At 69.3% G+C, this 109,913-nt stretch carries 103 protein-coding genes (1 of these 103 running past the window's edge); 47 read left to right on the top strand and 56 right to left on the bottom strand.

Going from position 1 to position 109,913, the window contains the following annotated elements; genetic code table 11:
* Nucleotides 1-507, top strand: a 507-nt coding sequence (locus Q3A80_RS20265) for a hypothetical protein (RefSeq protein WP_446330667.1), incomplete at its 5' end; no start/stop codon positions are given.
* 26 nt (nt 508-533) lie between these two features.
* Here Q3A80_RS20265 and Q3A80_RS20260 read toward each other — a convergent pair.
* Nucleotides 534-1,379, bottom strand: a complete 846-nt coding sequence (locus Q3A80_RS20260; RefSeq protein ID WP_446330666.1) for an aldo/keto reductase — start codon at nt 1,377-1,379, stop codon at nt 534-536.
* Nucleotides 1,380-1,536: 157 nt separating this feature from the next.
* Between Q3A80_RS20260 and Q3A80_RS20255 the strand changes: the two genes are divergently transcribed.
* Nucleotides 1,537-2,283 (top strand): GntR family transcriptional regulator, encoded by a 747-nt coding sequence (locus Q3A80_RS20255; RefSeq protein ID WP_124499819.1) that lies wholly within the window; start codon nt 1,537-1,539, stop codon nt 2,281-2,283.
* Nucleotides 2,284-2,304: 21 nt separating this feature from the next.
* Here Q3A80_RS20255 and Q3A80_RS20250 read toward each other — a convergent pair whose 3' ends face one another.
* Nucleotides 2,305-3,696 (bottom strand): CoA transferase, encoded by a 1,392-nt coding sequence (locus tag Q3A80_RS20250; RefSeq protein ID WP_446330665.1) that lies wholly within the window; start codon nt 3,694-3,696, stop codon nt 2,305-2,307.
* A 139-nt stretch (nt 3,697-3,835) separates the two neighbouring features.
* Here Q3A80_RS20250 and Q3A80_RS20245 point away from each other — a divergent pair, with 139 nt between their 5' ends.
* Nucleotides 3,836-5,068, top strand: a complete 1,233-nt coding sequence (locus Q3A80_RS20245) for a citrate/2-methylcitrate synthase (protein ID WP_446330664.1) — start codon at nt 3,836-3,838, stop codon at nt 5,066-5,068.
* Here the strand turns inward: Q3A80_RS20245 and Q3A80_RS20240 are convergent.
* Nucleotides 5,041-5,364, bottom strand: coding sequence for a DUF2917 domain-containing protein (locus Q3A80_RS20240; RefSeq protein WP_446330663.1), 324 nt, complete (start codon nt 5,362-5,364; stop codon nt 5,041-5,043). The two genes, Q3A80_RS20245 and Q3A80_RS20240, sit on opposite strands and share 28 nt — an antisense overlap.
* Nucleotides 5,365-5,586: 222 nt before the next feature.
* Here Q3A80_RS20240 and mdtD point away from each other — a divergent pair, with 222 nt between their 5' ends.
* Together mdtD and Q3A80_RS20230 are read left to right on the top strand one after the other, a co-directional pair.
* Nucleotides 5,587-7,026, top strand: coding sequence for a multidrug transporter subunit MdtD (gene mdtD / locus Q3A80_RS20235; protein WP_446330662.1), 1,440 nt, complete (start codon nt 5,587-5,589; stop codon nt 7,024-7,026).
* Between the two features lie 207 nt (nt 7,027-7,233).
* Nucleotides 7,234-8,508, top strand: a complete 1,275-nt coding sequence (locus tag Q3A80_RS20230) for an EAL domain-containing protein (protein WP_446330661.1) — start codon at nt 7,234-7,236, stop codon at nt 8,506-8,508.
* A gap of 15 nt (nt 8,509-8,523) precedes the next feature.
* Here the strand turns inward: Q3A80_RS20230 and Q3A80_RS20225 are convergent, their stop codons facing one another.
* Together Q3A80_RS20225 and Q3A80_RS20220 are read right to left on the bottom strand one after the other, a co-directional pair.
* On the bottom strand, nt 8,524-9,138 hold the full coding sequence (locus Q3A80_RS20225) for a class I SAM-dependent methyltransferase (protein ID WP_446330660.1): 615 nt from the start codon (nt 9,136-9,138) through the stop codon (nt 8,524-8,526).
* 280 nt (nt 9,139-9,418) lie between these two features.
* Nucleotides 9,419-9,943, bottom strand: coding sequence for an Mpo1 family 2-hydroxy fatty acid dioxygenase (locus tag Q3A80_RS20220; protein ID WP_446330659.1), 525 nt, complete (start codon nt 9,941-9,943; stop codon nt 9,419-9,421).
* 81 nt (nt 9,944-10,024) lie between these two features.
* Here Q3A80_RS20220 and Q3A80_RS20215 point away from each other — a divergent pair, with 81 nt between their 5' ends.
* Entirely contained in the window at nt 10,025-10,732 is a 708-nt protein-coding gene (locus Q3A80_RS20215) for a Crp/Fnr family transcriptional regulator (RefSeq protein WP_446330672.1), read from the top strand.
* A 125-nt stretch (nt 10,733-10,857) separates the two neighbouring features.
* A complete protein-coding gene (gene chrA, locus Q3A80_RS20210; RefSeq protein WP_446330658.1) occupies nt 10,858-12,069 on the top strand; it encodes a chromate efflux transporter in 1,212 nt (403 codons plus the stop codon).
* A gap of 102 nt (nt 12,070-12,171) precedes the next feature.
* Here chrA and sodB read toward each other — a convergent pair whose 3' ends face one another.
* Together sodB and xseA are read right to left on the bottom strand one after the other, a co-directional pair.
* The gene (gene sodB, locus Q3A80_RS20205) at nt 12,172-12,750 is read right to left on the bottom strand and encodes a superoxide dismutase [Fe] (protein ID WP_059578375.1); all 579 of its coding nucleotides are present in this window, start codon (nt 12,748-12,750) and stop codon (nt 12,172-12,174) included.
* Between the two features lie 242 nt (nt 12,751-12,992).
* Entirely contained in the window at nt 12,993-14,375 is a 1,383-nt protein-coding gene (xseA, locus tag Q3A80_RS20200; RefSeq protein ID WP_446330657.1) for an exodeoxyribonuclease VII large subunit, read from the bottom strand.
* A gap of 449 nt (nt 14,376-14,824) precedes the next feature.
* Between xseA and lpxK the strand changes: the two genes are divergently transcribed.
* The 5 genes from lpxK to Q3A80_RS20175 all read left to right on the top strand — a co-directional run bounded on the left by lpxK (nt 14,825) and on the right by Q3A80_RS20175 (nt 18,788).
* Nucleotides 14,825-15,853 (top strand): tetraacyldisaccharide 4'-kinase, encoded by a 1,029-nt coding sequence (gene lpxK, locus Q3A80_RS20195; RefSeq protein WP_446330656.1) that lies wholly within the window; start codon nt 14,825-14,827, stop codon nt 15,851-15,853.
* Nucleotides 15,834-16,034 carry a Trm112 family protein gene (locus tag Q3A80_RS20190; RefSeq protein ID WP_040141600.1) on the top strand — a complete coding sequence of 67 codons (201 nt, stop codon included), beginning with the start codon at nt 15,834-15,836 and terminating at the stop codon, nt 16,032-16,034. Before lpxK ends, Q3A80_RS20190 begins: the two co-directional genes overlap by 20 nt.
* Nucleotides 16,035-16,146: 112 nt before the next feature.
* Entirely contained in the window at nt 16,147-16,938 is a 792-nt protein-coding gene (gene kdsB, locus Q3A80_RS20185) for a 3-deoxy-manno-octulosonate cytidylyltransferase (RefSeq protein ID WP_446330655.1), read from the top strand.
* Between the two features lie 207 nt (nt 16,939-17,145).
* Nucleotides 17,146-17,808, top strand: a complete 663-nt coding sequence (gene adk / locus Q3A80_RS20180; RefSeq protein WP_446330654.1) for an adenylate kinase — start codon at nt 17,146-17,148, stop codon at nt 17,806-17,808.
* Nucleotides 17,809-18,029: 221 nt separating this feature from the next.
* The gene (locus Q3A80_RS20175) at nt 18,030-18,788 is read left to right on the top strand and encodes an SDR family NAD(P)-dependent oxidoreductase (RefSeq protein ID WP_446330653.1); all 759 of its coding nucleotides are present in this window, start codon (nt 18,030-18,032) and stop codon (nt 18,786-18,788) included.
* 79 nt (nt 18,789-18,867) lie between these two features.
* Here the strand turns inward: Q3A80_RS20175 and Q3A80_RS20170 are convergent, their stop codons facing one another.
* Both Q3A80_RS20170 and murJ read right to left on the bottom strand, forming a co-directional pair.
* The gene (locus Q3A80_RS20170) at nt 18,868-19,710 is read right to left on the bottom strand and encodes a SirB1 family protein (protein ID WP_446330652.1); all 843 of its coding nucleotides are present in this window, start codon (nt 19,708-19,710) and stop codon (nt 18,868-18,870) included.
* Between the two features lie 8 nt (nt 19,711-19,718).
* On the bottom strand, nt 19,719-21,332 hold the full coding sequence (murJ, locus tag Q3A80_RS20165; RefSeq protein WP_446330671.1) for a murein biosynthesis integral membrane protein MurJ: 1,614 nt from the start codon (nt 21,330-21,332) through the stop codon (nt 19,719-19,721).
* A 242-nt stretch (nt 21,333-21,574) separates the two neighbouring features.
* On the opposite strand from murJ, the gene rpsT reads away from it, so the two are divergent.
* Nucleotides 21,575-21,847 carry a 30S ribosomal protein S20 gene (rpsT, locus tag Q3A80_RS20160; RefSeq protein WP_006482211.1) on the top strand — a complete coding sequence of 91 codons (273 nt, stop codon included), beginning with the start codon at nt 21,575-21,577 and terminating at the stop codon, nt 21,845-21,847.
* Nucleotides 21,848-21,996: 149 nt separating this feature from the next.
* Here rpsT and Q3A80_RS20155 read toward each other — a convergent pair whose 3' ends face one another.
* Nucleotides 21,997-22,317: a DUF3579 domain-containing protein gene (locus Q3A80_RS20155; RefSeq protein WP_011885815.1), complete on the bottom strand. Its 321-nt coding sequence runs from the start codon at nt 22,315-22,317 to the stop codon at nt 21,997-21,999.
* 412 nt (nt 22,318-22,729) lie between these two features.
* On the opposite strand from Q3A80_RS20155, the gene argF reads away from it, so the two are divergent.
* The gene (gene argF / locus Q3A80_RS20150; protein WP_006482207.1) at nt 22,730-23,659 is read left to right on the top strand and encodes an ornithine carbamoyltransferase; all 930 of its coding nucleotides are present in this window, start codon (nt 22,730-22,732) and stop codon (nt 23,657-23,659) included.
* A gap of 101 nt (nt 23,660-23,760) precedes the next feature.
* On the opposite strand, the gene murB is transcribed toward argF, so the two are convergent.
* Complete coding sequence (gene murB, locus Q3A80_RS20145; protein WP_446330651.1) at nt 23,761-24,810, bottom strand: UDP-N-acetylmuramate dehydrogenase; 1,050 nt, start codon at nt 24,808-24,810, stop codon at nt 23,761-23,763.
* A 134-nt stretch (nt 24,811-24,944) separates the two neighbouring features.
* Between murB and Q3A80_RS20140 the strand changes: the two genes are divergently transcribed.
* On the top strand, nt 24,945-25,430 hold the full coding sequence (locus Q3A80_RS20140) for a YajQ family cyclic di-GMP-binding protein (protein ID WP_124598263.1): 486 nt from the start codon (nt 24,945-24,947) through the stop codon (nt 25,428-25,430).
* A gap of 134 nt (nt 25,431-25,564) precedes the next feature.
* Here the strand turns inward: Q3A80_RS20140 and plsY are convergent, their stop codons facing one another.
* Together plsY and ybaK are read right to left on the bottom strand one after the other, a co-directional pair.
* Nucleotides 25,565-26,203 carry a glycerol-3-phosphate 1-O-acyltransferase PlsY gene (gene plsY, locus Q3A80_RS20135; protein WP_151066039.1) on the bottom strand — a complete coding sequence of 213 codons (639 nt, stop codon included), beginning with the start codon at nt 26,201-26,203 and terminating at the stop codon, nt 25,565-25,567.
* A 182-nt stretch (nt 26,204-26,385) separates the two neighbouring features.
* Nucleotides 26,386-26,877, bottom strand: a complete 492-nt coding sequence (ybaK, locus tag Q3A80_RS20130; protein WP_446330650.1) for a Cys-tRNA(Pro) deacylase — start codon at nt 26,875-26,877, stop codon at nt 26,386-26,388.
* A 283-nt stretch (nt 26,878-27,160) separates the two neighbouring features.
* Between ybaK and Q3A80_RS20125 the strand changes: the two genes are divergently transcribed.
* Nucleotides 27,161-28,723 (top strand): class I adenylate-forming enzyme family protein, encoded by a 1,563-nt coding sequence (locus Q3A80_RS20125; protein WP_446330649.1) that lies wholly within the window; start codon nt 27,161-27,163, stop codon nt 28,721-28,723.
* 64 nt (nt 28,724-28,787) lie between these two features.
* On the opposite strand, the gene xerD is transcribed toward Q3A80_RS20125, so the two are convergent.
* The 3 genes from xerD to queG all read right to left on the bottom strand — a co-directional run bounded on the left by xerD (nt 28,788) and on the right by queG (nt 31,531).
* Entirely contained in the window at nt 28,788-29,765 is a 978-nt protein-coding gene (xerD, locus tag Q3A80_RS20120) for a site-specific tyrosine recombinase XerD (RefSeq protein ID WP_446330648.1), read from the bottom strand.
* On the bottom strand, nt 29,762-30,232 hold the full coding sequence (locus Q3A80_RS20115; RefSeq protein WP_446330647.1) for a methylated-DNA--[protein]-cysteine S-methyltransferase: 471 nt from the start codon (nt 30,230-30,232) through the stop codon (nt 29,762-29,764). Before Q3A80_RS20115 ends, xerD begins: the two co-directional genes overlap by 4 nt.
* Before the next feature lie 63 nt (nt 30,233-30,295).
* Entirely contained in the window at nt 30,296-31,531 is a 1,236-nt protein-coding gene (gene queG, locus Q3A80_RS20110) for a tRNA epoxyqueuosine(34) reductase QueG (RefSeq protein WP_446330646.1), read from the bottom strand.
* A 17-nt stretch (nt 31,532-31,548) separates the two neighbouring features.
* Here queG and tsaE point away from each other — a divergent pair, with 17 nt between their 5' ends.
* The gene (gene tsaE, locus Q3A80_RS20105; protein ID WP_446330645.1) at nt 31,549-32,100 is read left to right on the top strand and encodes a tRNA (adenosine(37)-N6)-threonylcarbamoyltransferase complex ATPase subunit type 1 TsaE; all 552 of its coding nucleotides are present in this window, start codon (nt 31,549-31,551) and stop codon (nt 32,098-32,100) included.
* Nucleotides 32,082-33,617: an N-acetylmuramoyl-L-alanine amidase gene (locus tag Q3A80_RS20100; RefSeq protein WP_446330644.1), complete on the top strand. Its 1,536-nt coding sequence runs from the start codon at nt 32,082-32,084 to the stop codon at nt 33,615-33,617. The genes tsaE and Q3A80_RS20100 overlap by 19 nt, the downstream gene beginning before the upstream one ends.
* A 49-nt stretch (nt 33,618-33,666) precedes the next feature.
* Here the strand turns inward: Q3A80_RS20100 and Q3A80_RS20095 are convergent, their stop codons facing one another.
* Nucleotides 33,667-34,545: an EamA family transporter gene (locus Q3A80_RS20095; protein ID WP_446330670.1), complete on the bottom strand. Its 879-nt coding sequence runs from the start codon at nt 34,543-34,545 to the stop codon at nt 33,667-33,669.
* A gap of 340 nt (nt 34,546-34,885) precedes the next feature.
* On the opposite strand from Q3A80_RS20095, the gene Q3A80_RS20090 reads away from it, so the two are divergent.
* Complete coding sequence (locus Q3A80_RS20090) at nt 34,886-35,767, top strand: pirin family protein (RefSeq protein ID WP_446330643.1); 882 nt, start codon at nt 34,886-34,888, stop codon at nt 35,765-35,767.
* A gap of 52 nt (nt 35,768-35,819) precedes the next feature.
* Complete coding sequence (gene trxA, locus Q3A80_RS20085) at nt 35,820-36,668, top strand: thioredoxin (RefSeq protein WP_446330642.1); 849 nt, start codon at nt 35,820-35,822, stop codon at nt 36,666-36,668.
* A gap of 103 nt (nt 36,669-36,771) precedes the next feature.
* Here trxA and tcdA read toward each other — a convergent pair whose 3' ends face one another.
* Nucleotides 36,772-37,629: a tRNA cyclic N6-threonylcarbamoyladenosine(37) synthase TcdA gene (gene tcdA, locus Q3A80_RS20080; RefSeq protein ID WP_446330641.1), complete on the bottom strand. Its 858-nt coding sequence runs from the start codon at nt 37,627-37,629 to the stop codon at nt 36,772-36,774.
* A 128-nt stretch (nt 37,630-37,757) separates the two neighbouring features.
* Between tcdA and pdxH the strand changes: the two genes are divergently transcribed.
* From pdxH to Q3A80_RS20065, 3 genes are all read left to right on the top strand, one after another.
* Complete coding sequence (gene pdxH, locus Q3A80_RS20075; protein ID WP_446330640.1) at nt 37,758-38,402, top strand: pyridoxamine 5'-phosphate oxidase; 645 nt, start codon at nt 37,758-37,760, stop codon at nt 38,400-38,402.
* Between the two features lie 130 nt (nt 38,403-38,532).
* Entirely contained in the window at nt 38,533-39,753 is a 1,221-nt protein-coding gene (locus Q3A80_RS20070; protein WP_446330639.1) for a class I SAM-dependent methyltransferase, read from the top strand.
* Between the two features lie 23 nt (nt 39,754-39,776).
* Nucleotides 39,777-41,078 carry a DUF72 domain-containing protein gene (locus tag Q3A80_RS20065; RefSeq protein ID WP_446330638.1) on the top strand — a complete coding sequence of 434 codons (1,302 nt, stop codon included), beginning with the start codon at nt 39,777-39,779 and terminating at the stop codon, nt 41,076-41,078.
* Between the two features lie 102 nt (nt 41,079-41,180).
* Here Q3A80_RS20065 and msrA read toward each other — a convergent pair whose 3' ends face one another.
* Complete coding sequence (msrA, locus tag Q3A80_RS20060; protein ID WP_446330637.1) at nt 41,181-41,741, bottom strand: peptide-methionine (S)-S-oxide reductase MsrA; 561 nt, start codon at nt 41,739-41,741, stop codon at nt 41,181-41,183.
* A gap of 554 nt (nt 41,742-42,295) precedes the next feature.
* Here msrA and Q3A80_RS20055 point away from each other — a divergent pair.
* The 3 genes from Q3A80_RS20055 (at nt 42,296) to Q3A80_RS20045 (ending at nt 45,197) form a co-directional block, all read left to right on the top strand.
* Complete coding sequence (locus tag Q3A80_RS20055; RefSeq protein ID WP_446330636.1) at nt 42,296-43,702, top strand: selenium-binding protein SBP56-related protein; 1,407 nt, start codon at nt 42,296-42,298, stop codon at nt 43,700-43,702.
* On the top strand, nt 43,699-44,364 hold the full coding sequence (locus Q3A80_RS20050) for a hypothetical protein (protein ID WP_446330635.1): 666 nt from the start codon (nt 43,699-43,701) through the stop codon (nt 44,362-44,364). Before Q3A80_RS20055 ends, Q3A80_RS20050 begins: the two co-directional genes overlap by 4 nt.
* A gap of 323 nt (nt 44,365-44,687) precedes the next feature.
* A complete protein-coding gene (locus tag Q3A80_RS20045) occupies nt 44,688-45,197 on the top strand; it encodes a flavin reductase family protein (RefSeq protein WP_446330634.1) in 510 nt (169 codons plus the stop codon).
* Here Q3A80_RS20045 and Q3A80_RS20040 read toward each other — a convergent pair.
* On the bottom strand, nt 45,184-45,684 hold the full coding sequence (locus Q3A80_RS20040) for an Lrp/AsnC family transcriptional regulator (RefSeq protein WP_006477992.1): 501 nt from the start codon (nt 45,682-45,684) through the stop codon (nt 45,184-45,186). The genes Q3A80_RS20045 and Q3A80_RS20040 overlap by 14 nt on opposite strands.
* A gap of 130 nt (nt 45,685-45,814) precedes the next feature.
* On the opposite strand from Q3A80_RS20040, the gene kynB reads away from it, so the two are divergent.
* The 3 genes from kynB (at nt 45,815) to kynA (ending at nt 48,765) form a co-directional block, all read left to right on the top strand.
* Nucleotides 45,815-46,465: an arylformamidase gene (kynB, locus tag Q3A80_RS20035; RefSeq protein WP_446330633.1), complete on the top strand. Its 651-nt coding sequence runs from the start codon at nt 45,815-45,817 to the stop codon at nt 46,463-46,465.
* Between the two features lie 25 nt (nt 46,466-46,490).
* Nucleotides 46,491-47,744 carry a kynureninase gene (gene kynU / locus Q3A80_RS20030; RefSeq protein ID WP_446330632.1) on the top strand — a complete coding sequence of 418 codons (1,254 nt, stop codon included), beginning with the start codon at nt 46,491-46,493 and terminating at the stop codon, nt 47,742-47,744.
* A 91-nt stretch (nt 47,745-47,835) separates the two neighbouring features.
* The gene (kynA, locus tag Q3A80_RS20025) at nt 47,836-48,765 is read left to right on the top strand and encodes a tryptophan 2,3-dioxygenase (protein WP_446330669.1); all 930 of its coding nucleotides are present in this window, start codon (nt 47,836-47,838) and stop codon (nt 48,763-48,765) included.
* A 27-nt stretch (nt 48,766-48,792) separates the two neighbouring features.
* Here kynA and Q3A80_RS20020 read toward each other — a convergent pair whose 3' ends face one another.
* From Q3A80_RS20020 to mdlC, 5 genes are all read right to left on the bottom strand, one after another.
* Nucleotides 48,793-50,184 (bottom strand): MFS transporter, encoded by a 1,392-nt coding sequence (locus Q3A80_RS20020; protein ID WP_446330631.1) that lies wholly within the window; start codon nt 50,182-50,184, stop codon nt 48,793-48,795.
* Nucleotides 50,181-50,318: a hypothetical protein gene (locus tag Q3A80_RS20015; RefSeq protein ID WP_446330630.1), complete on the bottom strand. Its 138-nt coding sequence runs from the start codon at nt 50,316-50,318 to the stop codon at nt 50,181-50,183. Before Q3A80_RS20015 ends, Q3A80_RS20020 begins: the two co-directional genes overlap by 4 nt.
* A gap of 178 nt (nt 50,319-50,496) precedes the next feature.
* Nucleotides 50,497-51,441 carry a ketopantoate reductase family protein gene (locus Q3A80_RS20010; protein ID WP_446330629.1) on the bottom strand — a complete coding sequence of 315 codons (945 nt, stop codon included), beginning with the start codon at nt 51,439-51,441 and terminating at the stop codon, nt 50,497-50,499.
* A 13-nt stretch (nt 51,442-51,454) separates the two neighbouring features.
* The gene (locus Q3A80_RS20005) at nt 51,455-52,906 is read right to left on the bottom strand and encodes an aldehyde dehydrogenase (RefSeq protein WP_446330628.1); all 1,452 of its coding nucleotides are present in this window, start codon (nt 52,904-52,906) and stop codon (nt 51,455-51,457) included.
* Between the two features lie 28 nt (nt 52,907-52,934).
* The gene (mdlC, locus tag Q3A80_RS20000; RefSeq protein ID WP_446330627.1) at nt 52,935-54,572 is read right to left on the bottom strand and encodes a benzoylformate decarboxylase; all 1,638 of its coding nucleotides are present in this window, start codon (nt 54,570-54,572) and stop codon (nt 52,935-52,937) included.
* A 99-nt stretch (nt 54,573-54,671) separates the two neighbouring features.
* Here mdlC and Q3A80_RS19995 point away from each other — a divergent pair, with 99 nt between their 5' ends.
* The 4 genes from Q3A80_RS19995 to Q3A80_RS19980 all read left to right on the top strand — a co-directional run bounded on the left by Q3A80_RS19995 (nt 54,672) and on the right by Q3A80_RS19980 (nt 60,060).
* Nucleotides 54,672-55,583: a LysR family transcriptional regulator gene (locus Q3A80_RS19995; protein WP_446330626.1), complete on the top strand. Its 912-nt coding sequence runs from the start codon at nt 54,672-54,674 to the stop codon at nt 55,581-55,583.
* A gap of 395 nt (nt 55,584-55,978) precedes the next feature.
* On the top strand, nt 55,979-57,373 hold the full coding sequence (gene dalD / locus Q3A80_RS19990) for a D-arabinitol 4-dehydrogenase (protein WP_446330625.1): 1,395 nt from the start codon (nt 55,979-55,981) through the stop codon (nt 57,371-57,373).
* 124 nt (nt 57,374-57,497) lie between these two features.
* On the top strand, nt 57,498-58,979 hold the full coding sequence (gene xylB / locus Q3A80_RS19985) for a xylulokinase (RefSeq protein WP_446330624.1): 1,482 nt from the start codon (nt 57,498-57,500) through the stop codon (nt 58,977-58,979).
* Nucleotides 58,980-59,103: 124 nt separating this feature from the next.
* On the top strand, nt 59,104-60,060 hold the full coding sequence (locus Q3A80_RS19980) for a sugar-binding transcriptional regulator (RefSeq protein WP_446330623.1): 957 nt from the start codon (nt 59,104-59,106) through the stop codon (nt 60,058-60,060).
* 13 nt (nt 60,061-60,073) lie between these two features.
* Here Q3A80_RS19980 and Q3A80_RS19975 read toward each other — a convergent pair whose 3' ends face one another.
* Nucleotides 60,074-61,300, bottom strand: a complete 1,227-nt coding sequence (locus Q3A80_RS19975; protein WP_446330622.1) for an MFS transporter — start codon at nt 61,298-61,300, stop codon at nt 60,074-60,076.
* On the bottom strand, nt 61,297-62,493 hold the full coding sequence (locus Q3A80_RS19970; protein WP_446330621.1) for a serine hydrolase domain-containing protein: 1,197 nt from the start codon (nt 62,491-62,493) through the stop codon (nt 61,297-61,299). The genes Q3A80_RS19975 and Q3A80_RS19970 overlap by 4 nt, the downstream gene beginning before the upstream one ends.
* 113 nt (nt 62,494-62,606) lie before the next feature.
* On the opposite strand from Q3A80_RS19970, the gene Q3A80_RS19965 reads away from it, so the two are divergent.
* Entirely contained in the window at nt 62,607-63,491 is an 885-nt protein-coding gene (locus tag Q3A80_RS19965) for a LysR family transcriptional regulator (protein WP_446330620.1), read from the top strand.
* Nucleotides 63,492-63,505: 14 nt separating this feature from the next.
* Here Q3A80_RS19965 and Q3A80_RS19960 read toward each other — a convergent pair whose 3' ends face one another.
* The 8 genes from Q3A80_RS19960 to Q3A80_RS19925 form a co-directional block, all read right to left on the bottom strand.
* Nucleotides 63,506-64,615, bottom strand: coding sequence for an ABC transporter ATP-binding protein (locus Q3A80_RS19960; protein WP_446330619.1), 1,110 nt, complete (start codon nt 64,613-64,615; stop codon nt 63,506-63,508).
* A gap of 78 nt (nt 64,616-64,693) precedes the next feature.
* Entirely contained in the window at nt 64,694-65,407 is a 714-nt protein-coding gene (locus tag Q3A80_RS19955) for an HAD family hydrolase (RefSeq protein ID WP_446330618.1), read from the bottom strand.
* Nucleotides 65,404-66,255 carry a carbohydrate ABC transporter permease gene (locus Q3A80_RS19950; RefSeq protein ID WP_446330617.1) on the bottom strand — a complete coding sequence of 284 codons (852 nt, stop codon included), beginning with the start codon at nt 66,253-66,255 and terminating at the stop codon, nt 65,404-65,406. Before Q3A80_RS19950 ends, Q3A80_RS19955 begins: the two co-directional genes overlap by 4 nt.
* The gene (locus Q3A80_RS19945; protein ID WP_446330616.1) at nt 66,252-67,196 is read right to left on the bottom strand and encodes a carbohydrate ABC transporter permease; all 945 of its coding nucleotides are present in this window, start codon (nt 67,194-67,196) and stop codon (nt 66,252-66,254) included. Before Q3A80_RS19945 ends, Q3A80_RS19950 begins: the two co-directional genes overlap by 4 nt.
* Nucleotides 67,197-67,310: 114 nt before the next feature.
* Nucleotides 67,311-68,636, bottom strand: a complete 1,326-nt coding sequence (locus Q3A80_RS19940) for an ABC transporter substrate-binding protein (RefSeq protein ID WP_446330615.1) — start codon at nt 68,634-68,636, stop codon at nt 67,311-67,313.
* 89 nt (nt 68,637-68,725) lie between these two features.
* The gene (locus tag Q3A80_RS19935) at nt 68,726-70,081 is read right to left on the bottom strand and encodes a D-tagatose-bisphosphate aldolase, class II, non-catalytic subunit (protein WP_446330614.1); all 1,356 of its coding nucleotides are present in this window, start codon (nt 70,079-70,081) and stop codon (nt 68,726-68,728) included.
* Nucleotides 70,069-71,025, bottom strand: coding sequence for a sugar kinase (locus tag Q3A80_RS19930; RefSeq protein ID WP_446330613.1), 957 nt, complete (start codon nt 71,023-71,025; stop codon nt 70,069-70,071). Before Q3A80_RS19930 ends, Q3A80_RS19935 begins: the two co-directional genes overlap by 13 nt.
* Before the next feature lie 72 nt (nt 71,026-71,097).
* On the bottom strand, nt 71,098-71,874 hold the full coding sequence (locus Q3A80_RS19925) for an L-iditol 2-dehydrogenase (protein WP_446330612.1): 777 nt from the start codon (nt 71,872-71,874) through the stop codon (nt 71,098-71,100).
* Nucleotides 71,875-72,202: 328 nt separating this feature from the next.
* Here Q3A80_RS19925 and Q3A80_RS19920 point away from each other — a divergent pair, with 328 nt between their 5' ends.
* Genes Q3A80_RS19920 through Q3A80_RS19905 form a run of 4 tightly spaced genes read left to right on the top strand, consistent with a single transcriptional unit; the run spans nt 72,203 to nt 75,300 of the window.
* On the top strand, nt 72,203-72,664 hold the full coding sequence (locus Q3A80_RS19920) for a Fur family transcriptional regulator (protein ID WP_014896195.1): 462 nt from the start codon (nt 72,203-72,205) through the stop codon (nt 72,662-72,664).
* 48 nt (nt 72,665-72,712) lie between these two features.
* On the top strand, nt 72,713-73,627 hold the full coding sequence (locus Q3A80_RS19915) for a metal ABC transporter solute-binding protein, Zn/Mn family (RefSeq protein ID WP_446330611.1): 915 nt from the start codon (nt 72,713-72,715) through the stop codon (nt 73,625-73,627).
* 13 nt (nt 73,628-73,640) lie between these two features.
* Nucleotides 73,641-74,525: an ABC transporter ATP-binding protein gene (locus Q3A80_RS19910; RefSeq protein WP_446330610.1), complete on the top strand. Its 885-nt coding sequence runs from the start codon at nt 73,641-73,643 to the stop codon at nt 74,523-74,525.
* Entirely contained in the window at nt 74,518-75,300 is a 783-nt protein-coding gene (locus Q3A80_RS19905) for a metal ABC transporter permease (RefSeq protein ID WP_446330609.1), read from the top strand. Before Q3A80_RS19910 ends, Q3A80_RS19905 begins: the two co-directional genes overlap by 8 nt.
* Before the next feature lie 114 nt (nt 75,301-75,414).
* Here the strand turns inward: Q3A80_RS19905 and fghA are convergent, their stop codons facing one another.
* On the bottom strand, nt 75,415-76,263 hold the full coding sequence (gene fghA, locus Q3A80_RS19900) for an S-formylglutathione hydrolase (protein WP_446330608.1): 849 nt from the start codon (nt 76,261-76,263) through the stop codon (nt 75,415-75,417).
* Nucleotides 76,264-76,519: 256 nt separating this feature from the next.
* Nucleotides 76,520-77,986, bottom strand: coding sequence for a xylulokinase (locus tag Q3A80_RS19895; protein WP_446330607.1), 1,467 nt, complete (start codon nt 77,984-77,986; stop codon nt 76,520-76,522).
* 449 nt (nt 77,987-78,435) lie between these two features.
* On the opposite strand from Q3A80_RS19895, the gene Q3A80_RS19890 reads away from it, so the two are divergent.
* On the top strand, nt 78,436-79,812 hold the full coding sequence (locus Q3A80_RS19890) for a nucleobase:cation symporter-2 family protein (RefSeq protein WP_446330606.1): 1,377 nt from the start codon (nt 78,436-78,438) through the stop codon (nt 79,810-79,812).
* A gap of 467 nt (nt 79,813-80,279) precedes the next feature.
* Here Q3A80_RS19890 and Q3A80_RS19885 read toward each other — a convergent pair whose 3' ends face one another.
* From Q3A80_RS19885 to Q3A80_RS19875, 3 genes are read right to left on the bottom strand one after another with little or no spacing between them, the layout of a single operon-like run.
* A complete protein-coding gene (locus Q3A80_RS19885; protein WP_446330605.1) occupies nt 80,280-81,818 on the bottom strand; it encodes an efflux transporter outer membrane subunit in 1,539 nt (512 codons plus the stop codon).
* Nucleotides 81,818-85,018 (bottom strand): efflux RND transporter permease BpeB, encoded by a 3,201-nt coding sequence (gene bpeB, locus Q3A80_RS19880; protein WP_446330604.1) that lies wholly within the window; start codon nt 85,016-85,018, stop codon nt 81,818-81,820. Before bpeB ends, Q3A80_RS19885 begins: the two co-directional genes overlap by 1 nt.
* A gap of 15 nt (nt 85,019-85,033) precedes the next feature.
* A complete protein-coding gene (locus Q3A80_RS19875; RefSeq protein WP_446330603.1) occupies nt 85,034-86,266 on the bottom strand; it encodes an efflux RND transporter periplasmic adaptor subunit in 1,233 nt (410 codons plus the stop codon).
* A 398-nt stretch (nt 86,267-86,664) separates the two neighbouring features.
* Between Q3A80_RS19875 and Q3A80_RS19870 the strand changes: the two genes are divergently transcribed.
* On the top strand, nt 86,665-87,306 hold the full coding sequence (locus tag Q3A80_RS19870) for a TetR family transcriptional regulator (protein WP_446330602.1): 642 nt from the start codon (nt 86,665-86,667) through the stop codon (nt 87,304-87,306).
* Nucleotides 87,307-87,426: 120 nt separating this feature from the next.
* Here the strand turns inward: Q3A80_RS19870 and Q3A80_RS19865 are convergent, their stop codons facing one another.
* A complete protein-coding gene (locus tag Q3A80_RS19865) occupies nt 87,427-88,098 on the bottom strand; it encodes a cysteine hydrolase family protein (protein WP_446330601.1) in 672 nt (223 codons plus the stop codon).
* Nucleotides 88,099-88,251: 153 nt separating this feature from the next.
* On the opposite strand from Q3A80_RS19865, the gene Q3A80_RS19860 reads away from it, so the two are divergent.
* Nucleotides 88,252-89,253: a helix-turn-helix domain-containing protein gene (locus tag Q3A80_RS19860; RefSeq protein ID WP_446330600.1), complete on the top strand. Its 1,002-nt coding sequence runs from the start codon at nt 88,252-88,254 to the stop codon at nt 89,251-89,253.
* Between the two features lie 54 nt (nt 89,254-89,307).
* Here Q3A80_RS19860 and Q3A80_RS19855 read toward each other — a convergent pair whose 3' ends face one another.
* The 6 genes from Q3A80_RS19855 to Q3A80_RS19830 all read right to left on the bottom strand — a co-directional run bounded on the left by Q3A80_RS19855 (nt 89,308) and on the right by Q3A80_RS19830 (nt 94,669).
* Nucleotides 89,308-90,015 carry a CoxG family protein gene (locus Q3A80_RS19855; protein ID WP_446330599.1) on the bottom strand — a complete coding sequence of 236 codons (708 nt, stop codon included), beginning with the start codon at nt 90,013-90,015 and terminating at the stop codon, nt 89,308-89,310.
* 28 nt (nt 90,016-90,043) lie between these two features.
* Entirely contained in the window at nt 90,044-90,403 is a 360-nt protein-coding gene (locus tag Q3A80_RS19850; protein WP_446330598.1) for a DUF427 domain-containing protein, read from the bottom strand.
* 133 nt (nt 90,404-90,536) lie between these two features.
* Nucleotides 90,537-90,977, bottom strand: coding sequence for a carboxypeptidase-like regulatory domain-containing protein (locus Q3A80_RS19845; protein ID WP_446330597.1), 441 nt, complete (start codon nt 90,975-90,977; stop codon nt 90,537-90,539).
* A gap of 95 nt (nt 90,978-91,072) precedes the next feature.
* Entirely contained in the window at nt 91,073-92,557 is a 1,485-nt protein-coding gene (locus tag Q3A80_RS19840; RefSeq protein WP_446330596.1) for a DegQ family serine endoprotease, read from the bottom strand.
* Between the two features lie 99 nt (nt 92,558-92,656).
* A complete protein-coding gene (locus Q3A80_RS19835; protein ID WP_446330595.1) occupies nt 92,657-94,003 on the bottom strand; it encodes an ATP-binding protein in 1,347 nt (448 codons plus the stop codon).
* A 3-nt stretch (nt 94,004-94,006) separates the two neighbouring features.
* On the bottom strand, nt 94,007-94,669 hold the full coding sequence (locus Q3A80_RS19830) for a response regulator (RefSeq protein WP_446330594.1): 663 nt from the start codon (nt 94,667-94,669) through the stop codon (nt 94,007-94,009).
* 183 nt (nt 94,670-94,852) lie between these two features.
* On the opposite strand from Q3A80_RS19830, the gene dacB reads away from it, so the two are divergent.
* The 3 genes from dacB to Q3A80_RS19815 all read left to right on the top strand — a co-directional run bounded on the left by dacB (nt 94,853) and on the right by Q3A80_RS19815 (nt 98,973).
* Nucleotides 94,853-96,388, top strand: coding sequence for a D-alanyl-D-alanine carboxypeptidase/D-alanyl-D-alanine endopeptidase (dacB, locus tag Q3A80_RS19825; protein WP_446330593.1), 1,536 nt, complete (start codon nt 94,853-94,855; stop codon nt 96,386-96,388).
* Between the two features lie 434 nt (nt 96,389-96,822).
* Nucleotides 96,823-97,737 (top strand): sterol desaturase family protein, encoded by a 915-nt coding sequence (locus Q3A80_RS19820; RefSeq protein WP_446330592.1) that lies wholly within the window; start codon nt 96,823-96,825, stop codon nt 97,735-97,737.
* Nucleotides 97,738-97,833: 96 nt separating this feature from the next.
* Entirely contained in the window at nt 97,834-98,973 is a 1,140-nt protein-coding gene (locus tag Q3A80_RS19815) for an SGNH/GDSL hydrolase family protein (protein ID WP_446330591.1), read from the top strand.
* Between the two features lie 89 nt (nt 98,974-99,062).
* Here the strand turns inward: Q3A80_RS19815 and Q3A80_RS19810 are convergent, their stop codons facing one another.
* The 6 genes from Q3A80_RS19810 to pyk form a co-directional block, all read right to left on the bottom strand.
* Nucleotides 99,063-100,091: an L-threonylcarbamoyladenylate synthase gene (locus tag Q3A80_RS19810; RefSeq protein ID WP_446330590.1), complete on the bottom strand. Its 1,029-nt coding sequence runs from the start codon at nt 100,089-100,091 to the stop codon at nt 99,063-99,065.
* Nucleotides 100,092-100,102: 11 nt separating this feature from the next.
* Entirely contained in the window at nt 100,103-101,299 is a 1,197-nt protein-coding gene (locus Q3A80_RS19805) for a 5-(carboxyamino)imidazole ribonucleotide synthase (protein ID WP_446330589.1), read from the bottom strand.
* A 79-nt stretch (nt 101,300-101,378) separates the two neighbouring features.
* Nucleotides 101,379-101,900 (bottom strand): 5-(carboxyamino)imidazole ribonucleotide mutase, encoded by a 522-nt coding sequence (purE, locus tag Q3A80_RS19800; protein WP_012364611.1) that lies wholly within the window; start codon nt 101,898-101,900, stop codon nt 101,379-101,381.
* 17 nt (nt 101,901-101,917) lie between these two features.
* Nucleotides 101,918-102,808, bottom strand: coding sequence for a phosphoribosylaminoimidazolesuccinocarboxamide synthase (locus tag Q3A80_RS19795; RefSeq protein WP_446330588.1), 891 nt, complete (start codon nt 102,806-102,808; stop codon nt 101,918-101,920).
* A 231-nt stretch (nt 102,809-103,039) separates the two neighbouring features.
* Nucleotides 103,040-104,104 carry a class II fructose-bisphosphate aldolase gene (fba, locus tag Q3A80_RS19790; protein WP_060246980.1) on the bottom strand — a complete coding sequence of 355 codons (1,065 nt, stop codon included), beginning with the start codon at nt 104,102-104,104 and terminating at the stop codon, nt 103,040-103,042.
* Nucleotides 104,105-104,431: 327 nt separating this feature from the next.
* The gene (gene pyk / locus Q3A80_RS19785) at nt 104,432-105,868 is read right to left on the bottom strand and encodes a pyruvate kinase (protein WP_446330587.1); all 1,437 of its coding nucleotides are present in this window, start codon (nt 105,866-105,868) and stop codon (nt 104,432-104,434) included.
* Here pyk and Q3A80_RS19780 point away from each other — a divergent pair.
* Complete coding sequence (locus tag Q3A80_RS19780; RefSeq protein ID WP_257785755.1) at nt 105,867-105,995, top strand: hypothetical protein; 129 nt, start codon at nt 105,867-105,869, stop codon at nt 105,993-105,995. The two genes, pyk and Q3A80_RS19780, sit on opposite strands and share 2 nt — an antisense overlap.
* A gap of 157 nt (nt 105,996-106,152) precedes the next feature.
* On the opposite strand, the gene Q3A80_RS19775 is transcribed toward Q3A80_RS19780, so the two are convergent.
* From Q3A80_RS19775 to Q3A80_RS19765, 3 genes are all read right to left on the bottom strand, one after another.
* A complete protein-coding gene (locus Q3A80_RS19775; RefSeq protein ID WP_446330586.1) occupies nt 106,153-107,349 on the bottom strand; it encodes a phosphoglycerate kinase in 1,197 nt (398 codons plus the stop codon).
* 280 nt (nt 107,350-107,629) lie between these two features.
* Nucleotides 107,630-107,953, bottom strand: coding sequence for an AzlD domain-containing protein (locus Q3A80_RS19770; RefSeq protein ID WP_446330585.1), 324 nt, complete (start codon nt 107,951-107,953; stop codon nt 107,630-107,632).
* Nucleotides 107,950-108,705: an AzlC family ABC transporter permease gene (locus Q3A80_RS19765; RefSeq protein WP_446330584.1), complete on the bottom strand. Its 756-nt coding sequence runs from the start codon at nt 108,703-108,705 to the stop codon at nt 107,950-107,952. The genes Q3A80_RS19770 and Q3A80_RS19765 overlap by 4 nt, the downstream gene beginning before the upstream one ends.
* Nucleotides 108,706-108,912: 207 nt before the next feature.
* Here Q3A80_RS19765 and Q3A80_RS19760 point away from each other — a divergent pair, with 207 nt between their 5' ends.
* Nucleotides 108,913-109,836 (top strand): branched-chain amino acid transaminase, encoded by a 924-nt coding sequence (locus Q3A80_RS19760; RefSeq protein WP_446330583.1) that lies wholly within the window; start codon nt 108,913-108,915, stop codon nt 109,834-109,836.
* A gap of 50 nt (nt 109,837-109,886) precedes the next feature.
* On the top strand, nt 109,887-109,913 hold the beginning of the coding sequence (locus tag Q3A80_RS19755; protein ID WP_006749970.1) for a zinc-finger domain-containing protein. 168 nt of this gene lie beyond the right edge of the window; 27 of the gene's 195 nt are visible here — the first part of the coding sequence; it begins with the start codon at nt 109,887-109,889; its stop codon lies beyond the right edge, outside the window.

The following is a 109,913-nucleotide window of genomic DNA, read 5'->3' as shown; positions in this document are numbered from 1 at the left end:
GGTTCCGGCGGCGGTTCCGGTGGCGGTTCCGGTGGCGGTGCCGGCGGAGGTTCCGGCGGTGGTTCCGGCGGTGGTCACGGCGGCGGTTCCGGCGGTGGTTCCGGCGGTGGTTCCGGCGGTGGTCACGACGGCGGTTCCGGCGGCGGTTCCGGTGGCGGTTCCGGTGGCGGTTCCGGCGGTGGTTCCGGCGGCGGTTCCGGTGGCGGTGGTCATGGTACCGGCGGTCATGGCAACGGCGGCGGGAACGGCAATGGCAACGGCAATGGCGGCGCTGGAAACGGCGGGGCCAACGGCGTCGGCAATGGCAACGGTAACGGCAGTGCCGGCGGCCACGGCGGCAACGGCGGCGCAACCGGTGGTCACGGCAACGGTGGCGGCAACGGCAGCGGGAACGGCAATGGCGGCGCCGGCAACGGTGGCGCCAACGGCGTCGGCAATGGCAACGGTAGCGGCAGTGCCGGCGGGAACGGCGGCAACGGCGGATCATCCGGCGGCCACGGCCACTGATCGAAACGCCGCGTGATCCGGTGCTGTCAGAGCATTTCGAGCGCGCGCTTGCTGCGCGGCGGACGGAAGTACCCGTCGAGCTGCGCGCGCTCGTCATCGCTCAGCACGAGATCGAGCGCAGCGCGATTGTCGCGCACGTGTTCGATCCGCGACGCCTTCGGAATCGCGAACACGTGCGGCTGCGCAAGCACCCACGCAAGTGCGACGCGCGTGACCGACACGCCGCGCTGCCGCGCGATTTCATCGAGCGGCGAACGCTTCGGCAGCCGCCCGTGATCCACCGGGCTGTAGGCCATCGCCGGCATCCGGCGAGCGGCGAGCCACGGCAGCAGGTCGAATTCCGCGCCGCGGCGCGCGATGTTGTAGAGGATCTGATTGGTCGCGCACGCACCGCCGCCCGCTTCGTCGACGAGCTCGACCATGTCGGCCGTGTCGAAATTGCTGACACCCCAGTGGCAGATCTTGCCGGCGCGCCGCAGCGCCTCGAAGCCCTCCACGGTCTCCTCGAGCGGCACCGAGCCGCGCCAGTGCAGCAGATACAGATCGACACGATCGGTGCGCAGGCGCTTGAGGCTCGCATCGCACGCGGCGACGACGCCGCGCCGGCTCGCGTGATGCGGATACACCTTGCTGACGAGAAACACGTCGTCGCGCAGGCCGCTCAACGCTTCGCCGACGAGTTCCTCGGTCGCGCCGTCGCCGTACATCTCGGCGGTATCGACGAGCGTCATCCCGAGCGCGATGCCCTCGCGCAATGCGGCGATCTCGTCCGCGCGCCGCGCGGGCCGCTCGCCCATTTCCCAGGTCCCGAGGCCAAGCTTCGGAATCGTCTCGCCGTCCGGCAGGACGACCGTGGCGATCGTGTCTGTCATGCGCTCCTCGCTGCGGATAGGTGGCCGCGCACCGCGGCCGAAGCATGGGCCAGTGTAGTCAATCGGCGCCCTGCCCGCCTATTGCACGGCAAAAACCCGCTATAACGGCGCAGCATGATGACTTAGAATGGCCGGCAACCTGATCGATACCCATTCCATGAAGGCACCCACGGACGACCGCTGGCAGGACCTGCGCCCCGACCCCGACAACGACACGCCGCTCTACCTGCAGCTCGCCCGCAAGCTCGGCGACGCGATCCACGACAATCGCTGGGCGGCCGGCGAGGCGCTGCCGTCGGAACGCGTGCTGTCCGAAGCGCTCGGCGTGTCGCGCATCACCGCACGCAAGGCGATCGCGCTGCTCGTCGAGCAAGGGCTGATCCGACGCACGCAAGGCGCCGGCAACTTCATCCAGCCGCGCTACGAGGATCCGCTGTCGCGGCTGTCGAGCTTCAGCGAAATGCTCGAGCGGCGCGGCTTCAAGCCGAGTTCGCAATGGCTCGAGCGCGAGATCCAGCCGGCGAATCGCGACGAAGTGATCCAGCTCGGCCTGTCGCCGGCCGCATCGGTTACACGGCTGAAACGCCTGCGCCTCGCGGACGGCATCGTGATGGCCGTCGAGAACTCGACGTTCCCCGCGACGCTGATTCCCGATCCGCAGGCGATCGGCGGTTCGCTGTACAGCTATCTCGAAGCGCGCGGCACGCCGATCGTGCGCGCGCTGCAGCATTTCCGCGCGGTGAATGCGACGGACGAGATCGCGCAGCAGATGGGCATCGCACCGCACGACGCGCTGCTGCTGATCACGCGGATCGGCTATACGGCCGACCAGCGCGCGATCGAGCTCACCGACACGTACTGCCGCAACGACTACTACGATTTCGTCGTCGAACTGCGCAAGTAGCGCGCCCCGCGCAGTCGCCGCCTACAGCCAGCGCGCGGCGTCGGTGCCGAGCGGCACGGGCGGGCGCGCGAATCGCGGCGGGGTCGCCGACAGGCATTCGGCCGACCGCACGGCGTCGATCGTGCCGAACGGCGACACCGTACGGTCGAGCCGGTCGCGCACGTCGTCAGGCGTGAAATCGGCTGCACGCAGGCCGCCCGGCACCACGCCGAACGATTGCAGCCAGCGCCCCGTCTGCGCGAGCGACAGCCGCACATGCCAGCTTCCGCCTTCCGTTGCGCGGCGCGCGAGCGCGATCATCGCGCCGAACGCCGCGAGATAACCCGTCGCATGATCGAGCGCCTGGCACGGCAGATGGCGCGGCGCGTCCGCCTGCGCGGCCTGCTGCTCCTGCCACGCGATGCCGCTCGCCGACTGCACGAGGCTGTCGAAGCCGCGCCGCATCGCCCACGGCCCCGCATGGCCGTACGCTGACACCGACACGCATACGATCCCCGGCCGCAACTCGGCGAGTGCCTGTGGCGAGAACCCGCGCGCGGCGAGCGCGCCCGGGCGATAGGCCTGCAGGAACACGTCGGCGTCGCGTGCGAGTTCGCGCAGCGCGGCGACGCCGGCGGCGTCGCGCAGGTCGATCCACGTCGAGCGCTTGCCGCGCCCGTTGTCGATCACGAGCGACGCGATGTTCGGCAGGTGCGCTCCGTTGACGAGCAGCGTCTGCGCACCGTGCGACGCGAGCGTGCGGCCTGCGACCGGCCCTGCGATGATGCGCGTGAGATCGAGCACGCGCACGCCCGCGAGCGGCTGGTCCGGCTCGCCGCGGCCGATCGCCTCGACGGGTGCGTCGCCGATCCGCTCGATCTCGAACAGCGGCAGCGACGCGAGCGCACGCGCCTGCGCGTGCGCGGCCCATTCGTCAGGGGTTCTGATCAATGCCGCGCAGAGGCCGGCCTCGGCCAGCGCGGTATCGAGTGCCGTGCCGTCCCACGTGCGGATCGCCGCGGCAACGTCGTCGCGCTGCGGGCCGCAGCCGAGCGCGTCGAGAATCCCGTGCAGGTGATGCGGAAAGTTCGCATGCAACTGGATCCAGCGCCCGTCGCGCGTGTCGTAGAAGCCCGTCACCGGATGACGCGGCTCGGGTGGCGCGCCGCCATCCACACGCAGGTAGCGCTCGCTGCGGAACGCGACGAGCGCGTCGCGCATCGACACGTCGACGCGCTGCGCGACGCCCGTGCGCAGCCGGTGACATTCGGCCGCCGCGAGGCCGGCGGCCGCGATCGTCGCCGCGGCTAGCGTGCCGACATGGAACGTCGACGGCAGCGTCGGGTCCTGGCCCGTCACGGCCGTGCGGGCCAGTGCGCCCGGCTCGCCGTGCGCGAGTTGCCACAAACGGGTCAATGCGAGTTCGGGTGTCATGGTGCGAGCGTGCCGTTGAGAAGACGCAATCGAGTCTAGAATCCGCGACAGGCGCGATCAATCTTGATGGCGCGAATCAATACATAACGAATAGTTGTAACGGGGCCGCGCTTCATGCGCCCCGACAGGAGCGATCGGCATGACGTCCCTCAGCGCGCCGGAAGCCGCCGGCATTCTCGGTGTCAGCGTGAGCACCCTTTACGCATACGTGAGCCGCGGCCTGCTGCGCTCGCTGCCCGACGGCGCGAGCAAGCGCCGCCGCTACGACGCGGACGAGGTGCGTCTGCTCGCGCGGCGCCGCGCCGATGCGAAGCGCGCGGGCGGCGTCGCCGAGCGCTCGCTCGACTGGGGCGTGCCGGTGCTCGAATCGCGGATCACGCAGATCGCCGCTGGTCGCCTGCACTACCGCGGTGTCGATGCGATCGCGCTCGCCAACAGCGCGACGCTCGAACAAACGGCCGCCCGGTTATGGGATTGTCCGCCTGCGCGGCTCGCTGCGGTGTCGCTTGCGGCGGCCGGTTTCGACACCGTGCAGTGGGACGACTGGGCGCGCCGCTGGACGCATCTCGCGCCGCTCGAGCGCGCGCTGGTGCTGCTGCCCGCCGCGGCCGCGTCGCTGCCGCGGCTGTGGGCGCAGGAGCGCGATGCGCAGTTCGACACGGCCGCGCTGCTGCTGCGCGTGACGGCGGCCGCGCTGGCGGGCATCGCGCCCGGCGACGCACCCGTGCATCGGCAGCTCGCCGCCGCATGGCGCATCCGGCGGCGCGACGAAGCCGACCTGCTGCGCCGCGCGCTCGTGCTGTGCGCCGATCACGAGCTGAACCCGTCGACCTTTGCGGTGCGCTGCATCGCGTCGACCGGCACCCATCTGTTCGGCGCGGTCGCGGGCGGACTCGCGGCGCTGTCGGGCCCGCGTCACGGCGGCGAGACGTTCCGCGCGGGCGCGCTGCTCGACGAAGCGGCGCGCGCCGCCGACCTCGACCGCTACCTCGCGCTGCGGCTCGCGCACGACGAGCGAACCGGCGGCGCGCGCACGCTGCTGTCCGGTTTCGCGCACCCGCTCTATCCCGACGGCGACCCGCGCGCTCGCGCGTTGCTCGATGCGCTGCACGCCGTGCTGCCCGACCGCGCGCCGCTACGCACGGCCCGCGCGATCGCCGCGCGCGTCGACGCGGCGAGCGGACTGCGGCCGACGATCGATTTCGCGCTCGCGGTGCTGCAACGCGCGCTCGCGCTGCCCGACGGCGCCGCGTTCGCGCTGTTCGCGGCCGGCCGCACCGCGGGCTGGATCGCGCACGCGCTCGAACAATATGCGGACGGCAAGCTGATCCGGCCCCGCGCGCGCTACGTCGGCAGCGACGCGGCCGCCTGAGCGCGCGCGCCGCGCCACGCGGCAAGCCGGCGCCACGCCGTGGGCGCCACCTGCACGGCGGGCGCCGCCTGCGGGCCGAACGCGAACACCGCGCCGCCCGCCGCCGCGCCGATCCACACGCGCATGCGCGGCTCCAGCGCCAGCGACTCGCCGGCGCGCAGCCAGTGATCGTCGGGCCGGCCTTCGACCGTCACCCACAGGCCGCCGTCCGCGACCTGCAGCGCGGTGCGATCGACGATCCGCCAGCACCCGGCCGGCTCGTTGCCGTCCATCTCGTAGAGTCGCAGTTCACGCATGGCCGCCTCCGGGTCTTGGGTTCGATGACGCCAGTATTTCGGACATCGGCAACACGCGGACAGATACGCCCGCAGGCACTTTCGGCTGAACTGTACCGGCCCGCCGGCGCACGGGCGTCCGCCCGATACCGCGCGCGGGCATCGGGGTCGGCGGCCCCATCCTGCGCGGCACGGCGGCTTTGCCTACAATGACGGCTGTCTTGCGCCCCCGGCCCCATCTTCATGTTCCAACGCCCGCCCGCCGCCGCTCCCGGCGAAAAGAACCTCACCGTGATGCTGTGGCTCGTTGCGACGGGCTTCTTCATGCAGACGCTCGATGCGACGATCGTCAACACGGCGCTGCCGTCGATGGCCGTGAGCCTCGGCGAATCGCCGCTGCGGATGCAGTCGGTCGTGATCGCGTACTCGCTGACGATGGCGGTGATGATCCCGGTGTCGGGCTGGCTCGCCGACACGTTCGGCACGCGGCGCGTGTTCTTCAGCGCGATCCTGGTGTTCTCGCTCGGCTCGCTGCTGTGCGCGAACGCGCATACGCTGCAGCAGCTCGTCGCGTTCCGCGTCGTACAGGGCGTCGGCGGCGCGATGCTGCTGCCGGTCGGCCGGCTCGCCGTGCTGCGCACGTTCCCGGCCGAACGCTACCTGAGCGCGCTGTCGTTCGTCGCGATTCCCGGGCTGATCGGCCCGCTGATCGGGCCGACGCTCGGCGGCTGGCTCGTGAAGATCGCATCGTGGCACTGGATCTTCCTGATCAACGTGCCGGTCGGCATCGCCGGCTGCGTCGCGACGTTCTACTCGATGCCCGATTCGCGCAACCCGGCCGTCGGCCGCTTCGACATCAAGGGCTACCTGTTGCTGACGATCGGGATGGTCGCGATCTCGCTGTCGCTCGACGGCCTTGCCGATCTCGGAATGCAGCACGCGGCCGTGCTCGTGCTGCTGATCCTGAGCCTCGCGTGCTTCGTCGCGTACGGGCTGTACGCGGTGCGCGCGCCGCAGCCGATCTTCTCGCTCGAGCTGTTCAAGATCCACACGTTCAGCGTCGGGCTGCTCGGCAACCTGTTCGCGCGGATCGGCAGCGGCGCGATGCCGTACCTGATCCCGCTGCTGCTGCAGGTGAGCCTCGGCTACTCGGCGTTCGAGGCCGGCCTGATGATGCTGCCGGTCGCGGCGGCCGGGATGTTCTCGAAGCGGATCATCACGCACCTGATCACGCGGCACGGCTACCGCAACGTGCTGCTCGCGAACACGATCATGGTCGGCGTGATGATGGCCAGCTTCGCGCTGATGCGCGATACGGTGCCGGTGTGGGTGAAGGTCGTTCATCTCGCGCTGTTCGGCGGGTTCAACTCGATGCAGTTCACCGCGATGAACACGCTGACGCTGAAGGATCTCGGCACCGGCGGCGCGAGCAGCGGCAACAGCCTGTTCTCGCTCGTGCAGATGCTGTCGATGAGCCTCGGCGTGACGGTTGCCGGCGCGCTGCTCGCCACCTTCACCGGGATGCTGCGCACGGTGACGCCGAGCAACACGCTGCCCGCGTTCCATGCGACGTTCGTCTGCGTCGGGATCATCACGGCCGCTTCCGCGTGGATCTTCGCGCAGCTCGCGCCCGAGATCCGCGGCCGCGCGCAGCACAAGACGGATCCGTCCGAACGCGCTTGAGCGCCTGAGCGCCCGATGCACGTAACGTGCGCGCAACGCGCCGGTGCGGTCGCCACGGCGGCGCGTCGCGCACCATGTCGGTGCAGGCGCGCGGCCCGGCGCGCAAGCCGCCGCCCGCGGCAGGCCGCCGCACGGGATGCGACGCCGTGCATGCTTCTTGCTGTCCTATTCTGTAGGTAAACTGGCAGTCTTCCTTCGGCCGACATCATGAGCATGATCGACATCGATCCCCCCGGCTTCCAGCCGCCCCGCCCCGTCGCCGGCGACGACGGCAAGCGGCGCACCGTGCTGTACGGCGCGTACACCGTGTTCAGCGTGTTCCAGCCCGTTTTCTCGGTGTCGCACCGCCGCGCGATCGGCTATCACGCGTCGCTGCGCGCGCACGACGAGGACAGCCGCCAGGTCGCGTCGCACGAGGTGTTCACGCAGGCGGCGCGGCGCGGCGACCTGCTCGAGCTCGGCCGGCTCGCCGAATCGCTGCATCTCGGCAACTTCCATGCGTTCGACAGCCACGACGAATGGCTCTTCCTGAGCCTGCATCCGGCCGCGCTGATGGACACCATCTACGGCGACGCGCTGCTCGCGAACCTGAAGGCGCTCGGCCTGCCGCCGCATCGCGTGGTGCTGGAGGTGCCCGAGCAGGCGGGCGGCGAAACGCCGCGCTATGCGGCGATCGTCGACGGACTGCGCAAGGCCGGCTTCCTGATCGCGCTCGGCGGCTTCGGCGCGAAGCATTCGAACATCGATCGCGTGTGGCATCTGCACCCCGACATCGTCACGCTCGACCGCGGGATCCTCGCGCAGGCGAGCGAGCACTCGCATCTGGAACGCGTGCTGCCGGGGCTCGTGTCGCTGCTGCACGAATCCGGCCAGCTCGTGCTGATGGGCGGACTTGCGACCGAGCGCGACGCGCTGATCGCGCTCGAATGCGACGTCGATTTCGTGCAGGGGCAATACTTCGCGGGGCCGAGCGTCGACCCCGTGCAACCGCAGGCTGCGGCGGGCTGCATGGATACGCTGTCGGCCGCGTTGCGGCTGCGCGTCGCGCAGCGCGAGCGCACGCAGGCCGAACGGCTCGCGCCGTATGTCGCCGCGCTGGAAGAAGCGAGCCAGAAGCTCGCGGCCGGCGAAACGCTGATCGACGCGGCCGGCGCGGTGCTCGGCTTGCCGGAAACCGCGCGCTGCTTCCTGCTCGATGCGTCGGGCCGCCAGATCGGCGACAACGTGCTCGCGCGCGGCAGCGTCTCGCAGCGGGCGAAGCGCTTCCGGCCGCTGCTGCATTCGGAAGGCGCGAGCTGGGAGCGCCGCCCCTACTTCATCCACGCAATGCGCGCGCCGGGCCGCGTGCATCTGACGCCGCCGTACCTGTCGATCAACGAGGCGCACCTGTGCGTGACCGCGTCGATCGCCGCGCCGGCCGCGACCGGCATGCAGGTGCTGTGCGTGGACATCAACTGGGAAGCGGCGCTCAACCGCGAGTGAAGCGGCGCGCCGCGCTCATGCAACGCCATCGGCGCCGTCGGCGCGGCGCACGATCAGCCGGTGCACGCGCTTGCCGGACGCCGCACTGACCACCTCGTGCTCGTCGATCACGCGGATGCCGGCGCCAAGCGCCGCATGCATGCGCGCCGAATCGAGCGGCGTGTACAAGCGGCCGCGCTCGTCGCGCAGCGTGCCGGTGCCAGCGACGCGCCAGCTCAGGTACAGCGTGCCGCCAGGCATCAGCAGCGCGGCGAGCCGGGCAGCCGCCGCGGCCGCATCGGCCTGCTCGAGGTGCATCACGACCGTCTCGCACAACACGTTCCGGAACGCGCCGGACGGCACGCCGGCAAGTGCCGGCAATGCGGCCAGCTCGAACGACAGCGACGGATGCCGCAAGCGCGCCTCGGCGAGTAGCGCCGGGCTTGCGTCGTAGCCGCGCACGTCGAACCCCTGCGAGGCAAGCCACGCGGTGTCGCGCCCCGCACCGCAGCCGACGTCGGCCGTCGGCCCGGGCGAGAAATGCTGCTCGAGCAGCGCATACATGTCGTCGGGGGCGGCCTGGTCGAGCCAGTCCTGCGCGTATTGCGCGGCATGGGCTTCGTAGGCGTCGAGAGTCGGGCGATCCACCATGGCGATTGCTCCGCGTAAGCGTCCGATCGTGTGATGCACCCCGCATCTTAGCCGTTGCGCATCGCGCGTGGTGTGGTGAGCGGTGCGTGCTTCCGCGCCGTTCGTTCGTCGCGGGCGTGCCGCGTGCGCGGGCGCGGGCGCGGGCGCAGCACACAGGCAAGCCGTGCCGACGCGTCATGTGTGGCCGACTTCACCGCGATGAGCACGAGCCGCGAGCCGGCCGCCGGGATGGCAGCCGACCGCGCCCGCGCGGAACGCGCAGACCGGCGCGGCCCGCGCATCAGACATGCGAATGCGCGCCGCCGTGCACCGGCCCCGCGCGCCGCTCGACTTCGCGGCGCACGTCGCCGCGCAGGCCCGCGAAGAACGCGACTTCGGCGACGACGAACAGCGGCCCGACCATCAGGCCGATCAGATCGTCGACGAACGCGGGCTTGCGCCCCTCGAACCAGTGCCCGACGAACTGCACGATCCAGCCGACCACGAACGCGCCGATGCCGATCCCGAGCCATTGCGCGGTCGGCAACCGAGCGAGCGTCTGCGCGGCCCACAGCCCGAGCGCGAACAGCATGGTCATCACGACGCCGAAGCGCAGGTCGAGCCGCAGGTAGAACACCGCGAACGCGACGGCGAGCACGAGCGCCGGCGACAGCGCGACGCCGGCCAGTGTGCCGAGCGCCGGCCGCGACAGCAGCACCTCCACCGCGAACACGATCATCGGGATGCCGACCAGATGCGTCGCGATGTTGCGCGCGTCGCGATGGTAGGCCGCGTACTGCGAAAGGTGGTCTTCGAGCGTCTTCATGGCGTCTCCTGAACGATCATCGCGCGCTATGATGCGCGTCAAGCCCGAGAACCTCTGTCAGCTACCCGACATCGCATGTCCATGCCGTCGCCGTTCGCCCCCTACCTGCCGCAGCTCGAAGCGAACCCGTGGTTCGCCGCGCTGCCGGCCGCGTTGCGCGACGACCTGCTCGCGCGCGCGGCGCTGCGGCGCCTGCCGGCCGGCCACGCGCTGTTCCGGCGTGGCGACCCGCCGTGCGGGCTGTATGCGGTGCTGGCCGGTTCCCTGACGATAGGCGCGGTCGATCCGCAGGGCAAGGAAGCGCTGCTGACGGTGGCCGAGCCCGTCACGTGGTTCGGCGAGATCGCGCTGTTCGACGGCCAGCCGCGCACGCACGACGCAATCGCGCTCGACGACACGCTGCTGCTGCACGTGCCGCAGGCCGCGCTGCTCGCGATGCTCGACGCGACGCCGCAATACTGGCGGCAGTTCGCGCTGTTGATGGCGCAAAAGCTGCGCCTCAGCTTCCTGACCGTCGAATCGATGAGCGTGATGCCGGCCGCGCAGCGGCTCGCCGCGCGGCTGCTGATGATCGCCGAAGGCTACGGCGGGATCAGCGCCGGGCGCACGCATATCCGGCTGTCGCAGGAAAAGCTCGCGGCGATGCTGTCGCTGACGCGGCAGACCACCAACCAGCTGCTGAAGGCGCTGCAGGCCGACGGCGTCGTGCGCTTGCACGTCGGCGAGATCGAGCTCGTCGACGTCGACGCGCTGCGCCGTGCGAGCGGGCTGGCGGACGGCACGAGCTGACGCGTCCGCACCGATCGCGCATCGATCGCGCGCCGACACCGCCACGCCACATTTGCGCCGCCTTCGCATCGCGGTATCGTGGCGGCTCGCCCGCTTGTTCCACACCCTGTCCCCGTCCACGCAACTTGAACACCTCGACCATCACCGCCCCTTCCCGCCACGCGTGGCCCGTGTTCGTCGCGTTCCTGCGGCTCGGTCTCACGTCGTTCGGCGGCCCCGTCGCGCATCTCGGCTATTTCCGCGATGCATTCGTCACGCGGCGCGGCTGGCTGACCGAACGCGCGTATGCGGACCTCGTCGGGCTGTGCCAGTTCCTGCCGGGGCCGGCGAGCAGCCAGGTCGGAATGGCGATCGGGCTGTCGCGCGCGGGCTACGCGGGAATGTTCGCCGCGTGGCTCGGCTTCACGCTGCCGTCGGCGCTGCTGATGATGCTGTTCGCGCTCGGCGTGCATGCCACGGGCATGCCGGTCGCGGCCGGCGCGCTGCACGGGCTGCGGATCGTGTCGGTCGCGGTGATCGCGCAGGCGGTGTGGGGCATGGCGCGCACGCTGTGCCCGGATGCGCGCCGCGTGACGCTGATGGCGATCGCGGCCTGCATCGCGCTGCTCGTGCCGGCCGCATGGCTGCAGGTCGTCGTGATCGTCGCGGCCGGTGCAGCCGGTCTCGTGCTGTTGCCGCAGCCCGAGCGCGACGCGCACGATCCGTTGCCGCTGCATGTGTCGCACCGCGCTGGCGTGCTGTGGCTCGCGCTGTTCGCCGTGCTGATCGCCGTGCTGCCGATCGCCGCAGTTGCGCTTCATTCGCACACGCTGGCCGTGGTCGACGCGTTCTTCCGCACCGGTGCGCTCGTGTTCGGCGGCGGGCACGTGGTACTGCCGCTGCTGCAGGCCGCCGTCGTCGCGCCGGGCTGGGTCGGCGAGTCGGCGTTCCTCGCCGGCTACGGTATCGCGCAGGCCGTGCCGGGGCCGCTCTTCACGTTCTCGGCGTTCCTCGGTGCGTCGCTGCGCGATGCGCCGGACGGCTGGCTCGGCGGCACGATCGCGCTCGTGTCGATCTTCGCGCCGTCGTTCCTGCTCGTCGCGGGCACCGCGCCGTTCTGGGAACGCCTGCGCCGCAGCACGCGCATGCAGGCCGCGCTCGCGGGCGTGAACGCGGCCGTCGTCGGGCTGCTGCTCGCCGCGCTCTATCACCCGGTGTGGAGCGAGACGGTCGTCGTGCCGCGCGATTTCGCGGCGGCGCTCGTCGCCTTCGTCGCGCTCGTGTTCTGGCGCGTGCCGCCATGGGCCCTGGTGATCGCCAGTGCGGCGCTCGGATGGGCGTCGACGATGATCGCGTGAGCGGGCGAACGTCGCCGCGCCGGGCGAAAAACAAAAAAGCCCTCGCAACGAGGGCTTTTCCTGACGTGCCGCGCGCCGCATCGGCGCGCAGCGCGCATGGACTTACGCGAAGTTCTTCGCGGCGAAGTCCCAGTTCACGATGTTCCAGAACGCTTCGACGAACTTCGGACGTGCGTTGCGGTAGTCGATGTAGTAAGCGTGTTCCCACACGTCGATCGTCAGCAGCGGCTTGTCGGCCGTCGTCAGCGGCGTGGCGGCGTTGCTCGTCGACACGATGTCGAGCGAACCGTCGGCCTTCTTCACGAGCCATGCCCAGCCCGAACCGAACGTGCCGACTGCGGCCTTCGTGAACGCTTCCTTGAACGCGTCGTACGAACCCCACTTCGCGTTGATCGCGTCGCCGAGCGCGCCCGACGGTGCGCCGCCGCCGTTCGGCGACAGGCTGTTCCAGAAGAACGTGTGGTTCCAGATTTGCGCGGCGTTGTTGAAGATGCCGCCCGACGACTTCTTGATGATCTCTTCCAGCGGCAGGTTTTCGAATTCCGTGCCCGGGATCAGATTGTTCAGGTTCGTCACATAAGCCTGGTGATGCTTGCCGTAGTGGTACTCGATCGTCTCTTTCGAGATGGTCGGCGCGAGTGCGTCTTCAGCGTACGGGAGCGGCGGGAGCGTATGAGCCATGGCGATTCCTTCGTTGAGTATGTAGGGAGGCTGTGTTGAATGCTGCCGAGCGTCCGATTGTAGGCGAGTCCGAATATCCCCGCAAACTCACGGGCATTTATCCGCGGTATGCAGAAAACCGGCGCTCGCGCTTCACCCGACAGGACGAGACGGCGGCGCGCAGCATCCGTTCCCGCGTGCGGCACGCCGCGCCGATCCGGGCTGCCGGGCGCGCGACCTTCGTTTCGCTTACGCCGTTCTCGTCAGATCGTATCGGTCAGCCGCGGCTGCACGTCGGCGAGCGACACGTCGGCCGAACCCTCGGCCAGATGCACGGTCAGCCGGCGCTGCGGCTTCAGCGCGTTCGGCGCGCGCACTGCACGGCCCGTCTGCGTATCGATCAGCGCCGCGTAGCCGCGCTCGAGCGTGCGTTGCGGGCTCAGCACCTCGAGCCGCGCCGCGCAGGCCGACACCCGCGCGGTGTCGCGCTCGTGCCGGCGCTGCAGCGCGACCGCGAGCCGTTGCGACAGCCCGGCCAGCGCATGGCGCGCCTGCGCCGGATCGGGCCGCGCGCGCTGCCAGCGCAATTGCGCGAGCGCGAAACGCGCGCGCGCGTCGCGCACCGGCCGCGACGCCGCCGACGCGAGCCGCACGGCCAGCTGCTCGACATGGACGCGCTGGCGCTTCAGCCGTTCGTCCGGGCTGACGAGCCGGCGCGCGAGCCAGTCGAGCTGCTGCGCACGCTGCTCGAGCCCGCGCTCCAGGCTGCGCGCCAGCGCACGCTGACGATCGGCGACCTCCCGCAGCAGCAGCGCGCGCTGCGGGCTCGCGAGTTCCGCTGCACCGGTCGGCGTCGGCGCGCGCAGGTCGGCCGCGAAGTCCGCGATCGTGAAATCGGTTTCGTGGCCGACGCCGCTGACGACCGGCAGTTCGCTCGCCGCGATCGCACGCGCGAGCGCTTCGTCGTTGAACGACCACAGATCCTCGATCGACCCGCCGCCGCGACAGACGAGCAGCACGTCGACCTCGCGCCGCGCATTCGCGGTCTGCACGGCCGCGACGAGCTTCTCGGCCGAGGCTGCCCCCTGTACGGGCGCCGGATAGACGATCACCGGGATGTGCGGCGCGCGGCGCGCGAGCGTGGTCACCACGTCGCGCAGCGCGGCGGCCTGCAGCGACGTGACGATGCCGATCGCGCGCGGATGGGCCGGCAGCGGCCGCTTGCGTTCCGGCGCGAACAGCCCTTCGGCCTCGAGTTGCGCCTTCAGGCGCAGGAACGCCTCGTACAGCCGCCCCTGGCCCGTGCGCCGCACGGCCTCGACATTGAGCTGCACTTCGCCGCGCGGCTCGTACATCGTGACGACCGCGCGCACCTCGATCCGGTCGCCTTCGCGCGGCGTGAATTCCGCATACTGAGCGCGGCCGCGGAACATCACGCAGCGCATCTGCGCCTGCTGGTCCTTGATCGAGAAATACCAGTGACCGCTCGCGGCGCGCGTGAAGTTCGACACTTCGCCCGCGATCCACAGCAGCGGAAACGAGCGCTCGAGCATTGTCGAAATCGCGCGATTGAGCGCCGAAACGGGAATCACTTCGTCGCCGCCGCGGGTCGCGCCGGGAGCGGAAAAAGGAGAGTCGGAAAGCATGGGCGGTCGAATGAATGCTGGCGGCGACACGATAGTCCGACATGCGTGCGGCGTCCAGCGCCGACCGTCCGCGTCGCGCCGTCCGGAATGTGTCCACACGCTGGCAATCGTCCAGCAAAAACCGTTGAAAACCGCGGGAAAAACCAGACGATTTGTTATAACGCATTGATTCCAATGAATTTTTAAACCTTACGGTTTGCTTCGTCTCCGATTCGATGCCCACCGGGCGGGCGTTCGGCGCGCACGGGCGGGCAGTTTTTCACAGAGTTATCCACAACCTTGCCGATCCGTCCCCGCCGGGTATCCGACCTGGCCCCGCTTGCCGCGCCCGCGTGCGGCGCGCTAGAGTGCCGCCTTCCGAAGACCTTGCGGCAGGTGCCGCCCAACGGAGAATCCGTGTTGACGAATCCGTCCCACGCCGCGGCGCCCGACGCGCCGCGCCCGGCCCGATGAGCGCGCCCGGCGGCCCGCTCGCGCGGCTCGAAGCGCGGCTCACGCGCGAATGGCAGCGACGCGGCGCGCTCGCCTGGGCACTGACGCCGTTCGCGTGCGTGTTCGGCCTGTGCGCGGCGCTGCGCCGCACCGCGTATGCGCAAGGCTGGAAGCAGCCGGTCGACGTCGGCGTGCCCGTCGTCGTGGTTGGCAACGTGACCGTCGGCGGCACCGGCAAGACGCCGACCGTGATCGCGCTCGTCGATGCGCTGCGGGCGGCCGGCTTCACGCCGGGCGTCGTGTCGCGCGGTTATGGCGCGAACGTGAAGGCACCGACCGCGGTCACCCCCGCGTCGCGCGCGAGCGCCGCCGGCGACGAGCCGCTGCTGATCGCACGCCGCACCGGTGCGCCGGTGTGGGTGTGCCCGGACCGCGTCGCGGCCGCGCAGGCGCTGCGCGCCGCGCATCCGGACGTCGACGTGATCGTCAGCGACGATGGTCTGCAGCACTACCGCCTCGCGCGCACGGTCGAGCTCGTCGTGTTCGACCACCGGCTCGGCGGCAACGGTTTCCTGCTGCCCGCGGGCCCGCTGCGCGAGCCGCTGTCGCGCCACCGCGACGCGACGCTCGTCAACGATCCGTACAGCGGCGCGCTGCCGCCATGGCCCGACACGTACGCGCTCGCGCTGACGCCGGGCGCCGCGTGGCACCTCGACCAGCCGGCGCTGCGCCGCCCGCTGTCGCAGTTCGCGAACGAGCGCGTGCTCGCCGCGGCGGGCATCGGCGCGCCGGAACGCTTCTTCGCGACGCTGCGCGCGGCCGGCCTCGCGCCCGCGACGCGCGCGCTGCCCGACCATTACGCGTTCGCCGACAATCCGTTCGTCGACGACGCGGTCGATGCGATCCTGATCACCGAGAAGGATGCAGTAAAATTGGGCGCTTCCTGGCGCGACGCTCGGCTGTGGGTCGTCCCCGTCGAAGCCGCGCTCGATCCTCGCCTCATTGCCCTCGTTGTGGAGAAACTCCGTGGACGCTCGCCTGCTTGAAATCCTTGTGTGCCCTATCTGCAAAGGCCCGCTCCACCATGACCGCGCCGCGCAGGAGCTGATCTGCAACGCGGACAAGCTCGCCTACCCGATCCGCGACGGCATCCCCGTGATGCTCGTCGACGAAGCGCGCCAGACCGTCGAAGGCACGCCGGTCGACCCGGCCGGCCCGGCCAGCTGAACGCCGCTGCACCGGCACACGGCCGCGGTTCTCCGCAGCCGCGTGCCGCACCCTGCCGGGCGGGCCGCCTTCGCCGCACCGCCCGCCCCAGCCCTTCTCACGCCCAGTCCCGATGACTCATCCGCAGCCCTTCATCGCCGTCATTCCTGCCCGGCTCGCGTCGACGCGCCTGCCGAACAAGCCGCTCGCCGATCTCGGCGGCAAGCCGATGGTCGTGCGCGTCGCCGAGCGCGCGCGCGAAGCGGGTGCGCAGCAGGTGCTCGTCGCGTCCGACGCGCAGAGCGTGCTCGACGCGGCGCGCGAACACGGCTTCGACGCGGTGCTCACGCGCGCCGATCATCCGTCCGGCACCGACCGGCTCGCGGAAGTCGCCGCGACGTTCGGGTGGAGCGACGACACCGTCGTCGTCAACGTGCAGGGCGACGAACCGCTGATCGACCCGGCGCTGGTGCGCGACGTAGCGTCGCACCTCGCCGCGCATCCGGACTGCGCGATCGCGACCGCCGCGCACCCGATCCACGACGCGGCCGACGTGTTCAACCCGAACATCGTGAAGGTCGCGCTCGACGTGCGCAACGTCGCGATGTACTTCTCGCGTGCGCCGATTCCGTGGAGCCGCGACGCGTACCAGCCGCACTGGCCCGACGTCGCGTCGATGCCGGCGCCGGCGTTTCCGGTTTATCGCCATATCGGCCTCTACGCGTATCGCGCGCGTTTCCTGCGCACCTATCCGTCGCTCGCGCAGGCGCCGATCGAGCAGGCCGAGCAGCTCGAACAGCTGCGCGCGATGTGGCATGGCGAGCGCATCGCGGTGCGGATCACCGAGCACGCGCCCGAAGCCGGCATCGACACGCCGGCCGATCTCGCACGCGTGCAGGCCCTTTTTCGGCCGGGTTCAAAATAACCCGTGGCATAATCAGGCGATTGTGCGAGCCGTCCGCGACCGGCGCGTTCTCGCTTGACCCCGCCACGGCCCGCTCCGGCAGCCGCGCGCCGCTTTCCGCCGCGCGCCGCGTCAGACCGGTGCGCCGCGCGCCAGGCAAGCCCCGCGCACGCTGTCGCCGACGCTTTTGCGTCTCGCCAGACGAATCTACATACCGGAGATATCACCATGCGTTTGATCCTGTTGGGCGCGCCCGGCGCGGGAAAGGGCACCCAGGCAAACTTCATCAAGGAAAAGTTCGGGATCCCGCAGATCTCGACGGGCGACATGCTGCGCGCGGCCGTCAAGGCCGGCTCGCCGCTCGGCGTCGAGGCGAAGGGCTACATGGACGCCGGCAAGCTCGTGCCGGACGCGCTGATCATCGGCCTCGTGAAGGAGCGCCTGAAGGAAGCCGACTGCGCGAACGGTTACCTGTTCGACGGCTTCCCGCGCACGATCGCGCAGGCTGACGCGATGAAGGAAGCCGGCGTCGCGATCGACTACGTGCTCGAAATCGACGTCCCGTTCTCGGAAATCGTCGAGCGCATGAGCGGTCGTCGCACGCACCCGGCATCGGGCCGCACGTACCACGTGAAGTTCAACCCGCCGAAGGTCGAGGGCAAGGACGACGTGACGGGCGAACCGCTGATCCAGCGCGACGACGACAAGGAAGAAACCGTCAAGAAGCGTCTCGAAGTGTACGAAGCGCAAACCAAGCCGCTGATCACGTACTACGGCGACTGGGCGCAGCGCGGCGAGGAAAACGGTCTGAAGGCGCCGCAGTATCGCAAGATCTCGGGCCTCGGCAGCGTCGACGAAATCCGCGAGCGTGCGTTCGACGCACTGAAGTAAGCACCGGCGCACCGCGTCGTGCACCCGCAAGCCGCCCTTTCCGGGCGGCTTTTTTTCGTCCGCCCGATCCGTTTCGTGCGGCGCGGATTCGCACGACCGTGCCGCTATCGCCGGCACAGGGCACCGCCCCGTACAATCGATCGAATGCGTGTGCGCCGTGACACGACGCACCGCGCCGATCGACCGATCGACCGGCATCGGACCCAACCAAGGAGACAGTGATGGAGATTCGCGGCAACGTCTTTCTGATCACGGGCGGCGCATCGGGCCTCGGCGCAGGAACGGCCCGCATGCTCGCGCAAGCCGGCGGCAAGGTCGTGCTCGCCGACCTGAACGAAGCGGCCGGCGCGGCGCTCGCGGCCGAGCTGGGCGGCGCATTCGTGCGCTGCGACGTGTCGAGCGAGGCCGACGCGCAGGCGGCCGTCGCTGCCGCGACGCGCGCCGGCACGCTGCGCGGCCTCGTGAACTGCGCGGGCATCGCGCCCGCCGCGAAGACCGTCGGCAAGGACGGCGCGCATCCGCTCGACGTGTTCGCGAAGACCATCAACGTGAATCTCGTCGGCACCTTCAACATGATCCGGCTCGCGGCCGCCGCGATGGCCGCGACCACGCCGAACGACGGCGGCGAGCGCGGCGTGATCGTCAGCACCGCGTCGGTCGCGGCCTACGACGGGCAGATCGGCCAGGCCGCGTATGCGGCGTCGAAGGCCGGCGTCGCGGGTATGACGCTGCCGATCGCACGCGACCTCGCACGCAGCGGCATCCGCGTGATGACGATCGCGCCCGGGCTGTTCGAGACGCCGATGCTGCTCGGCATGCCGAAGGACGTGCAGGACGCGCTCGGCGCGATGGTGCCGTTCCCGCCGCGGCTCGGCAAACCGGACGAATACGCGCTGCTGGTGCGGCAGATCGTCGAGAACCCGATGCTCAACGGCGAAGTGATCCGCCTCGACGGCGCGATCCGGATGCAACCCAAATAAGTGCAAACAACTGCAAACGAAAAACGCCCGCGATGCGGGCGTTTTCGATGTTGCGGCGTCACGCGAGCGTGCGGATGCGTCAGTCCTCGCCGTCGCGCTGCATCCGCTGCCGCAATTCGGTCACCTGCGATTCGACGACGGTCGCGTCTTCCGCATCGGGCCGCTCGCCGAGATACTGCTCGAGATCCTCGAGCGCCGGGCGCAGGTAATCGAGCCGCGCATACGCGAAGCCGCGGTCGCGCACTTCGTCGAGCTGTTCCGGCAGCAGGATCACGAGCCGCTGCTGCACCGCGAGCAGCCGCTGCCAGCGTTCCGTCTGCAGATAGATCGTCTTCAGGTTGCGCAGCATCCGCGCGATGATCTCGCGGCTCGTGGCCGGCTGCAGCAGCGCGCGCAACGCGCTGTCGACCGCGCCCGCCGCCCGCGCGACGTACGGCTCGAGCATCTCGACCATCTCCGCTTCGGACAGCGAATGGCCGTTGGTCGGGTCGATGATCAGGTCGCCGTCCGGCAGCGTCACGCGCAGCAGGAAGTGGCCGGGAAACGACACGCCGCGCGCGGGCACGCCGATCTGCTCGGCGAGCTCCAGATACAGCACCGACAACGAGATCGGAATCCCGCGGCGGCGCTTCAGCACCGCGTTCAGATGGCTGTTATCGGGGTCGTAGTAATCGTTGTGATTGCACGCGAAGCCGAGTTCGCGGAAGAAGAACTCGTTCAGCGCGGCGACGCGGTCCTTCAGGGCCGCATCATCGGCAAGCCGGCGGCGCAGCCGCGCGGCCAGCATGTCGAGCTCGGCCAGCGTGCCCTGCAGATCGAGGTCGGGATAGGCGTCCTGCGCGAGCGACAGCGCGGTTTCCGTGACGGGCAGACTGTCGTCGTCCGCCACGAGCGTGCTGAAGTAGTCGAGGACGCGGGTCATTGCGGTCGTCACTTGGCGCGCCTTCTGAAGTAAGCGTATTTGAAGCCCATCACCCACAACATACCGAAATATAGTGCAGCGAACAGCACGAGGCACGCGGCCATCAATGCAATGCGATCGAGCGGCTGCGCGCGCATGCCGGTCCAGTCGAAGCTGATCGCGCACCAGTGCATCAGGCCCGCGAGCACGAGCGCCGCGCCGACGAGCTGCACGAAGAAGCGCAGCCAGCCCGGCGACGGCTGGTAGATGCCGCGCTTGCGCAGCCCGAGGAACAGCAGCAGCGAGTTCAGGCACGCGCCGACGCCGATGCTCAGCGTGAGGCCCGCGTGGCCGATCAGCGGCACGAACACGTAGTTCGAGATCTGCGTGACGATCAGCACGCCGATCGCGATCTTCACCGGCGTCTTGATGTCCTGCTTCGCATAGAAGCCCGGCGCGAGGATCTTGATCAGGATGATGCCGACGAGGCCGATCCCGTAGGTCGCGAGCGCGCGCGCGACCATCGTCACGGTATGCGCGTCGAACTTGCCGTAGTTGAAGAGCGTCGCGGTGAGCGGCGTCGCGAAGAAGAACAGCGCGAGCGCGCTCGGCGCCGCGAGCAGGAACGTGACGCGCAGCCCCCAGTCGAGCAGCGCCGAATACTCGTGCGTGTCGGCATCGACGTGCGCCTTCGACAGGCTCGGCAGCAGGATCGTGCCGAGCGCGACGCCGAGCAGCGCGGTCGGGAACTCCATCAGGCGATCCGCGTAGTTGATCCACGACACCGCGCCCTGCCCGAGCCGCGACGCGATGTTGGTGTTGATGATCAGCGACAGCTGCGCGACCGACACAGCGAACGTCGCGGGCACCATCTTTGCGAGCACGCGCTTCACGCCGCGATGACGCAGCGCGCGCAGCGGGTTCAGGCCGATCAGCGGCACCATGTCGATCTTCTTCAGACCCGGCAGCTGCACGGCGAACTGCAGCACGCCGCCCACGATCACGGCCCATGCGAGCGCGAACACCGGCACCTTCAGGTGCGGCGCGACGAACACGGCCGCGGCGATGAACGCGACGTTCAGCAGCACCGGCGCGAACGCGGGCAGCGAGAAGCTCTTGTACGTGTTGAGCACGCCGGACGCGAGCGTCGTCAGCGAGATGAACACGATGTACGGGAACATGATGCGCGTCATCGTGACCGCGAGCGGGAACGCCTGCCCGTCGGTATGCAGGCCCGACGCGACCGCGAACACGACCCACGATGCGCCGGCGATCCCGAGGACCGACAGCACGGCGAGTGCCCACGCGAGCACGGTCGACATCGCGTCGACGAGCGCTTTGGTCGCATCGTGCCCCTGCTGGTTCTTGAACTCGGCGAGGATCGGCACGAACGCCTGCGAGAACGCGCCTTCGGCGGACAGGCGGCGCAGCAGGTTCGGAATGCGGAAGGCGACGTAGAACGCGTCGGTGTATTGACTGGCGCCGAACGCACGGGCGATCAGCGTCTCGCGGGCCAGTCCGGTCACGCGCGACAGCAGCGTGAAGCCGCTGACCGTCAGCAGGGCTCGGAATAGATTCATGGGGCGCTTATTATACGGACGTTGCGTGTCCCGGCACGGACGGATGCCGAAAAGCGCGCGCAGCGCCGGCGCCCTTCTGCGGCCGATGTCACGTCGAACTTGCCACGCGCTTGATTTTGTTGCTATAATCGCCGGTTTCTGAGCCTGTTACATGCACGGCGCCTGTCGTTTTCATGTCTCGGCCTCGGTTAAAATCACCGTTTTTTTATGCGCCCCTGGGCAATCGTTCTCAGGGGACGGATCGAAAAGCAGCGCTTGGCCGTCAGGCTCCAAGCTCTGGAAACAGGACAGGATAAGGAACCGTCATGGCTAACTCCGCACAAGCACGCAAGCGCGCCCGCCAAGCCGCGAAGGCAAATTCGCACAACTCGGCGCTGCGCTCGAAATTCCGTACCGCGATCAAGTCGGTTCGCAAGGCTGTTGAAGCCGGCGACCAGGCAAAGGCTGCCGAGCTGTTCAAGGCTGCCGTGAAGACGATCGACACGATCGCCGACAAGAAGATCGTTCACAAGAACAAGGCCGCTCGCAGCAAGAGCCGCCTGGCCGCAGCCGTCAAGGGCCTGCAGGCAGCAGCGTAAATCCGGTGCACCCGCTTCGGCGGGTGCTCCTGTTTCCTGCGATCACGAAAAAGCCCGCCTAGGCGGGCTTTTTCGTATGCGTCGTCCGCGCATCGTCGCGCCGGGCGACTATCGGGCAAGGCAGCATCATGTGCGCCCGCCCGCCGGACTCACTTCTTGTCGTTGTAGTCCGGCAGCTCGCATGCCTCGGTGACGACGAGGTTGTTGTCCTTCGCGAAGTTCAGCACGAAATCGAATGCCATCGGCTCGATGTCGCGCAGCCGGGAATCGAGGATCACGCATTTCAGGTCGCCGAGCATCGTCGGCCGCACGTACAGCGAATATTTCAGGCGCGCGTTCGGCCCGCTCGCACCCGGCCCGAAGCAGGCCATCACGCCGGCCAGACGCTCCGACCAGTCGCTCGGGCGAAACTTTTTCCCGTCTTTCGTGATGCCCTGGATGAAGAATTCGGTCGGAGGGGTTTCAGCCATGTGGTTACCCAAGTGACGGCCCGGCGATGTCCAGGCGACGGCGCCTGGATACGCGACACAAAGCTGGAGTGGACAGCGGCAGATGCGCTCCGATATCCCGAAAACAGGCCGTCGATGCGCGCCGCCGGCGCGCCGCACCGGATTTGTGCAGCGCACGGCTTGTGTCCGGCAGAGCGCGAAGAGCCTTGCCTGCCGGGCTGGAGAAAACTTTTGAATTATACCGCAGCGCGCCATCGCGCGTCGTCTCGCCGGGCCTCTTCCGACGCGTGCCGTTGCCGGTCGCGATCGCGCCCCGCTTGTCCGCGCGGCTCGTCAAAGCACGGAAAATCCTTTATGCTGCTTTGAGTTATCCACACCCGACGGCGGCGCCGTCCGGCCCCGCTGCCGGTCCCGACCCGCCGTATTTCGTTTCATGACCGCCAAAACCATTCGTCACTACCTGCAGTTCAAGGATTTCTCGCTGGAAGACTACGAGTACGTGCTCGAACGCACGGGTATCCTGAAGCGCAAGTTCAAGAACTACGAGACCTATCACCCGCTGCACGACCGCACGCTCGCGATGATCTTCGAGAAGAGCTCGACGCGCACGCGGCTGTCGTTCGAAGCCGGCATCTTCCAGCTCGGCGGCCACGCGGTGTTCATGAGCACGCGCGACACGCAGCTCGGCCGCGGCGAACCCGTCGAGGATTCCGCGCAGGTCATCTCGCGAATGGTCGACATCATCATGATCCGCACGTTCGAGCAGGACGTGATCACGCGCTTCGCGCAGAACTCGCGCGTGCCGGTGATCAACGGCCTGACCAACGAATACCACCCGTGCCAGGTGCTCGCCGACATCTTCACGTACTACGAGCACCGCGGCCCGATCGCCGGCAAGACGGTCGCGTGGGTCGGCGATGCGAACAACATGCTGTACACGTGGATCGAAGCCGCGCAGATCCTCGGCTTCAAGCTGCGCCTGTCGACGCCGCCGGGCTATGCGCTCGACATGAAGCTCGTGTCGCCGGACAGCGCGCCGTTCTACGAAGTGTTCGACGATCCGAACGAAGCGTGCAAGGGCGCCGACCTCGTGACCACCGACGTGTGGACGAGCATGGGCTTCGAAGCCGAGAACGAAGCGCGCAAGCAGGCGTTTGCCGATTGGTGCGTCGACGAGGAAATGATGGGCCACGCGAACCCGGACGCGCTGTTCATGCACTGCCTGCCCGCGCACCGCGGCGAGGAAGTGACGGCCGGCGTGATCGACGGCCCGCAGAGCGTCGTGTGGGACGAGGCGGAAAACCGCCTGCACGTGCAGAAGGCGCTGATGGAGTTCCTGCTGCTCGGTCGCCTCAAGCACTGACCGCAGCGCGCGCCGCCCGCATGCAGGCGTATGCGAAAAAAAGCGCCGATCGACGATCGGCGCTTTTTGTTGGTGGGTGCGAAGGCGTGCGAAACAACGCGTTACACGCACACCGGCTCGGGCTCGAGCTCGACGCCGAACCGCTCGCGCACGTCGTCCTGGATCGCACGCGCGAGCGCGAGCACGTCGGCACCCGTCGCGCCGCCGCGATTCACCAGCACCAGCGCCTGCCGGTCGTGCACGGCCGCCGCGCCGAGCGCGCGCCCCTTCCAGCCGCACCGGTCGATCAGCCAGCCGGCCGCGAGCTTCACCTGCCCGTCCGGCTGCGGATACGACACGATGTCCGGCGCGCGCGCACGCAGCGCATCGAACTGCGCGGCGTCGATCACCGGGTTCTTGAAGAAACTGCCGGCATTGCCGAGCACGAGCGGATCGGGCAGCTTCGCGCGGCGGATCGCGACGACCGCGTCGAACACGTCGTGCGGCGTCGCCGCGTCCGGCGCGATGCCGCGCGCGTCGAGTTCGCGCGTGACGTCCGCATAGCCGAGCCGCGGCGTCCAGTGCTTCGGCAGCCGGAACGTGACCGCGACGATCGCGAAGCGGCCGCGCCCTTCCCGCTTGAAGAAGCTGTCGCGATAGCCGAATGCGCAGCGCGCGGCGTCGAAACGTTCGCTGCGCCCGGTCGCGAGCTCGACCGCGACCAGCGAATCGAAGTACGTCTTCATCTCGAGACCGTACGCGCCGATGTTCTGGATCGGCGCGGCGCCGACGGTGCCGGGAATCAGCGCGAGGTTCTCGAGCCCCGGCATCCCGTGCTCGAGCGTCCACGCGACGAATGCGTGCCAGGTCTCGCCGCCGCCGGCCTCGACGTACCACGCGTCGTCGTCCTCGCGAACGACGCGGCGGCCGGCGATCTCGTCGAGCAGCACGACGCCGTCGAAATCGCGCGTGAACACGACGTTGCTGCCGCCGCCGAGCACGAGCCGCGGCAGCGAAGCGACGCGCGGGTCGCGATGCAGCGCCTCGAACTGCGCCGCCTGCGTGATGCGCGCGGCGAAGCGCGCGTTCGCGGCGATGCCGAACGTGTTGTGCGCGGCGAGCGGATGGTCGGGGAGCAGCGACAGGGCGGAATCGTCAGGAGGCATCGGCATTCGGTCACGTCCGCCGGGCGGGCGCATGGCCGGCCTTGGGCAAACGGAGGGGCATCGGTAAAATGGCAAACAGTCCGCAATTATAGCGAGTGCCCGCGCGCGAGCCGGGCACCCGCACCTCAAGGGAGAATGCCATGCCATCGTTCGACGTCGTTTCCGAAGCGAACATGATCGAAGTGAAGAACGCCATCGAGCAGTCGAACAAGGAAATTTCGACGCGCTTCGACTTCAAGGGCTCCGACGCACGCGTCGAGCAGAAGGAGCGCGAGCTGACGCTGTTCGCCGACGACGATTTCAAGCTCGGCCAGGTCAAGGACGTGCTGATCAACAAGCTCGCGAAGCGCAACGTCGACGTGCGCTTCCTCGACTACGGCAAGGTCGAGAAGATCGGCGGCGACAAGGTCAAGCAGGTCGTCACCGTGAAGAAAGGCGTGACGGGCGACCTCGCGAAGAAGATCGTCAGGCTCGTGAAAGACAGCAAGATCAAGGTGCAGGCGAGCATCCAGGGCGACGCGGTGCGCGTGTCCGGCACGAAGCGCGACGATCTGCAGAGCGTGATCGCGATGCTGCGCAAGGACGTGACCGACACCCCGCTCGACTTCAACAACTTCCGCGACTGATCGACCCGCGTCGATCGAGCGGCCGGTCGAGCGGCCGCTCGCGCCGCCGGTCGCGCCCTCGATCGGTCATCCCGCGCTGCCGGGCCGCGCAGGCGGCGGCGCCCCGGCGGCCGGGTCATGCAGCGGCGCCTTTCTCAAGCCTTCCCGCCGTCCTGCGCGCCGCCGTCGGCCGCCGCCTTCTTCTTGTCGCCGATCCGGCTCTCCTGCCCCGCCAGCAGCTTCGAGATGTTGCCGCGGTGACGCCACACGAGCAGCATGCTCATCGCGAGCACGGCCCATGCGATCGGATTGTGGCCGGTGCCGAACAGGAACACGTCGAACACCGGTGCGAACACGGCGGCGACCAGCGCCGCGAGCGACGAATAGCGGAAGAAGAACGCGACGATCAGCCAGGTCAGCGCGGTCGCGAGGCCGAGCACCGGATGTACGGCGAGCAGCACGCCGGCCGCGGTCGCGACGCCCTTGCCGCCCTGGAAGCGGAAGAACACCGGATACAGGTGGCCGAGGAACACGGCGATCGCGACCCATGCGACGGCAACGTCGGACAGCCCGAAGTGCCGCGCGAGCCACACGGCGAGCCAGCCCTTGAACGCGTCGCCGACGAGCGTCAGGATCGCGGCCTTCTTGTTGCCGCTGCGCAGCACGTTGGTCGCGCCGGGATTCTTCGACCCGTACGAACGGGGATCGGCCAGGCCCATCGCGGCGCTGACGACGACGGCGAACGACACCGAACCGATCAGGTAGGCAACAACTGCGGCGAGCAGGATCTGCATGCGGAGAACTCTTCTTTCAACGTATCGGTGAAGGGACGGCCGGGCGCGGCATCCCGGCCGGTTGCGGCGGGCGCCGCCGCGACGGACCGCCGGCAGGCCGTGGCGGCCGGCCGTGCGGGCCGACCGGCCGAAACGGCGCCCATTCTACCGAACGAGCGCGGCCTGCCACGAAGGTGAAACCCTCAGTCGACGCTCGCGCACTGCACGGGCGTCGCGCCGAGCAGCGTCGCGAGCACGGCGGGCGCGAGACTGACGAGATAGCCGCGGCGGCCGCCGTTCAGGTAGATCGTCGGCAATTCGAGGATCGTCGACTCGACGTACACGGGCATCGTCTTGCGCGTGCCGAACGGCGACGTGCCGCCAACCAGATAGCCGGAATGGCGGTTCGCGACGTCGGGCTTGCACGGCTCGACGCGCTTCGCGCCGATCTGCCGCGCGAGATTCTTGGTCGACACGGTGCGGTCGCCGTGCATCAGCACGATCAGCGGCTTCGCGTGCTCGTCCTCCATCACGAGCGTCTTCACGACGCAGTGTTCGTCGACGCCGAGCTGGCGCGCCGACTCGCCGGTGCCGCCGTGCTCGACGTAATCGTACGGATGCTCGCCGAATGCAACGCCGTGGCGGCGCAGCAGCTGGGTCGCGGGTGTCTCGGACACGTGTCTGGATTTGCTCATGGCGGCATTTTAATGGCGAACGACCGCCGCACGGCCACGATCGCGGTCGCACGGTCGCGCGCCGTGCCGGGTTCGCAGCGGCCGGCTGCGGCCCGGCGGTATACTCGCGGCCCGCTTTCCCACGCGGGGGGCGCGCCGTTCGCCGCGACGCACGGCGCCATCACCATTGCGGACCTCGCGAAGCGCTATTGTCCGATTGACAGATTGTCGCGCGCACGCCGCCATGGCACGATCGTTCGCAAATCTCGCCGTGCCGTTGCCCGGCCATTCTTCTGGAGACGCCATGACCGCCCCTGCCCGCTCAGCCGCGCCGCTCGACGTCGCGGCGCTGCTCGCCGCATTGCCCGGCCGCATCGCCGACGTACCCGCCCGCTGGGCCGCGCATACGCCCGCGCATCCGGCGCTGATCGAGGACGCGCGCCGGCTGTCGTACGGCGCGCTCGCGCAGGCCGTCGATGCAGCCGCCGAGCGGCTCGCGCAACTCGGCGTGCGCGGCGGCGATCGCGTGATGATCGTCGCGGAAAACAGCGTCGCGCAGATCGTGCTGCTGTTCGCGGCCGCGCGCATCGACGCATGGGCGCTCATGTCGAACGCGCGGCTGTCGGCCGGCGAACTCGATGCGATCGCCGCGCACGCGCGCCCGAAGCTGATCGCGTTCGCGACGGAAGCGTCGCCCGATGCGCGTGCGCACGCCGCGCGTTACGACGCGACGCCCGCCGGCGCGTTGCCGGTCGACATCGGCGCGTGGTCGCACCACGTCGACGCGCGCGCGCCCGGCGAACCGGTCGCGGCCGACGGCGCCGCGCAATGCGCGGCGCTGATCTACACGACCGGCACGACGGGCACGCCGAAAGGCGTGATGCTGTCGCATCGCAACCTGCTGTTCATCGCGGCGACGTCGAGCACGCTGCGCCGCGTGTCGCCCGACGACGTCGTCTATACGGTGCTGCCGGTGTCGCACGTGTACGGGCTCGCATCGGTCTGCCTCGGCAGCCTGTATGCGGGCGCGACGCTGCGGCTCGCGCCGCGCTTCTCGCCGGAGGCCGTGCGCGTCGCGCTCGCCGACGAAGGCGTGACGATCTTCCAGGGCGTGCCCGCGATGCATGCGAAGCTGCTCGAGCACCTGAATACGCACGCGCACGCGTGGCATGCGCCGCGGCTGCGCTTCGCGTATTCGGGTGGCTCGCCGCTCGATGCCGACCTGAAGGCGCGCGTCGAACGCGTGTACGGCGTGCCGCTGCACAACGGCTACGGGATGACCGAAAGCAGCCCGACGATCACGCAGACGCCGCTCGACGCGCCGCGCACCGACTGCTCGGTCGGCGTGCCGATCCCCGGCGTGGAGATGCGGATCGTCGCGCCCGACGGCACCGACGTGCGGCCCGGCGAAGTCGGCGAAATCCGCGTGCGCGGGCCGAACGTGATGCTCGGCTACTACCGCAACGCGGACGCGACGCGCGCGGCCGTGTCGCCGGACGGCTGGCTCGGCACCGGCGACCTCGCGCGCCAGGACGCCGACGGCTCGGTGACGATCGCGGGCCGCAGCAAGGAACTGATCATCCGCTCGGGCTTCAACGTGTATCCGGTCGAGGTCGAACAGGTGCTGAACGCGCACCCGGACGTCGTGCAGGCGGCCGTCGTCGGCCGCGCGGTCGAGGGCAACGAGGAAGTGCTCGCGTTCGTCGAGCTGGTGCCCGGCGCGACGGCGACCGAAGCCGCGCTGCACGCGTGGTGCGCGGAACGGCTCGCGCCTTACAAGCGTCCTGCGCGCATCCGCGTACTCGATGCACTGCCGGCCGCATCGACCGGCAAGGTGCTGAAGCACAAGCTGCGCGAACTCGTGTAACGCGCAGCGCCCGCCCGCTCATCGCGCGCGGGCGGGCGCGGGCCGGCGCACGCGTCGCTCGGCGCTAGCCGCGCGGATGGTGCTGCGCGTGCAGCGTCCTCAGCCGCTCGCGCGCGACGTGCGTGTAGATCTGCGTGGTCGAGATGTCGCTGTGGCCGAGCAGCAGCTGCACGACGCGCAGGTCGGCGCCGTGGTTGAGCAAATGCGTCGCGAACGCGTGCCGCAGCGTATGCGGCGACAGGTGCGCGCGCACGTCGGCCTGCCGCGCGTGGCGCTTGATGATGTTCCAGAACTGCTGGCGCGTCATCCCGTCGCCGCGCGCGGTCACGAACAGCGCGTCGGCCGCGCGCGCGCCGAGCAGCGCAGGCCGCGCGTCGCGCAGATAGCGTTCGATCCAGCCATGCGCGACTTCGCCGAACGGCACGAGCCGCTCCTTCGAACCCTTGCCCATCACGCGCACGACGCCTTCGTTGAGCCCGACCTCGACCGTCTTCAGCGTGACGAGCTCGCTCACGCGCAGCCCGCTCGCATACATCAGCTCCAGCATCGTGCGATCGCGCAGGCCGAGCGGCGTCGCGATGTCGGGCGCGCCGAGCAGCGCCTCGACCTGTGCCTCGGACAGCGTCGACGGAAACCGCGCCCCCTGTTTCGCCGACGTGATTCGCAGCGTCGGGTCCGCGTGCGCGCGATGCTCGCGCACGGCCCAGCCGTAATAGCGGCGGAACACCGACAGCCGCCGGTTCGACGACGTCGCCTTGCCGTCGCTGCGCGCGGCGATGTAGCCGGTCACCATCGCTTCGTCGGCCGCATCGAGCGGCGCGTCGTGCGTCGCGGCCAGCCATTGAGAAAACAGCACCAGATCGCGCCGGTACGCATCGAGCGTGTTGCGCGCGAGCCCGTGCTCGAGCCACAGCGCATCGCAGAACACGTCGATCGACGCGCGGCTCGCGAGCAGCGCGGGCGACGCGGCGGAGGCCGCGGCGATCGCGTCGTCCGCGTCGGACGGGGAATCGGAATCGGGGGACAGCAGCGGTTCGCTCATTTGTACGGCACACCCTCGTGCGCCAGCAGCCAGCGCTTCACTTTCTGGTAATAGCCACCGTCGTCGTGGTTCGCGAAGCCGCCGAGGCCGCCCGCCGCGACGACGCGATGGCATGGAATCACGAGCGGGAAATAGTTCGCGCCGCACGCCTGGCCGACTGCGCGCGGCGCACTGCCGATGCGCTTCGCGACCTGCCCGTACGTCAGCACCGTGCCCGGCGGAATGTCGCTGATCACGTCCCACACGCGGTGCTGGAACGCGCTGCCGACGTCGGCGAGCGGCAGGTCGAAGCGCGCGGACGCGCGCTCGAAATAACGTTCGATCTGCTCGACCGCGCGCTTCGCGAGCGGCGAATCCGGCTCGACCGACCGGATCGACTCGGGCAGATAGACGATCTCGCGCACCACCGCGCCGTCGGTGCGAATGCCGACCTTGCCGAATGGCGCGTCGATGACTGCGTTGAACATGAGCTTCTCCTCACCGGTGAAACGGGCGGCGCCGCCGCGCGCCGCCGACACTTTACGCCGCCTTCATGCGGCGCGCAGCGCCCATTCGACATGCTCGCGCACGACCGGCGACGGATCGTCGGCGCGCGCGCGCAACGCGGCGACGATCGCGTCGCGCGCATCCGGCGCGAGCCGGCCGGCCGGCGCGCGCAGCGCATTGCCGAGCCCGACCGCCAGATTGCGCAGCCAGCTTTCATGGCCGATGCGCCGGATCGCGCTGCCCTGCATTCGCGTATCGAACGTGTCGGCATCCCAACCGAACAGCTCGACGAGCGTCGCGCGATCGAGCCCGTGCCGCACGTCGAAATCGGCGACCGGCGCGGCCTGCGCGAACTTGTTCCATGGACACACGAGCTGGCAGTCGTCGCAGCCGTACACGCGATTGCCGATCAGCGGCCGCAGCGGCTCGGGAATGCTGCCCTTCAGTTCGATCGTCAGATACGAGATGCAGCGGCGCGCGTCGACGCGATACGGTTCGACGATCGCGCCGGTCGGGCACGCATCGATGCAGCGCGTGCAGCTGCCGCAGTGCGCGCCGGGCGTCTCGGGCGCGGTGTCGGGCGCCGTTTGCGCGTCGGTGGGCAGCGGGATGTCGACGTAGATCTCGCCGAGGAAGAACAGCGAGCCCGCGTCGCGCTGCAGCAGCAACGTGTGCTTGCCGCGCCAGCCGACGCCGGCCTTCTGCGCGAGTTCGACCTCGAGCACCGGCGCGGAATCGGTGAACACGCGGTAGCCGAATGCGCCGATCTCGCGCTCGATGCGCTCGGCGAGCGTCTGCAGCCGATTGCGCAGCACCTTGTGATAGTCGCGGCCGCGTGCGTAGATCGACACGACGGCCGCCTGCGGATCGTCGACGCGCGCGCGCTCGCGCGCACGCCAGTCGTGCGGCACGAGCGCGCCGGACGACGCATCGGGCGCGTCGGCGGCCAGCGTTTCGGCCGGCAGATACGCGAGCCGCGCGGAAATCACGCGTCGCGTACCGGCCACAAGTTCGGCCGGCCGCGCGCGTTTCATCCCGTGTTTGGCCATATAATCCATTTCGCCGTGGTACCCGGCTTCCAGCCAGGCGGCGAGGCCCGCTTCGGCATCCGAGAGATCGGTATCGCCGATGCCGATCGCCCCGAAACCCAATTCGCGCCCCCACGCCCTGATGCGAGCGGCGAGCGCAGTCAACGTCGCATCATCGAGCGCGCACGGCGCCGCGCCTTCGGCACGAGTCGAAGGGGTGTCGGATGCGGCGAGTTCCGGTAATCGGTTCATCGCACTATTTTACGAGAATGCCAGCCACGTCCCATACGCCGCATGCCGACACGCTGCCTGCCCCGCTCGCGGAGCGCGTGATCGCACTCGCCGACGAAGCGGCGACCGAGGCCTTCGGCACCCGCTTCGCGCACGCGCTCGACGCGGCGCGCACCGAGCTCGCCCGCGCACACGCGTTCGACGGACTGCAGATCCAGTTGCTCGGCGACCTCGGCGCGGGCAAGACGACCCTCGTGCGCGCGATCCTGCGCGGCCTCGGCCACGCGGGGCGCGTGCGCAGCCCGACCTACACGCTCGTCGAACCGTATGCCTTCGCACGCGACGACGGGGAACTTGAGGTCTATCACTTCGATCTGTATCGATTCAACGATCCGGCCGAATGGTCCGATGCAGGCTTTCGCGAATATTTCAATTCCAGCGCGATCTGCCTCGTCGAATGGCCGCAACAGGCGGGCACCCTGCTCGGCGTGCCCGATCTGGTTTTCTCGCTCGACGTGGACGGCGACGGCCGCGCCCTCACCGTCCGGGCGTACAGCGCTTCAGGAAAGGCATGTCTCGAAAGATGTTGATCAAACCGTTCCGCTCGATCGAATCGGCGGCCACCGCGACGCACAACTGGCGCCGCCGCCAGATCCTGCGCGCGGGCGCGTCGACGCTGGTGCTCGGCCTCGCCGCGCCGCGGCTCGCGCATGCGTCGTCGGTGCTCGGCGTGCGCGTGTGGCCCGCCCGCGATTACACGCGCGTCACGATCGAATCCGACCAGCCGCTGCAGAATAGCCAACAGCTGTTGCAGGGTCCCGACCGCCTCGTCGTCGACCTGACCGGGCTCGACCTCGACCAGGCGCTGCGCGACCTCGTGTCGAAGATCGCGCCGAACGATCCGCAGATCCAGTCGGTGCGCGTCGGCCAGTATCAGCCGCACGTCGTGCGGATGGTGTTCGACCTGAAGGGCTCGGTGAAGCCGCAGGTGTTCACGCTGCCGCCGGTGGGCACCTACAAGTACCGGCTCGTGTTCGACCTGTATCCGGCCGTCGCGCCCGATCCGCTGACCGACCTGATCGCGCAGACGGAACGCAAGGAACAGGCGCTCAACGACAGCGCGCGCGCGCAGCAGATGCAGCCGCCGCCTGCGCTCGCCGGCCCCGCCGCGCCGCCGCCCGCCGCGGCCGACAACAGCGACGCGTTCTTCCAGCGCTTCGCGCAGAACGCGCCGGCGACCCCGTCCACGCCGCGCACGCCGCCTGCCGCAGCGACGCCGTCGGCACCCGCGAAGCCGGCCGTCAAGCCGCCGCCCGTCATCGCGCGCCGCGACGACGGCGACGACGACGGCGACACCTACAAGTTCACCGCGCCGAAATCCGGCAAGGGCGGCACGGTGCGCCTGCTGACGGTCGCGATCGATCCGGGCCACGGCGGTGAAGATCCCGGCGCGATCGGCGGCGGCGGCACGTACGAGAAGCACATCGCGCTCGACATCGCGAAGAAGCTGCGCGCGAAGATCGACGGCGCGCCGAACATGCGCGCGATGATGACGCGCGACGCCGACTTCTTCGTGCCGCTGAACGTGCGCGTGCAGAAGGCGCGCCGCGTCGGTGCCGACCTGTTCGTGTCGATCCACGCGGATGCGTTCACGACGCCGTCCGCGCGCGGCTCGTCGGTGTTCGCGCTGTCGGATCACGGTGCGTCGAGCGCCGCCGCGCGCTGGCTCGCGAACAAGGAAAACGCGTCCGACCTGATCGGCGGCATCAACATCAAGACGCAGGACGCAGCGGTGAGCCGCGCGCTGTTCGACATGTCGACGACCGCGCAGATCCGCGATTCGCTGCGCTACGGCAACTACGTGCTGAAGGAAGTCGGCGGGATCAACAAGCTGCACAAGGGCTCGGTCGAGCAAGCCGGGTTCGCGGTGCTGAAGGCGCCCGACATTCCGTCGATCCTCGTCGAGACTGCGTTCATCAGCAACCCGGACGAAGAGCGCAAGCTCAACGACGACAGCTATCGCGACGAGATGGCCGACGCGATCTTCCGCGGCATCAAGCGTTACTTCGCCGCGAATCCGCCGCTCGCGAAGAACCGGATGGCCTGACGCGCCACCGCTCGCCCCCCGCCGCCGGCACGCGCTGCGTGCCGGCGCGTCACGACGCCGCGAAGCGGCGTATCAGCTTCCCGCCGAACACGTTCACCGCAAGGCCGCCCATCACCAGCGCCGCGCCGATCAGCTGCGCGTGGCTCAGGTGTTCGTCGAGCAGCAGCGCCGACGACGCGAGCCCGACGATCGGCACCAGCAGCGAAAACTGCGCGACCTGCGCGGCCGGATAGCGCGACATCAGACGGCTCCACAGGCCGTAGCCGACCAGCGTCGCGACGAACGCGAGATAGACGACCGCGAAGATCGATGCGCGGTCGAGCCCGGCGAGCGCGGCGCCGATCCGCTGCGGCCCCTCGAACCACAGCGACAGCGCGAAGAACGGCACCGGCGGCACGAGGCTCGCCCACACGACGAGCGACACCAGGTTCGCATTGCCGACCTTCTTCGTGACGATATTGCCGAACGCCCACATCGCGGCCGAGCAGATGGTCAGCAGGAAGCCGGCGAGCGTCATCGCGCTGCCGCCCTGCACGGCGATCACGACGAGGCCGGTCGCGGCGATCGCGAGGCCGATCAGGTTCTGCACGCGCAGCCGCTCGCCGAGGAACAGCATCGCGAACACGAGCGTGAAGAACGCCTGCGACTGCAGCACGAGCGACGCGAGGCCGGCCGGCATGCCGACGTACATGCCGGTGAACAGGAACACGAACTGGCCGAGCTGGATCGTCGCGCCGTACAGGAGCAGCATGCGCCACGGAATCTGCGGGCGGCGCACGAAGAACACCGCGGGCACCGCGGCGAGCGTGAAGCGCAGCGCGCCGAGCAGCATCGGCGGCATCCCGTGCAGGCCGACCTTGATCACGACGAAGTTCACGCCCCACGCCAGGATCACGACGAGCGCGAGCAACAGGTCCTTCGGGGCCATCATCGGCGTCTCCTCGATTGTCGGATGATTTCTGAAGCCGGTCAGTCTACCGGGTTTCGCCGCACGCCCCGATACCCGCGCGGCGTGAATGGAATCGGTGGCATGCGCAGCGGCGGGCGCAGCGGCGGGCGCAACAGCGGGCGCAGCGGTACACGCAGCCGCGGGCGCTGGGTCGCGCGCAGCCAGCACGGCGCATGCCTGCCGCGGCCGCACCTCACCTCAACTCAACTCAAATCACCGCAACGCAACGCACCGCGTGCATTACCGTTCCGCATCGCGCGCCGCCGCCGTGCCGCCAGTACAATGACCGGCAATCCAGCCGTTCCCCACGAGGCCCGCCATGACCGATCCGATCAAAGCCCTGCTGAAGCCGCACATCCGCGACATCGGCAACCTGCAGGTGCGCCGCACGCTGCCCGCGCTCGCCGCACGTCTCGTCGGCCCGTTCATCTTCTTCGATCACATGGGCCCCGCCGCGCTGCCGGCCGGCACCGGGCTCGACGTGCGCCCGCATCCGCACATCGGCCTCGCGACCGTCACGTACCTGTTCGACGGCGCGATCCTGCACCGCGACAGCCTCGGTTCGCGGCAGGAAATCGTGCCGGGCGACGTGAACTGGATGACGGCCGGCCGCGGGATCGTGCACTCGGAGCGCACGCCCGACGCGCAGCGCGCGAGCGGCCACACCGTGCACGGGATCCAGACCTGGGTCGCACTGCCCGTCGCGCACGAAACCACCGAGCCGTCGTTCGAGCACCACGCGGCCGACACGCTGCCGAAGCACCGCGCAAACGGCGTCGCGCTCACGGTCATCGCCGGCGACGCGTTCGGCCTGCGCTCGCCGGTCACGACGTTCTCGCGCACGCTGTACGTCGCCGCCGAATTCGCGGCCGGCGGCAGCATCGAACTCGATGCGTCGCACGAGGAGCGTGCGGTCTACGTCGTCGACGGCGACCTGACGATCGACGGCACGCCGGTGCCGGCCGAGCAGATGGCCGTGCTCGCGCCGGGCGCGACCGTCACGCTCGCGAGCGGCAACGGCGCACGCGCGATGCTGCTCGGCGGCGACAAGATCGACGGCGAACGCTTCATCGAGTGGAATTTCGTCGCCAGCAGCCGCGACGCGATCGAGCGCGCGAAACTGGCGTGGACGAACCAGGAAATGGGCCAGGTGCCCGGCGAAACCGAGTGGATTCCGCTGCCCGAATCGAAGCCGCGTTGAAAAAGGGGCGCGCCGCCCCCATCCTGACGACATTCGAACGGAAGAGAACGACATGGACACCACGCTTGCCACTTTCGAGAAAGACGTCATCGAGGCGTCGCTGGACACGCCCGTGCTGGTCGACTTCTGGGCGCCGTGGTGCGGCCCCTGCAAGACGCTCGGCCCGCTGCTCGAAAAGCTCGAAGCCGACTACGAAGGCCGCTGGAAGCTCGTGAAGGTGAACGTCGACGAGAACCAGGAACTCGCCGCGCATTTCCAGACGCGCAGCATCCCGCATGTGATCGCCTTCGCGGACGGGCGTCCGGTCGACCAGTTCATCGGCGTGCTGCCGGAAGGCCAGTTGCGAGCGTTTCTCGACCGGCTGCTGCCGGCGCCCGACGAAGCCGAGCGCCGCGCCGCGCAATTTGCGATCGCCGAATCGCGCTACGACGATGCGCTCGCGCACCTCGAAGCCGCGCTCGCGCTGAACCCCGGTTTCGACGACGCACGGCTCGACCTGATCGAACTGCTGCTCGCGAGCAACCAGGTGGACGCCGCACGCGCCGAGGCCGAGCGCCTGTCGCCGCAGACCGTGCAGAACGGCGACCCGCGCTACCAGGCGATCAAGACCCGTTTCGATGCGCTCGACGCGACGGCCGACCTGCCGCCGACCGACGCGCTCGAAGCGCGGATTGCAGCCAACCCCGCCGATCTCGAAGCGCGTTTCGACCTCGCGCAGAGCCTGATCGCGCGACGCGCGTACGAAGGTGCGCTCGAGCAGCTGCTGGAAATCGTGTTGCGCGACCGCACGTATGGCGACGATCTCGGCCGCCGCACGATGATTTCGGTGTTCGAGCTGGCGGGCGACCGCCCCGACCTGGTCGCCGCATGGCGGCGCAAGCTGAGCATGGCGCTCAACTGATCACGCGACCGGCCGGGCTGCAACAGCCTGGCCGGCTCGTATCGTCGCGCGCGGCGGTTCTGCCGCGCCGCACCATTCCTTTTCGCACCGAACGCTGCCCCGATCAGCCGGCAGCCCGCGCGGCGACTGCCCGCAGCGCATGCGCGGCGGCCGCGAACCCGAAGCTCGCGGTCACGCACACGCTCGAACCGAACCCCGCACAGTTGAGCCCCGCGACATGCGCGGCGGTGGACGGCTCCGCGCCGTCCTCGATGTCGCATGCGGCCGCTTCCGGATAGATCAGCGGCTCGTCCGAATACACGGCGCTGACCTTGAAGCGCGCCTTCGGCCCGCGCGGAAAGCCGTGCTGCTTGCGCAGCTGCGCGCGCACCTTCGACAGCAGCGGATCCTGGATCGTCAGCGCGAGATCGTCGATGCGGATGCGCGTCGGGTCGAGCTGCCCGCCCGCGCCGCCGACCGTGACGAGCGGCTGCCCGTTCGCGACGCACCACGCGATCAGCGCGACCTTCGTGCGCACGCTGTCGATCGCGTCGATCACGTAGTCGAAACCGCCGCCGAGCAGCGCATCGAAGTTGTCGGGTTCCGCGAAATCCTCGATCCGGTGCACGCGGCACGCGGGATCGATCAGCGCGATGCGCTCGGCCATCGCGTCGACCTTCGGCTTGCCGTAGTTGCCGTCGAGCGCGTGGATCTGGCGGTTCGTATTGCTTTCCGCGACGTTGTCGAGATCGATCAGCGTGAGCGTGCCGATCGCGCTGCGCGCGAGCGCCTCGGCCGTCCACGACCCGACGCCGCCGATGCCGATCACGGCCACGTGTGCGCGCTCGAACGCGGCAAGCGCCGGTGCGCCGTACAACCGCGCGATGCCGCCGAAACGGCGCTCGCGATCCACGTCAAGCCGGATTGTCGGGGTCGGGGTAAGATCAGAGGAACTGGGCGGGGCAGCGTCGGCAGCGGGCATGGCAGCAAGGAAAACGTAAGTCGTGCAGCCCTCTATTTTGCCTGAACTCCCCGCCGGCACGCGCCACTGTGCACGCACGATTCTCGCGCGTTCGCTATACTGGCCCCAGATTGAAGCGTTTGCATAACATGACGACTCTCGCCGATCTCCGCATCAACTATTCGCGTGCTTCGCTCGATGAAGCCGATGCCGCCCCCGACCCGTTCGCACAGTTCGATCGCTGGTTCAAGGAGGCGCTCGCCGCCAAGCTCCCCGAGCCCAACACGATGACGCTCGCCACCGTCGGCGCGGACGGCCGGCCGTCGGCCCGAATCGTGCTCATCAAGGGTGTCGACGAACGCGGGTTCGTCTTCTTTACCAATTACGAAAGCCGCAAGGGCCGCGACCTCGCCGCCCATCCGCACGCGGCGCTGCTGTTCTACTGGATCGAGCTCGAGCGCCAGGTGCGCATCGAAGGCCGGATCGAGAAAACCAGCGCCGACGAAAGCGACCGCTATTTCGCGTCGCGCCCGCTCGGCTCGCGCATCGGTGCGTGGGCGTCCGAACAGAGCGCGGTGATCGACAGCCGCGCGACGCTCGAAGCGCGCGAGCAGGCCGTGGCCGAGCGCTACGGCGAGAACCCGCCGCGCCCGCCGCATTGGGGCGGCTACCGCGTCGTGCCCGACGCGATCGAATTCTGGCAGGGCCGCCCGTCGCGGCTGCACGATCGCCTGCTCTATACGCGCGACGCGTCGGCGGCGTCGGGCTGGTCGATCTCGCGACTGTCGCCGTAAGCCGGCGGCGGCAGCGGCGCCGGCGCGTGCCGGCCGCGTCTCGTGTTGCATCCGGGCGCCCGCGTCGCAACGGCGGGCACCGTCAAGATACTTGGCTGTATTCGATTCAACGAACAAACGGAGAATCCAAATGTTCTGGGAAAAGAAGCTGGCACAGTGGGCGGACGAAGTACGGGCGAAGGCGAACTTACCGGCGCGCCTCGTGCTCTGGAACGGCGATCAACTCGATTTCGGCACCTTCACCGCGCCGCAGGTCACGCTGAAGGTCAACAGCGCGTCCGCGTTGCCGCTGTTGCTCGAACCGAGCCTCGACAATCTCGGCGAGGCGTACGTGAAGGGCAAGATCGACATCGAGGGCCGGCTGTCGGACATCATCAACATCAGCTACTCGCTCGCGCGCAGCACGGTCACCAGCGCGAACAAGCTCGCGCGCGTGAGGCGCTACTTCAATCACACGAAGAGCACCGACAAGAAGGCGATCCAGTACCACTACGACGTGTCGAACGAGTTCTACCAGCTGTGGCTCGACGAGAACATGGTGTATTCGTGCGCGTACTTCGAGAACGGCGACGAGGATCTGGCCACCGCGCAAATCAAGAAGATCGACCACATCCTGACCAAGATCCGGCTCGAGCCCGGCCAGCGCCTGCTCGACATCGGCTGCGGTTGGGGCGCGCTCGTGCTGCGCGCCGCGCAGAAGTTCGGCGCGACATGTCTCGGCGTGACGCTGTCGCGGAACCAGTTCGACCTCGCGACCGCGCGCGTGAAGGCGGCCGGGCTCGAGGACAAGATCGAGATCCGCCTGCAGGACTACCGCGAGATCGAGGGCCAGTTCGACCGCATCACGAGCGTCGGGATGTTCGAGCACGTCGGACGCAAGAACCTGCCGCTCTATTTCTCGCGCGTGCACGACCTGCTGACCGACGACGGCATCGCGATGAACCACGGGATCACGTCGACCGATGCGGAAAGCGGCGAGACCGCGCTCGGCGGCGGCGAGTTCATCGACCGCTACGTGTTCCCGGACGGCGAGCTGCCGCACATCAGCCTCGCGCTCGAATCGGCGCAGCGCGGCGGGCTCGAGGCGATTGACATCGAAAGCCTGCGGCGACACTATGCGCGCACGCTCGAAATCTGGACCGAGAACTTCGAAGCGAAGGCGGAACAGGCGCGTGCGCTCGTCGACGACGAAAAATTCCGCATCTGGCGCGTCTATCTGGCCGGCTGCGCGTATGCGTTCGAGCACGACGACGTGTCGATCTTCCAGATCGTGTGCCGCAAGGCCGGACGCAGCGCGAAAACGCTGCCGTGGTCGCGGCGCTACATGTACGAAAACCCGCTGCCGCGCTAGGCGGCATTTCACGCTGGGCATGCATGGGTGACGGCAGCACGCGGCGCAACACGCCGCCGCAACGACAGCAGCGCGACGAAGCGGACGAGTCGCACGCCGGCGGGCAGTTCGACCTGTTCGGCGTGCCCGACGACGCGCGTGCGGACGACGATTACCCTGCAGCCCGCGATCACCTGACGCCGGACGAACACGACGCCGCGCGGCCGGCCAACGCGCGTGCGCGCACCGGGCGCGCGGCGCCCCGTCCTGCCGCGGACCAGGAGTCGGAGCCTGCGCCCGCCTCCGGCCTGTTATGGGACGAACCGGCCCCGCCCGCCGCGCCGCCGAAGAAGGGCCGGCGCCCGCGCGGCGTACCGCCCGCACCGGTGTCGGCCGAAGTCGCCGACGCCGCGGCCGCGCTGCCGCCGAACGTGCGGCTCGGCACGTCGTCGTGGTATTTCCCCGGCTGGGACGGCATCGTCTACGACGGCGATTTCGCGCAGACGAAGCTGTCGCGCGAGGGGCTGGCAGCGTACGGCGCGCATCCGCTGCTGAAAAGCGTGAGCCTCGACCGGTCGTTCTACGGCCCGCTGTCGGTGGCCGATTACCTGCGCTACGCGCAACAGGTGCCCGACGACTTCCGCTTCGTCGTGAAGGCGCCGGCGTCCGTCACCGACGCGGTCGTGCGCGGCCGGCGCGGCGAGCCGTCCGGCCCGAACCCGACCTTCCTCGACGCGCAGCTTGCCACCCAGGAATTCGTGCAGCCTTGCCTCGACGGGCTCGGCAAGAAGGCCGGCGTGCTCGTGTTCCAGTTTTCGCCGATGCCCGATCAACTGCTCGCCGAACCGGCCGCGCTGATCGACCGGCTGTCGGCGTTCTTCGCGGCGCTGCCGCCGCTGCCGGGCGATGCCGACGGCACGCGCTACGCGATCGAAATCCGCGACGCGTGCCTGCTCACGCCGCGCTTCATCCGCGCGCTGGCCGCACTCGGCGTACGCTACTGCGTCGGCCTGCATGCGCGGATGCCCGACCCGCTGCGCCAGGCGGCCGCGCTCGCGTTGCTCGACGGCGACGCGCCGGGCCCGCTGATCGTGCGCTGGAGCCTGCATGGCGGCTTCAAGTACGAACAGGCGAAAGCGAAATACGAGCCGTTCGACAAGCTCGTCGACGAGGATCCGGCCACGCGCTCGGCGCTCGCCGAGCTGGCCGCGCGCTACGCGCTGGCGGGACAGCCGGTGATCATCACGATCAACAACAAGGCGGAAGGATCCGCACCGCTGTCATGCATCGCGCTGGCGCGGGAGATCGCCGCCGCGTGCGCGCACTGGCGCAGCGAGGCGGCGTAAGGATCGCGGCGCGCGCTGCTTGCGGGCTGGCGCGCGGTCACGTGCGCACGACTCGGGTGCGGCATGCGAGCTGCGTGCGCGCTGCATGCACGCTGCGCGCGATTACGCGCCGCGCAGCGACTTCAGCCGGTGCGAGAACTTCTGGCGGAATTTCGCGAGCTTCGGCCCGATCACGACCGAGCAGTAGCCCTGCCCCGGATTGCGCGCGTAATAGTTCTGGTGATAGTCCTCGGCCGGCCAGTAGTTGTCGTCGAGCGGCACGACCTGCGTGACGATCGGCTGTCCGAACACCTGCTCGCGCTCCAGTTCGCGGATCACGTCGAGCGCGATGTCGCGCTGCGCGTCCGAATGCGTGAACACGACCGAACGGTATTGCGTGCCGACGTCGTTGCCCTGCCGGTTAAGCTGCGTCGGATCATGCGTCGCGAAGAAGATCTCGAGGATCTCGCGATAGCCGATGCGTGCCGGATCGAACGTCACGTTCACCACCTCCGCGTGCCCGGTGTCGCCGTCGCATACGTCGCGATAGCCGGGATTGCGCGTATGGCCGCCCGCGTAGCCCGACTGGACGGCCGTCACGCCGTCGACGTCGAGGAACACGGCCTCCGTGCACCAGAAGCACCCGCCGCCGAGCGTCGCGGTTTCAAGCATGTCGCTCCCCATGAATTCAGACCCTCGTTGATGATGGCGACCCGCACGCCGCGCGCTGTCGCGCGCCGGCAGCCGCCGATTCGTGTCGCCGCCGACCGGTGGCCCGGCGCGAAGCGGCATGCGTTCAAGTATCTCACTCACGCATGAATCCGGCTGGGCCGCACGCGTGCCGCGCCCGACCCGCCGCACGTTTCTCGACTACACTTAGGCACGCTTCGCCGCGACGGCACACCGTCCGGCTGCACGCAGCGTCCGATGCATGCCCGCCCTGATGCCAACATCATCCGCCGGAACATCGATATGTACGCGTTCGCAGATTCACTCCGCATCGGCGGCCCGACCGCCGGCGTCCCGCACGCCGTCGCGGCGATCGCACCGTCGCGGTGCCGCACGCCTGCCGCATCGCCGGTGCGGCGATCGACTCCACCTCGCTTTCCCGCTTTTCCGACCTGATGCACGAGCGCGAGCGAGCCGCACACGCGTGGCCGCCGCGCACCCCGCCGACCCGCACGCCAGCAGCGAACGGCGTGCGCCCTCGATCCGATCCAACCGAGAGAGGCACCACGATGAGCATGCGGCCTGACCCGACCTTTCACGCTTCGCCGGCACTTGCGATGCAGGCGCCGGCGGAGGAGTTCGCGTATACGTTGTTGCTGAGCCCCGATTTTTCCAGACCCGACGCGCTCGCGGTGATCGACGTGAAACCCGGCTCGTCGACCTACGGAAAAATCGTGCACACGGTGACGATGCCGAACACCGGCGACGAGTTTCACCACTTCGGCTGGAATGCGTGTTCGTCGGCGCTGTCGCCGCTGACCGGCCACGCGTTTCTCGAGCGCCGCTTCCTGATCATCCCGGGCCTGCGGTCGTCGCGCATCTACGTGATCGACACGAAGCCGCACCCGACGCAGGCGCGCATCCACAAGATCGTCGAGCCCGCCGAAGTGTTCGCGAAGACCGGCTATTCCCGGCCGCACACGGTCCACTGCGGCCCCGAGGGCATCTACGTGAGCACGCTCGGCGGCGCCGGGGAGGATGGCACCGACGGCGCGCCCGGCATCTTCATCATGGACTGCGAGACGTTCGACGTGCTCGGCCGCTGGGAGATCGAGCGCGGCCCGCAGGACAAGCATTACGACTTCTGGTGGAACCTGCCGCGCGACTACATGGTGTCGAGCGAATGGGCGCTGCCGCCGCAGTTCGAGCACGGCATCGTGCCGGAAGATCTGCTCGCGAACCGCTACGGCCACCGGCTGCATTTCTGGGACCTGCGCGCGCGGCGCAACGTGCAGACGATCGACCTCGGCGCGCAGCATCAGATGGCGCTCGAGGTGCGTCCCGCGCACGATCCGGTGCGCGAATACGGGTTCGTCGGCGTCGTGGTCGATACGACCAATCTCGAAGGGTCGATCTGGACCTGGTGGCGCGAAGGCGGCACGTTCCATGTGGAGAAAACCGCGACGATTCCGCCCGAGCCGGCCGCGGCCGACGAGCTGCCGCCGCTGCTGCAGGGTTTCGGCGCGGTGCCGCCGCTCGTGACCGACATCGACCTGTCGCTCGACGACCGCTTCCTGTACGTCTCGTGCTGGGGCACCGGCGAGATGCGCCAGTACGACGTGTCGGATCCGCACCATCCGGTGCTCGCGGGGTCGGTACGCATCGGCGGGATCGTGCGCCGCGCACCGCACACGAACGGCCGCGCGTTCGCCGGCGGCCCGCAGATGGTCGAGATCAGCCGCGACGGCCGCCGCGTGTACTGGACCAACTCGCTGTACTCGACGTGGGACGACCAGTTCTATCCGGACGGCGTGCCGGCCGCGCAGGTGCTCGCGCATGCAGGGCCCGACGGCGGGCTGACGCTCGCCGACGACTACTGGGTCGAGTTCCCCGACGGCTATCGCGCGCACCAGATCCGGCTCGAAGGCGGCGACTGCTCGACGGACTCGTTCTGCTATCCGTCGGTCAAGCGTTGAGCGCCGGCCTTCCCGCGCCGCTCGCGCTGTGGGCGGCGGTGCTCGCGAGCGGCGTCTATCACGGGCTCAACCCGGCGATGGGCTGGCCGCTCGCGGTATCGAACGCGCTGATGACGCGCCGCGGCCGCGCACTCGTCGCGGCGCTCGGCTATCTGGCACTCGGCCATGCGCTCGCGGTCTTCATGGTGATGCTGCCGTTCGGGCTGCTCGCCGCGCTGCTCGCGTGGCAGACGGCGATCCGGATCGGCGCGAGCGCGCTCGTGATCGGCTTCGGCGCCGTGCTGCTGATCCGGCGGCGCCACCCGCGTGCGCTCGCGCGGATTCCGCCCGCGCGGCTCGGGTTGTGGTCGTTCGCGGTCGCGCTCGCGCATGGCGCAGGGCTGATGCTGGTGCCGATCTATCTCGGGCTGTGCGGGCTCGACCGCGACGCCGGCCATCGCGCGGCGGCGACGCTCGTCGATGCGCATCTCGGGATGGCGCTCGGCGTCGCGGCCGTGCACGCGGCCGCGATGATCGCCGCGGGCGGCGCGCTCGCGTGGCTCGTGTACCGCTATCTCGGGCTGAAGTTCGTCGCGCGCAGCTGGTTCAACCTCGACGCGGTGTGGGCGTCGAGCCTGATCCTGACGGGTGCGCTGGCGCTCGGGCTCGCGGCGGCGCGGTAGGGGCAGCGCGCGACCCGAGGTGGGCGGTGGGCGGTGGGCGGTGATGGTGGCGGTCGCTGACGGCAGCTCACGACTCGCACGCAACAAAACGCGACAGAACGACAGACTCCGCACGGTTGCGCGCGCCGCACGACAGTGTTCGCTACCTCACGCTCGGCCCGCAATCGGCCGTCCGCACGGGCCCGGCGATCGCGATTCCGCTAAAATCGGGCCATGCGCACCACTTCCCAACCGACCGCCCCGGCCTTGCCGCCTTTCGTCCGCCGCGCCCGTTGCATCCGCCGCGCGCCGCGCCCGTCCGTTTCGTTCCGGATGGCTGCCCGATGAACCAAGCCAATCCGCCGGATTTCGATTCGGCCGCCTTTCGCCAGGCGCTCGGCCAGTTCGCGACCGGCGTCACGGTCATCACGACGCGTGCGCCGTCCGGGCAACTGATTGGCATCACCGCGAGCTCGTTCAACTCGGTGTCGCTCGATCCGCCGCTCGTGCTGTGGAGCCTCGCGCACAAATCGGCGTCGACGCCGGTGTTCCGCGGCAACAGCCATTACGTGGTGAACGTGCTCGCGGCGTCGCAGCTCGACCTGTGCAAGCGCTTCTCGACCTACAAGGGCGATCGTTTCGAAGGAATCGCGCACGCGGCCGGCAACTCGGGCATGCCGGTGCTCGACGGTGCGCTCGCGTGGTTCGAATGCCACAACCGCAGCCGCTACGACGAAGGCGACCACGTGATCTTCGTCGGCGAAGTGGAGCGCTGCGGCGTGCGGGCCGCGGCGGACGGCGCACCGCCGCTCGTGTTCCACGGCGGCGGCTTCCACGGCCTCACACCGCTTTGATCGCCCCGGTGCGCGCCAGCCCGACCGGCGCGCCCGCTTCATCCTTCAGCGTCTGCAGCACGATGTTCGAACGGATGTCCATCACGCCCGGCGCCTTGTAGAGCCGGTTCAGCACGAAATCCGAATAGTGCTTGAGGTTGTGCGCGAGCACGCGCAGCAGGTAGTGGCTCTCGCCCGTCACGACGAATGCGCCGACCACCTCCGGCCATTCGCGCAGCGCTTCCGCGAAGCGCTCGTGCCATTGATTCTCCTCGTTGCGCATCGACACCTGCACGAACGCCTCGAGCTCGAAGCCAAGCTTCTCGCGGCTCAGGCACGCGCGATAGTGCTCGATCACGCCCTGCTCCTCGAGCAGGCGCATCCGGCGCAAACAGGCGGACGGCGAAAGCGAGATGCGTTCGGCCAGGTCGAGATTGCTGATTCTGCCCTCCTCCTGCAGTACCGCCAGAATCCGGCAGTCGGTGGCATCGAGCGTGATCGCGTGCATTTTTGGTCCCCGTTTTCCCTCTGATTCGAATTATCTGCCAATCGGGCGGATTGTCCATGTTTATTTCGCAAGCACTTTCTGCGAGCGTCCACCTATCATTCGAAGGATCGATTCACCGATTCGTCATGCCATGGACACACTCTGGGACATCTCGCCGCCCGTCAGCCCCGCCACCCCCGTGTGGCCGGGCGATACGCCGGTTTCCGTCGAACGCGTGTGGCGGATGGAGGCCGGCTCGCCGGTCAACGTCGCGCGCGTGACGCTGTCGCCGCACACGGGCGCGCACTGCGACGCGCCGCTGCACTACGACGCCGACGGCGCGCCGATCGGCGCGGTGCCGCTCGACACGTATCTCGGCCCGTGCCGCGTGATCCACTGCATCGGCGCGTCGCCGGTCGTGCGCGCGGCCGATGTGCAAGCCGCGCTCGCCGGCGTGCCGCCGCGCGTGCTGCTGCGTACCTATGCGCGCGCCGCGGTCGAACGATGGGACAGCGGCTTCTGCGCGGTCGCGCCCGAAACCGTCGACCTGCTCGCCGCGCATGGCGTGAAGCTGATCGGCATCGATACGCCGTCGCTCGACCCGCAGGAATCGAAGACGATGGACGCGCATCGCCGCGTGCGCGCGCACCGGATGGCGATCCTCGAAGGGATCGTGCTCGACGACGTACCGGCCGGCGACTACGAGCTGATCGCGCTGCCGCTGAAATTCGCGACGCTCGACGCGAGCCCCGTGCGCGCGGTGCTGCGCGCGCTGCCCGGGCGTGCTTCCCATGCTTCCTGATTACCCCGACCTACGAACTCACATCATGATCAAGACCCGTGAAGACGCGCTCGCCCTCGACCGCGACGACCCGCTCGCCGCGCTGCGCGGCCAGTTCGCGCTGCCCGACGGCGTGATCTATCTGGACGGCAACTCGCTCGGCGCGCAACCGCGCGCGTCGGCCGCCCGCGCGCAACAGGTGATCGGCGCCGAATGGGGCGAAGGCCTGATCCGCAGCTGGAACACGGCCGGCTGGTTCGCGCTGCCGCGCCGCCTCGGCGACAAGCTCGCGACGCTGATCGGCGGCGCGCCCGGCGAGACGGTCGTCACCGACACCATCTCGATCAACCTGTTCAAGCTGCTGTCGGCAATGCTGCGCCGCCAGGCCGAGCGCGCGCCCGAGCGCCGCGTGATCGTGTCGGAGCGCTCGAACTTCCCGACCGACCTGTACATCGCGCAAGGGCTGATCGAGCAGCTCGGCGGCAACTACGAGCTGCGCCTGATCGACGACCCGGCCGACCTGCCCGGCGCGCTCGGCGCGGACACGGCCGTCGCGATGATCACGCACGTGAACTACCGCACCGGCTACATGCACGACATGCCGGCCGTCACGCAGCTCGTGCACGACGCGGGCGCGCTGATGCTGTGGGATCTCGCGCACTCGGCCGGCGCGGTGCCGGTCGACCTGAACGGCGCGCATGCGGACGGCGCGGTCGGCTGCACGTACAAGTACCTGAACGGCGGCCCCGGCTCGCCGGCGTTCGTGTGGGTGCCGCAGCGCCATCTCGCGCACTTCTCGCAGCCGCTGTCGGGCTGGTGGGGCCACCGCGCGCCGTTCGCGATGCAGCCGAGCTTCGCGCCCGATCCGGGCATCGCGCGCTTCCTGTGCGGCACGCAGCCGATCGTGTCGATGTCGATGGTCGAATGCGGGCTCGACGTGTTCCTGCAGACCGACATGCAGACGATCCGCCGCAAGTCGCTCGCGCTGACCGATGCGTTCATCGCGCTCGTCGAGGAACGCTGCGCGGGCCTGTCGCTGAAGCTCGTCACGCCGCGCGCGCATCACCAGCGCGGCTCGCAGGCGAGCTTCGAGCATCCGCACGGCTACGAGGTGATGCAGGCGCTGATCGCGCGCGGCGTGATCGGCGACTACCGCGAGCCGTACGTGCTGCGCTTCGGCTTCACGCCGCTCTATACGCGCTTCGTCGACGTGTGGGATGCCGTCGAGACGCTGCGCGACATCCTCGCGACCGATGCGTGGAAGGCCCCCGAGTTCGCCGAGCGCGGCGCGGTGACCTGATCGGCACCGCCCGGCGCGCGCCGCAGTGGCGTGCGGCTTGCGCGCCGCGCCCCGTCATTCAAATCTGGAGAAAGTCGTGAATTCTGGTCATATGCAGCCACCCGGCGCCGACGCGCCGGCCGGCTGCCCGTTCTCGGGCGCCCGCGCGGCCCAGCCCGCACACGAAGCGCCGCACGTGCCGGGCAGCGATGCCGCGGGCGATGCCGGCTGGCACAACGCGCAGCTCGATTTCTCGAAGTCGATGAGCTACGGCGACTACCTGTCGCTGAATTCGATCCTGAACGCGCAGCATCCGCTGTCGCCCGATCACAACGAGATGCTGTTCATCATCCAGCATCAGACGAGCGAGCTGTGGATGAAGCTCGCGCTGTTCGAGCTGCGCGGCGCGCTCGATGCGGTGCGCGGCGACGCGCTGCCGCCCGCGTTCAAGATGCTCGCACGCGTGTCGCGCATTCTCGAGCAACTCGTGCAGGCGTGGAACGTGCTGTCGACGATGACGCCGTCCGAGTATTCCGCGATGCGGCCGTATCTCGGCCAGTCGTCGGGCTTCCAGTCGTACCAGTACCGGCAGCTCGAATTCCTGCTCGGCAACAAGAACGCGCAGATGCTGCAGCCGCATGCGCATCGGCCCGACATTCTCGAACAGGTGCGTGCGACGCTCGAGGCGCCGTCGTTCTACGACGAGGTCGTGCGCCTGCTCGCGCGGCGCGGTTTCCCGATCGCGCCCGAGCGGCTCGAGCGCGACTGGACGCAGCCGATGCGTCACGACGAAACCGTCGAGGCCGCGTGGCTCGAGGTCTATCGTCACCCGCAGCAGCACTGGGAGCTGTACGAGATGGCAGAGGAACTCGTCGATCTCGAGGATGCATTCCGGCAGTGGCGCTTCCGTCACGTGACGACCGTCGAGCGCATCATCGGCTTCAAGCAGGGCACGGGCGGCACGAGCGGCGCGCCGTATCTGCGCAAGATGCTCGACGTCGTGCTGTTCCCCGAGCTGTGGCACGTGCGCACCACGCTGTAACGTCCGCGCACGTGGCGCGCCCGCCCGTCACGACGACGTGCGGGCCACCTCCCCTTCCCGCGGCGCGCTGGCGCGCGTCAGCCGCGGAATGTGCCGCCGCACCATGAGCAGCGCGACGCACACCACGCTCATCGCGGCGGCCAGCAGCGTCAGGTACGCCGACGCACCGCCCGCCGTGATCACCAGCGCGCCCGCGAACGCGCTGAGGATCGCGCCGAGCCGGCCGAACGCGAGCGCGCTCGCGGTGCCGGTCGCGCGCACCGCGGTCGGATAGATGTACGCGCAGAGCGCATACATCGTCGACTGCACCGCGTTGACGAACAACCCGTGCAGACCGAGCCCGACGATCAGCCAGCCTGTGTGGCGTCCCGCATCGACGCCCATCAGCCACACCGCGCTCGCCGCGCCGCCGATGCTGCACAGCGCGAGCGGCCAGCGCGAGCCCGCATGCGCGATCGCCCATGCGCACAGCAGCGCGCCGATCACGCCGCCGAGGTTGTACGCGGTCAGTCCCGAACCCGCGACCGACACGCTCAGCCCGCTCGCGGCCAGCATCGTCGGCAGCCAGCTGAACGCCGCGTACACGGCGAGCAGACACATGAAGAACGCGCACCACAATGCGATCGTGTCGCGCGCCTGGCCGCCGGCGAACAGCGCGCCGAACCCGCCGCGGGCGCCGGGCGCGCGTGCGTCGCGCAGATCGGTGAACGCGGTGCCCGGTGCGACGGGCCGCTGCATGCGCGCGAGCAGCACGCCGAGTTCCGGCCAGCGCGCGGGGCGGCGCGCGAGATAGCGCGGCGATTCGGGCAGCGCGCGCACGAGCACGAAACCGAGCACGAGCGGCAGCGCGCCGCCCGCGAAGAACAGCCCGCGCCAGCCGTAGTGCGGCAGCACCTCGTGTGCGAACAGGCCGGCCAGCATCCCGCCGAGCGGCACGCAGACGATCGTCGCCGTCACCATCATCGTGCGGCGCCGTGCGGGCGTGTATTCGGCCGTCATCGTGGTGGCGGTCGGCAGCGCGCCGCCGATTCCCAGCCCCGCGCAGAAGCGCAGCAGCGCGATCGTCGCGACGTCCGGCGCGAAACCGATCGCGCAGGTCGCGACGCCGAACAGGAACACGCTGCCGATCACCGCGTGGCGGCGACCGAAACGGTCCGCGACGAGCCCCGCGCAGGCGCTGCCGATCCCCATCCCGATCAGCCCGGCGGCCACCGCCGGCGCGAACGCGCCGCGCGTGATTCCCCATTCGCGGATCAGCACCGGAATCGCAAAGCCGATGAGCTGCCCGTCGAAGCCGTCGAGCACGATCGCGAGCGCGGCAAGCAGCACCACGCAGCGCTGCATCGTCGTGAACGGTCCGTCGTCGAGCGTCGCGCCGATGTCGACCGACGGCGGCTGCAATGTGTCGCGCGTGCTCATGCGGCCTCCCGTGCGGCGTGTATCGGCGGCATCGGCGACATCGAAGGCATCGAAGGCATCGAACGCATCGAACGCATCGGCGGCAACGTGCGCGAACGGCGCACGGCAACACAACGGCATTTGCTGACTTTCATGGCGTCTCCAGTTGCCCGGGCTGGCGCGCACGCGCGTGCCCGGATCTCGTGCTGCACCGGCGGCGTCAACGCATGTGCGTCGGCTCCGTGTGCTGTCCCATCCGTCTCGATCGGCCGCCGTCGTCAATGCGCGGCGCGCTTCTCGTCATGCGGCGCAAGCCGGCCGCCGGCCCGATGCTCAGTCGCGCCGCGCGTCGATCAGCCTGATCAGCGCAAGCAGCGTGTCCGCATGCGGCACCGCGACGCCCGTCTCGCGTGCGGCCGCGACGACCTGGCCGTTGATCGCGTCGATCTCCGTGCGGCGTCCGGCGAGCACGTCCTGCAGCATCGACGGCCGATGGCCGTGGTGCGCATGAATCGCATGCTCGACGTTGCGCGCGATGCGTTCGCCATCCACGGCGATCCCTTTCGCGCGCGCGACGGCGGCCGTCTCCGCCGCGATCGCGAGTGCGAGCCGCGGCCCGTCGGGCACACCGGCGAGCTGATCGACCGTGCAGCCCGTCGCCGCGCACACCGTATTGAGCGCCGCGTTGAACGCGACCTTTTCCCAGATCGCCGCCCACACGTCCGCATCGAGCGAACACGCGAGGCCGGCACGCGACAGCACGTCGGCCACGGCCGCCGCGAACGGGCGCGCCGCTCCGTCGGCCGTCATCATGCGGATCGTGCCCGCACCGTGCGAACGCACGTGCCCCGGCGCCGCGAAATCGGCCGGCCACGTCGTGACGCCGACCAGGATGCTTTCGAGCGGCACGAACGCGTTCAGCGTCTCGACGTTGCCGAGCCCGTTCTGCAACGTCAGCACGCAGGTGCGCGGCGTCAGCAACGCGCGCACGCCATCGAGCGCGGCGCGCGTGTGCAGCGATTTCGTGAACACGATCAGCAGGTCGAATGGTGTATCGGACGCGGCGCTCGCCGCCGCATTCGCCGCTCCCGGCCGGACGGCCTGCAACGCGCGGACGCGGCGTTCGCCGCGATCGTCGTCGATGCGCAGGCCGTCGCGGCGAATCGCATCGAGATGCGCGTCGTTCACGTCGATCAGCGTGACGGCTTCGCCGTGCTCGGCCAGCAGCGCACCGAACAGCGAACCCATCGCACCTGCGCCGAGAATCGCGATCCTCATCGTCGGCGCCTCCTCAGAACGGGTAATGACGCGGCGCGGTCTGCACGGTGATCCAGCGCAGGTCCGTGAACGCGGCGATGCCGGCCTTGCCGCCGAAATGGCCGAAGCCGCTGTCCTTCACGCCGCCGAACGGCATCTGCGCTTCGTCGTGCACGGTCGGGCCGTTCACGTGGCAGATGCCCGATTCGATCCGCGCGGCCACCCGCATCGCGCGCGCGACATCGCGGCTGAACACGGCCGACGCCAGCCCGAACGCGTTGTCGTTCGCGCACCGGATCGCGGCCGCTTCGCCGTCGACGCGCACGATCGGCTTCACCGGCCCGAACGATTCCTCCGCGTAGATGCGCATCGCGGGCGTCACGTGGTCGAGCAGCGTCGCCGGGAACAGCGTGCTGTCCGACTTGCCGCCGCACCGGAGCGTCGCGCCGTGCGCGAGCGCATCGTCGATCAGCGCATTGCAGCGCTCGACGGCCTTCATGTCGATCAGCGAGCCGAGCACGACGGGCCCCTCGCGCGGGTCGCCGAGCGGCAGCGACGATGCCTTGGCGGCGAGCTTCGCGACGAATGCGTCGGCGATCGACGCGTCGACGACGATCCGCTCGGTCGACATGCAGATCTGCCCGGAATTCGCAAACGCGCCGAATGCGGCGGCCGCGACCGCCGCGTCGAGATCCGCATCGTCGAGCACGACGAACGGCGCCTTGCCGCCGAGCTCGAGCACCGACGGCTTCAGATGCCGCGCGCACGCTTCGGCGACGATCCGCCCGACGCGCGTCGACCCGGTGAAATTCACGCGCCGCACGGCCGGATGCGCGATCAGCGCGTCGACCACGGCGCCCGCGTCTTCCGGCGCGTTCGTCACGAAATTGACGACGCCCGGCGGCAACCCGGCCTCCTGCAGCGCCTCGACGATCAGCCCGTGCGTGACCGGACACAGTTCGGAGCCCTTCAGCACGACCGTGTTGCCGCATGCGAGCGGCAGCGCGAGCGCGCGCGTCGCGAGGATCACCGGCGCATTCCACGGCGCGATGCCGAGCACGACGCCGGCCGGCTGCCGCACGCCCATCGCGAGCGCGCCCGGCACGTCGGACGGAATCAGCTCGCCGCCGACCTGCGTGGTCAGCGACGCGGCCTCGACGAGCCCGCTCGCGGCCAGATGCACGTTGAAGCCGGCCCACAATGCCGACGCGCCGGTTTCGGCCGCCATCGCGGCGACGAACTGCTCGTGCTTCGCTTCGAGCGCGGCGGCCGCTTTCAGCAGCAGCGCGCGGCGCGCGCCGGGGCCGAGCGCCGCCCATTCGGGAAATGCGCGCGCGGCCGCGTCGGCCGCCGCGCGCGCATCGTCGACCGTGCACGCGGGTGCGGCCGACGCGACTTCGCCGTCGAGCGGGTTGCGGCGCACGAAGGTCGCGCCGCTGGACGAATGGCGGCGTTCGCCGCCGATCAGCATCGATACGGTTTGCATGGATTCTCCGGAAGACGCGCGATGCGCGTCAGGCAACCTCGACGTCGACGACGACGGGCGTAGCGGCCCGCAGCGCGTCGGTCAGCACATCGGTCAACGTCGCGCGCAGCCGCGCGGCGTCGGCGACGCGTACGCCGCGGCACCCCATCCCCTGCGCGAGCGCGACGAAATCCAGGTCGGGCAGCTCGGTGCCCTGCACCGGATCGCCGGGACCGAAGCCGAACACCGGTGCGAAATCCTGCAGCGCCGCGTAGCGGCGATTGTTCAGGATCACGAACGTGATCGGCAGCTTCAGCTGCGCGGCGCTCCACAGCGCCTGAATGGAATACAGGCTCGAGCCGTCGCCGATCAGCGCGATCACGCGCCGCCCCGGCTGCGCGAGCGCGACGCCGACCGCGGCCGGCATCCCGTAACCAAGCCCGCCGCTGTCCATCGTGTAGAACGTGCCGCTGCGCGTGGACGGCAGGTAGTCCTGCATCACCGGCCGCGCGCTCGGCGCTTCCTCGACGACGATGTCGTGCGCGTCGCGCACGTCGGCGAGCGTCTGCAGCGCGAACGCAACCGACATCCGCTCGCCGGCGCCTGGCGCTTCAGCGCGCGGTCGTGCCGGACGCGGCGCGGGCATCGGCCGCTCGGGCGGCGCCGGCCGCGCGAGCAGGTCGCGCGCCGCGAGCCGCAGGTTGCCGATCACCGCATCGCCGCACGGCGTCCATGCGGCGATGCCCGGATCGTCGACGAGCTGCACGAGCGTCGCGCCCGGCGGCACGTGCGGACCGAAGCCCTCGATGTGATAGGTGAACGCGGGCGCGCCGAGCGCGAACACGAGATCGTGCCCGTCGAGCCGCGCGACGATCTTCTCGCGGATCGCCGGCAGGAAGCCGGCGAACAGCGGGTGGTCTTCGGGGAAGCTGCAGCGGCCGGACATCGGCGCGACGTACACGCGCGCACGGTGCCGCTCGGCGAGCCGCACGACGTCGTCCCATGCGCCGGCACGATCGACGGCCGCGCCGACCACGAGCGCCGGACGGCGCGCGGCATCGAGCGCGTCGCCGAGCCGCGCGAGCGCGTCGGGATCGGGCCGCACGACGCTGCTCACGTCGCGGCGCGGCAGCAGCTCGGCCGGCTGGTCCCAGTCGTCGACCGGGATCGACACGAACACCGGCCCGCGCGGCTCCTGCATCGCGATCCGGTACGCACGCGCGATCGCGGCCGGCACGTCCTGCGCACGCGCGGGCTCGATGCTCCATTTCACGTACGGCTTCGGCAGCTCGGCGGCCTGCGTCGAGCCCAGGAACGGGTCGAACGGCAGGATCGCGCGCGCCTGCTGGCCCGCGGTGACGATCAGCGGCGTGCGGTTCTTGAACGCGGTGAACAGGTTGCCCATCGCGTTGCCGACGCCGGCCGCCGAATGCAGATTGACGACCGCCGCATTGCCGGTGGCCTGCGCATGACCGTCGGCCATGCCGACCACGATGGCTTCCTGCAGGCCGAGCACGTACTGAAAATCGGCGGGGAAGTCGCGAAACATCGGCAGTTCGGTCGAGCCGGGATTGCCGAACACGCGGTCGATCCCGAACTGGCGAAACAGGTCGATGACGGCGTCGCGCACGGTCACCGGCGCGGCGGGTGCGGAAGATGTGGCGGAACGGGACGGGGTGCCGGACATGCTCGGGCGTCTCCTCGGTGGCTTGGCGGTTTCCACAGTATCGAAGCGCGAGTCATTCGCGGATACTGTATTTTTTGCGAAAAGCCATTACGGTTCGGCATGACTTTCGATCTTCGGCAATTGCGGGCATTCACGACCATCGTCGCGTGCGGCAGCCTCGGCCGCGCGGCGGAAGCGCTGCACGTGACGCAGCCGGCGCTGAGCCGGATCCTGAAGCGGCTCGAGGAGCAAGTCGGCGCGCCGCTGTTCGAGCGCCATTCGAAAGGCGTGCAGCTGACCGCGTTCGGCGACGCGCTGCTGCCGCACGCGACGCTGCTGCAGCACGAGGCCGAGCACGCGCGCGAGGAGCTCGACGCGATGCGCGGCTTTGCGAAGGGCACGATCAAGGTCGGCACGGTGGGCAGCATCGCGAGCCTGGTTTTGCCGGTCGCGGTCGGCCGCGTGCTGGACCGCTGGCCGAACTTGCGTGTCGAGATTCTCGAAGGCGTGTGGGACCGGCTCGCCGAAGGGCTGAACAAGCACGAGATCGATCTCGCGCTGTCCGCGCACGGGCCCGACACCGACGAGATCGTCGCGATTCCGGAGTGCCGCTGGGAAGACCGCAGCCATATCGTTGCGGCGCCGCACCATCCGCTGCGCGCGCTCGGCCGCGCGCCGACGCTCGCCGACACGCTGCACGCGCGCTGGGCGATCCCGCCGCGCGGCACCGCGCCGTTCGATCACATGCGGGCGACCTTCGACGCGCACGGGCTGGCGCTGCCCGACATCGCGGTCGAGACGCGCTCGGTCACGACGCTGAAGAGCCTCGTCGCGCATGCGGGCTTCCTGAGCTGGATGGCCGAACCGATGTATGGCGCCGAACAGCGCGCGGGCACGATCGACACGCTGCCGGTGCGCGAGGTCGTCGCGGTGCGCACGCTCACCGCGTTCCGGCGCCGCCACGGGATTCTGCCGGGGCCGGCCGGGAAGCTGCTCGACGAACTCGTCGCGCTGACACGCGACGGCGGGTGATGGTGGGCCGTGGTCGGGCTTGCTCGGGCTTGCTCGGGGCTGCCCGGGGCTGCTCGGGGCTGCTCGGGCCTGCTCGGGCCTGCTCGGGCTTGCTTGCCCCCGCCCGTTCCTGCTGTGGCTGCTGTCCCTGCACGTACCGCTTCTCCCTTTCCGCCTTCCGCGCCGCCCCCGCCGTCCGTGCCGTCCCTCCGTCCGTACCGGTCATTGCCTGCCCAGCGCGCCACCGGCGCCCGCCGCCGCAACGCACCATCGAAATGCCGCGCCCACGCCTTGACTTTCGTTCTCCCGAATACGATCATTCGCTCACATGAAGAGCAAATGATCGTATTCGACAGCGACGATCGCGGATGCTGCGGCAAGGCCGCCCGCGCCCCCATCGCGAAAGGAGACACCGGATGACCGAATCGCCCTCCGCCCGCACGCCCGTGCTGCTGCACATCGGCGCAGGCTCGTTCCACCGCGCGCATCAGGCGTGGTACCTGCATCGCGTGAACGCGGCCGTGCCGGCCGATGAACGCTGGTCGCTGACCGTCGGCAACATCCGCGACGACATGCGCGCGACGATGGACGCGCTCGCCGCACAGCACGGCGCGTACACGCTCGAAACCGTCACGCCGCAGGGCGAGCGCGCGTACGAGACGATCCGCGCGATCTCGCGCGTGCTGCCGTGGTCGGTCGACCTCGCCGCGCTGATCGATGCGGGCGCCGATCCGGCCTGCCGGATCGTGTCGTTCACCGTCACCGAAGGCGGCTACTACCTCGACGAACACAACCGGCTCGACGTCGCGAACGCCGATCTTGCAGCCGATCTGCAGGGCGCGCGCACGACGCTGTACGGCGCGCTCGCCGCACTGCTCGCCGAACGCGTGAAGCGCGGCGCGGGGCCGCTCACGCTGCAGAGCTGCGACAACCTGCGCAACAACGGCGCGCGGTTTCGCGCGGGCATGCGCGAATTCCTCGAACGGCGCGGCGAAGGCGGCCTGCTCGCGTGGTTCGATGCGCACGTCGCGACGCCGAGCGCAATGGTCGACCGCATCACGCCGCGGCCGACCGCCGACGTGCGCGAGCGCGTGCGCGCGGCCACCGGCGTCGACGATGCCTGCCCGGTGATGGGCGAATCGTTCATCCAGTGGGTGATCGAGGACCGCTTCGCGGCCGGCCGGCCGCGCTGGGAGCTGGCCGGCGCGGAACTGGTCGGCGACGTGCATCCGTACGAGGAGGCGAAGATCCGCATCCTCAACGCGACGCACAGCTGCATCGCATGGGCCGGCACGCTCGCGGGCTACACGTATATCCACGACGGCACGCACGACGCGGCGATCCGCCGCTTCGCGCACGACTACGTGACGCAGGACGTGATGCCGTGCCTCACGCCGAGCCCGCTCGATCTCGCGCGCTACCGCGACGTCGTGCTCGAACGCTTCGGCAATCCGTACGTGCTCGATACGAACCAGCGCGTCGCGGCCGACGGCTTCTCGAAGATTCCCGGCTTCATCGCGCCGACGCTCGTCGAATCGTTCGCGCGCGGCGCGACGCCTGTCGCGACCGCCGTACTCCCGGCGCTGTTCCTGCGCTTTCTCGAACGCTGGGCGCGCGGCCTGCTGCCGTATGCGTACCAGGACGGCGTGATGGACGAAGGCGCCGCGCGTGCGATCGTCGAAGCCGACGACCCCGCCGTCGCGCTGTGCGCGAGCCGCGCGCTGTGGGGCTCGCTCGCAGGCAACGCGGCGCTGTACGAAGCGCTGCGTGCCGGGCTCGCTCGCGTCGACGCATGGCTCGCACAGCGCTGATGCGCGGTGCCGCGTCCGGCAACCGGCAGCCCGCACGCGGCCGCGCATCCGGGCGAACCTGCGTTGGCAGGCACGCGTGCGTGCGGCTAAAGTAGCGGCTCCTCACTGACGGAACGGATCGCTCATGTATCTCGGCATCGACCTCGGCACCTCGGAAGTAAAGGTGCTGCTGCTGGCCCCGGACGGCACCGTGGTCGGCACCGCGGGCACGCCGTTCAGCGTGTCGCGGCCGCACCCGCGCTGGGCGGAACAGCATCCGGACGACTGGTGGCAAGGCACGCTCGGCGCGCTCGCGGCGCTGCGCGAGCGGCATCCGCACGCTTTCGCGCAAGTGCGCGGGATCGGCCTGTCCGGCCAGATGCACGGCGCGGTGCTGCTCGGCCGCGACGACCGCGTGCTGCGTCCCGCGATCCTGTGGAACGACATGCGCAGCGCCGACGAATGCGCGCTGCTCACCGAACGCGCCCCCGATCTGCACGCGCTGGCCGGCAACCTCGCGATGCCGGGCTTCACCGCGCCGAAGCTGCTGTGGGTCGCGAAGCACGAACCCGACGTGTTCGCCGCGACCGCGTGCGTGCTGATGCCGAAGGACTATCTGCGGTTCCGGCTCACCGGCGCGAAGGTGTCCGACCCGTCCGACGCGGCCGGCACGCTGTGGCTCGACGTCGCGCGCCGCGACTGGTCCGACGCGCTGCTCGCCGCCTGCGACATGACGCGCGACCAGATGCCGCGCATCGTCGAAGGCAATGCGCCGTCCGGCACGCTGCGCGCGGACGTCGCGCGCGACCTCGGCTTGTCCGAAGCGGTGGTGGTCGCCGGCGGCGGCGGCGACAACGCGACCAGCGCGCTCGGCATCGGCGCGATCCACGCGGGCGACGGCTTCGTGTCGCTCGGCACGTCGGGCGTGCTGAGCGTGGTCGGCGACCGCTTCATGCCGAATCCCGCGTCGGCCGTGCACGCGTTCTGTCATGCGATTCCCGATCGCTGGCAGCTGATGAGCGTCGTGCTGTCCGCCGCGAGTTGCCTGCGCTGGGTCTGCAAGCTGACGGGCACCGACGAGCCGGCGCTGCTCGCCGAGATCGAAGCGCTCGACGCGGACGCACTCGCGACGGCGCCGCTGTTCCTCCCCTACCTGTCCGGCGAGCGCACGCCGCACAACGATCCGTATGCGCAGGGCGTGTTCTTCGGGATGACGCATGCGACCGAGCGCGCGCATCTCGGCTACGCGGTGCTCGAAGGCGTGACGCTCGGCCTCGCCGACGGCCTCGACGCGCTGCACGCGGCGGGCGTCGAAACCGATCGTCTGTCGTTGATCGGCGGCGGCGCGCGCAGCGCGTTCTGGGCACAGCTGATCGCCGATGCGCTGAACGTGCGCACGCGCCAGCACGGCGGCGGCGAAACCGGTGCGGCCCTCGGCGCCGCGCGCCTGGGCTGGCTCGCCGTCGGCGGCGATCCTCACACGGTGCTGACCAAGCCGCCGGTGCGCGCCGAATACGCGCCCGACGCTGCGCGTCATGCGCAGCTGCGCGAGCGCCTCGACGCGTTCCGCTCGCTGTACCGTCACGTGCGCCCGCTTTACGAACCGTCGCGCGCGCGGCTCGCGTAGGCGCCGCCGCGGCAACGCGCCGAGGCCGTCGGCCGCGCGTGCGGCATGCGTTACAGTGGATGCCGTTGCGCCGCCTGACGGCCGGCCCGCGGGGCGGCCCCCAGATCCAAACCGAACCGCTATCGTGTCCAAGTCCTCAGAAAAACTCGATCTCGCCACGCGCGCCGCGTGGCTCTACTACGTCGCCGGCGACACGCAGAACGAAATCGCCGAGAAGCTGCAGGTGTCGCGCCCCGTCGCGCAGCGCCTGGTCGCGTTCGCGGTCGAGAAGAACCTGATCCGCGTGCGCGTCGATCATCAGCTCGCGGACTGCCTCGAGCTCGGCGCGCAGTTGTCGAAGCGCTACGGGCTCACGATGTGCGAAGTCGTGCCCGTCGATGCCGACGCGCCCGAAGCGATCGACCGCAAGCTCGCGGTCGCCGGCGCACAGGTGATGGAGCGCTATCTGAACGAAACGCGGCCGATGGTGATCGCGGTCAGCAGCGGCCGCACGCTGAAGGCGGCGGTCGCGCAGATCGCTCAGATCGAGCGGCCGCAGCACCGGCTCGTGTCGATGGTCGGCGCGATCGCGGCCGACGGATCGTCGAACCGCTACGACGTCGCGCAGTACATTTCCGAAAAGACCGGCAGCAAGCACTTTCTGCTGCCCGCGCCGCTGTTCGCCGACAGCGACGCCGAGCGCGCGCAGTGGTGCAATCACCGGCTGTACCGGATCGTCGATGCATTGTCGGCGCAGGCCGACGTCGCATTCGTCGGGATCGGCAACATCGGCCCGCACTGCCCGCTCTACGAGGACGGCTTCATCACCGAGCAGGAGCGCGACGAGATGACCGCGCTCGGTGCGGTGGCCGAACTGCTCGGCGTGCCGATCGATGCGCAGGGCAAGCTGGTCGACGTGTCGACGAGCGCGCGCGTGACGAGCGTCGCGCTCGAGACGCCGCCGAAGCGCCCGACCATCGCGTTCGCCGGGGGCCCGAAGAAGCGCGACGCGGTGATCGCCGCGCTGCGCGGCGGCTGGGTGTCGGGGCTCGTCACCGACGAGACCTGTGCACGGGCGGCGCTGGAGGCGAAGGCGGCGTGATACGGGCGGCCCGTCACGCGGCCGCACGTGATGCCGGAAACGCATGCCGGCGCGCGCGCCATGCGCCAAGCCACGCCGCAGCCAGCAGCGCGACGAGCACCCACGGAATCGATGCAGCGCCGCTCGCCCCGAGCAGCATGCCGCCCGCGAGGCCACCGCCGGCGATCGCGAGATTCCACACCGTCACGAGCATCGACTGCGCGACATCGGCCGCGTCGCCGGCCGCGTTCGCGGTGGCCGTCTGGAACAGCGTCGGCGCGCCGCCGAACGCGAGCCCCCACAGCGCGACACCCGCATAGACGGTCGCGGTCCCGGAACCGGCGCCGAGCATCACCGCCGCGACGCCGAACAGCGCGATGCTCGCGAGCGTGAGCCGGCGCTGCGCGGCGCCGATCCATGCGCCCGTCAGCGCGATGCCGGCCAGCGACGCGACGCCGAACACGAACAGCACCGCGTCGACCTGCGCACCCATCCGCGCGCCCGCGAGGAACGGCGCGACGTACGTGTACAGCATGTTGTGCGCGAGCACGTACGCGAACATCACGACCAGCACCGTGCGCACGCCGGGCAGCGCGATCACGCCGAGCACCGGCTCGCGCGCACCGGCCGGCTGGCCGGGATAGTCCGGCATGCGCAGCCGGATCCAGCCGATCAGCACGAACGCCGCGACCGTGATGCCTGCGAACGCGATGCGCCAGCCGAACATCGCGCCGAGCGCGGTGCCGGCCGGAATGCCGATCGACATCGCCGCCGGAATGCCGAGCATCGCCACCGCGATCGCGCGGCCGCGCAGCGACGGATCGACCATCCGGCTCGCATAGCCGGCCAGCAGCGCCCACAGCAGCCCGGCCGACATCCCGGCGACGAACCGTGCTGCCAGCGTGAGCGCGTAGTACGGCGACGCAGCCGTCAGCGCATTCGACACGACGAACCCGGCCAGCGCCGCGAGCAGCAGCCGGCGCCGGCGCACCGCACGCGTCGCCGCGACGAGCGGAATCGCAGCGACGATCGAGCCGAGCGCATAGACGGTGACCAGCTGGCCGATCAGCGCCTCGGTCACGCGCAGGTCGGCGCTCATCAGCGGCAGCAGGCCGGCCGGCAGCGCTTCGGTGAGGACCGTGATGAAGCCCGCGGTAGCGAGCGCCAGCAGGTTCGCGACGGGCAGGCGCGCGCGCGCCGGTGCGCGGCGGGCGGCCGCGCGATCGGCCGCGCGATCGGAGACGGATACGCACTCGCTCATCGCACGCTCCGATTGTCGACGCCGTAGACCGCATCGCGCACGTCGGTGACGATCCGCCCGTGCATCCCTTCGTACAACGTATTGGTCAGTGCAACCGCCGTCAGCCCCGCCGCCCGGTCGACGAACCACGCATGCCCGTACGCGCCGCCCCAGCGCCACGTGCCGATCGACTCCGGCGATTGCGCGGCCGCCGGGTCATGCAGCACGGAAAAGCCGAGCCCGAAGCCGAAGCCCGGCGCGTCGGGCAGGTCGTGGGCGCCCGGCTGCACGCGCGACATTTCGTCGATCCAGCGGCGTGCAAGCCAGTCGTTCCGTCCGGTGCGCAACGTATCGAGCAGCGTCATGCAGTCGCCCGCGGTACCGATCATCCCGGCGCCGCCCGACGGCCACGCAGCCGCGTCGAACGCGCGTGCCGGCGCAAAGCGGATGCCGACTGTGCCGTCGTACACCGGGACGAGATCGTCGTCGGCCATCCGGCGCGGCACGTCCTGCGTACTGACGTAAGGCGTCGCCATGCGCGCCGCGTCGTGCGTGAAGAATGCCGTGTCGGTCATCCCGAGCGGTGTCGTCACGAGCGCCGCCACGGCGTCGACGAGCGGCCGGCCGTCGACCGCCTCGATCAGCGCGCCCACCACGTCGGTCGCAAGCGAGTAGTCCCACGACGTGCCGGGCGCGAACCGCAGCGGCACGCCGGCGATGCGCCGGACGTTCTCCGCGAGCGACGGTCCCGCGCGGTCCATTCCGTCGGACACGCCCGCGCGCGCATACGGTCCGTCGGCGTCGGCTTCGAGGAAGCGATAACCGAGGCCGGCCGTGTGCGACAGCAGATGACGCAGCGTGACGTCGGCACGCGTGCCGTCCGCGAGCGTCGGCGTGAATGCCGGCAGCCAGCGCGCGACCGGCTCGTCGAGCCCGATCTTCGCTGCCGCGACCAGTCGCATCGCGGCGGCCGTCACGATCGGCTTGGACACCGACGCGAGCCGGAACAGCGTGTCCTCGCGCATCGGCGTACCGGCCTCGCGATCGGCCAGTCCGGCCGCGCGCGCATAGCGCAGTTCGCCGTCGCGGGCGACCAGCACGACCGCGCCGACCACGCGCGCGTCGGCCAGCCCGCGATCGAGCACGGCGTCGAGCCGATCGCGCAGCGCGGCGTCCGGTTCGGCGCGACGGGCGGTGACAGGCAGGGATGACATGGCGTGACCTCGAACAGTGAAGGAACGCCCATCGTAGGGAGCCGGCACGAGAAGAAAAACCGGGTTAGAGTTCCTGACACTCCGGACGTCAGTGTCCGCAATCGGGAACCTGCATGGAAAATCTTGGCGGCTTCGTCGTGTTTGTCCAGGTCGCGGAAACGCGCAGCTTCGTCGCGGCCGGCCGTGCGCTCGGGCTGTCGGCGTCGGCGATCGGCAAGCGCATCGCGCGGCTCGAAGCGCGACTGAACGTGCGGCTCTTTCACCGCAGCACGCGCAGCATCACGCTGACTGCGGAAGGCGCGCGGTTCCTGGAGCGATGCCGGCGCGTGATCGCCGAAATCGACGCGGCCGAGCGGGAATTGACGCAGAGCGCCGAGGCGCCGCGCGGGCGGCTGCGCGTGAGCCTGCCGACGATTGGCACGCTGCTGCTGCCGGTGCTCGCCGATTTCATGGCCGCGTATCCGGAAATCGAGCTCGACATCGACTTCAGCGACCGGATCGTCGACGTGGTCGACGAAGGCTTCGACGTGGTGCTGCGCACCGGCCGGCCGACCGATTCGCGGCTGTCGTCGCGGCTGCTCGGCCACTTCCGCCAGCACCTGGTCGCGTCGCCCGACTATCTCGAACGGCACGGCACCCCGCGCACGCCGGCCGATCTCGCGCAGCACCGCTGCCTGCACTACCGGTTTCCGAGCAGCGGCAAGCTGGAGATCTGGCCGGTGCGTGCCCCGCGCGCCGGCACGCCGCCGGCGCTGCCCGTCTCGATGGTCAGCAACAACGCCGAGACGCGCTTGTGCTTCGCGCTGCGCGGGCTCGGCATCGCATGCCTGCCCGAGTTCTTCGTGCGCGATGCGCTCGACGACGGCAGGCTGCGCGCGGTGCTCGACGATCACGTCGTGAGCCGCACGCCGTTCTACGTGCTATGGCCGTCGGGCCGCCATCCGATGCCGAAGCTGCGCGCGTTCGTCGATCACATGGCCGGGCATTTGCCGTTGTAACCGGCGAGCAGCCGTCAAGCCGCCTTCGCGTGCGCGCTCAACCGCCGCAACGCCTGCCCCGCGTCATCGAACAGGTGGCAATGCTCGGCCTGCGCATGCACGTGCAGCGCCTCGCCCGTACGGTACGTGTCGAGCGGCGGAATCCGCGCGATCAGCCCGTCCGGCGCGACTGCCGACTCCGCATACAGGTACGCGGCATCGCCGAGCGACTCGACCGCCATCGTCCGCGCGGCGACACCGTCGGCCGCCGCCCCCACCAGCAGATGCTCGGGCCGCACGCCGACCGTCACGGCCGCGCCGCGCTGCAGCCCCGCTGCTTCGACCGCGACGTGCTGCGTCTCGCCGCTGTCGAAGCGCACCAGCACACCGGCCGCATCGGCCGACTCGACCGTGCCCTTCAGGAAGTTCATCTTCGGCGAACCGATGAAACCGGCGACGAACTGGTTCGCCGGCGCGTGGTACAGCTCGTTCGGCGTGCCGACCTGCTGCACCGCGCCGCCCGACAGCACGACGATCTTGTCGGCGAGCGTCATCGCCTCGACCTGGTCGTGCGTCACGTAGATCATCGTCGTCTTCAGCTCGTCGTGCAGCCGCGCGAATTCCAGCCGCATCTTCACGCGCAGCGCGGCGTCGAGGTTCGACAGCGGCTCGTCGAACAGGAACACCTTCGGCTTGCGCGTGATCGCGCGGCCGATCGCGACGCGCTGCCGCTGCCCGCCCGACAGCTGCTTCGGCTTGCGGTCGAGCAGGTGATCGATGTGCAGGATCTTCGCGGCCTGCTTCACCGCCTGGTCGATCTCGGGCTTCTTTGCGCCCGCGAGCTTCAGGCCGAACGCCATGTTGTCGTACAGCGTCATGTGCGGATACAGCGCATACGACTGGAACACCATCGCGATGCCGCGCTTCGCGCTCGGCACGTCGTTGACCTTCGCGCCGTCGATCAGCAGGTCGCCGCTCGAGATGTCCTCGAGCCCGGCGATCATCCGCATCAACGTCGATTTGCCGCAGCCGCTCGGCCCGACGAACACGACGAATTCGCCGTCGGCGATGTCGAGGTTCACGTTGCGCAGCACTTCGGTATCGTCGTAGCGCTTCGCGATATTGCGCAGGAGCACGCTTGCCATGGTCTGTCTCCGTTCGTTCGTGATGCTTGATGTTTCGTCATGCGCCGCGGCGACGCCGCGCGCGATCGTTCGTGGCCGCTAGCCCGGCAGCACGGCGCCCGTCGCCTGCCAGCGCGCGACGTAGCCGGGCAGCTCGTGCATGTCGTCGAAGACGTGCCGCGCGCCGATCCCGCGCAGCGCATCGATCTGCGCGGCCGACGCATGGCCGCCGCCGACGAAGCCGAGCACGGTCATGCCGGCCGCGGCGGCCGCGGTGATGCCGGTCACGCTGTCCTCGACGACGAGGCACTGCGCGGGCAGCGCGCCGAGCGCGCGTGCGGCCGCCAGATACACGTCGGGCGCCGGCTTCGGCTGCGCGACGGCGTCCGCGCAAAACAGCCGGTCGCCGAAGAAGCGCGCGAGGCCGGTGCGCGCGAGCGCCGCTTCGACGTACGCGCGGTAGCTGTTGCTCGCACACGCGGTCGTCAGCTCGATCGCCGCGAGCGCCGTATCGATGCCGTCGACCATCGGCGCGTTGACGGCCGCCGCTTCGACCGCGCGGCGGATCGCGTCAACGTCGTCGGCAGACAGCGTGCGGCCGACGGCCTCGCTCGCGCCGGCCAGCACGCGCTCGATCCGCAGCCCGAGCAGCGGCATCACCGCCGGCCGCGCATCGATGCCCGGCCAGCGCGCGTCGAGTTCGCGCACGAGCACGTCGGCGGCGACGGCCTCGCTGTCGATCAGCACGCCGTCGCAATCGCAGATCAGCACGTTCATGCCGTGACGCGCCCCGCCCTCGCCGGCCGCCGTCATTTGACGGCCCCGAACGTGAGCCCGCGCACCAGCTGCTTCTGCGACAGCCAGCCGACGATCAGGATCGGCGCGACCGCGAGCAGCGACGCGGCGGACAGCTTCGCCCAGAACAGACCTTCGGGGCTCGAGTACGACGCGATGAACACGGTCAGCGGCGCCGCGTTCGAGCTCGACAGGTTGATGCTCCAGAACGCCTCGTTCCACGACAGGATCACGAGCAGCAGCGCGGTCGATGCGAGCCCCGGCAGCGCCATCGGCATCAGCAGGTAGACGATCTCCTGCCACGTCGACGCGCCGTCGATGCGGCCGGCTTCGAGAATGTCCTTCGGAATCTCGTTGAAGTACGTGAAGGTCATCCACACCGCGATCGGCAGGTTGATCAGCGTATACACGATCACGAGGCCCGATACGGTATCGAGCAGCCCAGCGTTCTTCCACAGCAGGTAGATCGGCACCAGCACGCCGACCGACGGCATCATCTTGGTCGACAGCATCCACAGCAGCACCTTCTGCGTGCGGTGGTTCGGGAAGAACGCCATCGCATACGCGGCCGGCACCGCGAGCAGCAGCGAGATCGCCGTGACGCCCGCCGAGATCAGCACCGAGTTCCATGCGAACGCGAAATAGTTGCTGCGCGCGAACACCTCGCGGAAGCTGTCGAGCGTCGGCATGAAGAACAGCGTCGACGCATACGCCTGCTGCTCGGTCTTGAACGCGGTGATCGCCATCCAGAAGATCGGGAAGAACAGCAGCAGCGCGAGCAGCCAGGCGAGCGCGCCGGGCAGCGCGCGCCGCACGAGCTCGAACGGGGCCGGCGCGCGCCGGCCTTCGATAGTCAGGTCGCTCATTTCTCGTACTCCCCCTTCAGGTTGCGCGCGAGCATCCGCACCAGGAAGAACGACACGACGTTCGCGACCACGACGGCGATGATCCCGCCCGCGGATGCGAGGCCGACGTCGAACTGCTGCAGGCCGAGCGCGTAGATCAGGTACGACAGGTTGGTCGTCGCGTCGCCGGGGCCGCCGCCCGTCGTCGTGTAGATTTCCGCGAAGATCGACAGCAGGAAGATCGTCTCCATCATCACGACCACGGCGATCGCCCGCTTCAGGTGCGGCAGCGTGATGTAGAAGAACATCGCGATCGGGCCCGCGCCGTCGATGCGCGCGGCTTCCTTCTGCTCCTGGTCGAGCGACTGGATCGCGGTGAACAGGATCAGGAACGCGAACGGCAGCCACTGCCACGCGACGATCATGATCACCGCGGTGAGCGGGTAATCGGCGAACCAGTCGACCGGCGTCAAGCCGAGCGCGCGCATCGCGTTCGCGACGAGCCCGTACACCGGATGCAGGATCATGTTCTTCCAGATCAGCGCGGCGACCGTCGGCATCACGAAGAACGGCGCGATCGCGAGCAGCCGCGCGATGCCCTGCCCGTAGAACTTGCGGTCGAACAGCACGGCCATCAGCACGCCGCCGACCACGGTGATCGCGAGCACCGCGCCGATCAGCACGAGCGTGTGCCAGATCGCGGGCAGGAACGACGGATCGGTCGCCAGGAAGCGGTAGTTGTCGAGCCCGGCGAAACCCTTCACGTCCGGGTTCAGCAGGTTGTAGCGCGAGAACGAATACCAGATCGTCATCGCGAGCGGAATCGACATCCACAGCAGCAGCACCGCGACGGACGGCGACACGAGCCAGCTCGCGCCGCGCGCGCGGCGCGGCGCGCCGGGCGGCGACGACGCGTCGCCGACCGACGGCGCGTGGCTCAGGGGAAGACGTAAATGACGCATGATCGGAGTCCCTCCGGTTGATGCGCGGGCGCGAACGGCCTGCCCGCGTTGCCGCTTCGGCGGCTGGCCCCGCGTGCGGCAGCGCGCACGGGGCAAGCCGCGTTACCGCCCGCGTTACTTCTTGTAGCCGGCCTGCCGCACTGCCCGGTCCGCGGCGGCCTGCCCGGCAGCGAGCGCCTGGTCGACCGACATCTGGCCGGCCACCGCACCCGCGATCGCCTGCCCGACCACCGTGCCGAACGACTGGAATTCAGGAATCCCGACGTACTGCACGCCCGTGTACGGCACCTTCTTCAGCGACGGATCGTTCGGGTCGGCCGTCTCGATCGCCTTCAGCACGAAGTCCGAGAACGGCGCGGCGGCCTTGTACTCGGCGCGCTGATACGTCGACGTGCGCGTGCCCGGCGGTACCGATGCCCAGCCTTCGTCCTTGCCGACCATCTCGATGTACTGCTTCGACGTCGCCCACGCGATGAACTTGCGCGCCGCATCCTGCTGCTTCGACGTCTTCGGCACGGCGAGCGCCCACGCCCACAGCCAGTGCGAGCCCTTCGGCGTGACGGCGACCGGCGCGGCCGCGAACCCGATCTTGTCGGCGACCTGCGACTGCTGCTTGTTGTAGAGCATGCCGGCCGCGACCGTCGCGTCGATCCACATCGCGCACTTGCCCGATGCGGTCAGCGTCAGGTTCTCGTTGAAGCCGTTCGAGCTCGCTCCCGGCGGGCCGTCCTTCTTCAGCAGGTTCACGTAGAAATTGATCGCCTTCTTCCATTCCGGCGACGTCAGCTGCGCGTTCCACTTCTCGTCGAACCAGCGCCCGCCGAACGTGTTCACGACCGTCGACACGTACGCCATGTTCTCGCCCCACCCGGCCTTGCCGCGCAGGCAGATCCCGTAGGTGCCCTTCGCCTTGTCGGTGAGCTTGTCCGCGAACTCGGCGATCTGGTCGTAGGTCGGCTGGTCGGGCATCTTGAGCCCCTTCGCCGCGAACAGGTCCTTGCGGTAGAACGTCATCGAGCTTTCGACGTAGAACGGCAGCGCATACAGTTGGCCGTTGTACGACAGGCTGTCGCGCGCGGTCTTCACGATGTCGTTCAGGTCGTAGTCGGCCGGCAGTCCGGTCATCGGCGCGAGCCAGCCGCGCTTGCCCCACTGCGGCGTCTCGTAGGTACCGATCGCCATCACGTCGAACTGGCCGCTGCCGGTCGTGATGTCGGTGGTCGCGCGCTGGCGCAGCACGTTCTCCTCGAGGATCACCCAGTTCAGCTTGATGTCCGGGTTCGCCTTCTCGAACGCCGGCGACAGCTTCTTCAACTCGATCATGTCCGGGTTGTTCAGCGTCGCGATCGTCAGCGTGCCGGCGGACGCCGCGCACGCGGCCGTCGCGAGCGCGGCTCCGGCAAAGCAGCGTACGGCGGCATCGAGCATCTTTCGTTGCATGGCATGTCTCCAGTGATTGTTCGAACTGTCGTCGGTGTTGCGTGTTGCGTAGTGCGTATGTCGTGTTGCCGAACTTCCTTCGCGGCCCGTCATGCCGGCCGCTGCATCCCGCACGCGCGCGCATAGTGCGCGATCACGTCGCGTATCCGGTGGCGCACCCACGCGCGCGGCTCCTTCGCGAGGCCGCCCGCGCGGCACGCCGCGTACACGTCCGGCAGCCACTGCGCGACGAGCGTTTCCGGCACCGGCTGCCGCGCGAGATTGTCGAACAGCTGCTCGACCGCCGCCGCGACGGCCGGCTGCAGCCAGTAATAGCGGATCCGGTCGCTGTAGCCGAACTGGCGCGCGAGCCGCTGCTCGGTCTCGTCGCCGCGGTAGTACGGCGCCCAGTGTTCGGGCTGCGCGCGCATCGCGGCGTCGACGACGTCGCGCAGGCGCGAACGCTGCGCGGCGTCGATCAGCGCGTCCTCGATGAACGTGAGCGCGAACAGCGCCTCGCGCAGCGCGAAGGTCAGCGCGGGACCGACCTTCAGCACCGCGAAATGGTCGCGCACGAGCGCGGCGAGCGCGGCTTCGGTCTGGTAGTCGGTCGAATGCGCCTCGAACACGAGGCGCGGCGTGCGCAGGATGCTCGCGCCGAGCGACGCGGCCTTCGCGCTGTCGTAGTCGAGCACGTGACGATCGTCGAAATCGACGCCCGGCTGCGCGACGATCGCGACCACGCGCGTCCATGCGTCGTCGAGCCCGGCCGCCGCGAACGCGCCGCGGTGCGCATCGAGCGTCGCGGCGATGCTGTCGGTGCGCGTGACGGCGATCCGCGCGATCGCGGCGCCGTCGGCATCGCCGTCGCCGGCCAGTTCGCCGCCCGGCGTCGGCACCTCGGTGCCGATCACGTAGACGGGCGCGACGCCCGCGCGCGCCGCCGCATCTTCCGCGGCACGGCACAGCTCGGCCGCACGCGCGGCGATCGTGCGGTCGTCGAGCCGCACCGGATCGTCCGCGCACGCCATGCTCGCGTCGAGGTGGATCTTCTCGAAGCCGGCTTCGACATAGGCCGCGACCATCGCGGCCGCTTCGCGCATCGCATCGGCCGCGCGGCGGTGCCGCCACGGATTCGGCCCGAGATGATCGCCGCCGAGCACGAGCGCCGACGGCGCAAGCCCGCAGCGCTGCGCGATCGCATCGACGTCGCGCCGGAAGTCGGCGGGCGTCATGCCCGTGTAGCCGCCGAGATGGTTCACCTGGTTGCAGGTCGCCTCGATCAGCAGCGGCGAGCCATCGGCGCGCGCGGCCTCGCATGCGGCCTCCAGCACGAGCCGGTGCGCGCTGCAGATCGAATAGATGCCGCGCTGCGCGTCCGCGCGGTTCGCGTCGAAGATCATCCGCAGCACGGTCTGCGCGTGCGCGGTGCGTGCTTGCTCGGCGATGGTCGTCAGGCCGGACATGCGACACCTCGTTCGGTCAGGAAGCGGTCGATCTCGGCCGCGCTGCTGTTGCCCTCCATCGGGCCGCGCCGCGTGACCGCGATCGCGCCGGCCGCGTTCGCGCGGCGCAGCGCGATGTCGACCGGCAGGCCCGCGACGAGGCTCGCGACCAGCGTGCCGCCGAAGCAGTCGCCGGCGCCGGTCGGATCGAGTTCGTCGACAGGATAAGCCTGCGCGTCGACGCGGCTCGCACGATCGAACGCGACACTGCCGGCCGCGCCGCGCTTGAGCACGACGCGCTCGAGCAGCGGATGCGTCGCGAGCAGCCCGGCGATCGCGCGCTCGGCCGGCTGCGGCCCGCAGAAGAACGGCAGGTCGGCCTCGCTCGGCAGGAACAGGTGGCACGCGGCGAGCATCGCGTCGAGCGCTGCGCGCATCGGCCGGAAGCTCAGCATCTCGGGCCGCACGTTCGGGTCGAACGACACCTTCGCGCCGGCGCGTGCGGCCTCGATCACGCCGCGCTGCACGGCCGCGATCGCCGATTCGCTCGTCAGCGACGAGCCCATCACGTGAAAGTAGCGGCAGCCGTCGAACATCGCGGTATCGACGTCGGTTGCGTCGACGCACGCGGCCGCGCTGGTGGACAAGCTGAACACGAAGCTGCGCGAGCCGTCGTCGCGATACGCGACGAACGCGGTGCCGGTCGGGCGCGCGACGCGGCGGATGCGCGCGACGTCGACGCCGTCGCGTTCGAGCCGTGCGACGATCGCATCGCCGAACGCGTCGCGGCCGACGCAGCCCGCATACGCGACGCGTGCGCCGAGCCGCGCGGCCTGGTCGGCGAAGATCGCCGGCGCGCCGCTCGGGAACGGGCCGGCGAACAGGCCCGGCGCATCGAAGCCCTGGCCGCGCTCGGCGGCGACGAATTCGGCCAGCAGTTCGCCGGCAACCACGATCTCGGCCATCAGGCGTGCCCTCGTGCGGCAGCGGCCGCGCGCAGCGGATCCGCCAGGGTTGCGCGTGCGAGCGGCGGCATGTCAGCTCATCCAGTTGCCGCCGTCGACGTTCAGCGTCTGGGCGGTGATGTAGTCGGCATCGGCCGACGCGAGGAACAGCGCGGCGCCCGTCAGGTCGCCGGGCACGCCCATGCGGCCAAGCGGCACGGCTTCGCCGACGAGCCGCTTCTTCTCGCCGAGCGGCCGGTTCTCGTAGCGTGCAAAGAGCGCATCGACCTGCTCCCACATCGGCGTGTCGACCACGCCCGGCGCGATGCCGTTCACGTTGATCCGGTGCGGCGCGAGCGCGAGCGCGGCCGACTGCGTGTAGCTGATCACCGCCGCCTTGGTCGCGCAGTAGTGCGAAACGAGCGCCTCGCCGCGACGCCCTGCCTGCGACGACATGTTGACGATCTTGCCGCCGCGGCCCTGCTCGACCATCCGCTGCGCGACGGCCTGCATCAGGAAGAACAGCCCTTTCACGTTGACCGCGAACAGCCGGTCGAACACGTCCCAGGATTCGTCGAGGAGCGGGCGCATGTCGAACAGCGCCGCGTTGTTGAACAGGATGTCGACGCCGCCGAAACGTTCGACGGCAGTCGCGACGATGCGCTCGATGTCGTCACGGCGCGTGACGTCGGCCGTGACGGCCACCGCGCGGCCCGGGTTGGCCTCGATCAGCCGGGCGAGCGAACCGCTCGCGGGCTTCAGGTCCACCAGCACGCAGCGCGCGCCCTCGTCCAGATAGCGTTGCGCGACCGCTTCGCCGATGCCGCTTGCCGCGCCCGTCAGGATCGCGACCTTGTCTGCCAGTCTCACTGGTTGTCTCCGGTTCGTTCTGCTGCTCGAAGGTCGCGAGGTGAGCGAACGCTCGCTGACCGATCAATTGCTCTGTTGTTGGTCGAATGATCGGATACGCGATTGACGCTGTCAAGGCGGCACGACGGCTTTCGATGATGCGCTGCCGCACGGCGGGCTGCGCTACGGGTCGGCGCGCCCCGCGCGGCAAGGCGCGGCGCGCTGGGTGCGGCGCGGCTGAAACGGCGACGAAGGGGACGGAGCGGCCGTGCGGTGGCGAATTCGCGCTGCACGGCGGGAAGATACGTTATATCATCGCGATACTTCGTTTCATCGCCTGCCTCACGCCATGGCCACCTCATCGCCCATCGACGCCCGGCTGTCCCGGGCCGACGCATTCGCCGCCGAGCACGGGCTCGCGTGGACGCCGCTGCGCCGCCAGGTCTACGAACGCGTGCTGGCCGCGCAGCGCCCGATCGGCGCGTACGACCTGCTCGCCGAGCTCGAGCCGCAGCGCGGCCGCGTGCCGCCGACGACCGTCTATCGCGCGCTGGATTTCCTCGTCGAGCACGGCTTCATCCACCGGATCGAATCGAAGAACGCGTTCTTCGCGTGCTGCGAGATCGGCGTGCCGCACGAAGGCCAGTTCCTGATCTGCGATTCGTGCGGCGAGACCGTCGAGATCCCGGGCAGCGACCTCGCGAAGCAGCTGTCCGCGAGCGAGCCCGCGCACGGGTTCGAAGTCCACCATCAGGTCGTCGAGCTGAACGGCCTGTGCGGGCACTGCAAGGGCAAGCCCGCGCAACGCTGACGCCGCACCCCGCGGCGCACCGCGCCGCCCTTTTCAACGAGGAGTTTCATGTCCATTGCCCTGAAGCGCGCGCCGCGGCGCGCCCTGCCGCTTGCCCGCCTGCTCACCGCTGCAGCCGCCGTGCTGTCGATCGCCGCACCCGGCGTCGCGCATGCAGCGACCGTCAACGTCGTCGCGGCCGAGAACTTCTATGGCGACGTCGCGTCGCAGATCGGCGGCAGCCATGTCGCGGTCACCAGCATCCTCAGCAATCCCGAACAGGACCCGCATCTGTTCGAAGCGAGCCCGAAGACCGCGCGCGCACTGCAGCGCGCGCAGGTCGTGATCTACAACGGCGCGAACTACGATCCATGGATGGACAAGCTGCTGTCCGCAGCGAAGCAGGGCAAGCGCGCGACGATCGTCGTCGCCGATCTGGTCGGCAAGAAGGCCGGCGACAACCCGCACCTGTGGTACGACCCGGCGACGATGCCGGCCGCCGCGCGCGCGATCGCGGCCGAGCTCGGCCGTGCGGACCCGGCGAACAAGGCCGACTACGACGCGAACCTGCAGAAGTTCGTCGCGTCGCTGAAGCCCGTCGACGACAAGATCGCCGCGCTGCGCGCGCAGTACAAGGGCGTGCCGGTCACGGCCACCGAGCCGGTGTTCGGCTACATGTCCGACGCGATCGGCCTCGACATGCGCAACCAGCGCTTCCAGCTCGCGACGATGAACGATACGGAGGCGAGCGCGCAGGACGTCGCCGCGTTCGAGAACGACCTGCGCAAGAAGCAGGTGCGCGCGCTGATCTACAACAGCCAGGCCGAAGCACCGATGACGAAGCGCCTGCTGAAGATCGCGCGCGACGGCGGCGTACCGACCGTGAGCGTCACCGAGACGCAGCCGGCCGGCAGGACCTTCCAGCAATGGATGGCCGGCCAGCTCGACGCGCTCGCGGCCGCGCTTTCCGCCAGCAAGAAATGACCGACATCACGACATGAGCGCCACTCCCCACGCCCTCGCACTCGATCGCGTCACGCTCGAACTGGGCGGCCGCACGATCCTGCGCGACGTGAGCTTCTCGATCGAACCCGGCGAATTCGTCGGCGTGCTCGGCCCGAACGGCGCGGGCAAGACGACGCTGATGCGCGCGGTGCTCGGCCTCGTGCCGGTCACGGGCGGCACGCTGTCGGTCGGCGGCGTGCCGGTCGAGCGCGGCAACGCGTCGATCGGCTACATGCCGCAGATCCGCAGCGGCCTCGCGAATCGCCGGATGCGCGGCTACGATTTCGTCGCGATGGCCGCCGACGGCCACCGCTGGGGGCTGCCGCACACGAACGCCGCGACGCGGCGCGACGTCGATCGCGTGCTCGACCTCGTCGGCGGCCCGGCGCTCGCGCGCCGGCCGCTGTCCGAGCTGTCGGGCGGCGAGCGGCAGCGGCTGCTGCTCGCGCAGTGCCTGCTCGGCAGCCCGAAGCTGCTGCTGCTCGACGAGCCGCTGATCAGCCTCGATCCGAATCATCAGCGCGGCGTCGTCGAACTCGTGCGCAACGTGCAGCGCGAGCTCGGCATCACCGTGCTGTTTTCCGCGCACGAGCTGAATCCGCTGCTGAACGCGCTTGATCGCGTGCTGTATCTCGGCAACGGCGTCGCGGCGCTCGGCACCGTCGACGAAGTGATCACGAAGCCGGTGCTGTCGCGGCTCTACGGGTCGCCGATCGACGTGATGCGCGTGAACGGCAGGATCTTCGTGATGTCCGGCGACGTGGAAATCGAGAAGCACGATCACGAACACGAGGACGACGACGGCCATTCGCACGGCGGCGGCCACGGCCATCACCACCACGGACACGCTCATCCCGGGCATTCGCACGATGTTTGAATACGACTTCATGATCAACGCGTTCGCCGCGTCGGGAATCGTCGCGGTGCTCGCGGGCATCGTCGGCTACTTCCTGGTGCTGCGCGGACAGACCTTCGCCGGCCATGCGCTGTCGCACGTCGGCTTCACCGGCGCGACCGGCGCGGTGCTGCTCGGCATCTCGCCGATCTGGGGAATGGTCGGCTTCACGCTCGCGGCCGGAATCGGGATGGGCGCGCTCGGCGAACGGCTCGCGGGCCGCGACGTCGCGATCGGCGTGATCCTGTCGGGCGCGCTCGGCTTCGGCCTGTTGTTCCTGCACTTCTACACGTCGTTCGCGACGCAGGTCACCGCGCTGCTGTTCGGCAACGTGCTCGCGGTGAGCCGCGACACGCTCGCGGTACTGGCCGGCATCGGCGCGGTGAGCCTCGCCGCCCTTGCGCTGATCGCGCGGCCGCTGCTGTTCGCGTCGCTGCAGCCGGAACTGGCCGAGGCGAAAGGCGTATCGCTGCGCACGGTGTCGGTGCTGTTCCTCGCGGTGTGCGCGCTCGCGGTCGCCGCGGCCACGCAGATCGTCGGCGTGCTGCTGGTGTTCACGCTGCTCGTCGGGCCGGCCGCGGCCGCGCAGAACGTGTCGACGCGGCTGTCGACCGGCGTGCTGCTCGCCGCGCTGTTCGCGCTGTTCGAAGCGTGGGTCGGGATCGCGTTCGCATATCACACCGACTGGCCGACGAGCTTCTGGATCACGGCGTTGTCCGCGCTCGTGTATGGGGCGAGCTTGTTGCGGCGCCACTGAGCGTCGCGTCCGCTCGGCGGCAACGAAAACGCCGGCGTGCCCGAGGGGCGGCGCCGGCGTTTTTTTTACGCGCGCGGTTTGCCGCGCGACGTGTGCGTTATCTGCTTGCCGCGTTCACCGGGCCAGCACACGCGCATGATGCGCGATGTGATCGGCGACGAACGTCGAGATGAAGTAGTAGCCGTGGTCGTAGCCTTCATGGCGGCGCAGCGTCAGCGGCTGGCCGGCCTTCTCGCACGCGGCTTCGAACACGTCGGGGTTCAGCTGGTTCGCGAGGAACTGGTCGGCGAGGCCCTGGTCGACGAGGATGCCGTCCGCGAACTTCGGCGCATCCGCACGCGCGACGAGCTCGCTCGCATCGTGCTGCTTCCATGCGTCGCGATCGTCGCCGAGATAGCCGGAGAACGCCTTCTCGCCCCACGGGCAGCGCGTCGGCGCCGCGATCGGCGCGAACGCCGACACCGAGCGATACAGGCCCGGATGACGCAGCGCGAGCGTCAGCGCGCCGTGCCCGCCCATCGAGTGGCCGAAGATCCCGAGCCGTGCGCCATCGATCGGCAGCTCGCTCGTGACGAGTTCCCGCAGCTCGCCCGTCACGTACGACTCCATCCGGTAATGCGTGGACCACGGCGCCTGAGTCGCATCGACGTAGAAACCCGCGCCGACACCGAAATCCCATGCATCGGCTTCACCCGGTACGCCCGCGCCGCGCGGGCTCGTATCGGGCATCACGAGCGCGACGCCGTGCTGCGCCGCGTACTGCTGCGCGCCGCCCTTGATCGCGAACGTCTCGTCGGTGCACGTGAGCCCCGCGAGATAGAACAGCACCGGCACGCGGCCGTGCGCGGCCTGCGGCGGCAGGTACACCGAGAATTTCATCGGCAGGCCGATGGCCGTCGAATCGTGGCGATAGAAGCGTTGCTCGCCGCCGTGGCAAGCATGCGAAGAAACGAGTTCGAGCATGGGATTCCCTTCCGTTCAATACAGCACGATCGGGCGAAGCGATTCGCCCTTCTTCATCGGGTCGGCGCTGCCGCGACGATTGTCGAGCGGCGCGCGCGTCATTGGGTCGAGCCGTGCCGCGCGGGCTCGCAACCGGCACGGCGACATCGCATCGTGCTCGCCATGATCGCCGATCGCGCCACGCGTCGCGCGCGCGAAACAGCCGCCGGCTTGCCACGACGCGTCATCGGCGACGCAAAACGACACGTGCCCGAGTTTAAACGCCGGTCGTGAACCATGCATCCGTACGCGCATACAGGTCGATGAAACGCGCGTGGCGCGCGGCCAGCGCGCGATCGTCGCGCGGCGCGGCGACCGGCGACGCGGCCGGTGCAAGCGTGCGCAGCGCGTCGTCGCGCCAGTGTCCGATCGCGACGCCCGCGAGCAGCGCGGCGCCGCGCGTCGCGGCGTTCGGGCAATCGACCGCGGCGAGCGATGCGCCGAGCGCATCCGCGAGCAACTGGCGCCAGCGCGGATCGACCGAGCCGCCGCCGGCCAGACGCAGCGTCGTGACCGGATCGGCGCGGTTCGCGTCGCGGATCGCATCGAGCCCCGCACGCAACGCGAACGCGACCCCTTCGAACGCGGCGCGCATCATCGCGCCGCGCGTGTCGCCGAGACCGAGGCCGAGCCAGCCGCCGCGCGCATCGGGATTCATCCACGGCGAACGCTCACCCGTCAGGTACGGCAGGAAGCACAACCGCTCGGACGCCGGCTGCGCGAACGCGTCGTCGTACGCGTCCGCCCACTGCGGATAGCCGAGCCAGCCGCGCACCGCTTCGAGCGCGAGCCCGACGTTCTGCATCGCGGCCATCGTGTAATAGCCGCCGCCGGCCGCGGTGCGATAGCGATGCAGCCCGCGCCGCGCAGGCGGCAGCACGTCCGCGAGCACGACGATCTGGCCGCCGCTGCCGGTGGTGAGCAGCGCGTCGCCGGCCGCGACGAGCCCGCTGCCGAGCGCCGCGCATGCGGTATCGGCCGCGCCGGTCGCAAGCGGCACGCCGGCCGGCAGCCCGAGCGCCGCCGCGGCCTTCGCACCGAGCACGCCGCAGCGCGCGCCCGACGCGCGCACTGGCGCGAAGCGGTCGCGCGGCAGACCCAGCGTGTCGATCAGCGCCGTATCCCACGCGCCGTCCGGCGTCGCGAGCGCGGTCGCGCACGCATCGCTCGGATCGGCCGCGACGTCGCCGCCGAGTGCGACGCGCAACCAGTCCTTCGGCTGCACGGCCCAGCGCGCGGCCTGCAGCGCATGCGGTTCATGTGCGGCCAGCCAGCGCAACAGCGGGCCCGCCATCCCCGGCGCGACGGGATTCGGGGCGACGGGCAAACCGGCGACGGGCAATCCGGCGACGGGCCAATTCGCCGGATCCGCTTCGCGCACCGCGCGCGTATCGGGCCACAGCATCGCGGGCCGCACCGGCTGCCCGTGCGCATCGATCGGCACGACGCCATGCATCTGCCCGGAGAAGCCGATCGCGGCCACCTGCTCGCGCTCGCCGGCCGGCAGCCGCGCAGCGGCGCGCACGAGCGCGTGCCACCACACGTCGGGCGCGATTTCGGCCCAGCCGGGCTGCGGTGACGACAACGCATAAGGTTCGCTCGCGACGGCGCGTTCGACGCCATCGGCATCAAGCGTGACGAGTTTGACGGAGCCGGTGCCGAGGTCGATTCCGAGCAGGCGCATGACAGGATCGCGTATTCGAGTAAACGGATATCGATGATAGCGGGATCGCGACATGCGGCCCGGCCGAAGCGGCGCTTTTTGTCGTCGTGACGATGCGCAAGCGCGGCCGCGCATGCCAGGTGCCACCGGGCTGCACCGGGCCCGCCCGAACGCCCGCTCGCGGGTTAACCCGGCACGATTTTTCACCGGTCGTTTTTGCCACTATGCCGCGCTCGCGATACACACCATAAAGCCACCGATATTTGACACGGGGGCCCGCGCTATTTTGGACGGCTATAAAACCGGGAAACCTCACTCCAGCGGCGTTTCCCGATGATCGACACCCTCTTTCATGCCGAAATGGCATATCGAACCAGCAAAGAACGGAATAGAACCCAGCGCTCTTGTTGCGATGTGGCATTCCGCATAACTTCGTATCACCCCGAATACAAGATCATGGAGTGAGACAGATGCAATCGAACACGGTCCATCCGTGCGATGAGGTGCTGCCGACCGGCAAGCTTGTAACGCTTGGTCTCCAGCACGTCCTCGTCATGTACGCCGGCGCCGTCGCCGTGCCGCTCATCGTCGGCGGCGCGCTGAAGCTGCCCAAAGACCAGATCGCGTTCCTGATCAGCGCCGATCTGTTTTCGTGCGGCATCGCGACGCTGATCCAGACGCTCGGACTGTGGATCTTCGGCATCCGCCTGCCCGTCATCATGGGCTGCACGTTCGCGGCAGTCGGCCCGATGATCGCGATCGGCACCAACCCCGGCCTCGGCATTCTCGACATCTTCGGCTCGACGATCGCGGCCGGCATCATCGGCATCGTGCTCGCGCCGATGATCGGCAAGCTGTTGCGGTTCTTCCCGCCCGTCGTCGTCGGCACGGTGATCGCGGTGATCGGGCTGTCGCTGATGGAAGTCGGGATCAACTGGGCGGCCGGCGGCGTCGGCAACCCCGAATACGGCAGCCCCGTCTACCTCGGCCTGTCGCTGCTCGTGCTCACGCTGATCCTGCTGATCAACAAGTACGGCCGCGGCTTCCTCGCGAACATCTCGGTGCTGCTCGGCATCGTCGCCGGCTTCGTGATCGCGTTCGCGATCGGCCGCGTGAATACCGACGGCGTCGCACACGCACCGTGGGTCGGCTTCGTGATGCCGTTCCACTTCGGCCTGCCGCACTTCGATCCGCTGTCGATCGCGACGATGGTCACGGTGATGTTCGTCACGTTCATCGAATCGACCGGGATGTTCCTCGCGGTCGGCGACATGGTCGATCGTCCGGTCAACCAGGAGCGCCTCGTGCGCGGCCTGCGCGTCGACGGCCTCGGCACGCTGATCGGCGGCATCTTCAACTCGTTCCCGCATACGTCGTTCTCGCAGAACGTCGGCCTGATCGGCGTGACGGGCGTGAAGAGCCGGTTCGTCTGCGCGACGGGCGGCGTGATCCTGGTGCTGCTCGGCCTGTTCCCGAAGATGGCGCAGGTCGTCGCGTCGGTGCCGCCGTTCGTGCTCGGCGGCGCGGGCATCGTGATGTTCGGGATGGTGGCCGCGAACGGCATCAAGGTGCTGTCGAAGGTCGACTTCGTGAACAACTCGCACAACCTGTTCATCGTCGCCGTGAGCGTCGGCATGGGCCTCGTGCCGGTCGTGTCGCCGCACTTCTTCTCGAAGCTGCCGCCCGCGCTCGCACCGATCCTGCACAGCGGCATCCTGCTCGCGTCCGCGACGGCCGTGATCCTGAACATCGTGTTCAACGGCGTGAAGGGCGAAAAGGACGCGCGTTGCGAAATCCGCCGCGCAGGGCACGACTTCGACGGACGCCCGGCCGACGTGCATCACTGACCGGTCTGCCTGCGCCGGCGCACGGCGCATCGCAGCGGCAACGAAAGACGCCACGGCATGCCGTGGCGTTTTGCTTGGTGCGAGCCCGTTGCGGTACGGATGTGGGTCGGCGGCAGTGCAGCGCGCCGCGTCGCTGCGGTTAAAGGCGGCGCCTCACTGACGTGACGACGCCGCGGACAGCAGCGCCGGGTGCCGGCCGACCACCGACCACCGGCCGGCGGCGTGCGCCGTATCGCGTGGCGCCCCATCGATTGCCGGCGATGGAAGCGCCCGGCGAACTCGCGTACGACGGCCGCGTCGCTCGACCGCATGCCGCACCGCCACGCGTGCGCATGCGGCGCGAAACCACGCGCACCAGACATGCGAACAAAAAAACGCCACGAACTGTCGTCCGTGGCGTCGTTGCATGCCGGGCGGCGCGGCCTTCGGCGAACCGGAGCGGTCGCCCGCCCTGCCCGCCGTCGCGCTTACCCGTTCGTGCGGGTTGCCGATGCGCTTGCGGGCGCTACGGCCTTGTCGTCGTAGCCTTCGGTCACGTCCGGCGCACGCGGCGTCTCGCCCGCGCGCTGGATCCAGCCGCCGCCCAATGCGCGGTACAGATCGACGAGGTTCGTCCAGCGAGCGAGACGTGCGCTGATCAGCGTCTGCTGTGCCGAGTACAGATCGGTCTGCGCGGTCAGCACCGACAGGTAGCTGTCGACACCGTTCTTGTAGCGCAGGTCCGACAGATCGAAGCGGCGCTGCTGCGCGTGCTCGTTGCGCTCGAGCGCGGCGATCTGCTGGTCGTACGTGCCGCGTGCGGCCAGCCCGTCCGACACTTCGCGGAACGCCGACTGGATCGCCTTCTCGTAGTTCGCGATCTCGATGCGCTTCTGCACGTTCGCGAGGTTCAGGTTCGCGATGTTCTGCCCGCCTTCGAAGATCGGCATCGTGATCTGCGGCGCGAACGACCACGCCGCCGTGCCGGCCTTGAACAACCCGCCGAGCGTCGGGCTCGCGGTACCGAACGCGCCCGTCAGCGAAATGCGCGGGAAGAACGCCGCGCGCGCCGCGCCGATGTTCGCGTTCGCGGCCAGCAGCGTCTGCTCGGCCTGCATCACGTCCGGACGACGCGTCAGCAGGTCCGACGGCAGGCCCGCCGGCACGTCCGCCAGCAGGTTCTGCGCATCGAGCGGCATGCCCGCCGGCAGATCGTCCGGCAGCGGCTCGCCGATCAGCAGCACCAGCGCGTTCACTGCCTGCGCACGCGCACGCGCCTGCGCCTGCTGGTTCGCGAGCGCCGTCTCGACGACCGTCTGCGCCTGACGCAGCTCGAGCTCGGAGCCCGTGCCGTTGTCGAACTGCAGCTTCGTCAGGTCGTACGACGCCTGCGCGGTCTTCAGCGTGTTTTCCGTGACCTTCAGCAGGTCGTCGGTCGACAGCAGCGTCAGGTACTGATCCGCGACTTGCGACACGAGCGAGATCTCGGTGGCCTGCCGCGCGTACGACGTCGCCAGATACTGCGCGAGCGCCTGGTCCTTCAGGCTCTGCACGCGACCGAACAGGTCGAGCTCCCACGACGCGGACAGGCCGACGTTGTAGGTGCGCGTGATCAGCGGCCGGCCCGTCGTCGAGACGCCGGCCGGAAGGCGCTGGATGCTGCCCGTGCCGGTGCCGTCGAGCGTCGGGAACAGGCCGGCGCGCGTGATCTGGTACTGCGCGCGCGATGCCTCGATGTTCAGCACCGCGACCCGCAGGTCGCGGTTGTTCTTCAGCGCGATCTCGATCAGCCGCTGCAGGCGCGGATCGACGAAGAATTCGCGCCAGCCGATGGCGGTCGCCGCCTGGCCGTTCGCGCTGCGCGCGCCGGCAGCACCCGGCTGCGTCGCATAGACGCCGTCGGCCGGGTATGCCTGCGCGACGGGCGCGTCGGGCCGCTTGTAATGCGGCGCCAGCGTGCAGCCCGTGGCAAGGAGCGCGGCGGCCAGTGCGACCGCGATTGCAGTCAAAGCGTGTTTTTGCATCATCACTGTCCCTTGTTGCCTTCGTCGCCGTTGCCCGGCTTCTCTTCGTGGTGCGAGTGCTCCTGAGCCAGGCGCAGCGCCTCGTCGACGTCTTCCTTCTCGCCGCTGAAGATCGCACGGATCTTCACGAAGAACATCGGGATCATGAAGATCGCGAGGAACGTCGCCGTGATCATCCCGCCGATCACGCCGGTACCGATCGCGTGCTGGCTCGCCGAACCCGCGCCGTTGCTGATCGCGAGCGGCATCACGCCGAGAATGAACGCGAGCGACGTCATCAGGATCGGACGCAGCCGCAGGCGCGCCGCTTCCAGCGCGGCCTCGATCGGCCCCATCTTCTCCGTCATCTGCAGTTCGCGCGCGAATTCCACGATCAGGATCGCGTTCTTCGCGGACAAGCCCACGGTGGTCAGCAGGCCGACCTGGAAGAACACGTCGTTCTCGAGGCCGCGCATGGTCGCCGCGAGCAGTGCGCCGATCACGCCGAGCGGCACCACCATGATCACCGAGAACGGGATCGACCAGCTTTCATACAGTGCCGCGAGACACAGGAACACGACCAGGATCGAGATCGCGTACAGCACCGGCGCCTGCGAGCCCGACTGGATTTCCTGGAACGACAGGCCGGTCCACGAATAGCCGATACCGACCGGCAGCTTCTTCGCGAGCCCTTCCATCGCGGTCATCGCCTGACCGGTCGACTTGCCCGGTGCGGCCTGACCCTGGATTTCCATCGCCGACACGCCGTTGTAACGCTCGAGCTTCGGCGAACCGTACGTCCAGTGACCGGTCGCGAACGCGCTGAACGGCACCATCCCGCCCGACCCGTTGCGCACGTACCAGATGTTCATGTCCTCCGGCGTCATCCGGAACGGCGCGTCGGACTGCACGTACACCTTCTTGATCCGGCCGTCGGTGTCGAGGAAGTTGTTCACGTACTTCGACGCCCACGCGATCGAGAACGTCTGGTCGATCGCATCCGCGGTCACGCCGAGCGCGTTCGCCTTCTCGCGATCGATGTCGACCTTGTACTGCGGCGTATCGTTCAGCCCGTTCGGACGCACGCCTTGCAGCGTCGGATCCTTCGCGGCCATCCCGAGCAGCTGGTTGCGCGCGGCCATCAGCGCGTCGTGGCCGAGACCGGCGTTGTCCGTCAGCTCGAAGTCGAAGCCGGCGGCGGTACCGAGTTCCGGAATCGACGGCGGGTTGAACGGGATCACGATCGCGTCCTTGTAGCTGCCGTAGCGGCCGAACATCCGGCCGATCAGCGCCTGGACCTTCTGGTTCGCGTGCTGACGCTGCGAGTAGTCCTTCAGCTTCACGAACACGAGACCCGAGTTCTGGCCGCGGCCGGCGAAGCTGAAGCCGTTGACCGTGAACGCCGACTCGACGATTTCCTTCTCGTCCTTCAGCAGGTAGTCGGAAATGTTCGCGAGCGTCTTCGCGGTCGTTTCCTGCGTCGAGCCCGACGGCGTCTGCACGATCACGAACATCAGGCCCTGGTCTTCATCGGGCAGGAACGACTTCGGCAGGCGCACGAACAGCAGCCCGACCGCGACGATCACGACCAGATAGATGATGAGCCAGCGGCCCGAGCGCTTGATCACGTGGTGCACGCCGACGTGGTACTTGTCGCGGCTGTTGTTGAACGTGCGGTTGAACCAGCCGAAGAAGCCCTTCTTCTCTTCGTGATGGCCCTGCGGGATCGGCTTGAGGATCGTCGCGCACAGTGCGGGCGTCAGAATCAACGCGACCAGCACCGACAGCACCATCGCGGACACGATCGTCAGCGAGAACTGGCGATAGATCGCGCCGACCGAACCGCCGGAGAACGCGACCGGCACGAACACCGCCGACAGCACGAGCGCGACGCCGACGAGTGCGCCGGTGATCTGGCCCATCGCCTTGCGGGTCGCCTCCTTCGGCGACAACCCCTCTTCCGCCATCACGCGCTCGACGTTCTCGACCACCACGATCGCATCGTCGACCAGCAGACCGATCGCGAGCACGAGGCCGAACATCGACAGCGTGTTGATCGAGAAGCCCACCAGCGACATGATCGCGAACGTGCCGAGCAGCACGACCGGCACCGCGATCGTCGGGATGATCGTCGCCCGCAGGTTCTGCAGGAACAGATACATCACGAGGAACACGAGCACGATACCTTCGAGCAGCGTCTTGACCACTTCCTCGATCGACAGCTTCACGAACGGCGTCGTGTCGTACGGATACTTGACGACGAGGCCGTGCGGGAAGAACGGTGCGAGCTCGTCGATCTTCGCGCGCACGGCCTTCGCGGTCGCGAGCGCGTTCGCGTTGGTCGCGAGCTGGATACCGAGTGCTGCGGTCGGCTGACCGTTGTACTTCGTGTCGAAGTTGTAGTTCTCGCCGCCGAGCCCGATCTGCGCGACGTCCTTCAGGCGAACCTGCGAGCCGTCCTGGTTCACCTTCAGCAGGATGTTGCCGAACTGCTCGGGCGTCTGCAGCAGCGTCGATTCGGTGATCGTCGCCTGCAGCACGGTGCCCGGCTTCGCCGGCGTGCCGCCGATCTGGCCGCCCGCGATCTGCACGTTCTGCGCGGTGATTGCGCTCGTCACGTCGACCGGCGTGAGGCCGTAGTTCGTCAGGCGGGTCGGGTCGAGCCAGATCCGCATCGCGTACTGCGAGCCGAACAGCGTGACGGTACCGACGCCGTTCAGCCGGCTGATCGGATCCTTCACGTGCGACGCCACGAAGTTCGCGAGGTCGTACTTGTTCATGCTGCCGTCTTCGGAGTTGAAGGCGAGCACCAGCAGGAAGCTGCTGCTCGACTTCGTCACCGACAGACCGAGCTGCTGCACGACCTGCGGCAGAACCGGCGTCGCGAGCGACAGCTTGTTCTGCACCTGCACCTGCGCGATGTCGGCGTTGGTGCCCGGCGCGAACGTCAGCGTGATCGTCGCGTTGCCCGAGTCGTCACTCGTCGACGACATGTACAGGAAGTTGTCGAGACCGCTCATCTGCTGCTCGATCACCTGCGTCACCGTGTCTTCCACCGTCTTCGCGGAAGCGCCCGGGTAGTTCGCGGTGATCTGGATCGATGGCGGCGCGATCGTCGGATACTGCGCGATCGGCAGCGTGAAGATCGCCGCAACCCCGGCCAGCATCAGGATGATGGCGATCACCCACGCGAAGATCGGGCGATCGATAAAAAACTTTGCCATGAAACAGGCTCCCTGTTATTGCGCGCTCGACGCAGCGGCGGCGCTCGCCGGTGCTGCGCCCGAGGCGGCGGCACCCGAAGCGGCTGCAGCGCCCGATGCCGCTGCGGCGGCCGGCAGCTGCGCCGGGACCGACTTCACGGTCGCGCCCGGACGCACCTTGTCGACGCCCTGCACGATCACGCGGTCGCCCGCCTGCAGACCGCCTTCGACGACCCAGTTCTGCCCCTGCATGCCGGTCGTCTTCAGCGGACGCGGCTCGACCTTGTTGTTCGCGTTCACGACCATCGCGACCGCCTGGCCCTTCTGGTCATGCGTGACGCCGATCTGCGGCACCAGGAACGCGTTCTCGTTCACGCCTTCCTCGATCCGTGCGCGCACGAACATCCCCGGCAGCAGCACGCGGCCCGGGTTCGGGAACACCGCACGAATGGTGACCGAGCCGGTGGTCTGGTCGACCGTCACGTCGGAGAACTGCAGCTTGCCCGGCTCCGGATACGCCTTGCCGTCCTCGAGGATCAGCGTCACCTTCGCCGCGCCCGGGCCGCTCGTCTTCAGGCGGCCGCTCTGCACGTCCTGGCGCAGTTTCAGCCCGTCGAGGCTCGACTGCGTGAGGTCGACATAGACCGGATCGAGCTGCTGCACCGTCGACATCAGCGTCGCCTGGCTCGCCTGCACGTACGCGCCCGGCGTGACCTGCGAAATGCCGACGCGGCCGGTGATCGGCGAAACGACGTCCGTATAGCCGAGGTTGATCTGCGCGGTCTCGACCGCTGCCTTGCCGGCCGCGACGTCCGCCGCCGCCTGGCCTTGCGTGGCCACCGCGTTGTCGTAGTCCTGCTTGCTCACTGCATTCGCGGCGACCAGCACCTTGTAGCGCGCGACCAGCGCGTTCTGCGTGACGAGGTTCGCCTGCGCCTTCGCGAGCGTCGCCTTCGCGCTGTTCAGCTGCGCGAGGTACGGCGCCGGGTCGATCTTGTAGAGGCGCTGGCCGGCCTTGACGTCGCTGCCTTCGGTGAATTCACGACGCAGCACGATGCCGTCGACCCGTGCGCGGACTTGCGCGACGAGGAAGGCACTGGTGCGGCCGGGCAGTTCGGTGAACACCGGAACGGATTGCGGCTGGACGGTGACGACGCCGACTTCCGGCGTTTGCGGCGGCGGTGCCGATTCTTTTTTCCCGCACGCGGCCAGGAAAACGGCGGCCGTCGCGACAGTGAGTAAGCGGTATGGAACCCGTTCGACGCGCATGGAGCGACCTCTGTGTATAACCAATGGAATAAGTGCGGCGCCCGGACGGAGCGTCACACGGATGCGCCTCGCGGCGCCGATCGAACACCTGAATTACTGGACTACTGGATACAGCAAGTCGGCACGAGACCTCCATGCCGACGAGATGCCGCGAACTGCGGACAAGTACTAGGGCGGGAATCAGCAGAGTGGGATATTAACTGATTGCCACTTGGGTCATTCGATCGTAGGGTGGTATTGTATATACATTCACGAATGTATGTAAAAAGCCCGCTCGCCCGCCGCCAACCGTCCAGTCTTACGAATTATTACTAGTCGCAAGCATAGCGGCTCCGCCCGACGGCGGCGACGGTCACAGACCCTATATTCACCTACGATCGATCCATTCAGGCCTGCACATGGTCAGACGCACCAAGGAGGAGGCGCTCGAGACGCGGAACCGCATTCTCGACGCCGCCGAACACGTGTTCTTCGAGAAGGGCGTGTCGCACACGTCGCTCGCGGACATCGCCCAGCACGCCGGCGTGACGCGCGGCGCGATCTACTGGCATTTCGCGAACAAGAGCGAATTGTTCGATGCGATGTTCGACCGCGTGTTCCTGCCGATCGACGAGCTCAAGCGGATGCCGCTCGATGCGCCCGGCGGCAATCCGCTCGAGAAGATCCGCAAGATCCTGATCTGGTGCCTGCTCGGCGTGCAGCGCGACTCGCAACTGCGGCGCGTGTTCAGCATCCTGTTCATGAAGTGCGAATACGTGGCGGACATGGAGCCGCTGCTGCAGCGCAATCGCGCCGGAATGAGCGAGGCGCTGCACGCGATCGACGCGGACCTCGCGGTGGCCGTGCGGCTCAAGCTGCTGCCCGAGCGCCTCGACACGTGGCGCGCGACGCTGATGCTGCACACGCTCGTCAGCGGTTTCGTGCGCGACATGCTGATGCTGCCCGACGAGATCGACGCCGAGCAGCATGCGGAACAGCTCGTCGACGGCTGCTTCGACATGATGCGTTACAGCCCGGCGATGCTGAAGGCGGCCGACTGAGCCGCTTTGGCCGGCGCGTTGCGCCGTTTCATCGCCGTCGGCCGGATCGGCCGGCCGCCCGGGCGGCAGCGGCAATGGCTTGCCACCCGAGGAATACTTCCCTTCCCGTCCCCGCTTCCGTCACGCCGCCTTCGCTCGCCGCGCGCGGGCCCGCCGGTTCGACGCGGCCACCGAATCGCGCGTCGGCATCGCCGCGCCGCCGAGCCCGGCGATCCACGCATCGGTCGACATCACCGCCGCGAAGTTCGACTGGAACACCACCGTGTACGCGCGGTGAATCTCTTCGGCGCTCACCGCGCCGGCTTCGTTCTCGTACGGCACCGCGCCGGTCGCGTCCGAAAGGTACTCGACGGTCAGCCCGGCATGCGCCGCGTGATAGACCGTCGACGCATTGCAGTTGTGCGTCATGTAGCCGGCGACCGTGAGCGTGTCGATTCCGTGCGCGTCGAGCCACGCGGCGAGATCGGTGCCGGCGAAGGCGCTGGCCTGCGCCTTCACGATCAGGTGCGCATACGGGCGGCCGGCGACGACCGGATGCAGCGCGACGCCGTCCGTGCCGGGCGCGAAGATCGGCGCGCCCGCCGGCGCGACGTGCTGGACGACGATCACCGGCACGCCGGCCGCATGCGCGGCGTCGATCGCGCGGCCGATGTTCGCGAGCGACGCGTCGACGGGCGGATACTCGATCGGCAGGCCGCCCGTCACGTATTCGTTCTGCACGTCGATCACGATCAGCGCACGGCGGGAAGCGGAAGCAGAAAAGGCGGAGGACGACGACACGGCATTCGACATGACAGGACTCCCGGTTTGACGGCGCCGCCCCGCTCCGGAACGAAGCGGCCAGCAGCGCGACGGGATGCATTGTCGGATCGCCCCGCGCACGCGGACAGTGGCCCGATAGCCAATATTCGATAGAATCGGGCCATCGCCATTCCGGAGCCCGCCATGCGCGCCGCTGCGTCGTCCGCTGCCCCCGCCCCGACCGTCGTCGCCGTGATCGCGTACGACGGCATCAGCCCGTTCCATCTGTCGGTGCCGTCCGTCGTGTTCGGCAAGGAGCGCGATGCGGCCGCGACGCCCGCGTTCGATTTCCGCGTCTGTTCGGCCGAACGCGCTCCGTTGTCGACCACGGGCGGCTTCACGATCACCGCGCCGTACGGGTTCGATGCGCTCGACGATGCGGACATCGTGATCGTGCCCGCGTGGCGCGATCCGGAAGAAGCGCCGCCGGCGGCCATGGTCGACGCGGTGCGCACGGCGGCCGCGCGCGGCGCGCAGGTCGTCGGCCTGTGCCTCGGTGCATACGTGCTCGCCGCAGCCGGGCTGCTCGACGGGCGCCCGGCCACGACGCACTGGGCATGGGCCGACGACTTCGCGCAGCGCTTTCCGCGCGTGAGGCTCGACCCCGACGTGCTGTACGTCGACGACGGCAACCTGATGACGTCGGCCGGCACCGCCGCCGGGCTCGACTGCTGCCTGCACGTCGTGCGGCGGCGCTTCGGCTCGGACGCCGCAAACCGGATCGCGCGCCGCCTCGTGATCCCGCCGCACCGCCAGGGCGGTCAGGCGCAATACGTGCCGCAGCCGGTCGCCGCGCATCCGCGCGATGCCCGGCTCGCAGGCCTGCTCGACTGGGTGCGCGCGCATCTCGACGTCGCGCACAGCGTGGATTCGCTCGCCGAACGCGTGCTGATGAGCCGGCGCACGTTCACGCGCCACTTTCGCCAGGCGACGGGCACGACCGTCACCGCGTGGCTGCAGGCGGAGCGGCTCACGCGCGCGCAGCATCTGCTGGAAACCACCGGACAATCGATCGACGCGATCGCGCAGGCGGCCGGCTACGGGTCGAGCGTGTCGCTGCGCCAGCATTTCGCGGGCGCGCTCGGCACGTCGCCGTCGGCCTATCGGAAGGAATTTCGCGGCGCCGGGCCCGACGCATCGCGCTGACGGCCGCCGCGCCAGCCGCGGGCGGACGGGCAAGACGCGAGCGGGCGCGGGCGCTCAGGCGCCGTTGATCCAGCGCGCGGCATACAGCAGCAGCGCGACGAACACGACGATCGCCGCCCACGCCCAGCCGGGCAGCGGGCCGGATTCGCGATGATGAACGGCGCTTGCGGCACGTCCGCTCAGTGCGCCGCCGAGGTGCGGCAGCGGACGCTTCGCCGCGGCCATCAGCGACGCGGGCCGCAGGAACACGTGCTGGCGGCGCGGCGGGTTCGCCCGTGCGCGGTTCGGCACGAGACCGTGCTTCGCCTGCACGACCGCGCTGAATTCGCGGAAGAAATCGTCGGTCCACTCGCGCAGCGCATTCTCGATCTGCCGGGCCGGCAACTCGGCGAGCGGCCCGCTCGCCGTCGCCCACACCACGTAATCGATGCGCGTCGCGTCCGCGTCGCCTTGTTCCGGAAGCAGCAGGAGCTCGACCTGGCCGCGCAGCGCGCCGAGACCGTCGGCCCGCGCCTTGAAGTTCAGCACGCGGCGCGGCTGCCCTTCGCCATCGCCCTGCTCGTTCGCCGAATGCGCACGCACGTCGTAGCGTGCGCGCAGCGGGCCGAGCGGCACCGTGATCGTCAGCGCGAATTCGCCTTGCCCGAGTTTCTCGAACGACTCGCAATGGTCGAAGCTCGCGCGCAGCAGCGCGAGATCCTCGAGCGCGTCGCGCACGACGGCCGGCGCGAGCGGTACGCGTAACGTGTCGTTCAGTTCCATGGCGCTTCCTCGATGAACGCGCGCCGCATCAGGACGTCTCGACGAGACTGTCGACCCGTGCGGCATCGAAGGCGACGTAGTGCGCAAGCGCGAACGCCGCCTCCGCCGGTTCTTCGTAACTCCATGCGGCGTTCTCGATCACGCCGTCTTCGGTCTGCAGGTCGAAGTAGACGGCCTGTCCCCGCACCGGACAGACGGTCGTGACGCTCGACTTCACGAGCCTGCGCATGTTGACGTCGCCGCGCGGCAGGTAATGGGTGTCCGGCAGGCCCGTCTCACGCACGGTGAGCGCGCCGTGCGAGTCGGCATACGTGATGCCGCGATGGATCACGCGCACGCGATGGCGGTTCGGCACGATTTCGAGGCGAGGGTCGGCGGCAGCGGACATCGTTTCTCCTCCGGGCAGCCCCGGCGGCACGCCGGGCGCGGAAACGAAAAAGCCACGGCACGAGGCCGTGGCTTTCATTATGGGCGAAACTTCGTCCGATTGCGCGACCCGCGGCGGGCTCGCGCGCGGTGCGTTACTGCGCACTCCACTGGAACGCGGCCTTCGCACCGCCCTTCGCGCCGACCGTAACCGCGCGCGTCTCGTCGCTGCCCTGGTACGACGCATGCACCGTATAGCGTCCCGGCGGCAACTTCACGAGCATGTACGGCCCGCGCGCATCCGTCTTCAGCAGTTCGGTGCCCTTGCCGTCGACGATCCGCACGTGGACGTCGGCCAGATATTCGCCGCCCTTGCCGGTGAAGCGCAGCGCGAGCGGCCATGCCGCCTCGTTGCGCTCGAACGCCGTCGATTGATCCTTGCCGATGCCGCCTGACACATAGCTGACGTCACCCTGCTCGGTCGCTTCGGGCAGGCCGTCCGATGATTGCGCGTACGCGCCGGGCGCGGCAGCCGCCAGGCCGGCGGCCAGCACCGCCGCGACGGTAAATCGGGACACGTTGCGTAGATATTGCATGGCTCTCTCCTTTCGGGTCGGAACACAGCACCCACGGGGCCGAACGCCTGCGGCGCCCGCCAGGGCCGGCCACGCCGGCCCGCAACGGCCGCCGGTCAGCTCAGGTCGACCGGCACGAAGATCTGTGCATTATCGCGCTGAATCAACAGAGCAAGACTGTTGCCCGCTCCCTTGACGGCCTCGCGCAACTGCTCGGGGCTCGTGACCGGACGGCCGTTCACCGCGAGGATCACGTCGCCGGGCTGGATGCCCGCGCTCGCGGCCGGGCCGCCGGCCTGCTGCACGATCAGCCCGTGCGACAGGCTGGTCGCGCTGCGCTCCTGCGGCGTGAGCGGACGGACCGCGACACCGAGGCGCCCCTGCTCGACGGGGCTGCCGTCGTTCGACGCCACCTTCGCGTCGGTCATGGCGCCGAGCGTCACGCTGATCGACTTCTTCGACTTGTCGCGCCACACCTGCAGGTCGGCCTTCGAGCCCGGTTTCAGGTTCGCGATCTGCGCGGGCAGCGACGTGGAATCGGCGACCGGCGAGCCGTTGACCGCCAGGATCACGTCGCCCGGCTGCAGGCCGGCCTGCGCGGCCGGGCCGTTCGGATCGACCGAGCTGACGAGCGCGCCGTCCGGCTTCTGCAGCCCGAACGAACTTGCGAGCGTCTGGTTCAGCCCCTGCACGGCGACGCCGAGGCGGCCGCGGCTCACGTGGCCCGTCTTCACGAGCTCGTCCTTGACCTTGATCGCCTCGTTGATCGGAATCGCGAACGACAGGCCCTGGAAGCCGCCCGTCTGCGAGTAGATCATCGAATTGATGCCGATCACCTCGCCCTGCAGGTTGAACAGCGGGCCGCCCGAGTTGCCGGGGTTCACCGGCACGTCGGTCTGGATGAACGGCGTGTAGTTCTCGTCGGGCAGCGCGCGCGATTTCGCGCTGATGATGCCGGAGGTGACCGTGTTGTCGAAACCGTACGGCGAACCGATCGCGACGACCCACTGGCCGACCTTGCTCTGCGCCGGATCGCCGATCTTCACGGTCGGCAGGCCGCTCGCGTCGATCTTCAGCACCGCGACGTCGGACTGCTTGTCCGAGCCGATGACCTTCGCCTTGTATTCGCGCTTGTCGGTCAGCTTCACCGTGACGACGTTCGCGCCGTCGATCACGTGCGCGTTGGTGAGGATGTACCCGTCGGAGCTGACGATGAATCCCGAACCGAGGCTCGCGCTCGGCTGGTCGTCCGGCTGCGCGTCGCCGCCCATGCCCGGCACCTGGCCGTAGAAGTGCTTGAAGAACTGGTAGAACGGATCGCTCGGATCCATCCGCAACTGCGGCTGTTGCACGCGCCGCGACACCTGCTTCACGACGTGCTTCGCGCTGATGTTCACGACCGCCGGGCCGTACGTCTCGACCAGCCCGGAGAAATCGGGGATGCCGGTCTTCGCCGCGGCTTCGGCCGGCATCAGCGCGGCAGCCTGCGCAGGCGTGATGATCTGCGGATCGGCGTGGCGGGTGCCCGCGACATAGCCGGCGGACAGCGCGGCCGCCACGGCGACCGCGACGGCGCCGCGCGCAAGGAATCGGGTGTTCATCGTAGGACCTCCTCTTTGTTAGGTCGCAGCGTAACGACCCTGACTTAAAGGAGGCTTAATCGCCCTTAAGCGGGGCTTAAGCCGCTACGCGCGCCTCGGTCACGCGAATTCGGACGCGTGCGGCGCCGGCTCGCGCGTGTCGGCGTCGCGGAACACGACGCTCACGAGCAGCCCGCCCGCGGCCGCGTCGCCGAGCGACACCGTCGCGCCCTGCTGCGCGGCGACACGCTTGACGATCGCGAGCCCGAGCCCGCTGCCCGACACGTCGGCGCGCGCGCGCGCGGAGCTGTCGCGGTAGAAGCGGTCGAATACGCGCTCGCGCTCGTCGGCCGGGATGCCGGGCCCGCTGTCGGCGATCTGCACGCACGCGCGCCCGGCCGCATCGCGCGTCAGCGACACGTCGATGCGGCCGCCGTCCGGCGTGTACTTCACCGCGTTGTCGAGCAGGTTTCCGAACATCACGCGCAGCGCGCCGACGTCCGCGACGACGGTCGCCGCGCGCGCCTCCTCGAAGCCGAGGTCGATCGCGCGCCGCTGCGCGAGCGGCGCGTGCGCGGCCACGCATTCGGCGAGCAGCGCGTGCAGGTCGACCGGCTCGCGCACGGTCGCGCCGTCGGGTTCCGCGCGGGCGAGCGCGAGCAGCTGTTCGGTGAGACGCGTCGCGCGCGTGACGCCGTCCTGCAGATCGGCGACCGCCTCGCGGCGCGATGCATCGTCCTTCGCGCGTGCGACGAGCTGCGCCTGGATCTGCACGGCCGCGAGCGGCGTGCGCAGTTCGTGCGCGGCATCGGCGACGAACGCCTTCTGCGTGTCGAGCGCCGCCGACAATCGCGCGAGCAGCCCGTTCAGCGCGCGCACGAGCGGCTGCACCTCGAGCGGCAGCCGCGCGTCGGGCAGCGGATCGAGCGCTTCCGGCCGGCGCGCCTCGACCGCGCGCGTCACGCGTTCGAGCGGCGCGAGCCCGCGCCCGACGATCGTCCACACCGCCGCGCCGAGGAACGGCAGCAGCACGATCAGCGGCCACAGCGTGCGCAGCGCGACGTTCGCGGCGAGCCGGTTGCGCACCGACAGCGGCTGTGCGAGCTGCACGACGTTGTCGCCGACGATCGCGCCGTACACGCGCCATTCGCCGCGATCGGTGCGCTCGGTCGAGAAGCCGAGTTCCGCGCGCGGCGCGATCGGCGCGCGCGGATGCGAGAAGTACATCAGCACGCCGTTGCGGTTCCAGATCTGGATCACGATGCCCTCGTCGCCGTTGGTGCGCGAGCCGAACACCTGCGAGAACGGTTCCGACGGCAGCGCCGCGGCGATTTCCTGCAACTGGTAGTCGAACAGTTCGTTCGCTTCGGCGAGCGCCTGCCGGTAGATCAGCCAGCCCGCGATGCCCACGCCCGCGACGACGATCGCGAGCAGCCAGATCAGCAATTGATGACGAATCGACCTCACGCGTCAGCTTTCCTTGACGACCATGTAGCCGAGCCCGCGCACGTTGCGGATCAGGTCCGAACCGAGCTTCTTGCGCAGCGCGTGGATGTAGACCTCGACCGTGTTGCTGCCGATCTCCTCGCCCCAGCCGTACATCTTCTCCTCGAGCTGGCTCTTCGACAGCACCGCGCCGGGCCGCGCGAGCAGCGCCTCGAGCAGCGCGAACTCGCGCGCGGACAGCGCGACGGGCGCGCCGTCGAGCGTCACCTGGTGCGATGCGGGGTCGAGCGTCAGCGCGCCGTGGCGGATCAGCGACTCGCTGCGTCCCGCCTGGCGGCGGATCAGCGCGCGCATCCGCGCGCCGAGTTCGTCGAGGTCGAACGGCTTGACGAGGTAGTCGTCGGCGCCCGCGTCGAGGCCCTTTACGCGATCGGCCACCGCATCGCGCGCGGTGACGATCAGTACCGGCAGCGACAGCCCGCGCGCGCGCAGCGTGCGCAGCACGTCGATGCCGTCGCGCTTCGGCAGCCCGAGGTCGAGCAGCAGCAGGTCGTACGTTTCGCCGCCGAGCGCCGTGAGCGCCGCGTCGCCGTCCTGCACCCAGTCGACCGCGAAGCCGTCGGCGCGCAGCGCCTTGCGCACGCCGTCGGCAATCATTCGATCGTCTTCAACTAGCAGAATCCGCATCGGAACCGGAACCCATGGGACGAGTAAAACATGGCGACCATTGTAGCGCCGCGAATCGACGGTGCTCCCTGCAATGCAACAGAAAGGCAGTTTGCAGCGGCTGCGGACGGAGTTGTCTCTACAATGTGCGCTCCGGCGCCGCGCGCGCCCTGCCCGGACCCTGTGCTTTTCCCGTATTCGCCCATGCCGATTTCCGATCTTTCCGCCCGGTTCGCCCCGCGTGCCCGCGTGTGCCTGCGCGCGGCCGCCGTCATCGCCACCTGCACGGCCCTCGCGTTCGCGCCGCCCGCGCAGGCCCGCAAGAAATCCCACAAGGAAGCACGCAAGACCGCCGTCGTGTCGCCCGCCGCGCGCGCCGCCGGCCTGCCGGCGTCCGTGCTCGTCGCGCTGCAGCGCGCGAAGGTGCCGGCGTCGGCGATGAGCGTCGTCGTCGAGCGCGTCGGCGATCCCGAGCCGCTGATCGCATGGAACGCGAGCCGGCCGATGCTGCCGGCGTCGACGATGAAGCTCGTCACGACGTACTCCGGCCTGTCGATCCTCGGCCCCGACTTCCGCTGGCGCACCACTGCGTATGCGGACGGCCCGGTCGACCCGGACGGCACGCTGCAAGGCAACCTGTACATCAAGGGCACCGGCGACCCGAAGCTCGTGCCCGAGGAACTGATCGACCTCGTCGACAAGCTGCGCAAGGCGGGCGTCAAGCGCGTGGCCGGCGGGCTCGTGCTCGACAAGACCTATTTCGCCGCATCGACGCGCGACCTGCCGTCGTTCGACGACGACGTGAGCGCGCCGTACAACGTCGGCCCCGATCCGCTGCTGTATGCGTTCAAGGCCGTGTCGTTCACGGTCACGCCCGGCGACGACGGCAAGGTCGCCATCGACGTGCTGCCGCCGCTCGCGAACCTGTCGATCGACAATCAGCTGTACGAAGGCACGGGCTCGTGCGGCGCGGCCGCCGCGGCCGCTCGCCCGACGCTGTCGGCCGGCGGCGGCGGGATCATGACCGCGTCGTTCGCCGGCGATTATCCGCTGCGCTGCGGTGCGCGCACGACCAACCTCGCGATCCTCGATCACACGACGTTCTTCGCGCGCGGCTTCCTCGCGCTGTGGCAGCAGGACGGCGGCACGATCGCCGGCCCGGTCAGCGAAGGCAAGGTGCCGACCGCCGCGCGGCCGCTCGCCGTGCATCACAGCCCGGTGCTCGGCAGCATCGTGTACGACATCAACAAGTTCAGCAACAACGTGATGGCGCGCAACCTGTTCCTGACGATCGGCGCGGTCGCCGGCAAGCCGCCCGCGACGCCCGAGCAGTCGAGCCGCGCGATTCGCGCGTTCCTGCAGAAGAGCGGCATCGCGATGCCCGACCTCGAGCTCGAGAACGGCTCGGGCCTGTCGCGCGACGAGCACGTGAGCGCACTGTCGCTCGCCGCGCTGCTGCAGGCCGCGAACGCGAGCCCGGTCGCGCAGGCGTTCATCGATTCGCTGCCGATCGCCGGTATCGACGGCACGATGAAGAACCGCCTGACCAACGCGGGCGTGCTCGGCAACGCGCACATCAAGACCGGCACGCTGCGCGACGTGCGCGCGATCGCGGGCTACGTGGCCGGTGCCGACGGCCAGAGCTACATCGTCGTCAGCTTCATCAACGACGATCATGCGGAAGCCGCGCGCGCCGCGCACGACACGCTGCTCGAATGGGTCTACGCGGGCGCGCACTGACGCGGCACGCACTGCGCGGCGGCGCGCCGGCACTCGCGATTGCATTGCGCCGGCCGTGGCCCGGCACCGGATGCCGGGGCGCCGCGCGGCAAATGCTCGCGGTCGCATTGCGCCGGCCTCGCCCGGCGCCGCATGCACGGGAACCGCGCGCTCAACCGATCGCTGCCCCACCCGCGAAACCGCCGTTCGCGGTTTGAAACGCCTACCCGCGGCGGCGCGCCGGACGCCGCGCGCCAGCCCGCCCTGCAAACAGGGCCACACCGCGCGGCCCCGCGCCGCGCGGCTTCCGTAAAAACCCTGTCCTCAGAGGGAACCCTCTACGCTGCCCCCTCGCCTAGCGCGTGGCGATTGCGTAGGCTGTTGGCCTGACCGATATCTACAACGGGCCGCACGCCCGGCCTCACGGCTTGCAGGGGAAAGGAGGAGACACGTCCATGCGATTCGACGTCGAATTGCTTCTGCTCGCGCTGGCGCCCGTCTTCCTGCTGTGCATCGCGTGGGAAGCGTGGCACCTCGCGCGCACGCGCGCGCAGGACCATGTCTACGCGTGGCGCGACACGCTGTGCAATGCGGCGCTCGCACTGATGCACCAGGGCGCCGATAAACTCGCGTGGCTGTTCGTGATTCCCGTTTATGCGTACTGCTACGCACATTTCCGGCTGTTCACGTGGCACGACGGCTGGCTGTCGTTCGCGGTGCTGTTCGTCGGCCAGGATTTCCTCTATTACGTGTTCCATCGCGCGAGCCATCGCGTGCGCTGGCTGTGGGCCGCGCACGTCGTGCACCACTCGTCCGAGCGGATGAATTTCTCGACCGCGTTCCGGCAGAGCCTGATGTACCCCGTCGCGGGCATGTGGGCGTTCTGGCTGCCGCTCGCGGTGCTCGGCTTCCCGCCGCAGCAGATCGTCGGCGTCGTGCTGATCAACCTCGCGTTCCAGTTCTTCGTGCATACGCAGGCGATCGGCAAGCTCGGCTGGCTCGAATACGTGTTCAACACGCCGTCGATCCATCGCGCGCACCATGCGCGCAACCCGCGCTACATCGACCGCAATTACGCAGGCGTGCTCGTGATCTGGGACCGCCTGTTCGGCAGCTTCGTCGAGGAAGCCCCCGACGATCCGCCGCAATACGGCATCGTCGAGCCGCTCGGCTCGAACAACCCGCTCGTCGCAACGTTTCACGAGTGGGTGTCGATGGCGGCCGACGCGTTGCGCGTGCCAGGATGGCGCAACAAGCTGCGCGCGATTTTCGGCCCGCCCGAATGGGCGAGCGCTTATCATGCGCAGAACGCCGAGGCTGCGAATCACGATCCGCGCACCGCGCCGCTTGCGGCCGTGCGCGACCAATAAACCGCTTCAGCCAACGGCCGCCGCGCAGCCTGTACCTGAGGAGGCACGCGGCAGATGCACAACACATCGGGCCATATCTACGAGGAGATACATCAGATGCAGACACAACAAATCACGCCGTCGCGCAACCGCCACCGCCTGCTGCGCACCGCGCAAATCGCGATCGCGGGCGCCGCGCTCGCGCTGCTCGCCGCATGCGGCGGCGGCGACGACAACAACGGCAGCAGCGCGTCGAACACGCCGCCGTCCGGCGTGAAGATGCAGATCGTATCGTTCGGCGACAGCCTGTCGGATGTCGGCACCTACTCGCAGATCAAGCTCGGCTTCGGCGGCGGCCGCTTCACGACCAACCCGGGCCAGGTGTGGACGCAGGACGTCGCGCAGTACTACGGCGACACGCTGCAGCCCGCGAACCAGGGCGGCTTCGGCATTCCGCTGCAGGCCACCGGCGGGCTCGGCTACGCACAGGGCGGCTCGCGCGTGACGCTGCAGCCGGGTATCGGCCACGCGGATGCCAGCGTCGCGAACGCGGACTACGCGCAGGCGACGACGACGCCGATCGCCGATCAGGTCAAGCAGTACCTGTCGCAGCACGGCAGCTTCAACGCCGGCCAGATCGTGCTGATCAACGGCGGCGCGAACGACATCTTCTACCAGGCGCAGGTCGCGCAGGCGCAAGGCAACACGCCGGCCGCGCAGCTCGCGGCCGCGCAGGCGATCGGGCTCGCCGCGCAGCAGCTCGGCGGCATCGTCCAGCAGATCGTCGCGGCCGGCGCGACGCACGTGTTCGTCGCGAACGTGCCGGACATCGGCGGCACGCCGCTCGCGCTGCAGGGCGGCACGCAGGCCGCGTTCACGCAACTGTCGGGCCTCTTCAACCAGACGCTGGTCGGCACGCTTGCCGCGCTGAAGGTCGACCCGACGAAGTACGCGGTGGTCGATTCGTTCACGTGGCAGGACGGCATCGCGGCCAACTATCAGGCGAACGGCTTCAGCGTGAAGAACACCGATACGGCGTGCAACCTGAAAGCGATGGTCCAGGCCGCGACGCAGTACGGCGTCGCGAATGCGACCGCGTTCGGTTCGTCGCTGTTCTGCTCGCCGCAGACCTACACGGTCGCGAACGCGGACCAGACCTACATGTTCGCCGATACGGTCCACCCGACGACGCGCCTGCACGCGCTGTTCGCGCAGTACGTCGAACAGCAGATCGCGAAGTCCGGCGTCGGCAAGTAAGCCGCCGGCCACGCGCCCAAACGAAAACGCCTGACCGGTTCGCGCCGGTCAGGCGTTTTTTGTTTGCGTGGACGGTGTGGACGGCGGCGTCAGTCGCGCGCCTCGAACGCTGCGGCCGCGCGGCCGAGCCGATCGTTGACCGCGATCCACTCGACGGTCTCGGGCAGTTTCTCGACGAGAATGCGTGCGACCTGCGCACGGTCGAGCGCGCGCAGCATCCCGTACAGGTCGCGCGCATAGGCTTGCGGATCTTCCGGCGCCGCGACGAAATGCACGCCGTCGGCCTGCGCCCAGCGTCCCGCACGCGATGCGCGCGCGACGAGCGCGACGCGTTCGCCGTCCGCCTGCGCGGCCGCGAGCAGCGGCTCGAGCGCATCGAACGGCAGCAGCGCGAGCGGCGTGCGCGGCGCGTAATGCGCCTTCAGCGTGCCGGATGCGCGCGGCGCGGTCGCGTCGCTGCCGTCCGGCAGGCGCGGCGCGCGGCCGAGCACGTCGGCGATCTGCTGCGGCGTCACGTGGCCCGGCCGCAACAGCGCGGGGAAGCCGCGCGACAGGTCGAGGATCGTCGATTCGATGCCGACTTCGGACGCGCCGCCGTCGAGCACGTGCACCGTGTCGCCGAATTCGTCGCGCACGTGCTGCGCGGTGGTCGGGCTCACGTGGCCGAAGCGGTTCGCGGACGGCGCGGCAACGCCGCCGTGGCCGCCGCGCCGCGCGCTGAACGCGGCCAGCAGCGCCTGCGCGACCGGATGCGACGGGCAGCGCAGGCCGACCGAATCCTGGCCGCCGCTGACGGCGTCGGGAATGCGCGCATGGCGCTTCAGGATCAGCGTGAGCGGCCCCGGCCAGAATGCATCGATCAGCGCCTGCGCATCGGCCGGCAGGCCGGCGGCCCAGTAGCCGGGATCGCCGCCGGGCGGCAGATGCACGATCACCGGATGATTCGCCGGACGCCCTTTCGCCGCGTAGATGCGCGCGACGGCCTCGGGATTCGCCGCGTCGCCGCCGAGCCCGTACACGGTTTCGGTCGGAAACGCGACGAGCTGCCCCGCGTCGAGCAGCGCGGCGGCCGCGTCGATCTGCGCGGGCGTCACCGAGTTCGGGAGATCGATGGACATCGGCACGCGCCTCAGTCGAGCGGCACGCGCAGCAGCTGCGCGCACGCGTTCGCGGCGGCGACCGCGTCGTCGCGCGTCTCGGCCGTGAAGTTCACGTGGCCCATCTTGCGGCCGACGCGCGCTTCTTCCTTGCCGTACAGGTGCAGGTGCGCGGCCGGCATCGCGGCGACCGTGTCCCACGGCGGCGTGACGGCCTCGCCGGTCGCACCGTTCGGGAACCACACGTCGCCGAGGATGTTCAGCATCGCGGCCGGCGAATGCTGGCGCGGGTTGCCGAGCGGCATGCGCGTCATCGCGCGCACCTGCTGCTCGAACTGGCTGGTTGCGCACGCATCGACCGTGTAGTGGCCGGAGTTGTGCGGACGCGGCGCCATTTCGTTCGCGACGAACGAGCCGTCTTCCAGCACGAAGAATTCGACGCACAGCACGCCGACGTAGCCGAGCGTATCGGCGATCCGGATGGCCGCCTGCTGCGCTTCCTCGACGCGCGCCGCATCGGCGGACGGCGCCGGCACGACCGTCAGCGCGAGGATGCCGTTGTGATGCACGTTCTGCGCGAGCGGAAAGGCGGCCGAGCGGCCGTCCGCGCCGCGCGCGATCAGCGCGGACACTTCGTACTTCAGCGGCAGGCGCTTTTCGAGCACGCACGGCACGCCGCCGAGCGCCGCATGCGCGTCGCGCGCTTCCTGCGCGGTGTTCACGCGCACCTGGCCCTTGCCGTCGTAGCCGAGGCGCGCCGTCTTCAGGATGCCCGGCAGCACCGCGGCGAGCGACGCATCGTCGAGCGCGGCGAGTGCCGCCGCCGATTCGATCACGACGTGCGGCGCGACCGGCACGCCGGACGCCTCGATGAAACGCTTCTCCGCGATCCGGTCCTGCGCGACGGCGACGCAGCGGCCGGCCGGCGCGACGAACGTGGTGCGCGCGAGGAAGTCGAGGCTCGCGGCCGGCACGTTCTCGAATTCCGTCGACACGGCCTCGCACAGCCCGGCCAGTTCGGCAAGCGCGGCTTCGTCGTCGTACGCCGCGCGCAGGTGGCGGTCGGCGACCGCGCCCGCTGGGCTCGTCGGATCGGGATCGAGCACGGCGACGCGATAGCCCATCGACTGGGCGGCAAAGCAGAACATGCGGCCGAGCTGGCCACCGCCGACCATGCCCAGCCACGCGCCGGGCAGGATCGGGGAAACGGAATCAGGAGTTGCGGTCATGTCAGTGGTCGGTCGCGGCGGGCGCTGCCCGCCGCAGTGGGGAGGGTCGGACGGCCACGATGTGCAGCCGCCGGTGCCGTCATGCGAGCGGCGGCAGCACCATCGCGTGTGCGGCTTCGTTCTGGCGCACGCGGAACGCGGCGAGCCGGTTCGCATAGTCGACCGACGTGCCGGACAGGATCGACACCGCGAACAGCGCGGCATTCGCGGCGCCGGCCTCGCCGATCGCGAACGTCGCGACCGGCACGCCCTTCGGCATCTGCACGATCGAGTGCAGCGAATCGACGCCCTTCAGGTACTTGCTCGCGACCGGCACGCCGAGCACCGGCACCGTGGTCTTCGCGGCCAGCATGCCGGGCAGGTGCGCGGCGCCGCCGGCGCCCGCGATGATCGCGCGCAGCCCGCGCTCGCGCGCCTTCTCCGCATAGTCGAACATCTCGTCGGGCATCCGGTGCGCGGACACGACCTTCGCTTCGTACGGCACGCCGAATTCCTGCAGGATCGCGACCGCGTTCTTCATCACGTCCCAGTCGGAACTCGAACCCATCAGCACGCCGACGAGCGGCGCGCTGTGCGTGTGGGCAGTCTGGACTTCACTCATTTCGTGCGTTTCCTCTGTCAGGCGAGCGGCTGGCCGGTGATGCGTTCGAGCGCTTCCTGGTACTTCGCGGCCGTCTTCGCGACGACGTCGGCCGGCAGCGCCGGGGCCGGCGCGGTCTTGCCCCACGGCTGCGTCTCGAGCCAGTCGCGCACGAACTGCTTGTCGAACGACGGCGGGTTGGTGCCGACCTGGTACTGGTCGGCCGGCCAGAAGCGCGACGAATCGGCCGTCAGCACTTCGTCCATCAGATACAGCTTGCCGTGGTTGTCGAGGCCGAATTCGAACTTCGTGTCGGCGATGATGATGCCGCGCGTCGCCGCGTAGTCGGCCGCTTCCTTGTACAGCCTGATCGAGATGTCGCGGATCGTCGCGGCCAGCTCGGTGCCGATGCGGCGCTCGGTTTCCTCGAACGTGATGTTCTCGTCGTGCTCGCCGAGTTCGGCCTTCGCGGCCGGCGTGAAGATCGGCTCGGGCAGCTTCTGCGCGTTCTGCAGCCCTTCCGGCAGCTTCACGCCGCACACGGCGCCCGATTCCTGGTATTCCTTCCAGCCGCTGCCGGCCAGGTAGCCGCGCACGACCGCTTCGATCATGATCGGCTCGAGGCGCTTGACGACCGCCGCGCGGCCCTTGACCTGCTCGACTTCGTCAGCCGCGACGACCGATTCCGGCGCGTCGCCGGTCAGGTGGTTCGGCACGATGTGCGCGAGCTTGTCGAACCAGAAGTTCGCCATCTGGTTCAGCACGCGGCCCTTGTTCGGAATCGGCTCGCCCATGATCACGTCGAATGCCGACAGGCGATCGGTCGTGACGATCAGGAGCTTGTCGTTGCCGACCGCGTAGTTGTCGCGGACCTTGCCGCGACCGAGGAGCGGCAGCGAGCGGAGCGTGGATTCGTAAAGGGTAGACATCGTCTTTTCGCAGATAAGGAGCCAAACAAAAAGGGAAACGCCGTTCCCCGCGGCAGGCGGGAACGGCGGTCTTGCAATGCGTCGGCGAACCGGCGGGCGCTCGCGCCCGCGGCTGCCGGCCGGCCCTTGTTCGGCCGGACGGAACGGCTGTCAGGGCCGGATCGGATCCGGCGCCCGGGCAGCCAGCCTCGACCCGGCGGCAACGCCGGGCGGGGCAATCGTACTACAGTCTCAGCGCACGACCTGCGCGAGCGCGCCGGACTTGTACTGTTCGGCGATCTTGTCGAGCGCGACCGGCTTGATCTTCGCGGCCTGGCCTTCGCAGCCGAACGCGAGGTAGCGGTCGACGCACACCTTCTTCGCCGCTTCGCGCGCGGGCTTCAGGTAGTCGCGCGGATCGAACTTGCCCGGGTTCTCGAACATGTAGCGGCGGATCGCGCCGGTGATCGCGAGACGCAGGTCGGTGTCGATGTTGATCTTGCGCACGCCGTGCTTGATGCCTTCCTGGATTTCCTCGACCGGCACGCCGTAGGTTTCCTTCATGTCGCCGCCGAATTCGCGGATCTCGGCCAGCAGCTCCTGCGGCACCGACGACGAACCGTGCATCACGAGGTGCGTGTTCGGGATGCGCGCGTGGATTTCCTTGATGCGCTGGATCGACAGGATGTCGCCCGTCGGCTTCTTCGTGAACTTGTACGCGCCGTGCGACGTACCGATCGCGATCGCGAGCGCATCGCACTGCGTAAGCTTCACGAAGTCGGCGGCCTGCTCCGGATCGGTCAGCAGCTGCTCGCGGGTCATCGTGCCTTCCGCGCCGTGGCCGTCTTCCTTGTCGCCCTTCATCGTCTCGAGCGAACCGAGCACGCCGAGTTCGGCTTCGACCGTCACGCCGATCGAGTGCGCCATCTCGACGACCTTGCGCGACACGTCGACGTTGTATTCGTACGAGGCGACCGTCTTGCCGTCGGCTTCGAGCGAACCGTCCATCATCACGCTGGTGAAGCCGCTGCGGATCGCGGCCATGCAGACCGCCGGCGACTGGCCATGGTCCTGGTGCATCACGACCGGGATGTGCGGATACGACTCGACCGCCGCTTCGATCAGGTGGCGCAGGAACGGCTCGCCCGCATACTTACGCGCGCCGGCCGATGCCTGCATGATCACGGGCGCGCCGACCTGATCCGCCGCCGCCATGATCGCCTGGACCTGCTCCAGGTTGTTCACGTTGAAGGCCGGCAGGCCGTAACCGTGCTCTGCCGCGTGGTCCAGCAATTGACGCATTGATACGAGAGGCATTGTGGAACTCCTTGGAATGAAAACCGGTGCGCCCTGACGCCGGCGCGGCGCTCGCTCCCGTCTGAACCGGGACGGCACGGCGCGGCTGAGCGTCGAATAGCCGCATTTTATCGCGAAGCGCCTCCGATTCCGACCGCCCGGCGGCGCGCACTCGCAATTTGTTACCTTCGCACGGCACAATCGGGGCAAAAAACAGAAAAAAAGCCGCGCGGGGCATCGGACCCCGCGCGGCTTTCGATCAAAAAACGGTGCCGGATCAGCTCCGGCGGCCGGTCGACCGGTCGCCGGACCGGTCGCGGCATGTCTAGCGGCGTCGGTCAGGCCCGCTCAATAGTGCTCGCCGACGCGCACGATCTTCAGCGTGTTCGTGCCGCCCGCCTGCCCCATCGGCTCGCCGACGGTCAGCACGACCATGTCGCCGTGCTGCACGTAGCCCTGCTTGACGACGATCTCGAGCGCCGCCTGCAACGCCGAGTCGCGGTCGCTGTTGAAATCGACGTGCAGCGGCGTCACGTTGCGGTACAGCGCCATCGTGCGCTCGCTGCCGACGCGCGGCGTCAGCGCGAAGATCGGCACGTGCGTGTAGTGGCGCGACATCCACAGCGCGGTCGCGCCCGATTCGGTGAGCGCGACGATCGCCTTCGCGCCGAGGTGGTACGCGGTAAACAGCGCGCCCATCGCGATCGACTGGTCGATCCGCGTGAACGTGCGATCGAGGAAATCCTTGTCGAGCTCGACCTCTTCGGACTTTTCCGCCTCGACGCACACGGCCGCCATCGTCTCGATCGTGACGACCGGGTACTTGCCGGCGGCCGTCTCGGCCGACAGCATCACCGCATCGGTGCCGTCGAGCACCGCGTTCGCGACGTCCGACACTTCCGCGCGGGTCGGCACCGGCGCGTGGATCATCGACTCCATCATCTGCGTCGCGGTGATCACGAGCTTGTTCGACTCGCGCGCCATCCGGATCATCCGCTTCTGCAGCGCGGGCACGGCCGCGTTGCCGACTTCCACCGCGAGGTCGCCGCGCGCGACCATGATCCCGTCGGACGCGTCGAGAATGCTCTGCAGCGCCGGAATCGCTTCCGCGCGCTCGATCTTCGCGATCATCTTCGGCTTGATGCCGTACGGCGCGCCCGCGATGTTCGCGAGCTGGCGCGCCATTTCCATGTCGGTCGCATTCTTCGGGAACGACACCGCGACCAGATCCGCGCCGAGCGACATCGCGGTGCGGATGTCCTCCATGTCCTTCGCGGTCAGCGCGGGCGCCGACAGGCCGCCGCCCTGGCGGTTGATCCCCTTGTTGTTGGACAGCTCGCCGCCCACCTTGACGACCGTGTGGATCTCGTCGCCGAGCACGCGCTCGACGGTCAGCACGATCAGCCCGTCGTTCAGCAGCAGCAGGTCGCCCGGCTTCAGGTCACGCGGGAGCTCCTTGTAGTCGAGGCCGACCCGCTCGTCGTTGCCGAGCTCGCAGCCCGCGTCGAGGATGAACGCCTGACCCGGCGTCAGCGTGGTCTTGCCGTTCTCGAACTTGCCGACGCGGATCTTCGGCCCCTGGAGGTCGGCCATGATCGCGATCTCGCGGCCGACCTTGCGGGCGGCCTCGCGCACCATCTCGGCGCGCTGGCGGTGATCGTCGGCCGTGCCGTGCGAAAAATTGAGCCGCACGACGTCGAGGCCCGCCTGCATCATCTGCAGCAGAATCTCCGGCGAACTGGAAGCCGGGCCGATCGTGGCGACTATCTTGGTGGCGCGCTGCATGAAACTCCTCTTCTGGATCAAGGTGGATGCGCTGGGTGAAACGCTGCGAGAGCCGGAATCGGCGGGCCCAGCGGCGGCCGTTCCGGGGGGCGTGCCGGTGCTTGCGCCCGGCATCGCTTTGTTCTGAATCTCGTGGTGCTGCACGGCCGCGTCGCCGGCGGCCGCCGGTGCGCGCGGGGCCGAGTTCGCCCGCGCGGGCGCGCGTTTGCGCTTGCCCGCGCCGGCCGGCTGCTCCGCTTTCGCGGAGCGCGCGGCCCTCGTCACCCCTGCGCGCGCCGCCACGCTCAGGCCGCCCGCGTTTCGAGCACTTCCACCGCCGGCAGCTTCTTCCCCTCGAGGAACTCGAGGAAGGCGCCGCCGCCCGTCGAGATGTAGCTGACCTGGTCGTGGATGCCGTACTTCGCGATGGCCGCGAGCGTGTCGCCGCCGCCCGCGATCGAGAACGCGGACGATTTGGCGATCGCTTCGGCGAGCGTCTTGGTGCCGTTGCCGAACTGGTCGAACTCGAACACGCCGACCGGGCCGTTCCACACGATCGTGCCGGCCTTCTCGAGCTGGCTCGCGAGCGCGCGGGCCGTATCGGGGCCGATGTCGAGAATCATGTCGTCCGCTTCGATGTCGGCGACCTGTTTCACCGTGGCCGCGGCCGTCGGCGCGAATTCCTTCGCGGTGACGACGTCGGTCGGGATCGGCACCGACGCGCCGCGCTCGCGCGCTTCGTCGATGATCGCCTTCGCCTCGGCGACGAGATCGGCTTCCGCGAGCGACTTGCCGATCGACAGGCCGGCCGCGAGCATGAACGTATTCGCGATGCCGCCGCCGACGATCAGCTGGTCGACCTTGCCGGCCAGCGACTTCAGGATGGTCAGCTTGGTCGACACCTTCGAGCCGGCGACGATCGCGACCAGCGGACGCGCCGGGTTGCCGAGCGCCTTGCCGAGCGCGTCGAGTTCCGCAGCAAGCAGCGGGCCCGCGCACGCGACCGGCGCGTACTTCGCGATTCCGTGGGTGGTCGCTTCCGCACGGTGCGCGGTGCCGAACGCGTCGTTTACGTACACGTCGCAGAGCTTCGCCATCTTTTGCGCGAGCTCGTCCGAATTCTTCTTCTCGCCCTTGTTCACGCGGCAGTTCTCGAGCAGCACGACCTGGCCGGGCGCGACGTTCACGCCGTTTTCCACCCAGTTCGCGACGAGCGGCACGTCGCGGCCGAGCAGTTCGCCGAGGCGCTTCGCGACCGGCGCGAGCGAGTCTTCCGGCTTGAATTCGCCTTCGGTCGGACGGCCGAGGTGCGACGTGACCATCACGGCCGCGCCGGCGTCGAGCGCGGCCCGGATGGCCGGCACGGACGCGCGCACGCGCGTGTCTTCGGTGATGTTGCCGTGATCGTCCTGCGGGACGTTCAGGTCGGCGCGGATGAACACGCGCTTGCCGGCGAGCTGGCCGGCGGCGATCAGGTCGGTAAGACGCTTGACTTGGCTCATGTTGAACAGATTGAAGTAGTGGATGGGGAAAGGGGGTTCACGCTGGACGTGCGCGGGCTGCCGCGAAAGGGCGCCGGATGCGGCCGTGGCTGGCGGTTCGCATGACGCGCACGGGTAAAAATCTCGAACGGGCATTCTAGCCGATCCACCCGGCAGACTGACCCGTGCGGCGGCGAATTCCGCCTATTTGGGATCGTGCGTGCCGGGCGACACACTGCTGCAATGCAGCAATGCGCACCCGCAAGCGCGCCGGTGCATGGGCGGCCGGCGCCGCGGCCAGTCAGAAGATCAGGCGCAGCGCGGTAAAGACGAGCATGCCGATCACGATCGTGCCGAGCATGCTGCGCCGCCACAAATACCAGCCGAGGCCGGCGAGCGCCGCGTAGAACGGATGATTGGACAGCGCGAACGACAGCCCGGCCGGCGTTTCGAGCACGTCCGGCAGCACGACCGCGACGAGTGCGGCGGCCGGCGCATAGCGCAATGCGCGCTGCGCGCGCTCGGGCAGCACCGTGCGCTCGCCGCCGAGCAGGAACAGCGCACGCGTGACAGCCGTGACGATCGTCATCCCGACGATGACGATCCAGATTTCGGTCGCGCTCAATCGATTTCCTTTTCGTGCACGGTTTCGGTACGGATGCGCCGCCAGTCGGCGCGCTCGACGAAGAAATCCGCCGTGCAGCCGGCGGCGAGCGCCGCGAGCACCGCGATCGGCAGCGCGAGCCGGTACGGCAGGTCGAACGCGATCAGCGACACGATGCCCGCGACCGCGACGGCCGCGAGCGTCGAACGGTTCGCGACCGCCGACACCATGATCGGGATCAGCGCGAGCGTGCCGGCCAGTTCCAGCCCCCAGCTCGCGGGAAAGAAGCTCGCGAGCAGGATGCCGGCGAGCGACGACGCCTGCCACGACGCCCAGCTCGCGAGCGCCATCCCCCAGAAATACGCTTCCTTGCCGGGCACGTGGCCGTACGCGAAGCCCTGTTTCTGGAACAGCAGGTAGATCACGTCGCCGTTGAAATAGCCGATCGCGAGACGCCGCCACAGCGGCAGGTAGGAAAAATGGGGCGCAAGCCCGGCGCTGAAGATCACGAAGCGCAGGTTGACCATCGCGGCCGTGAGCAGGATCGTCCAGATCGGCAGCTTCGCGACGAGGAGCGGCAGCACCGCGAGCTGCGACGAGCCCGCGTAGACGAAGATCGACATCGCGCTCGCCTGTCCGAGCGTCATCACCGACTTGCTCATCGCGACGCCGGTGACGAGGCCCCACGACAGGATCGCCATCAGCGTCGGGGAATAGTCGCGGGCGCCCTGGATCAGCGCGAAGCGGTCGGTGGCGGACAATCGAGCGAGCATCGGAAAGCGGGCCGCAGCGGGCGGTTCGGCCGGGCGCCGGCGTCTCCTGCCGGCAAGGCCCGTCGTTATTGGAATCGGTACCGGCCGATTATAGCGCCGGCCCTGTGCCGACCGACCGGATCGACGCCAAATGACGCTAAAATAAGCGTCTTTCCGGCTCAACGCTGCACACAACCCGCAGCACCTCACTGCTTCCAGGAGAATCCTATGTCAATGGCCGACCGCGACGGCAAGATCTGGATGGACGGCAAGCTGATCGACTGGCGCGACGCCAAGATCCACGTCCTGACCCATACGCTGCACTACGGCATGGGCGTCTTCGAGGGCGTGCGCGCGTACAAGACGGCCGACGGCAGCACCGCGATCTTCCGCCTGGCCGAGCACACCAAACGTCTGCTGAATTCGGCGAAGATCTTCCAGATGGACGTGCCGTTCGACCGCGAAACGCTCGCGGCCGCCCAACTGGAAGTCGTGCGCGAGAACAAGCTCGAGTCGTGCTACCTGCGCCCGATCATCTGGGTCGGCTCGGAAAAGCTCGGCGTGTCGGCCAAGGGCAACACGATCCACGTCGCGATCGCCGCATGGCCGTGGGGCGCGTACCTCGGCGAGGACGGCCTCGCGAAGGGCATCCGCGTGAAGACGTCGTCGTTCACGCGCCACCACGTGAACGTGTCGATGGTGCGCGCGAAAGCGTCGGGCTGGTACGTGAACTCGATCCTCGCGAACCAGGAAGCGACCGCCGACGGCTACGACGAAGCCCTGCTGCTCGACGTCGACGGCTACGTGTCGGAAGGCTCCGGCGAGAACTTCTTCCTCGTCAACAACGGCAAGCTGTACACGCCCGACCTGTCGTCGTGCCTCGACGGCATCACGCGCGACACGGTCATCACGCTCGCGAAGGATGCCGGCATCGACGTGATCGAGAAGCGCATCACGCGCGACGAGGTCTACACGGCCGACGAAGCGTTCTTCACCGGTACGGCCGCCGAAGTCACGCCGATCCGCGAGCTCGACAACCGCACGATCGGCAGCGGCGCGCGCGGCCCGGTCACGGAAAAGCTCCAGTCGGCGTTTTTCGATATCGTGTCGGGCAAGAACGCGAAGTATTCGCACTGGCTGACCAAGGTCTGAGCGCGCCGCGCGACCGACCGCCCCACAAAAGAGTGATAAGAGAAAGTCTCATGAGTGAAATCAAGGAAATGCCGCTG

The sequence above is a fragment of the Burkholderia sp. SR8 genome (genome assembly GCF_052851275.1).
This window is presented reverse-complemented; position numbering and strand designations above follow the sequence as displayed.

Bases quoted from the DNA above. Each gene is read 5' to 3' on its own strand.
- Q3A80_RS20260 (WP_446330666.1), bottom strand. From the start codon at position 1,379: ATGACAGACACGATCGCCACGGTCGTCCTGCCGGACGGCGAGACGATT.
- Q3A80_RS20255 (WP_124499819.1), top strand. From the start codon at position 1,537: ATGAAGGCACCCACGGACGACCGCTGGCAGGACCTGCGCCCCGACCCC.
- Q3A80_RS20250 (WP_446330665.1), bottom strand. From the start codon at position 3,696: ATGACACCCGAACTCGCATTGACCCGTTTGTGGCAACTCGCGCACGGC.
- Q3A80_RS20245 (WP_446330664.1), top strand. From the start codon at position 3,836: ATGACGTCCCTCAGCGCGCCGGAAGCCGCCGGCATTCTCGGTGTCAGC.
- Q3A80_RS20240 (WP_446330663.1), bottom strand. From the start codon at position 5,364: ATGCGTGAACTGCGACTCTACGAGATGGACGGCAACGAGCCGGCCGGG.
- mdtD (WP_446330662.1), top strand. From the start codon at position 5,587: ATGTTCCAACGCCCGCCCGCCGCCGCTCCCGGCGAAAAGAACCTCACC.
- Q3A80_RS20230 (WP_446330661.1), top strand. From the start codon at position 7,234: ATGAGCATGATCGACATCGATCCCCCCGGCTTCCAGCCGCCCCGCCCC.
- Q3A80_RS20225 (WP_446330660.1), bottom strand. From the start codon at position 9,138: ATGGTGGATCGCCCGACTCTCGACGCCTACGAAGCCCATGCCGCGCAA.
- Q3A80_RS20220 (WP_446330659.1), bottom strand. From the start codon at position 9,943: ATGAAGACGCTCGAAGACCACCTTTCGCAGTACGCGGCCTACCATCGC.
- Q3A80_RS20215 (WP_446330672.1), top strand. From the start codon at position 10,025: ATGCCGTCGCCGTTCGCCCCCTACCTGCCGCAGCTCGAAGCGAACCCG.
- sodB (WP_059578375.1), bottom strand. From the start codon at position 12,750: ATGGCTCATACGCTCCCGCCGCTCCCGTACGCTGAAGACGCACTCGCG.
- xseA (WP_446330657.1), bottom strand. From the start codon at position 14,375: ATGCTTTCCGACTCTCCTTTTTCCGCTCCCGGCGCGACCCGCGGCGGC.
- lpxK (WP_446330656.1), top strand. From the start codon at position 14,825: ATGAGCGCGCCCGGCGGCCCGCTCGCGCGGCTCGAAGCGCGGCTCACG.
- kdsB (WP_446330655.1), top strand. From the start codon at position 16,147: ATGACTCATCCGCAGCCCTTCATCGCCGTCATTCCTGCCCGGCTCGCG.
- adk (WP_446330654.1), top strand. From the start codon at position 17,146: ATGCGTTTGATCCTGTTGGGCGCGCCCGGCGCGGGAAAGGGCACCCAG.
- Q3A80_RS20175 (WP_446330653.1), top strand. From the start codon at position 18,030: ATGGAGATTCGCGGCAACGTCTTTCTGATCACGGGCGGCGCATCGGGC.
- Q3A80_RS20170 (WP_446330652.1), bottom strand. From the start codon at position 19,710: ATGACCCGCGTCCTCGACTACTTCAGCACGCTCGTGGCGGACGACGAC.
- rpsT (WP_006482211.1), top strand. From the start codon at position 21,575: ATGGCTAACTCCGCACAAGCACGCAAGCGCGCCCGCCAAGCCGCGAAG.
- Q3A80_RS20155 (WP_011885815.1), bottom strand. From the start codon at position 22,317: ATGGCTGAAACCCCTCCGACCGAATTCTTCATCCAGGGCATCACGAAA.
- argF (WP_006482207.1), top strand. From the start codon at position 22,730: ATGACCGCCAAAACCATTCGTCACTACCTGCAGTTCAAGGATTTCTCG.
- murB (WP_446330651.1), bottom strand. From the start codon at position 24,810: ATGCCGATGCCTCCTGACGATTCCGCCCTGTCGCTGCTCCCCGACCAT.
- Q3A80_RS20140 (WP_124598263.1), top strand. From the start codon at position 24,945: ATGCCATCGTTCGACGTCGTTTCCGAAGCGAACATGATCGAAGTGAAG.
- plsY (WP_151066039.1), bottom strand. From the start codon at position 26,203: ATGCAGATCCTGCTCGCCGCAGTTGTTGCCTACCTGATCGGTTCGGTG.
- ybaK (WP_446330650.1), bottom strand. From the start codon at position 26,877: ATGAGCAAATCCAGACACGTGTCCGAGACACCCGCGACCCAGCTGCTG.
- Q3A80_RS20125 (WP_446330649.1), top strand. From the start codon at position 27,161: ATGACCGCCCCTGCCCGCTCAGCCGCGCCGCTCGACGTCGCGGCGCTG.
- xerD (WP_446330648.1), bottom strand. From the start codon at position 29,765: ATGAGCGAACCGCTGCTGTCCCCCGATTCCGATTCCCCGTCCGACGCG.
- Q3A80_RS20115 (WP_446330647.1), bottom strand. From the start codon at position 30,232: ATGTTCAACGCAGTCATCGACGCGCCATTCGGCAAGGTCGGCATTCGC.
- queG (WP_446330646.1), bottom strand. From the start codon at position 31,531: ATGAACCGATTACCGGAACTCGCCGCATCCGACACCCCTTCGACTCGT.
- tsaE (WP_446330645.1), top strand. From the start codon at position 31,549: ATGCCAGCCACGTCCCATACGCCGCATGCCGACACGCTGCCTGCCCCG.
- Q3A80_RS20100 (WP_446330644.1), top strand. From the start codon at position 32,082: ATGTCTCGAAAGATGTTGATCAAACCGTTCCGCTCGATCGAATCGGCG.
- Q3A80_RS20095 (WP_446330670.1), bottom strand. From the start codon at position 34,545: ATGGCCCCGAAGGACCTGTTGCTCGCGCTCGTCGTGATCCTGGCGTGG.
- Q3A80_RS20090 (WP_446330643.1), top strand. From the start codon at position 34,886: ATGACCGATCCGATCAAAGCCCTGCTGAAGCCGCACATCCGCGACATC.
- trxA (WP_446330642.1), top strand. From the start codon at position 35,820: ATGGACACCACGCTTGCCACTTTCGAGAAAGACGTCATCGAGGCGTCG.
- tcdA (WP_446330641.1), bottom strand. From the start codon at position 37,629: ATGCCCGCTGCCGACGCTGCCCCGCCCAGTTCCTCTGATCTTACCCCG.
- pdxH (WP_446330640.1), top strand. From the start codon at position 37,758: ATGACGACTCTCGCCGATCTCCGCATCAACTATTCGCGTGCTTCGCTC.
- Q3A80_RS20070 (WP_446330639.1), top strand. From the start codon at position 38,533: ATGTTCTGGGAAAAGAAGCTGGCACAGTGGGCGGACGAAGTACGGGCG.
- Q3A80_RS20065 (WP_446330638.1), top strand. From the start codon at position 39,777: ATGGGTGACGGCAGCACGCGGCGCAACACGCCGCCGCAACGACAGCAG.
- msrA (WP_446330637.1), bottom strand. From the start codon at position 41,741: ATGGGGAGCGACATGCTTGAAACCGCGACGCTCGGCGGCGGGTGCTTC.
- Q3A80_RS20055 (WP_446330636.1), top strand. From the start codon at position 42,296: ATGAGCATGCGGCCTGACCCGACCTTTCACGCTTCGCCGGCACTTGCG.
- Q3A80_RS20045 (WP_446330634.1), top strand. From the start codon at position 44,688: ATGAACCAAGCCAATCCGCCGGATTTCGATTCGGCCGCCTTTCGCCAG.
- Q3A80_RS20040 (WP_006477992.1), bottom strand. From the start codon at position 45,684: ATGCACGCGATCACGCTCGATGCCACCGACTGCCGGATTCTGGCGGTA.
- kynB (WP_446330633.1), top strand. From the start codon at position 45,815: ATGGACACACTCTGGGACATCTCGCCGCCCGTCAGCCCCGCCACCCCC.
- kynU (WP_446330632.1), top strand. From the start codon at position 46,491: ATGATCAAGACCCGTGAAGACGCGCTCGCCCTCGACCGCGACGACCCG.
- kynA (WP_446330669.1), top strand. From the start codon at position 47,836: ATGCAGCCACCCGGCGCCGACGCGCCGGCCGGCTGCCCGTTCTCGGGC.
- Q3A80_RS20020 (WP_446330631.1), bottom strand. From the start codon at position 50,184: ATGAGCACGCGCGACACATTGCAGCCGCCGTCGGTCGACATCGGCGCG.
- Q3A80_RS20015 (WP_446330630.1), bottom strand. From the start codon at position 50,318: ATGAAAGTCAGCAAATGCCGTTGTGTTGCCGTGCGCCGTTCGCGCACG.
- Q3A80_RS20010 (WP_446330629.1), bottom strand. From the start codon at position 51,441: ATGAGGATCGCGATTCTCGGCGCAGGTGCGATGGGTTCGCTGTTCGGT.
- Q3A80_RS20005 (WP_446330628.1), bottom strand. From the start codon at position 52,906: ATGCAAACCGTATCGATGCTGATCGGCGGCGAACGCCGCCATTCGTCC.
- mdlC (WP_446330627.1), bottom strand. From the start codon at position 54,572: ATGTCCGGCACCCCGTCCCGTTCCGCCACATCTTCCGCACCCGCCGCG.
- Q3A80_RS19995 (WP_446330626.1), top strand. From the start codon at position 54,672: ATGACTTTCGATCTTCGGCAATTGCGGGCATTCACGACCATCGTCGCG.
- dalD (WP_446330625.1), top strand. From the start codon at position 55,979: ATGACCGAATCGCCCTCCGCCCGCACGCCCGTGCTGCTGCACATCGGC.
- xylB (WP_446330624.1), top strand. From the start codon at position 57,498: ATGTATCTCGGCATCGACCTCGGCACCTCGGAAGTAAAGGTGCTGCTG.
- Q3A80_RS19975 (WP_446330622.1), bottom strand. From the start codon at position 61,300: ATGAGCGAGTGCGTATCCGTCTCCGATCGCGCGGCCGATCGCGCGGCC.
- Q3A80_RS19970 (WP_446330621.1), bottom strand. From the start codon at position 62,493: ATGTCATCCCTGCCTGTCACCGCCCGTCGCGCCGAACCGGACGCCGCG.
- Q3A80_RS19965 (WP_446330620.1), top strand. From the start codon at position 62,607: ATGGAAAATCTTGGCGGCTTCGTCGTGTTTGTCCAGGTCGCGGAAACG.
- Q3A80_RS19960 (WP_446330619.1), bottom strand. From the start codon at position 64,615: ATGGCAAGCGTGCTCCTGCGCAATATCGCGAAGCGCTACGACGATACC.
- Q3A80_RS19955 (WP_446330618.1), bottom strand. From the start codon at position 65,407: ATGACGGCGGCCGGCGAGGGCGGGGCGCGTCACGGCATGAACGTGCTG.
- Q3A80_RS19950 (WP_446330617.1), bottom strand. From the start codon at position 66,255: ATGAGCGACCTGACTATCGAAGGCCGGCGCGCGCCGGCCCCGTTCGAG.
- Q3A80_RS19945 (WP_446330616.1), bottom strand. From the start codon at position 67,196: ATGCGTCATTTACGTCTTCCCCTGAGCCACGCGCCGTCGGTCGGCGAC.
- Q3A80_RS19940 (WP_446330615.1), bottom strand. From the start codon at position 68,636: ATGCAACGAAAGATGCTCGATGCCGCCGTACGCTGCTTTGCCGGAGCC.
- Q3A80_RS19935 (WP_446330614.1), bottom strand. From the start codon at position 70,081: ATGTCCGGCCTGACGACCATCGCCGAGCAAGCACGCACCGCGCACGCG.
- Q3A80_RS19930 (WP_446330613.1), bottom strand. From the start codon at position 71,025: ATGGCCGAGATCGTGGTTGCCGGCGAACTGCTGGCCGAATTCGTCGCC.
- Q3A80_RS19920 (WP_014896195.1), top strand. From the start codon at position 72,203: ATGGCCACCTCATCGCCCATCGACGCCCGGCTGTCCCGGGCCGACGCA.
- Q3A80_RS19915 (WP_446330611.1), top strand. From the start codon at position 72,713: ATGTCCATTGCCCTGAAGCGCGCGCCGCGGCGCGCCCTGCCGCTTGCC.
- Q3A80_RS19910 (WP_446330610.1), top strand. From the start codon at position 73,641: ATGAGCGCCACTCCCCACGCCCTCGCACTCGATCGCGTCACGCTCGAA.
- Q3A80_RS19905 (WP_446330609.1), top strand. From the start codon at position 74,518: ATGTTTGAATACGACTTCATGATCAACGCGTTCGCCGCGTCGGGAATC.
- fghA (WP_446330608.1), bottom strand. From the start codon at position 76,263: ATGCTCGAACTCGTTTCTTCGCATGCTTGCCACGGCGGCGAGCAACGC.
- Q3A80_RS19895 (WP_446330607.1), bottom strand. From the start codon at position 77,986: ATGCGCCTGCTCGGAATCGACCTCGGCACCGGCTCCGTCAAACTCGTC.
- Q3A80_RS19890 (WP_446330606.1), top strand. From the start codon at position 78,436: ATGCAATCGAACACGGTCCATCCGTGCGATGAGGTGCTGCCGACCGGC.
- Q3A80_RS19885 (WP_446330605.1), bottom strand. From the start codon at position 81,818: ATGATGCAAAAACACGCTTTGACTGCAATCGCGGTCGCACTGGCCGCC.
- bpeB (WP_446330604.1), bottom strand. From the start codon at position 85,018: ATGGCAAAGTTTTTTATCGATCGCCCGATCTTCGCGTGGGTGATCGCC.
- Q3A80_RS19875 (WP_446330603.1), bottom strand. From the start codon at position 86,266: ATGCGCGTCGAACGGGTTCCATACCGCTTACTCACTGTCGCGACGGCC.
- Q3A80_RS19870 (WP_446330602.1), top strand. From the start codon at position 86,665: ATGGTCAGACGCACCAAGGAGGAGGCGCTCGAGACGCGGAACCGCATT.
- Q3A80_RS19865 (WP_446330601.1), bottom strand. From the start codon at position 88,098: ATGTCGAATGCCGTGTCGTCGTCCTCCGCCTTTTCTGCTTCCGCTTCC.
- Q3A80_RS19860 (WP_446330600.1), top strand. From the start codon at position 88,252: ATGCGCGCCGCTGCGTCGTCCGCTGCCCCCGCCCCGACCGTCGTCGCC.
- Q3A80_RS19855 (WP_446330599.1), bottom strand. From the start codon at position 90,015: ATGGAACTGAACGACACGTTACGCGTACCGCTCGCGCCGGCCGTCGTG.
- Q3A80_RS19850 (WP_446330598.1), bottom strand. From the start codon at position 90,403: ATGTCCGCTGCCGCCGACCCTCGCCTCGAAATCGTGCCGAACCGCCAT.
- Q3A80_RS19845 (WP_446330597.1), bottom strand. From the start codon at position 90,977: ATGCAATATCTACGCAACGTGTCCCGATTTACCGTCGCGGCGGTGCTG.
- Q3A80_RS19840 (WP_446330596.1), bottom strand. From the start codon at position 92,557: ATGAACACCCGATTCCTTGCGCGCGGCGCCGTCGCGGTCGCCGTGGCG.
- Q3A80_RS19830 (WP_446330594.1), bottom strand. From the start codon at position 94,669: ATGCGGATTCTGCTAGTTGAAGACGATCGAATGATTGCCGACGGCGTG.
- dacB (WP_446330593.1), top strand. From the start codon at position 94,853: ATGCCGATTTCCGATCTTTCCGCCCGGTTCGCCCCGCGTGCCCGCGTG.
- Q3A80_RS19820 (WP_446330592.1), top strand. From the start codon at position 96,823: ATGCGATTCGACGTCGAATTGCTTCTGCTCGCGCTGGCGCCCGTCTTC.
- Q3A80_RS19815 (WP_446330591.1), top strand. From the start codon at position 97,834: ATGCAGACACAACAAATCACGCCGTCGCGCAACCGCCACCGCCTGCTG.
- Q3A80_RS19810 (WP_446330590.1), bottom strand. From the start codon at position 100,091: ATGTCCATCGATCTCCCGAACTCGGTGACGCCCGCGCAGATCGACGCG.
- Q3A80_RS19805 (WP_446330589.1), bottom strand. From the start codon at position 101,299: ATGACCGCAACTCCTGATTCCGTTTCCCCGATCCTGCCCGGCGCGTGG.
- purE (WP_012364611.1), bottom strand. From the start codon at position 101,900: ATGAGTGAAGTCCAGACTGCCCACACGCACAGCGCGCCGCTCGTCGGC.
- Q3A80_RS19795 (WP_446330588.1), bottom strand. From the start codon at position 102,808: ATGTCTACCCTTTACGAATCCACGCTCCGCTCGCTGCCGCTCCTCGGT.
- fba (WP_060246980.1), bottom strand. From the start codon at position 104,104: ATGCCTCTCGTATCAATGCGTCAATTGCTGGACCACGCGGCAGAGCAC.
- Q3A80_RS19780 (WP_257785755.1), top strand. From the start codon at position 105,867: ATGAAACTCCTCTTCTGGATCAAGGTGGATGCGCTGGGTGAAACGCTG.
- pyk (WP_446330587.1), bottom strand. From the start codon at position 105,868: ATGCAGCGCGCCACCAAGATAGTCGCCACGATCGGCCCGGCTTCCAGT.
- Q3A80_RS19775 (WP_446330586.1), bottom strand. From the start codon at position 107,349: ATGAGCCAAGTCAAGCGTCTTACCGACCTGATCGCCGCCGGCCAGCTC.
- Q3A80_RS19765 (WP_446330584.1), bottom strand. From the start codon at position 108,705: ATGCTCGCTCGATTGTCCGCCACCGACCGCTTCGCGCTGATCCAGGGC.
- Q3A80_RS19760 (WP_446330583.1), top strand. From the start codon at position 108,913: ATGTCAATGGCCGACCGCGACGGCAAGATCTGGATGGACGGCAAGCTG.